Source organism: Janthinobacterium kochi, from assembly GCF_051380715.1.
Lineage (GTDB): Bacteria > Pseudomonadota > Gammaproteobacteria > Burkholderiales > Burkholderiaceae_D > Janthinobacterium.
The window spans coordinates 110,639-225,248 of sequence record NZ_JBNYXO010000007.1 but is presented as its reverse complement, the minus strand read 5'-3'; the positions used below and the strand labels follow the sequence as shown (position 1 = coordinate 225,248).

Here is a 114,610-nt window from a genome sequence, read left to right as displayed (position 1 = left end):
GCGCGGCCGGTGTCACTCGACCTGATTGATGAAGACTTAATGATCGATATTTCCAGCAACGACATCACCCCGAAACCCTTGCGCGTGCGCGAGTTCTATCTGGGTCGACAACCTATCCTTGACCGCAATCAAGCCCTGTTTGGCTATGAGTTGCTATTTCGCAACGCTCCGGTCGGTCCCGCCAACATCACCAGCGACCTGTCCGCCACGGCGTCCGTGATCGCCCACGCTTCCCAGCTGGGAATGGAAAAGGTCATCGGCGACGCACTTGGTTTCGTCAATGTCGATGCCGACGTGATCATGAGCGACATCTTCGTTTTCCTGCCGCGTGAAAAAGTCGTGCTGGAAATCGTCGAATCGATGCCCGTCACGCCGGAAGTGCACGCGCGCATCAGCGAACTGGTAGGCCATGGTTTCACCTTCGCGCTGGAAAACGTGGTGGCCGATACGTCGCAAGTGCAGGAATTGTTGCCTCTTGTGCAATATGTCAAAATGGACATGAGCACGGTCGACCCGAAGGTGCTGGCAGCGCTGGCCCCCCGTTTCAAGCGGGAGCAGAAGAAACTGGTGGCGGAGAAGGTCGAGACGCGCGAAGAATTCAAGTCCGGCCTGGACCTGGGCTTTGATTATTTCCAGGGCTATTACTTTGCCAAGCCCGCCATCATGACGGGCAAAAAACTGTCGCCGTCGCAACTGGCTGTCATGGAACTGATGACCCTGGTTACCTCCGACGCCGACAACATGGATATCGAGCGCGCCATCAAGCGCGACGTGTCGCTGGCCTTGAACCTGCTGCGCCTGGTGAATACGCCCGCCGTGGGCGCGCGCCAGCGCATCGACTCGTTGAGCCAGGCCGTGACCGTGCTGGGCCGCCGCCAGTTGCAGCGCTGGCTGCAAATCATGCTGTACGCGGAGCCAAGCAAGCGTGGCCATAGCATGACGCCGCTGCTGATGCTGGCCACCACGCGCGGCCGTTTGCTCGAATTGCTCGCGCATAAACTGCGTCCGAACCACGCCCATTCGGCCGATATCGCCTTTACGGTTGGCATCATGTCGCTGATGGATACCCTGTTCGGCGTGCCGATGTCGGAAATCCTCAGCCAGATCGAAGTCATCGATGAAGTGGCCGAAGCGCTGCTGTCGCGCGAAGGCTTCTATGGCGACCTGCTGCGACTGGCCGAATGCATCGAGCGCATCGAAGACATGGAAGGCGAGATTGTGCCGACCTTGCGCGACCTGGCCATGTCGCCGGACGATCTGGTGGAGCTGGAAATGGCCGCCTACGAATGGAGCGATAACGTTGTTAGGTACGCGCTGTAGGTCGGATTAGGTGGGGCCGCCGAGGCCCGCAGGGCCGTAATCCGACAATATTGTTGGCATGGTTGTGGTGTTGTCGGATTACGCGCAAGCGCTAATCCGACCTACCCGACTGTAACGTCCCGGATTTTCATCTTTAAAAAGCCCTGCACGGCGTCGCCGTGACAGGGCTTTTTTACGCCGCTACGCTGCGGCGCCGGGCCAGTGCTTGTGCAGCTCGGGGTCGGTGCGCAATTCCCACAGGGCCAGCACGACGACGGCGATACCGACGAGCAGCTCATTCCACAGGACGACGCGCTGTTGGGCCAGCTGCAAGATCCACGGCGAGGCGGCCACCCAGACGCCGACCAGCAGGTTGACGACGACGGCCCAGAAATAGGTCTTGTACAGGTCGAAAGCGGCCAGCACGGCGATCACCAGCCCTGAGACAAAGGCGTTGATCATCTGCGGCGAGCCTTCGGCATAGGAAAAGGCCCAGGGCGAGACGAGCAGCCACAGGCCCAGCAACAGGATCACTTGATCTTGCCAGCGTTTCAGTTTGAAATTGATTGCCATATATCCTCCTTAGCCAGTTGGGGAACGGGCCGGAGCGGGCATGCAGCAAGCCGACCGGCATACTGCGTTAGTGCGCTTCGGCGCGCGATAAGTTCCGCGCGCCTTGTATATATCATGACAGATTGGGTGCCAGCCAGCGTTCCACGTCCTCGATGCTGGCGCCACGGCGCTTGGCCATGTCTTCCACCTGGTCCATGCCGATCTTGCCAACGACGAAGTATTTCGACTCCGGGTGGGCAAAATAGAAGCCGGAGACGGCCGCGCCGGGGAACATGGCATACGATTCCGTCAGCTGCATGCCGATTTCCCCGGCCTGCATAACCTCGAACATCTCTTTCTTGACGGTATGCTCGGGGCAGGCAGGGTAGCCGGGCGCGGGGCGGATGCCCACGTATTTCTCACCGATCATGTCGTCGTTGCTCAAGTGCTCGTCCGGCACATAGCCCCATAAATCCTTGCGCACGCGCTCATGCAGGTATTCGGCAAACGCTTCGGCCAGGCGGTCGGCCAGGGATTTGAGCATGATGGACGAGTAATCGTCGTGCGCATCTTCGAAGCGCTTTTCGTATTTCTCGATGCCCAGGCCCGAAGTGACGGCGAACATGCCGATGTAATCCTTCACGCCCGATACCTTCGGCGCAATGAAATCGGCCAGGCATTGGTTCGGCCGCTGCACGCCGTCGACCACGGGTTTGACGCCCTGCTGGCGCATGCCGTAGTAGGTGAACGCTACGGTACTGCGCGTATCGTCCGTGTACACCTCGATATCGTCGTCATTGACGCTATTTGCCGGCAGCAAGGACACGACGCCATTGGCCGTCAGCCAGCGCCCGTCGATGAGTTTTTTCAGCAAGGCCTGGCCTTCCGCGTACACCTTGGTGGCCGCGTCGCCCACCACCTCATCCGTCAAGATGGCGGGGAAGGGGCCGGCCAGGTCCCAGGTCTGGAAGAACGGGCCCCAGTCGATATAGTTGGCCAGCGTGGCCAGGTCGACATTTTTAAACACGCGGCGGCCGATGAACTTCGGTTTCACGGGTGTGCAGGCGCCGTCGAACGGCACAATCATCCTGTTGGCGCGCGCTTGCGCCAGCGGCAAAATGGGCAGCGCCTTCTTGTTGGCATGCTGCTCGCGGATGCGCGCGTAATCAAGTTCGATGTCTTCCACGTACTTGTCGCGCTGTTCCGGCGTCAGCAAGGATTGCGCCACGGACACGGAACGCGAGGCATCCGGCACGTAAATGACGGGGCCGTCGTAGTTGTGCGCGATCTTCACCGCCGTGTGGGCGCGGCTGGTAGTGGCGCCGCCGATCAAGAGGGGAATCTTGAGCATGCGGAAATGCTCGTCGCGCTGCATTTCCTTGGCGACATACGCCATTTCTTCCAGCGATGGCGTGATCAAGCCTGACAAGCCGATGATGTCGGCGTTTTCCACCTTGGCGCGGGCCAGGATTTCCGAACACGGCACCATTACGCCCATGTTCACCACTTCGAAGTTGTTGCATTGCAAGACCACCGTGACGATGTTCTTGCCGATGTCATGCACGTCGCCTTTGACGGTGGCCATGATGATCTTGCCCTTCGGCTTGGCGACGATGCCCGTGCGCTTTTCTTCCAGCAGCTTTTCTTCCTCGATATACGGAATCAAGTGGGCCACGGCCTGCTTCATGACGCGCGCCGATTTCACCACTTGCGGCAGGAACATCTTGCCTTGGCCAAACAGGTCGCCGACCACGTCCATGCCGGCCATCAACGGACCCTCGATCACGTGGATGGGGCGCCCGCCATTGTGCAGCAGCTCCTGGCGCGCTTCTTCCGTGTCTTCGACGATGAATTGCGTGATGCCGTGCACCAGCGCGTGCGACAGGCGCGCCTGCACCGTGCCTTCGCGCCAGGCCAGGGTTTGTGCTTCGGCCTTGCCGCCCGCCTTCAGGGTGCCGGCAAATTCGATCATGCGCTCGGTGGAGTCTTCGCGGCGGTTCAGCACCACGTCTTCCACGCGCTCGCGCAATTCCGGGTCCAGGTTGTCGTACACGCCCACCATGCCGGCATTCACGATGCCCATGGTCATGCCGGCCTTGATGGCGTGGTAGAGGAAGACGGTATGGATGGCTTCGCGGGCAGGATCGTTGCCGCGGAAACTGAACGATACGTTCGACACGCCGCCCGAGATCTTCGCGTAAGGCAAGTTTTCCTTGATCCAGCGCGTGGCGTTGATGAAGTCGACGGCGTAGTTGTTGTGCTCTTCGATGCCGGTGGCGACGGCAAAGATGTTCGGGTCGAAAATGATGTCTTCCGGCGGGAAGTCCAGCGCATCGATCAACAAGTGATAGGCGCGGGCGCAAATCTCGATCTTGCGCTCGAAGGTGTCGGCTTGCCCTTTTTCATCGAAAGCCATCACGATCACGGCGGCGCCGTAGCGGCGGCACAGCTTGGCCTGGCGCAGGAATTCCTCTTCGCCTTCCTTCATCGAGATGGAATTGACGATGGCCTTGCCCTGCACGCATTTCAAGCCCGCTTCGATGACCGACCATTTCGACGAGTCGACCATGATGGGCACGCGCGAAATATCGGGTTCCGAGGCGATCAGGTTCAAAAAGCGCGTCATGGCCGCCAGCGAATCGAGCATCGCTTCATCCATGTTGATGTCGATCACTTGCGCACCATTTTCCACTTGCTGGCGCGCCACGGACAGCGCTTCGTCGTATTGCTCGTTGAGAATCATGCGCGCGAACGCTTTCGAGCCCGTGACGTTGGTGCGCTCGCCCACGTTGACGAACAGCGATGCTTCATTGACGACGAACGGTTCCAGGCCAGCCAGGCGCAAGTCGTGCGATGGGGCCGGTACGGTGCGCGGGGTATTTTTCGCCAGCAACTCGCCGATGGCGGCGATGTGCTCGGGCGTGGTGCCGCAGCAGCCGCCCGCCATGTTCAAAAAGCCCGCATCGGCGAATTCGCGCAGCAGGGCGGACGTGTCGGCGGGCAACTCGTCAAAGCCCGTGTCGCTCATGGGGTTGGGCAAGCCCGCGTTCGGGTAGATGCACACGAAGGTGTCGGCGATCTTGGCCAGCTCTTCCGCGTACGGGCGCATCAGGGCGGCGCCCAGCGCGCAGTTCAGGCCGATGGTCAGCGGTTTCGCGTGGCGTACGGAATTCCAGAAGGCGGGCACGGTCTGGCCCGACAAAATGCGCCCCGAGGCGTCCGTGACGGTGCCGGAAATCATCAGCGGCAGGCGCACGACGGTCGGATTCTGCTCGTAGAACAGGTCGATGGCGAACAGGGCCGCCTTGCAGTTCAAGGTGTCGAAAATGGTTTCTACCAGCAGCACGTCGGCGCCGCCCTCCACCAGGCCTTGCGTCTGCTGCAGATAGGCGGCCACCAGCTGGTCGAAACTGACGTTGCGCGCGGCCGGGTCGTTCACGTCGGGCGAGATCGACGCCGTCTTCGGCGTGGGGCCCAGGGCGCCAGCGACGAAACGCGGCTTGTCCGGCGTGGAATACTTGTCGCAGGCGGCGCGCGCCAGCTTGGCCGCCTGCACATTCATTTCATAGGCCAGGTGGGCCATGTGGTAATCGTCTTGGGCGATCGTCGTGGCGCCGAAGGTATTCGTTTCGATCAGGTCGGCGCCGGCCGCCAGGTAGCGCTCGTGGATTTCCTGGATGATGTGCGGCTGCGTCAGGGTCAGCAGCTCATTATTACCCTTGACGAACAGTTCACGCGCGCCACTGTTGGCCGGCGCGGCGAAATCGATGAAGCGGCCGGCGGGGCCGCCACGGTAGGCTTCTTCGTCGAGCTTGTATTGCTGGATGATCGTGCCCATGGCGCCGTCGAGGATCATGATCCGCTGCGCCAGAATGGCGCGCAAGGTGGCTTCGGTCGGGGACATGGCGGGGATCACGGTATCGTTCATTTCATGCTTTCAATAGGCAAACGGGCGGCGGCACGGTGGCAAGGCAGTTACGAGGCGGGTGCGGGCCAGCAGGATCAGCTGACGGAGAGTGCCTGCCGGGTAGGGCGGGCAGAAGGTGGCAATCGCCTGATTTCACCGGGTCTAAAATTATACGGCATCAGGCTGCTTTGGTTTTAAGCAAAAGCGGCCGTTCGCCCCACGGCAAGCTTTCTTGCAACACATCGCCTTGCACCTGGCCTGTTTCTGAAAAAGACATCCCTGAAAATCTTGCTCAAAATGTCAATTTTTCAGCCAATGCAGAGCGAGAGGAACAGGGGTCTACATAAAGTTTGCCAAGCAGATATGTCAATCATGATCAAAACCAATTGAATCAACAGCAGCAATAGTTGTCCTTAGGAATCGAATTAACCGATAATATTGGTTCCTCGAAAGTAAATTCCCACCAAAAGTCACCCATATGTCACATTTCTCTCGCGTCCTCCCCTGCCTCGCGCTGCATCAGCAAGGATGCCAGCCGTGAAAAACCATTTGCTTGTTGCATTGTTTGTCATGCTGGGCCTGTCCGCTTGCGGCGGCGGTGGTGGTGGTGGCGACACGGCGGTGACGACCACCTCGGGTAATCCCGTCGTGATTCCTGCCGTGACGGCCGTTTCGGCGGCGAACGTCGCTGTGGGTGGCAGCCTGGTGCTCACGGGCACCAATCTGAGCCGCGTGACGGCCTTCCAGCTGGGCGGCGTGACGCTTGCCAGCAGCGCCGCCAGCGACACCAGCGTGACCCTGGCCATGCCGGGCGTGCCCGTGTCGGGCGCCTTGAGCCTGGTCAGCGCCAGCGGCAAGGCGGCCACCAGCTATAACGTCAATGTGTACCTGCCATTGAGCGTGGGCAGCGTCGCGCCATTGACGGGCGGCGCCGGTTCCAGCGTGATGATCGCAGGCGGTGGCATGGGCGCCGTGACGGCGGTGCAGTTTGGCAATGGCGCGGCGGCGACACCGCAAAGCCAGACGGCCGGCAGCGTGACCGTGGTGGTGCCCTTGGGGGCGGCAACGGGGGCGCTGACGGTGCGCGGTCCGTACAACGATGTCGTCAGCAGCGATACGTACAAGGTCTTGGCGAGCGTGGCAGTGACGTCGATCACGTCGGCCGTCAACAGAGGGACCTTGTCGGTGACGGTGCAGGGCAGCAATCTTGATCAGGTCAGTTCGGCTTCGGTGGGCAATACGCCAGCCGTCATCGTCAGCGCCAGTGCCAGCCAACTGCTGTTATCTGCACCCAGCTCGGCAACGGGCGATGTGATGCTGTCAGCCGCTGCGCGCATTGCCGTCAATGCAGGCACGGTGTCGGCCTTTACCTTGGGCAGCATTGATTTCGCGCAGGTACTGAACCTGAACGCCAGCAATACGGCCTTGCGCTTGACGCGCGGCAAGCCTGCCGCCGTACGCGTGTCCGTACTGGCCCCGCAAGCGGGCCAGGCCAGCCCCGCCGTGACCTTGAAGGCGACCGCCGCCAATGGCAGCAATCTGGGCAGCATCAGCATGAGCGGCCCATCGGTCTTGCCGACGGCGAAAAGCGATTACGGTTTCAATGGCAATTTCAGTGCCGTCCTGCCTGCCGGCTGGATCTTGCCCGGCGTGCGCGTGCGCGTGACGGCCGTGGGCAATGACGGCGTGCAAGTGAGCCAGGAAGCGGCACCGGCGGTGGCCAGCCTGGCCAGAATCCGTTTGGTACTCGTGCCCTTGAGCACCGCTGATGGTGTGGCACAACTGCCTGACGCCCAGGATATCCGCGCCGCGCTGCTGCGCGTCTATCCGTATGCGACGGAAAACATCAGCATTACTACGCGTGCGCCGTTGAACGTGGCTGGCAGCAGCACGGCCGACAGCTGGTGGAGCACTGCCCTGGGAGAGCTGGAAAGCAAGCGGGTGCAGGAAGACAGCGGCGCCTATTATTATGGTTTCGTACCGAAAATATCCTCCACGCGCGCTGCCGGCCTGGCCTACATCAACCCGCCTGGCAGCAGCCAAGACTTCACCTCGGCCATCGGCCTGGACGCCAGCGCTATCAGTGTCGCGGCGTTCGATCCCTTCGGCAATAAATGGCCTGAATGGCTGACCACGCTCGTGCATGAGCTGGGCCACAATCACTCGCTGCAGCACGTTGCCTGCGGCGGTCCAGCCAATGCGGCCACCGACTACCCGTATGCAAATGGCGAACTGGGGCCGCAACCGCTGTATAACAGCGATTATGCGGGCAACATTGGCCAGCTGAGCAAGGCAGAGTATGGCGGCACGCCGATGAAGGATGTGATGAGCTATTGCAGCGGCGCCTGGTTCTCCGACTACAGCTATGCGCGGGTGCAGCAATTCCTGGAAAAACGCAGCACGCAAGTGACGGGCAGCAATGTGCTGGCCGCCAGCATGTCCGTGGCCGAAAATGGCTACCTGACCATTTCCGGCCGCATCACGCCGACCGGCGTGGCCTTGCGCCCAGCCGTTGCATCGTCCACGCGTGTGGGCGTAGCGGCCAGCGGCAGTGGCCAGGCGTACACCCTGCGGGTCCTGACCGCGGCCGGAGCGACGATCGACTTGCCCTTCGATGCCGTGACCGTGGCTGACCATGGCGGCAGCGCCATGCGCCACTTCCGCGTCAGCTTCGCCAACCCGGGCGACATCAGCGACGTGGAAGTGTTGTCAAATGGTAAGCCATTGACCAGGCTGGAGCGTTCGGCGCGCCGCGGCAAGGCCGCCAACGATGGCAGCTTTGAGGTAACGCAAAGCGGCGGCAAGCTGGCGCTGGCCTGGGATGCGCAAGCGGAGCCGTACGCGGCCGTGCTGCACGTGGCCGCCGATGGCCGCAAGACGGTGGTCGCCAGCGGCTTGACGGGTGGCAATGCCAGCGTCGATGTGAGTGCCTTGCCGGCCGGCGGGCGTTTCGAGGTCAGCCTGTCGTCGTCCATGGGCGGACGTTTGATGAAGGTGCAGCGCCGCTAGGCAAGGGGGCTGGATGCAAAAAGGGCTTGCCGCGGCAAGCCCTTTTTTTATGTGCGCAGGCATTGGTGCACAAACTGCACAGATCCTGTGCCTGGCGGAGGCTGCCACTTTTCATCTTGCGTGCCTAGAATGGGTCTTCATCCACTTGCGGAGCATCCCATGCCCATCCTGAATCTGCGTTTGTCCACTGCGCCCGACGCGCGCCAGTCGGCCGCCATCGCCGCCACCCTGAGCGCCCTGACGGCGCGGCTGCTGCACAAGGCGCCCGAATTGACATCGGTGGCGATCAGCCATCTTGACGCGGCGCATTGGTTTGTCGGCGGGCCCTCGCTGCAAGCTCAGGGCAAGGCCAGTTTTTTTCTCGATATCTTGATCAGCGATGAAACGAATACGGCAGCGGAAAAAGCCGCCTATATCGCCGCCGCGTTCGCCGCCATGCGGGAGTGTCTCGGCGCCTTGCATGACGTCAGCTACATCCACGTGCATGACGCGCGTCAGGCGGCCTGGGGCTATGGCGGCTTGACGCAGCAGTTTCGCGCCGTGCGCAAGGTGCTGCAGCAGCCATGATCAATCCCAGCGGCGATCTTGATAGTGCTTCACGGCAAAATCGACGAAGACCCTGACCTTCGGCGACAGCTGGCGGCTGTGCGGATACAGCGCGTACAAGGTGCGTGGGCGCAAGGTGTAGCTGGGCAAGACCTCGACCAGCTGGCCGCTGCACAGCGCATCGCGCACGATGAAGGCGGCTGCGCCGGCGATACCCATGCCACCCACGGCGGCCTCGCGCAAGGCGACGCTGGTATTGGCTTGCAGGCTGCCGCGTACGGCCACCTTGTGCGCGGCGCCGCCGGCGTCCGTGAACAGCCACTCTGCCGGCTTGTCGCCGGAGGTATATATCAGGCAATTGTGTTGCGCCAGATCTTGCGGCGTGGCCGGATGGCCATGCCGGGCCAGGTAGGCGGGCGAGGCGACGGCCAGCGTGCGGCTGCTGGCCAGCTGGCGCGCCACCAGGGAGGAATCGGGCAAGCCGCGCGCCAGGCGCAGCGCCACGTCGAAGCCATCGTCGATCAGGTCGACAATGCGGTCATTGCAGACGAGGTCGATGTGTATGTGCGGGTATTGGCGGGTGAAATCGGGCAGCCAAGCGGCCAGTTCCAGCGTGCCGAAAGCCATCGGCGCATTGATGCGCAGGCTGCCGGACGGTTGCGCCTGGTGCATGGCGACGGCGCGGTCGGCCGCATCGAGCGCGTCAAGGATATCGCGGCTGGCCAGATAGTATTCCTGGCCGGCGGCCGTCAGGGCGAAGCGGCGCGTGGTGCGGTTCAGCAACAGGGCGCCCAGATGGCCTTCCAGCTGGCGGATCTGGCGCGAAACGATCGAGTGGGAAATGCCCAACGCGGCGCCGGCGGCCGTAAAACTGCCCAGTTCCACGACGCGGCGCAAGGCGCGCAGGGCGGTTAGCTGGTCCATGGGGTGCTTGCCGCCGGACTAGTTGGGGTGTGAATTAAACGAAACGTTTGCCTTCCAGCGGGAAGCCTTTGATGAATTCAACTGCGGGCAGGCGCTTGCCGCCCGGTTTTTGCAATTCCGTCAGGCGCAGGGAACCATTGCCGCAGGCCACGACGATGCTATGCTGGGCATCGGCCGCCAGCACCTGGCCTGGCGCTTCCTTGCTGTCCGCTTCAATTACCTCGGCGGACCAGATCTTGATGGTCACGCCATCGACCTGGCCGCAAGCACCGGGAAACGGATTGAAGGCGCGGATTTTCAGGCCCAGTTCCAGCGCAGGCAAGCTGAAATCGAGCGCCGCTTCTTCCTTGGCGATTTTTGCCGCGTAGGTGACGCCCGCTTCCGGCTGCGGCACGGCTTCGAGCGGTTGCTGCTGCATCTTGCGCAGCGTCTCGACGATCATCTTGCCGCCCAGGGCGGCCAGCTTGTCGTGCAGGGTGGCGGTGGAATCACCCGCTTCGATGGGCGTGCGCTCGATGGCCAGCATGGGGCCTGTATCGAGGCCTTCTTCCATTTGCATGATGGTCACGCCCGTTTCATCGTCACCGGCCTCGATGGCGCGGTGAATCGGCGCCGCACCGCGCCAGCGCGGCAGCAAGGAACCGTGGATATTGATGCAGGGTTTGATGTCGAGCGTGCTGCGCGGCAAGATCAAGCCGTAGGCCGCCACCACCATCACGTCGTAGTCAAGGGCCAGCAGGCGCTCGTGGGCTGCCTTTGCCTCGGCGGCGCGCTGCGGGTCCTTGCTGTCCATGCGCAAGGACAGTGGCTGCAGCACTTCGATGCCATGCTGCTGCGCGTATTGCTTGACGGCCGAGGCGTGCAGTTGCATGCCGCGTCCGGCAGGGCGGTCGGGCTGGGTCAGCACCAGCGGAATGTCAAAACCTGCTTCGTGCAAGTCTTTCAGGACCGTGGCGGCAAATTCAGGCGTGCCTGCGAAGATCACTTTCATTTGGTTCCTTGACGTGAGGTGCGCAGGCCCGCGCCGGAGGCGCCAGGCTGGCATGGTGGAACGGCTACTGTTGCTGCTTAGTCTATCAGCAGTGGCTTAAAAGCGACGGTTCTGTGCACGCAGGCTCGCTTCGCGCTCGAGACCACGGACTTCCTTGATCATCTTGGCCTTGATGCGGTTGCGTTTGAGCGGCGACAGGTATTCGACAAATACCTTGCCCAGCAGATGATCCATCTCATGCTGGATGCAGACGGCCAGCAAGCCATCGGCTTCCAGCTCGAACTGCTTGCCGTGGCGGTCCAGGGAGCGCACCTTGATGCGGGCCGGGCGCTCGACGCCATCGTAGACGCCAGGCACGGAAAGACAGCCTTCGTCGTAGACCTGCTTTTCTTCGCTGGCCCAGGTGATTTCCGGGTTGATGAATACTTGCAGCTGGTTTTTCTCTTCGGTGGTGTCGATCACCATCATCTGGATATGCGCGTCCACTTGCGACGCGGCCAAGCCGACGCCTGGGGCGTCGTACATGGTTTCGGCCATGTCGTCGATCAGGGTTTGCAGACGCTCGCCAAATTCGGTGACGGGCTTGGCGATCGTGTGCAGGCGAGGATCGGGGTAACGCAGGATATTTAATATGGACATACGGATTCGACTGGTTAAGGTGGGCGCCGGTGCGCCGGATTATTCATGCCTGGGCCATGCGAACGATGGCAGGGCTATTTTATTTGAGTACGCTACGGTTGAGCGCGTATGGCACAACGGCGCGGCAGATGCGTTTGCCAGTGCGCTATTCGTTTGCTGCAAAGGGAAATTTTATCACAGACGCCCATGGCCCTGTGGACGGCGGGCTGTTTTGCAGCGCCATTGCATGCATCCTTGCGCGCGTCGGTATCGCGTGCGCGCCATGGCGCTAGCATGAGAGGGCACAGTACACAGTGAGGTTGTCATGCATGCACTTGCAACGACGGCAGACACGGCCACGGAATTGGCGGGCTGGCTGCGCCTGCAGCATCTGCCCGGCGTGGGGCCGGTGGCGGCGCGCGCCTTGCTGGCCCGCTTCGGCTTGCCGCCGAAAATCTTCGCCGCGCCGTTCGAGGCCTTGCGCGAGGTGGTGCCGGCCAGCGTGGCGCGTGCCATCGTGCAACCGCCCAAACCGGTGGCCAACAGCCAGCTGGCGCTCACCCTGCAGTGGTTGCAGCGGCCCGGCAATGCCGTGCTGACTCTGGCCGACGCCGCGTATCCGCCCCTACTGCTAGAAATCGCCGATCCACCGCTGTTGTTATATGTCCGGGGGCGGGCGGAACTGCTGTCGCGTCCCGGCGTGGCGATCATCGGCAGCCGCAATGCCAGCGCACAGGGCATGCAGAATGCGGCCGCTTTTGCGCACGCCCTCAGCGCGGCGGGCTTGACCATCATTTCCGGGCTGGCGCTGGGCATCGACACGCATGCGCACGAGGGCGGCTTGCGCGGCGCGGGCGCCACCGTGGCCGTGATCGGCACGGGCGCCGATTTGGTGTATCCGCGACGCAACCTTGATTTGGCGCAAAGAATTGCCGAACAGGGTTGCATCGTCAGCGAGTACGCGCTGGGCTTGCCGGCCATGCCCGGTAACTTTCCGCGTCGCAATCGGCTGATCAGCGGTCTGGCGCGCGGTGTGCTGGTGATCGAGGCGGCGGCGCAATCGGGTTCATTGATTACGGCGCGCCTGGCCGGCGAGCAGGGGCGCGATGTGTATGCCTTGCCCGGTTCCATCCATGCCACCCTGGCCAAGGGTTGCCATGCGCTCATCAAGCAGGGCGCCAAGCTGGTCGAGTCGGCCGATGACGTGCTGCAGGAATTGTCCTGGCTGGGGCTGCCGGCGGACATGCCGGCGGCGCAGGATGCGGCGCCCGTGGATACGCCGCTGCTGGCTGCGCTGGGCCACGATCCCCTCGATGCCGATACTCTTGCCGCGCGCAGCGGCCTGGCCATGGGCGCGCTGATGGGGGAGTTGCTGGCGCTGGAGCTGGCGGGCCTGCTTGAACGCTTGCCGGGAGGACTGTTTCAACGCTGCAAATGACAGCCTGTCACTTGTGTGGCGGCCTTGCCGCACGGGCGCGCTTTGTCGGCGCACACCCTTGTGTCGCAGCGAACTTAGCTGATAGAGTAGAGCCATGTTCGATATCCTGGTGTACCTCTACGAGACTTACTATCGCCCCGACGCCTGCCCCGAGCCGGCAGTCCTGGCGCGCAAACTGTCGGCCGTCGGTTTCGACGACGTGGAGATTTCCGAAGCGCTGGTCTGGCTGACGGACTTGAACGCCATGGCCGGTGTCGAGCAAACCCTGACGGCCAGCTCCACAGGCACGCGTTTCTATGTGCAGCAGGAAAGCGACGTGCTGGGCACGGCCGCCATCGGTTTCATCCAGTTCCTGGAAAGCGCCAAGGTGCTCTCGCCGCTGCAGCGTGAAATCGTCATCGAACGGGCGCTGGCGCTCGACGAGGCGCCCGTTTCGCTGGGCAAGCTGAAAGTCATCGTGCTAATGCTGCTGTGGAGCCAGGGCAAGGAACCGGATGCCCTGATGTTCGACGACTTGTTTGTAGACGACGAAGACCTGCCTCCCCGCCTGCTACACTAATAAAAATGTGCATGGCGGCGTTACAGCGTCTTGCCGTACGAGCGTACTGTCTGCGACGCTGCGCCTTGCCCTGAACATTTTTATGCTGTCTTGCTGGCTGCCACCGCAGCCGTTGGTCCGACAATGGCGCCGCTGCCGCGCCATCCCCTTTACTATGTACTGCACCAGCGCGCACGCCAGCCCATTGTGTTTGCGCCTGCGCATTCTTGCTTGCAGATAACTTGCCGAATTCTTCAATAGGCGCTTATCATTGGCCGCTTGACAAGACCACAAGTCACACGGCCTTGCGCAGACAAAAGCGTCGGGGCCTGGCAATGCACTGTATGATGCGCATGCTGAAACTATCCTAGAGCATTTTTCGAGACCACAAAATATGACAAAAACCCTCATCATCGCCGAGAAGCCTTCTGTCGCGAACGATATCGCGAAGACGCTTGGCGGCTTCACCAAGCACGATGAGTACTTTGAATCGGATGAATACGTCCTGTCGTCGGCGGTCGGCCACTTGCTGGAGATCGCCGTACCGGAAGAATTCGACGTGAAGCGCGGCAAATGGAGTTTCGCGCACTTGCCGATGATTCCACCGTATTTCGCGCTGAACCCGATCGCCAAGACGGAAGCGCGCCTCAAAGTATTAAACAAGCTGATCAAACGCAAAGACGTTACCACCCTCATCAACGCATGCGATGCGGGGCGCGAAGGCGAGCTGATTTTCCGCCTGATCGCGCAAAACGCCAAGGCCAAGCAACCGGTCAAGCGCCTGTGGCTGCAGTCGATGACGCCGGGCGCCATCCGCGACGGTTTCTCGCACCTGCGCAGCGATGAAGAAATGCTGCCGCTGGCGGACGCGGCTCGCTGCCGTTCGGAAGCCGATTGGTTGATCGGCATCAATGGTACGCGTGCCATGACGGCGTTTAATTCGAAAGAAGGCGGCTTCTATCTGACCACCGTGGGCCGCGTGCAGACGCCAACGCTCTCGATCGTCGTTGAACGCGAAGACAAGATCAAGAAATTCGTGCCGCGCGACTTCTGGGAAGTGCGCGCCGAATTCGTTTGCGCGGCCGGTATCTATGAAGGCCGCTGGCTCGACACGAAGTTCAAGAAGGACGAAAACGATCCCGAGAAGCGCGCCGAGCGCCTGTGGAGCAAGACGGCTGCCGACTCGATCGCCACTGCCTGTCGCGGCCGCCAGGGCATCGTCACGGAAGAATCGAAACCGACCACCTCGATGGCGCCGGGCCTGTTCGACCTGACCAGTTTGCAGCGCGAAGCGAACTCGCGTTTCGGCTTCTCGGCCAAGAACACCCTGGGCCTGGCCCAGGCGCTGTATGAAAAGCACAAGGTATTGACGTATCCGCGTACCGATTCGCGCCACCTGCCGGAAGACTACATCCCGACCGTGCTGCAGGCGCTGGAAACGGTCAAGGAAAACAGCAACTACCACCAGTTCGCCAAGCAGATCGTCGACAAGGGCTGGGTCAAGCCGAACAAGCGTATTTTTGATAACACGAAGATCTCGGATCACTTCGCGATCATCCCGACGACGATCGCGCCGAAGAATTTGTCCGAACCGGAACAAAAATTGTACGACCTGGTCACGCGCCGTTTCATGGCCGTGTTCTTCCCGCCTGCGGAATTCCAGGTCACCACGCGCTACACGGAAGTGTCCGGCCATCAGTTCAAGACTGAAGGCAAGGTCATGACCAATCCGGGCTGGCTGGCCATCTACGGCAAGGAAGCGTCGACGGACGCCGACAAGGAAAGCAATGGCAACGGCAACCTGGTGCCGGTGGCCAAGGGCGAAAAAGTGCAGACCGAAAGCGTCAACGCCAACGGCCTGGTGACCAAGCCGCCAGCGCGCTATACCGAGGCGACGTTGCTGTCGGCCATGGAAGGCGCTGGCAAGCTGATCGACGACGACGAGTTGCGCGATGCGATGGCTGGCAAGGGTCTTGGAACCCCGGCGACGCGCGCGGCCACCATCGAGGGCTTGCTGACGGAACGCTATCTGATCCGCGAAGGCCGCGAACTGATTCCGACGGCGAAGGCATCGCAGCTGATGACCTTGCTCAAAGGCCTGGGCGTCAACGAATTGACGGCGCCGGAGCTGACCGGCGAGTGGGAATACAAGCTGTCGCAGATGGAAAAAGGCAAGATTTCGCGCGAAGAATTCATGCGTGAAATCGCGCAGATGACGCAAATCATCGTCAAGCGCGCCAAGGAATACGACAACGACACCATTCCCGGCGACTACGCTACATTGGAAACGCCCTGCCCGAATTGCAGCGGCGTAGTGAAGGAAAACTATCGTCGTTTCGCCTGCACCAAGTGCGAATTCTCGATGAGCAAGACGCCAGGTTCGCGCCAGTTCGAAATCGCCGAAGTGGAACAATTGCTGAAGGACCGCACCATCGGCCCGCTGCAAGGCTTCCGTTCGAAGATGGGCCGTCCGTTCGCCGCCATCCTGCGCATCGTGCGCGATGAAGAGATCAAGAACTGCAAGCTGGAATTCGATTTCGGCCAGAACGACGAGAGCGAAGATGGCGAAGGCGTCGATTTCACGGGCCAGACGCCTGTGGGACCTTGCCCCAAGTGCAACGCCGGCGTGTATGAAATGGGCCTGGCCTATGTGTGCGAACACAGCATGGCCAAGCCGAAGACATGCGACTTCCGCAGCGGCCGCATCATCTTGCAGCAGGAAATCTTGCCGGAACAAATGGCGAAACTGCTCAACGATGGCAAGACGGACTTGCTGCCAGGCTTTGTTTCCCAGCGTACCCGTCGCCCGTTCAAGGCTTTCCTCGTGCGCGGCAAGGATGGCAAGGTGAGCTTCGAGTTTGAAGAGCGCAAGGCCAAGCCTGGCGCCAAGTCCAAAGCGGCAGCGACCGAGGTCGAAGGCGAAGAAGGCGCGGTGCCAGCGAAGAAAACGGCCGTCAAGAAAGCGGCAGCCGTCAAAAAGGCGCCAGCCAAGAAAGCGGCGGCCGTGAAAAAGCCGGCCGCCAGGAAGGCGCCGGCAAAGAAAGCGGCAGCGGCGGAGTAATCCGGCGCCAGGCAGACAAAAGCCAGGGATTTCCCTGGCTTTTTTTACGTCCCGATGCTGCCTGGCGCTAGCTTGGCGCTTAGTCCAGGTAGTCGGAATACTCGCGCTGCGCGTAGTTTTGCAGATTCGCCCACGGCTGCGCCTTGCTGACGGTGGGTTGCAGCTTGACGTCGACCCGGCGATAGAAGGTATTCGCGCGGTCGCCGCTCTCGATGATCAGGGGAATCTGCTTTTGCTCATCCCACAGGATGCGCTGGAACACGCCATTCTTTTCCACTTCGCGCCAGCGCGCGCCCGTCACGTTCGATGCCTGTTTCGACAGCGGCATGGCGGCCACCAGTTTCGGGTCCAGCAGATAAAAACTGTTTTCCCAGGAGCCGTCGAAATTGACGTTTTCGTATTCGGCCTTGGGGATGGCGACGACGATCTTGTCATGCGCATCGATGTATTCCACGCGTACGGTATTCTTTTCCAGCATCACGTGGCGCGGTATCAGCACGGGATTGAAGTGCTTGTGTTCATGCTGCGTGGCCGCGCTCGACGTTTTCAATGCCACCTTGGTGTTGTCGCCATGCTTGTGGCCCGCATGCGCGTCGGTCGACGGCGCCAGCACGCGCTCGACCCACACGTGGCCGGGGCGGCGCAGCATCTTTTCTTCGTAGCGGCTCTCGCGTGTCACGCCTTCCGGCGTCAGGACGCGGCTGTAATAGGTGATGCCCAGGTCCAGGTCGGCAGGGGCGGAAGGAGTGGCAGGAGCGGCCTGGGCGCTGGCGGCAAAGCCGGCGGCAAGGAGGACGGCGATCAGGGACGATTTCATGGTGTTGCCTTTACGTGCAGAGGGGCGGAGGGCATACGCCATCCGCCCCGGTGGGGTTACCGTGTTGATGTGGATCAGAAGCCGAAAGCCGCCTTCAGCAAGTCAAACACCTTGGTGTTGTCCAGCGTGCCCTTGAAGGTCTTGGCGCCGGCGCCCGTGGCCAGCAGCTTGACGTCGCCGCCGCCGTGGGTTTCGCTGGCCAGGCGTACGCCTGTTTCTTGCAGGTAATTATCTTTCAGGGCCGTGGCGCTGTCGACGTTGCTGCGCAGGGCAGGGCGGTTCGGGCCATTGCCGAACACCAAGGTGGTGTAGGTATTGCCATCGGCATCCTTGCTTGGCTGGTTATCCTTGTAGCCGCGGTTGATGTCGAGGATATTGTTGCCGCGCTTGCCATAACCGTTGAAGGCCAGGGTGTGGTCATGGTCAGCCGTGACGACGATCAGGGTGTTGGCCAGGGTCGGGTCGGTTTCCTTGATCTTGGCGATGGCGGCCTTGATGGCGTCGTCGAAGGCGATGGTGTCGACCAGCGCGCGCTTGGCATTGGTGCCATGCAAGGCGTGGTCGATGCGGCCGCCTTCGACCATCAGGAAGTAGCCGTTCGCGTTTTTCGACAGCAAGTCGATGGCTTTGAGCGTCATTTCCGACAGGCTAGGCTGGGTCGCGCCTTCGCCCAGCGGTGGCGTGGCCGTACGGTCCAGTTCATATTCCAGGTGGCTGCGGGTGCTGTACAGGCCGATGAACTTCTTGCCGCTAGTCGCTGCCGCCATTTCCGCTTTCGTCGCGGCCACGGTGTAGCCGTTGGCGGCAAATTCCGTCAACAGGTTGCGGCCATCGGCGCGGCCATACTTGTTGCTTGCCGACCAAGGCGTGAAATGGTTGCGGCCGCCACCCATCAGCACATCGACGCCATCGCCCAGGGCCGTGTTGTAGCCAGTGCCGCCTGGCGCCGTTTGCGCGGCGATCGCGTATTGCGCATTGCGGTTGCAGATGTGCGAGAAAGTCGTCGCCGGCGTGGCGTGCGTCAATTCCGTGGTGGTGATGGCGCCAACGGCCTTGCCCTTGGCTTTCGCCAGTTCCAGGATGGTCGGCACGCTCTTGCCGCCGGCCGGGCAGTTGTCCACGCCCAGGTTGCCGTTGGCGTCGCGGCCCGGCTCTTTGGCGATCGTGTCCTGCGCCATCGAGATGACTTCATTGTTCATCTTGACGCCGGTCATGTAGGCAGCCATCGATGGCGCGCTGTCCGTCGTTTGCGCATCGTTCGAGAACGTCTTGATGCGCGCCGTGCGTTCCAGCGTGTCCATCGTCAGGCTGCCGTCTTCGCCGTATTTGTAGATGCGCGACGCCGTCACGACGGACGGGCCCATGCCGTCGCCGAGGAAGAAGATGACGTTCTTGGCGTCGGCGGCGTAGGCGCTGGCAACGCTGGCGGCCACGAGCGTGGTCAGCAAGGAGAGTTTCAGGGCCGATTTCAGTGCGGCGGGTTTCGATGCAACGGGTTTCAAGGTGAATTTCATGTGCTTGTCCAATTCTTGTCTCTTGGGGATTACAGACCGCCGGCGGTCTTGACCAGGCCGAATACTTTGGTGTTGTCGATGGTGCCCAGGAAGGTGTCCGAACCCTTGCCGATGGCACCCAGGAAGACGTCGGTGCCGCCGTGGGTTTCGTTGCCGGCCGCGGTGCGGATCACCGCTTCCTGATGGTAGGTATTGGCGCTGGTGACGGTTTCATCGAGGCTGGCCATGGCGGCGCGGCTCGATTGCGTGCGGTTTTCGCCATTGCCGAAGCCGATGATCGAATACGGTGCGCCATCCAGGTCTTTCTCGACCGCACCGGTGACGTAGTTCTTCACCACGCCCAGCACGCCAGGGTTGCCGGCAGCCGTCTTGCCCGTGCGCTTGGCGTAGCCGTTCAGCACCAGGGTGTGGTCATGGTCGGCCGTGACGACGATCAGGGTATTGGCCAGGGTCGGATCGGTGAGCTTGGCTTTTTCGATGGCGGCCTTGATGGCGTTGTCAAAAGCAACGGTGTCTTGCAGGGCCTTCTTGGCCGTGGTTTCGTGCAGCGCATGGTCGATGCGGCCGCCTTCGACCATCAGGAAGTAACCCTTCTTGTTCTTGGTCAGGACGTCCATGGCCTTGGTGGTCATTTCCGCCAGGCTAGGTTCCTTGGCCGCATCGCGGTCCAGGTCGTAGCTCATGTGGCTGGAGGTGAATACGCCGAACAAGCGGTCGGTCTTGGCCGCATCGACGGCCTTGAAGTCGGTGGCATTGTTGGCGACCGTGTAGCTTTTCGCTTTCAGTTCGGCCAGCAGGTCGCGGCCGTCGGAACGCTTGCCGCCATCCTTGAACGGCTTGAAGAATTGTGCACCGCCACCGAGGACCACGTCCAGGCCGGTGGTGCCCAGCGCGCTGTTGTAGCCGGTGCCGCCCGGCACCAGGGCCGCGGCGATATCGTTTTCCAGGTCGCGGTGGCAGATGTGCGCGTAGGTCGCGGCCGGCGTGGCGTGCGTCACGCGCGCCGTGCTGACCACGCCGGCGGCAAAGCCCTTGGCCTTGGCCAGTTCCAGCAGGGTGGTGGCGGGCGTGCCGTTGCCGGTGCCGCATTTGTTGACCAGCTTGTTGCCGTTGGCATCCGTGCCCGGATCGACGGCGAGCGTGTTGGCCGACATCGAGATGACTTCATTGTTCATCTTGACGCCGGTCATGTAGGCGGCCATCGATGGCGCGCTGTCGGTGACTTGCGCGTCGTTCGAGAACGTCTTGACGAAGGCCGTTTCCGGCAGCGTGTCCATGGTCAGCGCACCGTCTTCGCCCACCGAATAGATGCGCGCGGCTGTCATGGTGGTCAGGCCCATGCCATCGCCGAGGAAGAAGATGACGTTTTTCGGCGGGGCTTCAGCCACTACCTCTTCTTTTTTTGCGTCGCTGCCGCAGGCGGCCAGCATCAGGGTGATGGCGACGCTGCAGCCAGCGACGGAAATTTTTCTGCGTGTCATGTGGTTCATCCGGCTAGGTTTGAAAGAGCTAGCAAGATAACAATCCAATGTGACGTCATCATGACGCTGTGACATCAATCGCAAAGGGGCCGAGAGTCGCGCTGTCACCTATTGCATCGGATTAAGCAACAAACTATTGCGCTTTAACGGGTTTTTCTACCGGATTTAGCAACGTAAGATGCAGTCATCCCAATCATTTTTGTGAAGGCACATCATGTTCTCCAAATCCATCAGCAGCGTTCTTGTTTCCACCCTGTTTGCCGCCGGCGCCGCCTCGGCCGCCGCCAGCGCGCCCCTGACCCTGGAAGTCTTCAACCCGGGCGAAGCGGCCATCTTCCCCGTCGCTTCCGTGCTGGTCGCGGGCAAGCATGACGCCGTGCTGATCGATGCACAATTTTCGCGCGCCGAAGCGCAAAAGCTGGTGGAAAAGATCCGCGCCAGCGGCAAGAAACTGACGACCGTGTACGTCAGCCACAGCGACCCCGATTTTTACTTTGGCCTCGACGTGATCAAGGCAGCGTTCCCGCAGGCAAAAATCGTCGCCACTTTGGCAACGGTGGAGGAAATCCGCCGCAAGGCTGACGCCAAGGTCGCCTACTGGGGACCGATCCTGAAAGACAATGCGCCGCACAGCATCGTCATTCCCGAAGCGTTGACGGGCAAGCGCATCGTCCTGGAAGGCCAGTCGCTGGACATCGCCGGCCCGACGCCAGCGCGCACCTATGTGTGGATTCCATCGATCAAGGCCGTCGTCGGCGGCGTGGTGCTGTTTGGCAACTTGCACGTGTGGACGGCCGATACGCAAAGCGCGCAATCGCGCCAGGACTGGCTCAAGACGCTCGACGGCATTGCCGCTTTGAAACCTGTGACCGTCGTGCCCGGTCACTTCAAGGTGGGTTCGCCCCTGACGCCCGACAGCATCGGCTTTACGCGCGACTACCTGGTGACGTTCGAAGCGGAAACGGCCAAGGCCGCCAATTCGGCCGCCCTGATCGAGGCCATGAAACAGCACTACCCGAGCCTGGGCCTCGATGGCGCTTTGGACACCAGCGCGAAAGTGGCCAAGGGTGAAATGAAATGGTAAGCGCTAACAAGGAGGCCATCATGCCCACACTGCACTACATTTTCGATCCTCTGTGCGGCTGGTGCTACGGCGCCGCGCCGCTGCTTGAGGCGGCGCGCGCCGTGCCCGGCCTGACGGTGGCGTTCCACGGCGGCGGCATGATGACGGGCAGCAATCGCCGCCAGATCACGCCCGAATGGCGCGGCTATGTGCTGCCGCATGACCGGCGCATCGAGCAATTGTCTGGCCAGCCCTTCGGCGACGCCTACGTGAATGGCTTGCTGAACGACACCACGGCCATGATGGATTCCGACCCGCCGATTACGGCCATCCTGGCGGCTGAAGTGTTGGCCGGCAAGGGCCTCGACATGCTGCAGCGCGTGCAGCGCGCCCATTACGTCGATGGCTTGCGCATCGCCGACTTGCCCGTGCTGCTGGCGCTGGCGCAAGAGCTGGGCATGGATGGCGCTGCATTCCAAACGGAATATGCGCGGCAGGCCGGCACCGCCACGCAGCAGCACATCGATGCCAGCCGCGCCTTGCTGGCGCAGGTGGGCGGGCAGGGCTTTCCCACGTTCGTGCTCGACGATGGCAGCGGCAAGCTGTCCGTGATCGATATCGGGAACTTGTTGGGCCAGCCGGCGAAGTTGCAGGCGCAGCTGGGCGGCGTATGCGACGCCCACGGTTATTCATTGTAAATATCTATCACTTCAATAAAATCAATTAGCTTTTCCTTTGTTGTCGACCTCGTTACACTGCTTCCATCAGTCAACAACGAAGGAAAAGCAGTCATGCGCCAACAGCCACCATTCAGTACCGCCTCGGGCATCCCCGTCGCCGACAACCAGAATTCCCTCAGCGCCGGCCCCCGTGGCCCGCTGCTGCTGCAAGACTTTCACCTGATCGAAAAACTCCAGCATTTCAACCGCGAGCGCATTCCCGAGCGTGTGGTGCACGCGAAAGGCTCGGGTGCCTACGGCACCTTTACCGTCACGCACGATATTTCCGCCTACACCAAGGCCAAATTGTTTGCCGAAGTGGGCAAGCAGACGGCGACTTTCGCGCGCTTTTCCACGGTCGGTGGCGAACGCGGCAGTGCCGATACGGAACGCGATCCGCGCGGTTTCGCCGTGCGTTTCTATACGGAAGAGGGCAATTGGGATTTGGTCGGCAACAACACACCGATGTTCTTCATCAAGGACCCGATCAAGTTCCCCGATTTCGTCCACACGCAAAAACGCGATCCGCAAAGCAATTTGAAATCGGCCGAAATGATGTTCGACTTCTGGAGCCATGCGCCGGAAAGCTTGCACCAGGTCACCATGCTGTTCTCCGACCGCGGTACGCCGGACGGCTACCGCCACATGGATGGCTTCGGCAGCCACACGTATAGCCTGATCAATGCCGACGGCCAGCGCGTGTACGTGAAATGGCATTTCAAGACGCGTCAGGGCATCAGGAATCTGCCTGCGGCGGAAGCGGGCCGCCTGGCCGGTTTTGACCCCGACTACGCCCAGCGCGACCTGTTCGGCGCCATCGAACGCGGCGACTTCCCGCAGTGGGAAGTCAAGCTGCAGGTGGCGACGCAGGAGCAGCTCGATGCATGGGAGCAGCGCACGGGCTGGAACCCGTTCGACCTGACGAAAGTGTGGCCGCATGCGGACTTCCCGCTCTTGCCGGTGGGTATTTTCGAGCTGAACCGCAACCCGGACAATTACCACGCGGAAGTCGAGCAGGCGGCCTTTTCACCTGCCAACGCCGTGCCCGGCATGGGATACTCTCCGGACAAGATGCTGCAAGGCCGCCTGTTCGCCTATCACGACGCCCAGCTGTACCGGGTCGGCACGAACCACCAGCATCTGCCCGTGAATGCGGCCCGCTGCCCCTTCCACAACCAGCAGCGCGACGGCGGCATGGCGATCAACAATGGCGGTGCGGCGCGCAATTATGCGAACGTGGCGGCGGCAGGCACGCAGCCGCAAGGCCTGGGCCATGGCGAGGGGGCGCTGGCACTCGATGGCGGCGCGGCGCGCTACGATGGACGCGGCGTGGAAGATAACTTTACGCAGGCCGGCAATCTGTTTCGTCTGATGTCCGATCAGGCGAAACAGAACCTGTTCGACAACCTGGCCGGACCACTGAGCCAGGTGCGCGCGGAAACCTTGCAGCGCCAGTTGGGCCACTTCGACCAGGCCGACCCGGCCTACGGCGCCGGCGTGCGGGCAGCCTTGCAGGCACGCGCTGTGGCGCTGTAGTGTATGTTGCAGGCGGACCTATCCCGTTCCGCCTGTTTGATGCAGCACAAACTAGAGCCGGATATCAAATATTGCAAATATTGCCGTATGGACATATTTGCCTTCCATGCGTAGACTTGTCGGTCTGATGATCGCACCGTCTTCCTGGCGGCGTCCTGACTAGAAAGTCTTGCAATATGAATATGGTGAAGCTGTCGGTGCATGGGGACGACCCCACGCTCAAATCCATCCTGGAAGTCTTGCCCACCGATCCGGAACGGCAATGGCGCAAGGGCGAGGCGAAGGGCGCGAATCGCGTGCATCTCGATTCCGGCTTCGAAGTGCTGATCGCGCAGGCGCCCAAGTCGCAAGTGTTGCCCTCGCGCATACGCAGCTACCTGGCCGAATGCCGCTCACGCGGCGTCACGTTCACCATGCCGCGCATCGTGGCCGAGTTGCAATTGGAGTTGAATGGTGACGATACGGAGGGCGCGCCACTGGACCTGAGCCTGTCCGACATGCAGCACCTGACGGAAATGGGCATCAGCCTGAGTCTGGTGACGCGTTCCGCTGCGGTCTGATATCTGCGACACTGAAAAAATGGCCGCCCAATAAGGCAGCCATTTTTCGTCACGCTTCTTCGAGCTCGACGGTGACCATATTGTCATCCGGCTTGCGGTCGATCAGCTTGTTGTCGGGATCGATGCCCGCCTTGCCGGGCCGGCTGCCGACGATGACGGTGTAGCTCGCTTCACGCGCCGTCATGTGCAGGCGTTCGCGCAGCAGCGGATGGCCATTCGCATCGTCGACGCCGATCTCGATCCAGTCGTGCAGGGGCGCGTCGTGCTCCTCTCCCTGTTCACCGGCCGTCAATTTGCTCGCCTGCACCTTGAGGGTGACGGCGTATTTGCCATCGCTGCGTTTCGTGGCCGTAGCCGACAGGGCGCGGTTGTCGAACAGCACGATTTTCTCGAACAGATCGTCGATCAGGTAAGCCTGCTCGGGTGGCGTGACCTGGCGCAAGCCAGCTATCAGGGCCGTCACGCTGGCATACGGCGGGCCTTTCTGGCCATGGGTCTTGAGCAGCTCGCGCAGCACGCCGTTGACCTTGTCTTCGCCGATGATGTCTTGCAGCAAGTACATGGCCAGGCTGCCTTTGTGGTAGTGGATGTTGGCCTGGTTTTCATTCTCGGCTAGCGGCAGTTCCTTCTTGCGCTCTTCGCTGCGCCCCATCAAGTATTGATTCAGGTCATAGCGCAGGAAGCGGCGCATCTTGGCCGGTCCCACGGTTTTCTTCATCACCATCAGGGCCGAGTATTCGGCCAGGGTTTCGCTGAGCACGGTAGCGCCGCGCGTGTTGCCGCCGACCAATTGATGCGCCCACCACTGATGCGCCACTTCATGCGCCGTGACGTAGAACGGATAGTCGATGTCCTTCGGGTTCTTGTCGTCCACCCTGGCGATGAAGCCCAGCCCTTCCGAGTACGGAATCGTGTTCGGGAACGATTGCGCAAACGTGGCGTAGCGGGGGAATTCGACGATGCGCAAGACCTTGTGCTGGTAGGGGCCGAAGTTTTTCGTGTAGTACTCGAGCGCTTCCTTGCTGCCGCGCACGAATCGATCGAGGTTGTATTCATGGCCAGGATGGTAGTACACGTCGATGGCCACGTCTTGCCAGCGCTCGTGCTTGACGGCGTAGCGGGCCGACTGGAACGCGTAAAAATTCAGGATAGGCTGCTCCATCGTGTAATGGAAGTAATGGCGGCCCTTGGCGATCCAGTCGTTGTCGAGCATGCCCGGCGCGATGGCTGTCTGGCCGTCGACGGTACTGACGGTGGCGTCAAAGTTGATGCGGTCGGCGTCGTTGCTGACGTAATTGTCGGCTAGCCCCCGTGCATCGTCGCGCGGCAAGGCCCGTTCGCGCGCGGGCAAGCCGTGTTTCTTGCGGTCGCGCGGGTCCGTCAATTCCAGCTGCGGCTGGTAGCCGATGTGCGGCAGCACGGCATTCGTGAAGAAGGTGCCATTGGCGACTACGGGCGTGTCCTGGCCCAGGCCGAAGATGCCGCGCGGCGCGTAGCGAACGTCGAAATCGAGGCCCAGGCTGGCGCCCGGCGCCAGCGGCGCTGCCAGGCGGTAGCTGTAAAAGCCCAGCTTGCCGTCATCGAGGCCGGGATGCACGCGCGCATCGAAACGCAGCCGCATGGTGGACGTGGGGTCTTGCTGCACAAAAATGTGGCTGATCGGCAGGCTGGTCTTGTTTTGCAGCACATAGCGGCCCGTGACGGCCAGGGTGCGCTGCGCCGGGTAGATGGCCACGTCGAGTTTCACGTCGGTGATTCTCGGCTGCGGCGTGGCGGCAAACTTGCGGTACTGGCGCTCGACGCTGGCGCGGTCCGCATCGCGGGCGAATTCGGATTTGTAATCGTTGGCCACGTGGAAGACATAGAACAGCACGGCGCCAGCGCCGACGAAGAGCAGGGCGCCGCCGGCAAAACTGGCCAGCACGCCTTGCGTCAGGCCGTGGCGCGCCAGGCGCAATCGGATGCGCCAGCTGTCCTGCGCGCCGCGCGGCCAGAACAGCAAGGACAGCACCGTCAGCATGACCGCCGCGCCGCTCCAGTACAGCAAGTACCAGCGCTCGCGCAACACATAGTGGCCGGCGCCGTTCATGGCTGAATAGATGAAGTCCGGCGTGTTGCCGTACAGCAGCAGCGGGTCGCCCAGGCCCAACGAGGAAAAGCTGATGCTGGCGATGTGGTACAGAATCATGGCGAAATACGCCAGGTACTTGTGATTGATCAATACCTGCAAAAAGATGGCCAGCACGGCGATCAGCGCGTAATGCGGCAGGTGTGACAGGAACAGCGATTCCAGGTACAGGCCAGGGTCGAGGCGGTAATAGCCCTTGAAGACCTGGATCGACATGCCGCACAGCATGATGGCCAGGCTCAGCAGTGCTTGCAGGCCGATCAGCGCAAACAGCTTCGACAGCAGGGGCAGCCAGTTCGGCACGGGCAGGGCGTCGAGCATCAAGTGCGTCCCCGCCTCGCGTTCGCGCCATACCAGCTCGCCCGCGTAGAAGGTGGTAATGATCAGCATGAACAGGGCGAACGAGGCGCTGACCATGTCCAGCACCTTTTCCGTCACCGGATAGGTATTCGTGCCATACATGGAGCCCATGTCGAGCGCGCCGCCATACATGGTCAGCACGCCGGCCAGCACGATGACGACAAAATAGATGTTCTTGATGGTTTCGCGCAGGTTCAGCCAGCTCATCTTGACGAGCAGGGCGGCCAGGTTGCGCTGCGCGAAGTCCGGTGTTTCCTGCGTGGACAGCGAGGCGTTCGACAGGCGCAGCGGCACGTCTCCGTCGCTGCGGCGCTTGCCGGCGCCCGCGTCCGTCGTGGCGTGGAACTGGAAGCGCCAGTAGCCGAGCAGCAAGGCCACCAGGGCGAAGCCGGACCAAATGGCGCGGTTCAGCAGGTACACGCCCTCCAGGGTCACCAGGCGCGTGTTGCGCTCCGCATTCGGCCAGTATTCCGTCAGGCGTATCAGCGCCGTGGTGCCGAAGGGGTCGATCAGGGCGGCCAGGGTCTTGTAGTCGAGGTCGCGCGCCAGCGAGGGTGCCACCAGGTAGCCGATCAGCATGACTACCGAGCTGATGTACACGGGCAGCATGCGCCGCGTCAGGGCGGCGATGACGAAGAAGATGGCGCCGAAGATGAACAGGTTCGGCAGCAAGGTAAACACATACGGCATCAGGTAGGCCAGCGCCCGTTGCGGGCCCAGCCTTTCCGGGTCGATGCCGGGCAGCCAGGCGCCCAGCCACGCACCGATGACGATGCTGGAAAACACCACGGCCAGCACCAGATAGGCGCCCAGGAAGCGGCCAAATACATACTGGTATTTTTTGATCGGCGCGCTGAAGAAGAAATGCTGCATGCCGTACTCGAAATCCTGCTGCACCGAGCGGCCCATCATGGCGGCCACCACCACGGCGCCGAAGCAGCCCAGCAGGCTGCACGTGAACGCCAGCGAGCGGGGCGCGTTGATCAGGAACTTGCCGCCAAAACTGATGCTCGCTTCCTTGAAGACGCCGCCGGCGGCGGCCATCCACAGCATGGCCAGGGCCAAAAACATGGCGAAATACACCCAGGTGGACAGCAGCTTGAGCCGCTGTCGCGCTTCAAAGCGGGCGATGGCAAACATGGCCGCCCCCTCAGTCGCACTGCGGGGCGACGCGGTGGCGCCCGGCAATGGTGGCGAAATACAGGTCTTCCAGGTCGCCGATGGCTTCCTCGAAGCCGTCGCCCGGATCATCGTCGCTGTAGACGTGGATCAGGGTGCGGCCCGACAGCAAGCGCGTGGAAATGACGGCGTGGCGCTGCTGGAAGCTGGCCAGTTCCTTCTTTTCGACAAAGCGCGCCCAGATCTTGCAGCTGACTTCGTCAATCAGTTCCTGGGTCTTGCCGCACAGCAGCAAATGGCCCTTGTTGATGATGGCCATGTTGGCGCACAGGTCGGCCACGTCGGAGACGATGTGGGTCGACAGGATCACCGTCTTGTCTTCGCCGATGTCGGACAGCAGATTATGGAAGCGGACTCTTTCCTGCGGGTCGAGGCCGGCCGTCGGCTCGTCGACAATGATCAGTTTCGGGTCGCCCAGCAGGGCTTGCGCGATGCCGAAGCGCTGGCGCATGCCGCCGGAAAAGCTGCCCAGGCGCTGGTGGCGCACGTCGAACAGGTTGGTTTGCTGCAACAGGCCATCGACGACTTCGCGCCGGCGCGCCCGTTGCGACAGCCCTTTCAAGGTGGCGAAGTGGTCGAGCAGCTCGTAAGCCGTCACTTTCGGGTACAGGCCGAAGTCTTGCGGCAGGTAGCCCAGCATGCGGCGGACCTCGTCCTTGTCGTCGAGCACGTCATAGTCGCCGAAGAAGATGGAGCCGGAATCGCATTCCTGCAGGGTGGCCAGGGTGCGCATCAGGGTCGACTTGCCGGCGCCATTCGGGCCCAGCAAGCCAAACATCCCGGGCGGTATCGTCAGCGACACGTTATCCAGCGCCACCACGCCATTCGCGTAGGTCTTCGACAATTTACGGATCTGCAATTCCATACAACTCCTAACTCATGCGTTGCTGCCCGATGCTGCAGGGCTACTCTATGCTGGCATTGTATTGAATTTAAGACATACTGGGCAGTTGCATGCGATACACGGCATTTTCGCGTACCCAGAGTGCAGATGGGCGGGGTGGATGGCGCGCCATAGCGGGGACTGTTTTGCCCCGCTGGCGCGCCGCGTAACGATCAATTACGGAAGAGTACCGATTCCCGGTTAAACCACCAGCGGCACAGCATCAGCAGCGCACCCGCGATCACCGTGGTCGAAGCGAGGATCACGCCGAACATGCGGTAATCCATGGTGCCTTTCACCAGCTCCTTCATGGCCAGCGACACATTCGTCAGCGGCACCATGGCCCACATCCAGTTCAGCTCGACGCCGGGCAGCATGGCCGCCACCGTGGGCAGGATGACAAACAGCATCAATGGCGTGATCATGCCGGCCGCTTCCTTGTAGCTTTTCGCGTAGATCGAGATCGACAGCAACAGCGAGGCAAAGATGGCGGCCGTCGGCACCAGCATCAGGGTCACCATGGCCAGGTCAGGCAAGCCGATGCTGCGCACCATGACGGCCATGTTGCCTTCGAGGGAACTGCCGAAAATGGCCAGCAGGGCGCCCATGCTGCCGACCATCAGCACGGCCGAGGTCATGCCGACGGTAAACAGCACGAGGAACTTGGCCAGCACGATGGCGCTGCGCGGCACGGGCGCCAGCAGCAGGGTTTCCAGGGTGCCCCGCTCCTTTTCGCCGGCGCCCAGGTCGATGGCCGGGTACATGGCTGCCGTCAGGCACACCATCAGCAGCAGGTAGGGCAGCATGCCGCCGACGATGGCACCCATCTGCTCGCGCTCGTTGGCCGTCGACTGCTTGTCGAGCACGATGGGGTGCAGGGCAAAGGCCAGCTGGGCCGGACTCAGGTTCAGCGCCGACAGCGCCCCTTCGCGCAGGCTGGCGTTATACGTCTCGACGATCTCGCGCACCCGCTGCTGGGTCACGTCGACGGTGCTGGCGCTGTTGTAGTGCAGCACTACTTTGGCTTGCTGCTGTTGCTGCAACGCCTCTTCAAACTGGGGCGGAATGACGACGGCAAACTTGATGCTGTCGTCGCCGATGGCGCGGCGGATGTCGGCCTCGCTGGCCAGCGGCACTTCGCGCAGATTGTGTTGCTGGGCAAAGCGCGCGCTCAAGCCCGGCGAATGCTCCTTGCCGAACAGGGCGTAGCGCATTTCCGCCGTCTTGGCGTTCTTGAACATATTGCTTGAAACATAAGCGAAGCCGCCAAAGATCAGCGGCATGGCAAAGATGGGGATAAGGATGGTGAAAATCAGCGTCTTGCGGTCGCGCGTGAGTTCCAGCAATTCTTTCAGATAAATGGTCCACATGGTTCAGGCTCCCTGGTTGATGACGCTGACAAAGGCATCGTACAAGTCCGCGCTGCCGCCCAGGTGGCGCAGTTCGTTGACCGTGCCATTGAAGGCGGTGGTGCCGCGGTTGATGATGCAGACCCGGTCGCACAGCTTTTCCACCTCGTGCAGATGGTGCGTGGAAAAGATCAGCGGCACGCGCAGCGCCTTGTAGCTGGCGATGAAGTCGAGCAGGATCTTGGCCGACATCACGTCCAGGCCCGTGGTCGGCTCGTCGAGGATCACCACTTGCGGCTCATGCACGACGGTGCGGGCGATCGCGCACTTCTGTTTCATGCCCGTCGACAACTGATCGGCCCGCTTACCGCCGTATTCCTCCATCTGCAGCAGGGCAAACAGCTCGTCGCAGCGGCGTTTCAACTTGTCGGCCGGCATGCCATGCAGGCGGCCAAAGTATTCGACGTTCTCGCGCGCCGTCAGGCGGCCATACAGCCCCGTCGAACCGGACAGGAAACCGATGCTCTGGCGCGCCACCAGCGGTTGCTGCAGCACATCGACGCCGTTGACGAGGGCGCTGCCCGCATCCGCTTGCAAGGCCGTCGACAGCAGGCGCAGGGTAGTGGTCTTGCCGGCGCCATTCGGGCCCAGCAGGCCCAGCACTTCGCCCGGGGCGCAGCTGAAACTGACGTCGCGCACGGCGTGGAACCAGCCATCGTGTTCGCGCGGATCGCTGACGTGCACGGCCTTGCCCTTGTGGGGCGGCATGCGGAAACGTTTTGCCAGGTGTTTGACCTCAATCATGTGTTTCATCCATTCAACGGTGAAGAACGAGAGTAGCATGCAAAAAATGTAACTTGCAAGATGGAAATATCGTTTGGTCTATTGAAAAAAACAGTATCTTCATGCAAGCTGGCCCGGTGGGCGCCGGCGGACGGCGCGGGAGAGCGCAATGCAAACGATCGATCAGGCAATGCAGGACAAAGTACTGGCCGTGGCGCGCGCCGGCATGACCAGTGTCGAAGCCATTGGTTTCTTCCGCGTCAGCCTGGGCTTGTACTACCTGGCTGGCTTGATGACGGAAGAAACCCTCGATTTCAAGCAGATCGACGCCAGGTACAACCGGTTTATTTATCACTCGATCGGTGGCGGGCACAGCATCGCTAGCGTGCTGCAATTCATGAGCGGCGAGAAAGTCTTGCGCGTGCTGCAATCGGAGCGTTTTCTCGCCGCGTTTGCAGAGCACTGCCCGGACATCCCCGTCGACAGCATTTCCTTCCTGGTTTCACTGAACCTGGGCGTGGCGAAAAGTCTGTCCGGCCTGGACGCCGTCGGTCCCGTGGTCGATTGGATCGAGCAGGAAAAAGCGCGCACAGGTCAATAAAGCCCGGTTCAGCCTGCGCACGGTGTGGGGACGGCTGGCCCCGATCGTCCTATAATTCATGTTTTCCCTTTACCTGAATAGCCACGATGACCGCGAACCGATATTTTGCCCCCCTGGATCGTTTGATTGTTGGCGCCGACAAGGCCCTGCGCGTCATCGCGGGCGTGGCTTCGGCCTCGCGCCCCTCGCCGGCTGCGCACGCGCCCGATGCCGAGCTGAGCGCGGCCGAGCAGCGCCACAGCGCCGGCTTGATGCGCGTCAACCATGTGGGAGAAGTGTGCGCGCAAGCCCTGTACAACTCGCAGGCGCGCTATGCGCACAGCCCGGCCATCCGCGCCCAGTTCGATGAAGCGGGACGCGAAGAGGAAGACCACCTGGCCTGGACGGCGCAGCGCCTGACGGAGCTGGGCTCGCGTCTGAGCCTGCTCAATCCCCTGTGGTACGCGGGTTCCTTTGCGCTGGGCACCATTGCCGCGCGCATGGGTGACGGCCGCAGCCTGGGTTTTGTGGTGGAAACGGAGCGCCAGGTGGAAGCGCACCTGGCCAGCCACTTGCAGCAATTGCCGCCGCAGGACGCCAAGTCGCGCGCCATCGTCAAGCAGATGGCCATCGATGAAGTGGAACACGGCGCCGCCGCCCAGCGCCTGGGCGCCATCGATACCCCGGCGCCGGTGAAGGCGCTGATGGGCATCATGGGCAAAGTGATGACGAAGACGGCGTATTACCTGTAGGTCGGATTAGGCCGCAGGCCGTAATCCGACAATATTGTTGACGTCAATGGTGTTGTCGGATTACGCGCTGGCGCGCTAATCCGACCTACCCGACCTACTCCTCGATGATTTCGAAGGAATGGGTGATTTCCGCTGTCTTGGCCAGCATGATCGATGCCGAGCAATATTTGTCGTGTGACAAAGTAACGGCCCGTTCCACTGCCGTCGGTTTCAGGGCCTTGCCCCGTACGGTGAAGTGGAAGTGGATCTTGGTAAACACTTTCGGGTCGGTGTCGGCACGCTCGGCCTTCAGGGTCACTTCGCAGCCACTGACGGCTTCGCGCCCGCGTTTCAGGATCAGCACCACGTCATAGGCAGTGCAGCCGCCCGTGCCCAGCAAGACCATTTCCATGGGGCGTGGCGCCAGGTTGTGGCCGCCGCCATCGGGCGCGCCATCCATGGTCACCAGGTGGCCGGAACCGGTTTCTGCCCGAAAACTCATGCCCGACGGGCCATTCCAGCTGACTTTGCATTCCATCGTACTCTCCGAAAATTGTAAGCGTTTTGTATTGTAATAGAGGAATGCCTGTCCATGTGCCGCCCGCCAGCCCGCAGCGGGTCTGCATCGTGGCTTGACGCGGCAAGGCAAAGCCGCTTATACTTGTCGGCTTTCCGTTCGCTCAGGAAAAGTAAATAAGGCAGAGTCCGCATAGCAGCATAGTCGGAACCACCATTTGAGCGTGTAATCTATTAGGAAGTCAACATGAAAACATTTTCCGCTAAAGGACATGAAGTCCAGCGCGATTGGTTCGTGGTTGACGCGACGGACAAAGTCCTCGGACGTGTTGCCAGCGAAGTGGCACTCCGACTGCGCGGCAAACACAAACCAGAATTTACTCCTCACGTCGATACCGGCGACTTTATCGTCGTCATCAACGCAGGCAAACTGCGTGTGACCGGTACCAAAGCTACTGAGAAAATTTACTACCGTCACTCTGGTTATCCAGGCGGCATCTACGAAACCAACTTCCAGAAAATGCAACAGCGTTTTCCAGGTCGCGCGCTTGAGAAAGCGGTCAAGGGCATGCTGCCTAAAGGCCCACTCGGCTACGCAATGATCAAGAAGCTGAAAGTGTACGCGGAAGGTTCCCATCCGCACGCTGCTCAGCAACCTAAAGCACTTGTTCTCTAAGGAACTGACATGATCGGTAATTACAATTATGGAACCGGCCGTCGCAAAAGTGCAGTGGCTCGGGTTTTTATCAAAGTTGGCACAGGCTTGATCGTTGTTAACGGCAAACCAGCAAACGAATACTTTTCGCGCGAAACGGGTCTGATGGTCATCCGTCAACCACTGGAACTGACCGGCAATGTCGAGCGTTTCGACATCAAAGTCAACGTCCATGGCGGCGGTGAGTCGGGCCAGGCTGGTGCAGTTCGTCACGGCATCACCCGCGCTCTGATCGACTACGATGCAGCGTTGAAACCGGAACTGGCGAAAGCCGGCTTCGTTACCCGCGATGCACGTGAAGTCGAGCGTAAAAAAGTTGGTCTGCGCAAAGCACGTCGCGCAAAGCAATTCTCGAAGCGTTAATTTCTACGCTACAGCACCTTCGGGTGCTGGTCGAAAAGCCGCTGGACTTCGGTCCTGCGGCTTTTTTGCATTTCAGCGGGATGCGCCGTTGCGCTGTAAAATACGCGGAAAACCCACAGGGGTAGCGTTTCCCCTATCTTTATGCAATCTTATGCAATCTATACACAAGGAAAGAACATGATCAAAGTTGGCATCGTCGGCGGCACTGGATACACGGGCGTGGAATTGCTGCGCTTGCTCGCTACCCATCCAGATGTCGAGTTGACGGCGATTACCTCGCGCAAGGAAGATGGCTTGCCCGTTGCTGACATGTATCCTTCCCTGCGTGGCCACGTAAAACTGGCGTTTTCCTCGCCGGACAAGGCGAATCTGGAACAGTGCGACGTGGTCTTCTTTGCCACGCCACACGGCGTTGCGATGGCGCAAGCACCAGCGTTGCTGGCCGCCGGCGTGAAAGTCATCGATCTGGCCGCCGACTTCCGCCTGAAAGACCAGGCCAAGTTCGAACAGTGGTACAAGATTCCCCACACGGCGCCCGAGTTGATCGAGCAAGCCGTGTACGGCTTGCCGGAACTGAACCGTGAAGATATTAAAAAAGCCAGCTTGATCGCCAACCCCGGTTGCTACCCGACCACCATGCAGCTGGGCTTTTACCCGCTGCTCAAGGCGGGCCTGGTCCATGCGGGCGGCTTGATCGCCGACTGCAAGTCGGGTGTGTCCGGCGCCGGCCGCAAGGCGGAAATCGGCATCCTGTTCTCGGAAAGCAGCGACAGCTTCAAAGCCTACGGCGTGGCCGGCCACCGCCACTTGCCGGAAACGATGGCGCAATTGCAGCGTTTCACGGACGAAAAAGTGGCGCTGACCTTCACGCCGCACCTGGTGCCGATGATCCGCGGCATGCACTCGACCCTTTACGCGCAGCTGAACAAGGATGTCAGCAATGAAGAATTGCAATCTTTGTTCGAACAGCAATACAAGGACGAGCCTTTCGTCGATGTGATGCCATTCGGCTCGCACCCGGAAACCCGCTCCACGCGGGGCTCGAACATGTTGCGCCTGGCCTTGCATCGCCCTGAAGGCGGCAACACCGTCATCGTGCTGGTGGTGCAGGATAATCTGGTCAAGGGCGCCTCGGGCCAGGCCGTGCAATGCATGAACTTGATGTTTGGCTTGAAAGAAACGGCTGGTTTGCAACACATCGCCCTGCTGCCGTAAAAATAGGCAGCCGTGCTTGCGCAGGTCCGGCGCCTTTTTGCCGGACCTGTGATAAATTGAACTGCCACCTACCCCGACAGGATGACGTTCATGTTCGAGCGCAACGCGAAAAACCCCATCGACACCCTGATCGGCGCCTCCACGCGGATCGAGGGCGACTTGCTGTTTTGCGGCGGCTTGCGCATCGATGGCCATGTGCGCGGCAATGTCAAGGGCGAAGCAGGCGAGCCCACGTATGTGGTGCTGGGCGAGGCGGGCCGCATCGATGGCGAGGTGCGCTGCTCCAGCCTGGTCGTCAGCGGCGAGATCAATGGCCCCGTGTATGTGTCCGAAATGCTTGAAATCCAGCCGAAAGCCCGCATTGTAGGAGAGGTCTATTACAAGGTGCTGGAAATGCACAGCGGCGCATTGGTGCAAGGCAAGCTGAGTCGCCACGACAGCGCCGACCCCGTGCTGCACCTGGCCGTGTCTGAAATGTGAGCAGGAACAACACCGTCCAGCTGTGTCAGCGGCGGTCGCAGCGCGACTTGCGCCAACAGTCTATAATGAGTTAATGTTTTCTAGTAGGAGTGTCCGATATGAATGCCGTCGCTGAAATGCAAGATGTGATCCCTTCACCCATTATCTTTACCGATAGCGCCGCTGAAAAAGTCGCGCAGTTGATCGAAGAAGAAGGCAATCCCGACCTGAAGTTGCGCGTCTTCGTGCAGGGTGGCGGCTGTTCCGGCTTCCAATATGGTTTCACTTTCGACGAAATCGTCAATGAAGATGACACCACCATGGTCAAGAACGGCGTCCAGCTGTTGATCGATTCCATGAGCTACCAGTACCTGGTCGGCGCGGAAATCGATTACAAGGATGACCTGGAAGGCGCGCAGTTCGTGATTAAAAACCCAACTGCTACTTCTACCTGCGGTTGCGGCTCGTCCTTCTCCGTTTAAGTATTAAACGGAGCAAGTAAGAAAATAGCGGATCGATGATCCGCTATTTGTGTTTATGGAATAGTTTTTTCTTGTCAACGCGGATACAGCGCGCCCAGTACCCGTAGCCCCTGCGCACCCGTCACAGTCGGCAAGTTGCCCGGCTTGCGCTGTGTAAAACGCCAGGCCAGCCAGGCGAATGCCAGCGCCTCGACCTGGCTGGGCGCCACGCCCAGCGCTTCGGTAGACTCCACCGCCATGCCCGGCAGTTCGCGCGCCAGCGCCGCCATCAGGCTGGCGTTTAGCGCGCCGCCGCCACATACATACACCGTTTCCGCCTGTGCCCCATCGCGCGCGATGGCGTGCGCCAGGCTGGCGGCCGTCAGTTGCGTCAGGGTGGCTTGCACGTCGGCCGGCCGGGCGGCTGGATGCCTGGCCAGCTTGCCTTGCAGCCAGTCGGCATGGAACAGATCGCGTCCCGTGCTTTTCGGCGCCGGCAAGTCAAAATAGGGATCATTGAGCAATTCTGCCAGCAGGGCAGGGATGACCTTGCCCGTGGCGGCCCAGGCGCCGTTGGCGTCGTACGGTTGGCCCTGGTGCTGCAGGACCCAGCCATCCATCAGCGCATTGCCGGGGCCCGTGTCGTAGCCTGTTACCGTGCCGTCCGCATGCAGCACGCTGATATTGCTGATGCCGCCGACATTGGCCAGCACGCGTGTGTGGCCGGGCAGATTGAAAATGGCTTGATGGAAGGCCGGCACCAGCGGTGCGCCCTGGCCGCCGGCCGCCACGTCGCGGCTGCGCAAGTCGGCGATGACATCGATACCCGTCAGTTCGGCCAGCAAGGCCGGGTTGTTCAACTGGCGCGTAAAGCCCAGTTCGGGGCGGTGGCGGATGGTCTGGCCATGCGCGCCGATGGCGACGATGGCGTCCGCGACGATGCCCGCGTTGCTCAACAGCATGGTGACGCAGTCGGCGTAATGGCGCACGAGTTGATTGGCCGCCAGCGCTTCACGTTCGATTTCATTCTGGCCGGCACTTTGCAATGCCATCAGATCGGCGCGCAGTCTGGCGGGAAAGGCAATATAGGCGTCTCCCAGGCTGAGCGCGCTGCCATCGTCGTAAAAATCGACCAGCGCGCCATCGACGCCGTCCAGGCTGGTGCCCGACATCAAACCGATATACAGCATGGGTGTTTCCTCGCGTGCGTAAGTGATGGGGTACATTGTGCCGCATTTTTTGCGCGCATAAAACAAAGGCACCGGCCATCTGCATGGGCGGTGCCTGTTGCCCGAAGGCAGTGTCGCAGTTTCGTTTAACGCGACGCCAGTGCCGTATCGTTTGGACGCAGCAGGGTGAAGCGGTGCATCATGTCATTGGACACCATGCGGAAGCGGCTCAGCTCGGCGGCCGTCAGCGGCGCCTGGGCTTGGACGTTCAGCTTGCTTGGGTCTTTCGCTACGCCGCCGACGCGGAATTCATAGTGCAAATGGGCGCCCGTGGACCAGCCGGTGGTGCCGACATAGCCGATCACATCACCCTGGCTCACTTTTTGACCTTTTTTCAAGCCCGAAGCGAAGCGGCTCATGTGGGCGTAAGCGGTGGTGTAGTTGGCCCAGTGTTTCAGGACAACAACATTGCCGTAGCCATTTTGACTGCCGACGGAATCGACCACGCCATCGCCCGAGGCGCGGATAGGCGTGCCCGTTGCAGCAGCGAAATCGATGCCCTTGTGCGCTTTCCAGTTGCCGGAAATCGGGTGCACGCGCATGGAGAAGCCGGACGAGATGCGGGAGAATTCGAGGGGGGATTTCAGGAAGGCTTTTTTGAGGGACTTGCCGTCAAAACTGTAGTAACCGCCGCCTTGCTTGCTGGCCGGGTCTTCGAACCAAACAGACTGGTAAGTCGTGCCGCGGTTGGTGAATTCACCGGCCAGGATGCGGCCCGCGCGGACAAATTCGCCATCTTGCCAGAATGTTTCGTAGACAACATTGAACGCGTCGCCGCGTTTCAGGTCGGAGCGGAAGTCGATATTGGTGGAGAACATTTCCACGATTTGCGCGGAAATCGAGTCTGGCAGGCGGGTGCCGTCCAGGCTGGAGTCGGTAGCGGCGAACAGGGTGGAAGTAATCTTGCGCGCGTGCATTTCAACGCGGCGTTCCAGCTGGGCTGCTACTTCCGTGGCCACGAACTTGTCGCCCTTGCGGCTGATCAGGATGTTCTTGACCGATTTGTCGCTGCCGTCGACGAGGGTGGCACGCATCCAGTTGAGGTCGCCGTTTTCGGTCGTTTGCGCTTGCACGCGCTTGCCCGATTTCAGCAACATCACGCCGCGCGCGATCTTGTCGGTTTTAATGAAATTGGCGGCCGCCGGATCATCCACGCCGAGACGGGTCAGCAGGGTGGCGAGGGTATCGCCAGCGCGGACTTTTTCTTCGTGGGTGAAATTCTGGTCTACCTGTTCCATCGCGGAAATTTGCGAGGCGAGATCAGGCATTTCCAGGTTCTGGGCGATGGACGTGACCGGCAAGTCGGATGCGTCGGGTGCCATGGGAGACACAGCGACAGCGCCAAAGGCGGCAACGGCGAGCAGCACTGCCGACGCGCCAATAATGCGTGCCTTGCGTGTCGTCGTCAGCTGTGTGTACAAGCGTGAGCCTGTGATTTTATGTATAGGGTTCATGCAATCAGTTAAAATTTGCCCTTGAACGTGACCTGAACTAATGCTCTTTGTTATTGTTATTTTGGTTCGTTTTCATACGGCAAGATTGATGGGATCGAGCATTATAGCAAACTCCGCAAACCTACTACCATTTTGAGATCTACAGTCAAATTTTATGGAAATCAACACCACCGCATCGCCTACAAAGGCTAACGCCGCTCAGACCGCACTTCCGCTGTCGGACAGAGTACAAGAAGCCCTCACGATTACCAAGCGTGGCGTCGACGAACTCTTGATCGAAAGCGAATTTGCGCAAAAATTAGCACGGTCCGAGAAAACCGGTGTTCCACTGCGCATCAAACTGGGCCTGGACCCGACTGCACCCGACTTGCATCTGGGCCACACTGTCGTGCTGAACAAGATGCGCCAGCTGCAAAATCTCGGCCATCAAGTCATTTTCCTCATCGGCGACTTCACTTCGATGATCGGCGATCCTTCGGGCCGCAACGTCACGCGCCCGCCTTTGACCCGCGAACAGATCGAGATTAACGCGATGACGTATTTCGCGCAAGCATCTTTAGTGTTGGACGCCAGCAAAACTGAAATTCGCTATAACTCCGAGTGGTGCGATCCGCTGGGTGCGCGTGGCATCATCCAGCTCGCTTCCCACTACACGGTGGCGCGCATGATCGAGCGCGACGACTTCACCAAGCGCTTCCAGGGCGGCATTCCTATTTCCGTACATGAATTCCTGTACCCGTTGATGCAGGGCTACGATTCGGTGGCCCTGAAATCGGATCTGGAACTGGGCGGCACGGACCAGAAGTTCAACCTGCTGGTGGGCCGCGAACTGCAAAAGCAGTACGGACAGGAGCAGCAGTGTATTTTGACCATGCCGCTGCTGGAAGGTTTGGATGGCGTGGAAAAAATGTCCAAGTCGAAGAATAACTACATCGGCATCACGGAACCGGGCAACACCATGTTCGCCAAGCTGATGAGCATTTCCGACGTGATGATGTGGCGCTACTACGAGCTGCTGTCGTGGCGCTCGATCGCCGAACTGGCGCAGCTGAAGAGCGAAGTGGAAGGCGGGCGCAATCCACGCGATGCCAAGGTTGCCCTGGCACAAGAAATCGTTGCCCGCTTCCATTCGCAGCAGGCAGCGGAAGATGCGCTGGCCGACTTCGTCAACCGTTCGAAGGGCGGCATTCCCGACGACATTCCCGAAGTGAGCCTGGCTGGCGCGCCGGTGGGCATCCCACAATTGCTCAAGCAGGCTGGCCTGTGCCCATCCACGTCGGAAGCCATGCGCATGATCGAGCAAGGCGGCGTGCGCATCGACGGCACTGTCATCAGCGACAAGGCGCTGCAAGTGGCGGCAGGCCAGTTCGTGTTGCAAGTTGGCAAGCGCAAATTTGCACGCGTCACCCTGGCGGCATGATTGCGCTGCTGCAACGCGTTACGCAGGCAAAAGTCGATGTCGACGGTGCCACCATCGGCGCCATCGACGCCGGCCTGATGGTGCTCGTGTGCGCCGAGCGGGGCGATACGGAAAAGGAAGCGGACGCCCTGCTGACCAAGCTGCTCGGCTATCGCGTGTTTTCCGACGCAGCGGGCAAGATGAACCGCAGCGTGACGGACGTGGCTGGCGGCTTGCTGCTGGTGCCCCAGTTCACGCTGGCGGCCGACACCAAGTCCGGCACGCGCCCGTCGTTTACGCCAGCGGCCGCGCCGCAGGACGGCTTGCGCCTGTTCACGCATTTCGTGGAACAGGCGCGACACCGCCATGCGACCGTGCAAACGGGACAGTTCGGCGCCGACATGCAGGTGTCGCTGACGAACGACGGGCCCGTCACGTTCTGGCTGCAAGTGAACGCCAAATAAGCGCGAAACAATATAAGGGGAGCAAGCGATGAAATTGTGGAGCGAAACGTTTCGTGATGGCGGCCTGGTGCCGGCCGAGTATGCGTTCGCCGAGATCGATCCGGCCAGCCGCGTGCGCCTTGCCGGCAACCGCAATCCCCATCTGGCCTGGGACGAGGTGCCGAACGGCACCGCGTCGCTGGCCCTGTTTTGCATCGACCCCGATGCGCCGCAAGACGCCAGCCTGGTCAACCGCGACGACCAGGCCCTGCCCCTGACGGCGCCGCGCGGCGACTTTTATCACTGGAGCTTGCTCGACTTGCCGCCCGCCATGCGGGTGATTGCCGCCGGAGAGTTTTCCAGCGGCATCACGCCGCGCGGCAAGGCGGCCGGCACTGGTACTGGGTTGCAATTGCGCCAGGGCTTGAACGACTACACGGGCTGGTTTGCCGGCGATGCTGACATGGCCGGCGATTATTATGGTTATGATGGTCCGTGCCCGCCGTGGAATGACGAGCGCATCCATCACTACATTTTCCGCCTGTATGCGCTCGACGTGCCAAAGTTGGCCTTGCCCGAGCGTTTTACGGGGCAGCAAGCCCATGCCGCCATTTACGGCCACATCCTCGACGAAGCCCAGCTCGTCGTTGCCTACTCGCTCAATCCCGAGTTGGCACTTACCCTGAAAAAATAACGCATGAGCACCACGATCTTACTGATACGCCATGGCGAAACGGCCTGGAATGCGGGCCGCCGCCTGCAGGGCCATATCGACATCGCCTTGAACGAGGCGGGCCTGGCGCAAGCGGCGGCGTTGGGGCAGGCGCTGGCGGACGAACCGCTGGCCGCCATCATCGCCAGCGATCTGCAACGCGCGCAGCAAACGGCGCAAGCCGTGGCCGAGGTGAACCAGCTGCCCGTGCAAACCGACCCCTTGCTGCGCGAGCGCTGCTATGGCGCGTTCGAAGGCTTGCTGTATGCCGATATTGCCGCGCGCTATCCGCACGAGTATGCGCAATGGCAATCGCGGCAGATCGATGCCGTGATGCCCTCGGGCGAGCGCGAGGCCGAAAGTTTCCGCCAGTTCTATGCGCGCGCGAATGGCGCCATCGCCCGCTGGGCCCAGCAGTATGACGGCCAGACGATCGCCATCGTGGCCCACGGTGGCGTGCTCGAGTGCGCCTACCGCGAGGCGGTCGGCATGACGCTCGACAGTCCGCGCGACTTCCAGGTGAAAAATGCCAGTGTCAACCGTTTTTCGTATGCCGACGGCAAGCTGCATTTAGTGCATTGGGGAAATATCGAACATCTGAGCGCGCCCGCGATGGACGAGCTGGGCTAAGCGGCCCCATCGTCACTCTGACGCACTAATCCAAAAAAATAGTGCTTATTAAATAGGCAGGGAATCGGTTAAAATAGCAGGTTCCTCCGTCCATTCCAGGTTCTTCAGTGCAAATCGGCCCTCACATTCTGCGCAACAACGTTTTCGTCGCTCCAATGGCGGGCGTGACGGATCGGCCTTTCCGCCAGTTGTGCAAGCAATTGGGGGCAGGCTATGCCGTGTCGGAGATGGCGGCGTCGAATCCACGCCTGTGGGCGACGGAAAAAAGCGCGCGCCGCACGGACCACGAAGGCGAAATGGAGCCGAAAGCCGTGCAAATCGCTGGTGCCGATCCGCAAGACCTGGCCGATTGCGCCAAGTTCAATGTGGACCGGGGCGCGCAGATCATCGACATCAACATGGGTTGCCCCGTGAAGAAGGTATGCAATAGCTGGTGCGGTTCGGCCTTGTTGCAAAACGAAAGCCTGGTCGAAAAGATCTTGCATGCCGTCGTCAACGCCGTCGACGTGCCCGTTACCCTGAAATTTCGCACGGGCTGGAACCGCGAAAACAAGAATGCCCTGACCATCGCCCGCATCGCCGAGCAAGCCGGCATACAGATGCTGACCTTGCACGGCCGCACGCGCGCCGATGGCTACAAGGGCGATGCCGAATATGAAACGATTGCCGCCGTGAAAGCATCGGTCAGCATACCCGTGGTGGCCAATGGCGACATTACCAGCCCGGAAAAGGCCCGCTTTGTGCTCGATCAAACGGGCGCCGATGCCGTCATGATCGGCCGTGCGGCGCAGGGCCGGCCGTGGATTTGCCGCGAGATCGACCATTTCCTGCGCACCGGCACCTTGCTGCCGGCACCCTACGTGGATGAAGTACGTACTCTGATGGATGAGCATTTGCGCGCCCATTACGCGTTTTATGGTGAATTTCTCGGGGTGCGTACGGCGCGCAAGCACATCGGCTGGTATGTGAAAGACCTGGAAGGCGGCGAGGCGTTTCGACAGCAAATGAACTTGCTGGAGTCGACGGACGCGCAGTTGCTGGCCGTCGATCAATTTTTTGAGTCGCAATGGAAATTTGGCGAACGGTTACAATACCGCCTCTCCGAATCCAGTGAAAGTGGCCTGATCGATGTGATCAAACCTATGGCCACGGCAGCATGAGCAGATAGCAACAAGCAGGGTAGTCAGTTACCAGCAGCACAAGGGCGAGCGCCTATATACAGAGCGTCATGCAATATTAATTACAACACCGAGGCAAGAGGGCAGCACGCGGACCGCATGAGCGGCGCGGCGCCCGATGGCCAGGTGTTCAGCCGGTTGAAGCATACAAATGAGCAAAGAAAGCATTCAGGAAGTCGTACAGAAAAGTCTAGAAGATTACTTCAATGACCTGGGCGAACAGCAAGCGTCGAATATCTATGACATGGTCGTGCTGACCGTGGAAAAGCCCATCCTGGAAGTCGTGATGACACGCGCCGATGGCAACCAGTCGCACGCCGCGCAGATGCTGGGCATCAACCGCAATACCCTGCGCAAGAAATTGCAGGAGCACGGTTTGCTGTAATGCCGGCATGCAAGTGACGCCAAGATTTGAATCCGCCGCCGCCTCAGCCAGATGACTGAGCGGCGCCATTCGCCAAGAACACTTAACCACCTAGCCACAGCCATGATCAAACAAGCTCTCCTCTCCGTTTCCGACAAGACCGGCGTTCTCGAATTCGCCCGTGCCCTGTCCGCCCTCGGCGTCAACCTCCTGTCCACCGGCGGTACCGCCAAATTGCTGGCCGACAACGGTGTTCCCGTCACGGAAGTTGCCGATTACACCGGTTTCCCGGAGATGCTCGATGGCCGTGTGAAGACCCTGCACCCGAAAGTGCACGGCGGTATCCTGGCGCGCCGCGATTTCCCTGAGCACATGTCGAAACTGGTCGAGCACGACATGCCGACCATCGACATGGTGGTGGTCAACCTGTACCCGTTCCAGGCCACGGTCGCCAAGGCCGATTGCACGCTGGAAGACGCGATCGAAAACATCGATATCGGCGGCCCGACCATGCTGCGTTCGGCGGCCAAGAACCACAAGGACGTGGTCGTCATCTGCGATCCGACCGACTATGACGCCGTGCTGGCGGAGCTGCGCTCTGCCGACGGCACGGCCGGCACGGTCAGCTACGACACCAAATTCATGCTGGCGAAAAAAGTCTTTGCGCACACGGCGCAATACGATGGCGCCATCACCAACTACCTGACCAGCCTGGGCCCGACGAAAGTGCACGCCGAGCGCGGCGCCTATCCGCAAGTGTTGAATATTGCATTTGAGAAAGTGCAAGACATGCGCTACGGTGAAAACCCGCACCAGAGCGCCGCCTTCTACCGTGACCTGGTCACCATCGATGGCGCGCTGGCCAACTACCGCCAGCTGCAAGGCAAGGAATTGTCGTACAACAACATCGCCGATGCTGATGCGGCCTGGGAATGCGTGAAGAGCCTGGGCGGTTTCGAACAAAGCGCCGCCTGCGTCATCGTCAAGCATGCGAACCCATGCGGCGTCGCCCTGGGCAAGAATGCGGCCGAAGCGTACGCGCGCGCCCTGCAGACGGACCCGACCTCCGCGTTTGGCGGCATCATTGCGTTTAATACCGAACTGGACGGCGCTACGGCCGGCGAAATCGCCAAGCTGTTCGTCGAAGTGCTGATCGCCCCATCGTTCTCCGTGGAAGCGAAACAGATTCTGTCGAGCAAGCAAAACGTGCGCATGCTGGAAATCCCGCTGGGCAGCGGCGTCAACGCCATGGACTTCAAACGCGTCGGCGGCGGCTTGCTGGTGCAATCGCCGGACGCGAAAAACGTCGGTATCGGCGACTTGCGCGTGGTCAGCAAGCTGCAGCCTACGCCGCAGCAATTGTCCGACCTGATGTTCGCCTGGAAAGTGGCGAAATTCGTCAAGTCGAACGCCATCGTTTTCTGTGGCAATAACATGACCCTGGGCGTGGGCGCTGGCCAGATGAGCCGTATCGACTCTGCCCGCATCGCATCCATCAAGGCGCAAAACGCGGGCTTGTCGCTGGCCGGTTCCGTGGTGGCGTCGGACGCCTTCTTCCCCTTCCGCGACGGCCTCGACGTCGTCGTCGACGCGGGCGCGACCTGCGTCATCCACCCGGGCGGCTCCATGCGCGACCAGGAAGTGATCGATGCGGCGGACGAGCGCGGCGTCGTGATGTTGTACACGGGCACGCGTCATTTCCGTCATTAATTAAACCCAACGGCAAATGCTGGGGTCAGACCCGCCGGGTCTGACCCCGGATGTTGCTTGTGGGGTGAAGATGTATAGAACGGCAGGCACCGGTTATTCACCGGTGCCTGCCGTATTCATTATAGAATCTGGCGATGATTATTCTTGGCATCGATCCTGGCCTGCGCACGACCGGCTTTGGGGTCATTGAAAAACACGGCAACAAGCTGCGCTATATCGCATCGGGGACCGTCAAGACGGCTTCCGAAGGGGAATTGCCGCCGCGCCTGAAGATCATCCTGCGGGGCGTGAGCGAAATCGTCGGCACCTACCAGCCCGACTGCGCCGCCATCGAAAAAGTGTTTGTCAACGTCAATCCCCAATCGACCTTGCTGCTGGGCCAGGCGCGCGGCGCGGCCATTTGCGCGCTGGTCCACGCCGACCTGTCGGTGGCCGAATACACGGCGCTGCAAGTGAAACAGGCCGTCACGGGCCATGGCAAGGCGGCCAAGGAGCAGGTGCAAGACATGGTGGCGCGGCTGCTGTCACTGCCCGGCTTGCCCGGCACGGATGCGGCCGATGCGCTGGGCGTGGCCATTTGCCACGCTAACAGCATCGATGCGCTGGCCATGCTTGGCGCGCTGGCACCGCAACTGCAGGGTCTGCGCATGAAGCGCGGCCGTTTAGTTGGATAATCACTCTCAAATTTAACATTAGGAACACGCGATGATAGGCCGTCTCTCCGGTATTTTGCTTGAAAAGAATCCGCCACAATTGCTGGTCGATTGCCAGGGCGTCGGCTATGAAGTCGACGTGCCGATGAGCACCTTTTACAACCTGCCCCATGTGGGCGAAAAAGTCGTGCTGTTTACGCACCAGGCCATCCGCGAAGATGCGCATCTGCTGTTTGGCTTCGGCAATGCGGCCGAGCGCGCCGTGTTCCGCCAGTTGATCAAGATTACGGGCGTGGGCGCGCGCATGGCGCTGTCTATCCTGTCCGGCATGACGATAGCCGACCTGGCGCAGGCGATCACCTTGCAGGATTCGGGGCGCTTGGTGAAAGTGCCTGGCATTGGCAAGAAGACGGCGGAGCGGTTGTTGCTGGAATTGAAGGGCAAACTGGGGGCCGACATCGGTGCCAGCGGTGCGCATGCGGCGCCGGACGCGCAATCGGACATCTTGAACGCGCTGGTCGCGCTCGGCTATTCGGACAAGGAAGCGCTGGCGGCCGTGAAAAACGTGCCGGCCAGCAGTGGCGTGTCCGAAGGCATCAAACTGGCGCTGAAAGCGCTGTCGAAAGGATAACAGGGACATCGCATGAGCATCCAGACCGACAGCTTCACGGAACAGCGCATCATCGACGCGGCGCCCATCTCGCACAACGAAGAGGCCATCGAACGGGCCTTGCGCCCCAAGCAGTTAGATGAGTACGTGGGACAGGAAAAGATCCGCGACCAGCTCGAGATCTTCATCACGGCCGCGCGCCAGCGCAAGGAAGCACTCGACCATACTTTGCTGTTCGGCCCGCCTGGCCTGGGCAAGACCACCCTGGCGCACATCATCGCGCGCGAAATGGGCGTCAATTTGCGCCAGACCTCGGGTCCCGTGCTGGAGCGCCCGGGCGACCTGGCCGCGATTTTGACGAACCTGGAAGCGAACGACGTCCTGTTCATCGATGAAATCCACCGGCTGTCGCCCGTCGTGGAAGAGATCCTGTATCCGGCGCTTGAGGATTATCAAATCGATATCATGATCGGCGAAGGCCCGGCCGCCCGTTCCGTGAAGCTCGATCTGCAACCGTTTACCCTGGTCGGCGCCACCACGCGCGCCGGCATGCTGACCAACCCGCTGCGCGACCGCTTCGGCATCGTCGCGCGGCTGGAATTCTACAACACGGGCGAATTGACGAAGATCGTCACGCGCAGCGCCGCCTTGCTGAAAGCGCCCATCGACCCCGAAGGCGCGATTGAAATCGCCCAGCGCGCGCGCGGCACGCCGCGCATCGCCAACCGCCTGCTGCGCCGCGTGCGCGATTTCGCGGAAGTCAAAAGCAATGGCGAGATCACCAAGGTGGTGGCCGACCGCGCGCTGGCCATGCTCGACGTCGATTCCGCCGGCTTCGACGTGATGGACCGCAAGCTGCTCGAAGCCGTGCTGTTCAAGTTCGGCGGCGGCCCCGTCGGCATCGGCAACCTGGCCGCCGCCATCGGCGAAGCGGCCGATACCATCGAAGACGTGCTGGAGCCGTACCTGATACAGCAAGGCTTTTTGCAGCGCACGCCGCGTGGGCGCGTCGCCACGCCGGCCGCCTATTTGCACTTTGGCGTCAGCGCGCCGCGCATGGGCCCCGGCGGCGAAGCGTGGGAACCGTGATGGCGGACGGCAGCCAGGGCGGACAGCCGCCCGGCATGCAAATCTGGATCGACGCCGATGCCTGTCCCGTGGTCATCAAGGAAATCCTGTACCGCGTAGCCGACCGCCTGGAATTGTCGCTCACCCTGGTGGCCAACCAGGGCTTGCGCGTGCCGCCGTCGCGTTTCATCCGCACCGTGCAAGTGCCATCCGGCGCCGACGTGGCCGACCAGGAAATCGTGCGGCTGCTCAATCCCGGTGACCTCGTCATCACGGGCGATATTCCGCTGGCCGCCGATGTCTTGACCAAGGGCGGTTATGCCTTGAATCCGCGCGGCGAGTTTTATACGAAGGATAATATTGCCCAGCAACTGACGATGCGCGCCTTCATGGAAGAATTGCGCAGCGGCGGCGTCGATACGGGCGGCCCGGCCGCCTTCAGCCAGTCCGACCGGCAGCAGTTCGCCAACAGCCTCGATAGGCATTTGAGCAAGCATCACCGCAAGCCGGCGCCAGCGCAATAATCTGTGGACGAAAAAAAACCGGCGCAAGCCGGTTTTTTTACGTGCGCATGAAAGTTAGCGCATGACTTTTCTCGTGCCCACCACTTCCACCGTCACGCGGCGGTTCTTGGCGCGGCCGGCGGCACTCGTGTTGTCGGCCACGGGCTGCGTTTCTCCCTTGCCTTCCGTGTAGACGCGGCTCGTTTCCACGCCTTGCGCCACCAGGTACGCCTTGACGGCTTCGGCGCGGCGCTGCGACAGCTTCTGGTTATAGGCATCGGAACCGACGGCATCCGTATGACCGACCGTGACGATGACTTCCAGGTCCATGCCGGTCAATTGACCGAGTAGCTGGTCCAGCGCCGCCTTGCCTTGTGGCTTGAGCGTTGATTGATCGAAATCAAACAATGCTTCCGAAGCAAACGACACCTTTTCTGCCACGGGGACAGGTGCCGGTGCGGCCACGATCACCGGCGCCGGCATGGCGACGACAGGGGCGACTTCGGGCGCCGGCTGGTAGGCTGGCGTGGCGCTGGCCGGGCGGCCCAGCTTGTACACGAGGCTGACGGAATACAGGTCCGCATCGCCGCGGTTGCCCACGGCGTCGTTCAAGCGATAACGCTCGACTTCGCCGCGCAAGGCCAGCGCTTCGCTGAACTTGTATTCCAGGCCCAGACCCAGCTTGGCGTTGAGCTTGCGCTCGCTGGCATGCGTGTTTGTCGAGCCCAGCAGGCGGTTGCCGCTGAATTCCGTGTTGGTCTTGGTGTAGTGCATGCCGACACGCCCCAGCAAGGACAGTCGCTGCGACAGCGGAAGCTGGCCCAGCAAGTCCAGGTTCACGCCGCGAAAGGCCGCTTGTCCGTTGAGTACGCCGTTGCCGCTGGTGGTCGACTTGAAATCGAACTTGCCCAGGTCAAAGTAGCCGCCTTCCACGGCGAAATACTGGTTCAGTTGCCGGCCGACAAACAGCTTATAGCCCGTGTCGCGCTGGTCCTTGGTGAAACCGGTGACGGTTTCACCGTTGGCGGCCAGGCTGGCGCGCAGACGCGGCTCGTCGATGGTGGCGCGCGACTGGCCCACGCCCGCACCGAGGTACCAGGCGCTGTTGGCCCAGTCCGGGTTGATGAAGGTGTTGTCCTGCGCCTGCGCCGCTTGCGCTGCCAGCAGGGCGCCGGTCATCACGCTCAGGGCGCCCAGTGTGTGTGCAATAGTCATGGTCATGTCCCGATTATTTGGTGATCTTGTTGTTGCGCAGGGTAACGGCGGCAGCCGTCAGCACGCGGCCATTGAGCAGGGTCGTGTTGTCGCCTACCGTGATGGCGGCAGACTGGCCCAGGATATTGCCCTTGAAGACGCTGTTCGCGGCCAGGGTGGTGGGGCCGACGGGCAGCCAGCTGACGTTGTCGGCCGTGGCGCCATTGTTCAGGGCAACGACCGAATTGACGGTCGAATCCAGGGTCAGCGCCGTGCGGAAGATGTACACGCCGGGACCGTTCAAAGTCAGCGTGCCCGTGATGCTGATGGCGCCCGCATAGCAATACACGCCGGGGCCGAAGGTCTGGCCACCGAGGTCGATGCCGCCGGCAAAGCTGACGTCGCAGGTGCGGCTATTGCCGTCCGTGATCGCCGCTTGCAGGTCCGTCATGGCGCCGGCCAGGATGGCGCCCGATTTGTAGTTGGTAAAGCCGGCCGCCTGGGTCGGGTCGACCGTTTGCGACGGTGCACCGACGTCGCCCGTGATCAGGGTGGTGCCGCCCGAATTATTCGTGATCGAGGTGCCGGCCAGTACGCCGAACGGCGCCGCGCGGCCCAGAATGATCGGGTTCAGGACGGGCGGGATGGCGACAGCCGTGACAGTCAGCAGCGCGCTGCCCGACTGGCCGCCGGCCGTGGCCGTGATGTTGCTGGTACCGACGGCGATGCCGGTGGCGACGCCCGTGTTCAGCACGCTGGCGTTGGCAACGGTACCCGAGCTCCAGGCGGCGCCGCCGGTGATGATGGCGTTCGAGCTATCCGAATACGTTGCCGTGGCAATGAATTGCTGCTGGGCACCGACAGCGATGCTGGCGGTAGCGGGCGTGACGGCGATGCTGACCAGGGTGGCGGCAGGCACGGTGACGGTGGTGCTGGCCGTCTTGCCGTTGAAGCTGGCATTCATGACGCTGCTACCAAAGGCAATGCCGGTGACCAGGCCGCCGCTGGCGACGGTGGCCGAGGCGGGCGTGACGGAAACGAAGCTGCTGCCGGTCGTGACGTCGACCATGCTGCCATCCGAGTACGTGGCAATGACGGCCAGCTGACGCGTCGCGGCGACAAGGATGATCGGGTTTTGCGGCGTGACGGCGATGGACAGCAAGGTCGCTGGCGAGACGGTCAATACCGTGCTGGCCGTGAGCGTACCCGTGGTGGCCGTGATCTGCGTCGTGCCGGCAACCTTGCCCAGCGCCAGACCGCCGGCGGCGATGCTGGCCGTGGCGGGATTGGCCGAGGCAAAGGCCGAGACGGCCGTGACGTCGCGCGTGGTGCCGTCGCTGAAGCTGCCGCTCACCGTGAATTGCTGCGTTGCGCCGATGGCGATGGATGGCGTGAGCGGCGCGATGGCAATCGCCGTCAAGGTGGCGGGCGAGACAGTCAACTGTGCCGCTGCACTCTTGCCGCCGAACGCGGCGCTGATGCTGCTGCCGCCGGCAGCCACGCCAGCGGCAACGCCGCTGCTGGCGTTGACGGTGGCATTGGCCGGCGTGGCCGACGTCCAGCTTGCCTTGGCGCTGACATCTTGTGCGGAACCGTCGCTATACGTGGCGATGGCTGTAAATTGCTGGCCGGCACCGATGGCGATCGTGGCCGTGGCGGGTGTAACGGTCAGGCTGGACAGGGTGGCAGCCGGCAAGCCGAGGATGGGATCGCGTCCCTGGTCGCCGCCGCCGCAGCCGGCCAGGGCGGCCATGGCCAGCAAACCTGCCGCGACGAGCAGCGGGTTCAGATATCGTTTGAAGAGGTTCATTTGCGTTCCTTTGTGCATGGCAGTCACTGCCGGGCATCTGCGGATGAGGTCATCTGGCAGAGCCATGCCGCCCTTCGCTACAGAGAGAGGGCGTCATTGGCATGTACTATTTCACGGCGGGGACTGCCGGTATGTGCGTTGGCGCGCATAGCGTTCAGCCACCTTGATACAGGCCAAAATACAAGCGGATTCGAGCTGGAAAAACAACACGAGTACGGGGCAGGGGCGTAAAAAAAAGCCGGCGCTGGGCCGGCTTCGGTTACGGGGGCGGCTGCGATTATTCTTCGCGCACCCATGTCTGCGAGCGGCCAAACATCGGCACGCCGACATAGCCGCGCACTTGCAGCTTGGTGCCGCCTTCAATCAGTTCGGCCTTGCTCTTGTAGGTCTTGCCATTGGCCGGGTCCGTGATTTCGCCGCCCGTCCATTCCTTGCCGTCATATTTCAGGCCGGACAGGATCACCAGGCCGATGATGGGCTGGTCCTTGTTGGCGCCCGTGCACTTGTCGCACTTGGGATTTTGATCTTCATTCGGGCCACGGAACAGCTTGTCGATCTTGCCTTGCAAGACGCCGTTGTTTTCCGTGATGACGATGAGTGATTTCGGCTTGCCGCTGGCGTCATCGATGGTTTTCCATGTGCCCACGGGGGTGTAGTTGCCGTCGCGCGCGGTGGCGCTGCCGGCGATGGCCAGGGCGGCCACCATGATGCTTGCTGTGACGCTTGCTTTGAATATTGTATGCATTGCCAGTCTCCAATGGTTTTTTTTGATCGGGTCACGAACAGTTTATATACCAAGGCAAGACCAGCTATCCTGCGCGGCGTCACGGATGACGCCGCGCAATCCTGCCAAACTTGCCTTATGCGCTGGCTAGTTTAGCAAACTGTTCGCGCAATTTTTCAATTGTGGCCGAAAAACTGAGCAAACGCTCGTTTTCTTGCGCAACGATGGCGGCAGGGGCGCGCGCGACGAAGCTTTCATTGCCTAATTTACTATTTACTTTGGCAATTTCCGCTTCGATGCGGGCGATTTCCTTGCCCAGGCGCTCGCGTTCGGCGGCCACGTCGATTTCCACTTTCAGCATCAGCTTGGTGGTGCCGACGATGGCGACGGCCGCAGGCGAGTCCGGCAGCGTATCGACGATCTGCACCTCGGCCAGTTTGCCCAGCGACTGGATGTACGGTGCGTACGACGCCAGCGCGGCCTTTTCCGTGGCATTGCCCGCTTCGACGATCAGCGGCACGCGCACGGATGGGGAAATTTGCATTTCGCCGCGCAGGTTGCGCGTGGCATCCGTCAAGGCTTTCAGCTGCTGCATCCACGCTTCGGCCGACTCGTCGATCTTGTCGGTGTTGGCGATCGGGTACGGCTGCATCATGATGGACACGCCCTTGGGCTCGCCTTCGGCTTTCGGCAGCTTGCCGGCCAGCGGCGCAACGCTTTGCCACAGGGCTTCCGTGACGAATGGAATGATCGGATGGGCCAGGCGCAGCACGACTTCCAGCACGCGCAGCAGGGTGTGACGGGTGGCGCGTTGCTGGCCTTCCGTGCCTTGCTGGACTTGCACCTTGGCTACTTCCAGGTACCAGTCGCAATACTCGTCCCAGACGAACTTGTAGATGGTGGCGGCGATATTGTCGAAACGGAAGTCTTCAAAGCCCTTGGCCACGTCCAGTTCGGCCTTTTGCAGCAGCGAGATGATCCATTTATCGGCTTGCGACAGGTCGGCGTCATTGGCTGTGCAATCCTTGCCTTCCGTATTCATCATGACGAAACGCGTGGCATTCCACATCTTGTTGCAGAAGTTGCGGTAGCCTTCGCAGCGGCCCAGGTCGAAATTGATGTTGCGGCCCAGCGAGGCATAGCTGGCCATGGTGAAGCGCACGGCGTCCGTGCCGTAGGCCGAAATGCCGTCCGGGAATTCCTTGCGGGTTGCCTTGGTGATCTTTTCTGCGTCGCGCGGATTCATCAGGCCCGTGGTGCGCTTGATGATCAAGCCTTCCAGGTCGATGCCGTCGATCAGGTCGATCGGATCGAGCGTATTGCCTTTCGACTTGGACATTTTCTGCCCCGTCGAATCGCGCACCAGGCCGTGCACGTAGACGGTTTCAAACGGCACCTTGCCCGTAAAATGCGCCGTCATCATGACCATGCGCGCGACCCAGAAGAAGATGATGTCGAAACCCGTCACCAGCACGGACGACGGCAGGAACGCCTTCATGTCTGGCGTTTCTTCCGGCCAACCCATGGTCGAGAACGGCACCAGGGCCGACGAGAACCACGTGTCGAGTACGTCGTCGTCGCGCTTCAACGGGCCCGTGCTGCCGGCCGCCTGTGCCTTGGCTTGTGCCTCGCCTTCGGTCTTGGCAACGAAGATATTGCCTGCATCGTCGTACCACGCCGGGATTTGATGGCCCCACCACAGCTGGCGCGAGATGCACCAGTCCTGGATGTTGTTGAGCCACTGGTTGTAGGTGGTGCTCCAGTTTTCCGGCACGAACTTGATTTCGCCATTGGCGACCTTGTCCAGCGCCGTTTCGGCGATCGATTTGCCGGGGAAGAAAGTGCCTTCCGGGGCCGGCTTGCTCATGGCGACAAACCACTGGTCCGTCAGCATCGGCTCGATGACGACGCCCGTGCGGTCGCCGCGCGGCACCATCAGTTTGTGCGGCTTGACCTGTTCCAGCAAGCCTTGCGCATCGAGGTCGGCGACGATCTGCTTGCGCGCGGCGAAGCGGTCCATGCCGCGGTATGCTTCAGGTGCGTCGTCGGTGATCTTCGCGTCCAGGGTCAGAATGACGATCTGCGCCAGTTTGTGGCGCTGGCCCACGGCGTAATCGTTCATGTCGTGCGCCGGGGTAATCTTCACGCAGCCGGTGCCGAATTCCTTGTCGACGTATTCGTCGGCGATGATGGGGATTTCGCGGTCGGTCAATGGCAGTTTCAGCATCTTGCCCACCAGTGGCAGGTAGCGCTCGTCCGTCGGATCGACGGCCACGGCCACGTCGCCCAGCATGGTTTCAGGACGCGTGGTGGCCACCGTCAGGAAACCGCTGCCGTCGGCCAGCGGGTACTTGATGTACCACATGGAACCGTCTTCTTCCTCGGACACCACTTCCAGGTCCGAGACCGCCGTGCCCAGCACGGGGTCCCAGTTGACGAGGCGCTTGCCGCGGTAGATCAGGCCTTGTTCGAACAGGCGCACGAAGACGTCGGTGACGACTTTCGAGCGCGGCTCATCCATGGTGAAGTATTCGCGCTGCCAGTCGGCCGAAGCGCCCAGGCGGCGCATCTGGCCGGTGATGATGGAACCGGATTTTTCTTTCCATTCCCACACTTTTTCCACGAACTTCTCGCGGCCCAGGTCATGGCGCGAAATCTTTTGCGCGTCCAGCTGGCGTTGCACGACGATTTGCGTGGCGATGCCCGCGTGGTCGGTGCCGGGAATCCAGGCCGTGTTGTGGCCCAGCATGCGGTGGTAGCGGGTCAGGCCATCCATGATGGTCTGGTTGAACGCATGGCCCATGTGCAGGGTGCCGGTGACGTTCGGCGGCGGCAACTGGATGCTGAAGGAAGGTTTTCCGGCATCGAGGGTGGCGGTAAAGTAACCGCGCTGTTCCCACTCGGTGCGCCAGAATTGTTCAATGTCGGCGGGCTCGAAAGACTTGGCTAATTCCATGATTTGGCGTGTGATTGGCAAAAGGAACCATTATAGATGACACGGCATCGCCTGCAGCGTGGCAACAGGCCTTTTTCAGTGTTTTGGCGGCTTTGCGGGCCGTTTTCCCGCAACAGAACGGGGATAAGTGCGCTGCCGATGTTATAATGCGGGCCTCGGCGCCTACTGCCTCATCCTTGCGGACGGCGCCAGCAGACGCGGTGGCATCAACGTTTCACTCCAACACCCGTCCGCGTCTCAAGGCCAGCGCATCTGCGATGCCAGCCACTTTCAGTGCGTCCCCTGCGGGCCGGGCGCCTGAGCCACGCGCACCGCCAGCGGTGCACCATTCACGGCGGAATCAAAGCGGCTCGTCATTGCACGCCGCTGCCGCCACAGCTTAGCCAGGATATTTTGTCCGGCGCGTCGTCTTTTGACACGGCATACCCCGCATGGCGCCTTGCCGCCTGTGGCCTTGCCGTGGCCGCCGCTTTCCTGGTTTCGCTTTTACAAGGAAATCATCATGAAAAAAATCGCCATCTTTGCCGGCCTTGCCAGCACCCTGGGCGCCTTGCCTGCCGCCCACGCCCAGTCGTCCGTCGGCCCGTCTTCAGTCACCCTGTATGGCTTGATGGATGCGGGCCTGGTGCAGGAAGGCGGCGTCAGCAAACTCACCAGCGGCGTGTCGGCCGGTTCGCGCCTCGGTTTGCGCGGCACGGAATCGCTGGGTAACGGCTTGCAAGCCGTGTTCACCCTGGAAGCGGGTGTGCTGAGCGACACGGGCCGCTCCGACCAGGCAGGCCAGTTGTTCGGCCGCCAGGCCTTTGTCGGCATCGACAGTCCGCTGGGCATGCTGACCGTGGGGCGCCAGTACAACCTGCAAAGCCAGGCACTGACGGACGTGGCCGACCCGTTCGAGGGCGGCATGGCCGGTGCGTCGACCAACCTGGCCGGCTATTCGGCCACGCGCATCGACAATACCGTGCGTTATACCTCGCCGGAATGGCGCGGCGTGACGGGCACCGTCATGTATGGTGCTGGCGAACACACGGGGATGGCGGCAGATCAACGTTCGCTGGGCCTGGCCCTCGGCTATGTCAACGGTCCATTGACCCTGCGCCTGGCGCGCCAGAGCCGTGGCGGCGAAGTCGGCAAGGCCGACGTCAACAACACCATTTTGGCGGGCAACTACAACTTCGGCGTGGCCACCGCGTTTGCCGGCTATGGCCGCAACACGGGCGATGGCAGCACCATGTTCTTTGCGGAAAACCCGTATGGCGCGGCACAGGCGCCGGCCCAGTCGAGCGACAGCCGCGACGCCATCGTCGGCGTCTCCGTGCCGCTCGGCGCGACCACCTTGCTGGCCTCGTTCATCCACAAGGATGACCGCGACGCTGCCAACCGCGATGCGCAGCAGCTGGCCATCGGCGCCACATTTGCCTTGTCCAAGCGCAGCATGGTGTATCTTGCCTACGCGCATATCCGCAACCGCAACGACGCCGCCTACATGGTGGGCAATGCGACGGAAGTGGGCAGCGGCAACCGCGCGCTGAACATCGGCTTGCGCCACGCGTTTTAAGCGGGCAGCATTTTTCTCTGCTGTAACAGTTCTTCGAAGGCGGGCGCGGTCAGCGGTCGGCTGAACAGATAGCCCTGCATCTGGTCGCAGCCGTGCTGGCGCAGGAAGGCCAGTTGCTGCGCCGTTTCCACGCCTTCGGCGATCACTTTCAGGCGCAGGCTGTGCGCCAGCGAAATGATGGCGCGCACGATGGCCGCGTCGTCGTCGCTGTGTGTGATATCGCTGACGAAGGTCTTGTCGATTTTCAGCACGTCGATGGGGAAGTGGCGCAGGTACGCCAGGCTGGAATAGCCGGTGCCGAAGTCGTCGATGGACAGTTGCACGCCCAGTCCCTTCAGCTTGCTCATGATGGCCGTGGCTTGCTCCACGTTATGCATGACCATGCTTTCCGTCAATTCCAGTTCCAGATGGGCGGCGTCGAGGCCTGTCTCGGCCAGCGCCTGCGCCACCGCGTACAGCAGATTCCTTTGCTTGAATTGCCGCGCCGACAAGTTGACGGCCAGGCGCAGCGGGCCATGGCCGGCCAGTTGCCAGGCGTGCGCCTGGGCGCACGCCGTGCGCAGGACCCAGTCGCCGATGGCGATGATCAAGCCCATTTCCTCGGCCAGGCCGATAAAGCTGGCAGGCGGAATGCGCCCCAGTTGCGGATGGTTCCAGCGCAGCAGCGCTTCCATGCCCACCACCGCGCCGCTGGCCAGATCCAGCTGGGGCTGGTATTCGAGGTGGAACTGTCCGCGCTCCAGGGCGTGGCGCAACTCGCTTTCCAGTCCCAGCCGCTCCAGGGTGCCCGCATTCATGCTCGAGGCATAGAATTGCCAGTGGCCCCGTCCTTGTTCCTTGGCGCGGTACATGGCGATGTCGGCATGCTTGATCAAGGTGTCGGCATTCTGGCCATCATCTGGATACACGGCCACGCCCATGCAACAGCTGAGAAAGAATTCATATTCGCCCAATTGCAGCGGCTGCGCCACGGCGTCCTGGATGCGTTGCAGCATGGCGGCGCCCGGTTCTCCATTGCCATGCTGGGGCAGCAGCAGCACGAATTCGTCGCCGCCCAGGCGCGCCACCGTGTCGACTTCGCGCGTGGCGTTGCGCAGGCGCTCGGCCACGTTTTTCAGCACAAGGTCGCCCGCATCGTGGCCCAGGGTATCGTTGACGAATTTAAAGCGGTCGAGGTCGATGAACACCACCCACAGGGGCAGGCCGCTGCGCCGCGTCACGGCCATCGCCTGCTCCAGCCGTTCGCGCAGTAGTGCCCGGTTGGCCAGGCCTGTGAGGATATCGTGCCTGGCCTGGAATTCCAGTTCCTGTTCGAAGCGCATGACGGTGCTGATGTCGTATTGCGCTACGACAAAGTGGCTGACGGGGCCATCGCCATCGTCGCGCATGGGCGCGACGAACAGCTCGCTCCAATAGCAGCTGCCATCCTTGCGGAAATTGCGCACGATGGCCTTGCCTTCGCGCTGTTCGCGCAGGGCGGCTGTAATCTCATGCATGTCTTGCCGCCCCTGTTCGGGACCCTGCAAGTCTTCCAGGCGCTGGCCAATGACTTCGCCGGCCGCATAGCCGGTGATGCGTTCGAAGGCGGGGTTGACGTATTCGATCAGGTAGCCCGGCGCATCGGCGCTGCACAGGATGACGGCATTGGCCGACACTTCGATGATGCGTTCGCGCAAACGCAGCGACTTTTCATTGTGCATGCGCGCGGCGATGTCTTCGGACAGGCGCAAGTTGGCAAACTGCAGCGCCGCCGTGCGCTCCCCCGTGATGCGGGCAATCACGGAATTGCGTGACACCAGCTGAAACACATACGCCGTTGCCAGCAGGCTCGACAGTAGTCCGCCCAGCAGCACGTACAGCGAGCCGCGATGGTTGGCGTCCAGGCTCATGCCGTTGGCCGGCAGCAGGGCGGCGCGCAGCGTGTGACCGCTGGCGTGGTACTGCAGCAGCAATCGGGTACTCTCCGACTCGATCTGGCGCGCCGAGGCGTAGCACAGGGCTGTCAGGCACAGCCCGACCGCCAGGGTGATCAGGGCGGAGGTGGAAATGGAAATGGAGATACGTTTGAAGAATGATTGCATGGTGGCATCCGGTAGCAGTGCCGGCGCCGATCCGTGATACGGCAGCCCTGACAGTGACTGACTGTAGGGCGCGAGGTACCTGACCGTCCGTGCGCTGGCGAACGGACGGCGATGCCGCCAAGAAATATAGTCGGGGCACTGTGGCAGCGCTGTGTTACGCTGCACTATTAGAGTGCCCTTCGTTCGGACGCCTTTCATTGATCCCCCTAGCTGACGACTGGAAACCAGGAAAACTGCCCATGTCGAGTCCGTATGCCCAGCTGCACAACCCAAATCAAAACCATTTGCTCGCCGCCATGCTTGACGCCGATTTCGCGCGCCTGGCCCCCCACCTGGAGCAAGTGTCCATGCTGCTGGGGGATGTGATCTACGATTCGGGCGACAAGCTGCCGCATGTGTATTTTCCCACCACGGCCATCGTTTCCATTCACTACCTGCTGGAAAACGGCGGCTCGTCGGAAATTGCCGGCGTCGGCAATGAAGGCGTCGTGGGCGTGTCGCTGTTCATGGGCGGCAACTCGACGCCCAGCCGCGCCGTCGTGCAGACGGGCGGCGTCGGCTACCGGCTGAAGGCCCATCTGCTGATGGAAGAATTCGACCGCGCCGGCCCCGTCATGCGCTTGCTGCTGCGCTATACGCAAGCCTTGATCACGCAAATGTCGCAGACGGCCGTGTGCAACCGCCACCATACGGTGGAGCAGCAGCTGTGCCGCTGGCTGCTGCTGACCATGGACCGCCTGCCGAACCGCGAGCTGACCATGACGCAGGAACTCATCGCCAACATGCTGGGCGTGCGCCGCGAAGGCGTGACGGAAGCGGCCGGGCGCTTGCAGGCGCGTGGCTTCATCAGTTACCGGCGCGGCCATATCTCCGTGCTGGACCGCGCCGGCCTCGAAGGCCATGTGTGCGAATGCTATGGCGTGGTCAAAAAGGAATTCACGCGCCTGCTGTCGGACGTGCGCCAGCGCCAAGGTTCCTGATCACTGCATTTCCCTCTTATCGTTGTCACAGCCCAGGCTACCTCATGCAATCTGTTGAAAACATCCCCCCGCGCGCACCGTCGCGCTGGCCCATGGCGCTGGCGTTTTCCTTCAGCGCCGTCGTGCTGCTGGCCGTCGGCGTGCTGGCCTGGCGCGCGCCGTTCGAGACGGCCTGCGCCATTGATGCGCTGGTATTCCTGTTGCTGATGCTGCTCGTGGCGCTGTACCGGCGCACGGTGTCGGCCAGCCTGCCGCGCCAGTTGCTCAAGGCGGGCGCCTTGCAGGATGCGATTTTCAATAGCGCCAATTTCTCGTGCATCGCCACCGATGCACAGGGCGTGATCCAGATTTTCAACGTGGGCGCCGAACGCATGCTCGGCTATGAAGCGAGCGACGTGGTCGACAAGCTGACGCCGGCCGGTATTTCCGATGCGCAAGAAATCATCGCGCGCGCCGCTGCCCTCAGTGCTGAACTCGACACGGTCATCACGCCAGGCGTGGAAGCGCTGGTGTTCAAGGCCACGCGCGGCATCGAAGACATCTACGAATTGACGTATATCCGCAAGGATGGCAGCCGCTTCCCCGCCATCGTCTCCGTGACGGCCTTGCGCGACGCGCAGAGCAAGGTCATCGGTTACTTGCTGATCGGCACCGACAACACGGCGCGCAAGCAGGTCGAGGCGGAACAGGCGCAGCTGGACCAGCGCTTGCGCGAGCAGCAGTTCTACACGCGCTCGCTGATCGAATCGAATATCGACGCCCTGATGACGACGGACCCGCGCGGCATCATCAGCGACGTCAACCAGCAGATGGAAGCGCTGACGGGCTGCACGCGCGACGAATTGATCGGCGCACCGTGCAAGAATTACTTTACGGAGCCGGAACGGGCCGAGGAAGCCATCGCGCGCGTCTTGCGCGAAGGAAAATTGACGAATTACGAACTGACAGCCCTGGCGCGCGACGGCAAGCAGACGGTGGTGTCGTACAACGCCTCGACTTTCCATGACCGCGACCGCAAGCTGCAGGGCGTGTTTGCCGCCGCCCGCGACGTGACGGAACGCAAGCAGTTCGAACTGGCCTTGCAAGACACGAATATTGAAATGGAAAAGGCCCGCCAGGCGGCGGAAAAGGCGAACCTGGCCAAGTCCGAGTTCCTGTCGAGCATGAGCCATGAATTGCGCACGCCCTTGAACGCCGTGCTGGGCTTTGCGCAGCTGATGGCCTCCGAGACGCCGGCGCCGAGCTTGCCGCAGCAGCGCTCGATCGACCAGATCCTCAAGGGCGGCTGGTATCTTTTGCGTCTGATCAATGAAATCCTCGACCTGGCCATGATCGAGTCGGGCAAGGTCACCATGTCGGAAGAGGCGATGTCCTTGCTCGACGTGCTGCAGGATTGTCAGGCGATGATCGCGCCGCAGGCGGAAAAGCGCGGCATCAGCATGCATTTCCCCCGTTGCGGCCAGGCTTTCTATGTGCATGCCGACCGTACGCGCGTCAAACAGGTGATGATCAATCTGCTGTCGAACGCCATCAAGTACAACCAGAGCGGCGGCAGCGTGAAAGTCGATTGCCGCCAGCGCGGCGACAAAGTGCGCACCAGCGTCACCGATAGTGGCGCCGGCCTGAATGCCGAACAGATGAGTCAGCTGTTCCAGCCTTTCAACCGCCTGGGCCAGGAAAGCAGCACGGAAGAGGGCACGGGCATCGGCCTGGTCGTCACCAAGCAGTTGGTCGAACTGATGGGCGGCACCATCGGCGTCGACAGCACGGTGGGCCTGGGTACCACCTTCTGGGTGGAATTCAAGGCATCGCGCGCGCCTGAGCTGCACCTGGAGGAGGGCGAAGTCTTGCCTGTGGTGCAGGAAAATCAGGAAATCCAGCGCACCTTGCTGTATGTGGAAGACAATCCCGCCAACCTGGCGCTGGTCGAGCAATTGATCGCCCGCCGCAGCGATTTGAAGCTGCTGACGGCCATCGATGCGCACCTGGGCATCGACCTGGCGCGCACGTATCAGCCGGACGTGATCTTGATGGATATCAACCTACCTGGCATCAGCGGCTATGGCGCGCTGCACATCCTGCACGACGACCCGCTCACCAGCCACATTCCCGTGATGGCCCTGTCGGCCAACGCCGTGCCGCGCGACATCGAGAAAGGCCTGGAAGCGGGCTTCTTCCGTTACCTGACCAAGCCGATCAAGGTCGTCGAATTCATGGATGCGCTCGACGTGGCCCTGCACCATGCGGCCGCGCACGGCCTGGCCGACGACATTCACGCAGTACGCTAATTCAGCACTTATTTTTAGGAACACCGCCATGCTTCAAGCCACCGAGATCCTGAACGCCAGCATCCTCATCGTTGACGACCAGGAGGCCAACGTCATGCTGCTCGAACAGGTGCTGCGCAACGCCGGCTACACGCGCATCACTTCCACCATGGACCCGCAAGCCGTGCGCGCGCTGCACCAGCAGCACCGCTACGACCTGATCCTGCTCGACTTGCAGATGCCGGAAATGGATGGCTTCGAAGTCATGGAAGGCTTGCGCGATATCGAGGCGGGCAGCTATCTGCCCGTGCTGGTGATCACTGCCCAGCCCGGCCACAAGCTGCGCGCGCTGCAAGCCGGCGCCAAGGACTTCGTCAGCAAGCCCTTCGACCTGGTGGAGGTGAAAACGCGCATCCACAACATGCTGGAAGTGCGTTTGCTGTACCAGAAGCTGGCCGAATACAATAAGTCGCTGGAACAGATGGTGGAAGAGCGCACGGCGGAGTTGCGCGAAAGCGAAGCGCGCTTCCAGCGCTTCACGGAACTGTCGTCCGACTGGTACTGGGAACAGGATGCGCAGGGTAACCTGACGCGCTTTTCCGGCCCCGTGGCTGAAATGCTGGGCATCGGCAGCGAAGAAGAGCCGCAGCGCTGGAACGCCGCCGAACGAGCGCTGCTCGACGCCAAGATTGCCGCACGCGAACCGTTTCTCGATTTTATCTACAGCCGCGCCAACCTCGACGGCAGCACGCAGTACCTGCAGGTCAGCGGCGAACCGATGTTCGACAATGGCAGCCGCTTCATCGGCTACCGCGGCATCGGCCTCGATGTCACGGAGCGCTTGCGTATCGCCTGATTTATACTTGCTGCTATCCACATCCACAAGGAAAGCATCATGGCTGACAAATCACCACCGCAATACTGGTTCCCCGCCAAGACCTATGGCTGGGGCTGGGGCTTGCCCATCACCTGGCAGGGCTGGCTGGTGTTCCTGGCCGCGCTGGCGCTGTTCGCCTGCGGCGCCTTCCTGTTCCCGCCGCAAACCATGCTCGTCGGCTACATCGTCTATGAAGTGGTCATCGTTGCCGCGCTCATTTTTATCTGCCAGCTGAAGGGCGAACCGACCGGCTGGCGCTGGGGCAAGAAGAAATAAGCGTGCTGGCATCTGCTGCATTGCAGCAGATGCACATAGACGACAAAGCAAGAAATCATCTGGCCACGCGGCACGAACCGCGTATAATTGGCTCGCTGCCGCAAGGCGGCAAACGCTAGGGGTCCTGCCTTTCGCTGTGGAAACACAGTGCAAGCGCGGGTGAGAAATACCCTCCGAACCTGATCTGGATAATGCCAGCGAAGGGAAGCTTTAGGATGAACGCACCCCGCCTTTCCGCGTGCGCAATTCCGAACCTCCTTAGCTGGCTCCAGGCTATAAATAGTCTAGCTGCAAGTCTAGCCAAGGAGCCAAAATGAACGCCAACCCGAAATTCCTCTCCGCCACCGCCACGGTCGACGAAGCCGCCATCGCGCCGCTGCCCAATTCACGCAAGATTTACGTGCAAGGCAGCCGCCCCGACATCCGCGTGCCCATGCGCGAGATCAGCCAGTCCGACACGGAAGCGTCGTTCGGCGGCGAAAAGAATCCACCGATCTACGTGTACGACACCTCCGGCCCCTACACGGACCCGGACGTGAACATCGACATCCGCTCGGGCCTCGATACGCCGCGCCTGCCATGGATAGTCGAACGTGCCGACACGGAAGAATTGCCCGGTCCCACCTCTGACTACGGCATCGCCCGCCTGGCGGACCCGAAGCTGGCCGAGCTGCGTTTCAACTTGCACCGCAAGCCGCGCCGCGCCATTGCCGGCAAGAACGTCACGCAAATGCATTACGCCCGCCAGGGCATCATCACGCCGGAAATGGAATTCGTCGCCATCCGCGAAAACATGCGTCGCCAGGAATATTTGCGCGAGCTCAAGGCTTCCGGCCCCATGGGCGAGCGCCTGGCCGACCTGATGGGCCGCCAGCACCCGGGCCAGTCGTTCGGCGCCAGCATCCCGGCCGAAATCACGCCGGAATTCGTGCGCGAGGAAATCGCCCGCGGCCGCGCCATCATCCCCGCCAACATCAACCACCCGGAAGTGGAACCGATGATTATCGGCCGCAATTTCTTGGTGAAAATCAATGCGAACATCGGCAATTCTGCCGTCACCTCGTCGATCGGCGAGGAAGTGGAAAAAATGACATGGGCCATCCGCTGGGGCGGCGACAATGTCATGGACTTGTCCACCGGCAAGCATATCCACGAAACGCGCGAATGGATCGTGCGCAACAGCCCCGTGCCCATCGGTACCGTGCCGATTTACCAGGCGCTGGAAAAGGTCAATGGCAAGGCCGAAGACCTGACGTGGGAAATCTTCCGCGACACCCTGATCGAGCAGGCCGAGCAGGGCGTCGATTACTTCACCATCCATGCTGGCGTGCTGCTGCGCTACGTGCCGATGACGGCCAAGCGCTTGACGGGCATCGTCTCGCGCGGCGGCTCCATCATGGCGAAGTGGTGCCTGGCGCATCACCAGGAATCGTTCCTGTACACGCATTTCGAAGACATTTGCGAAATCATGAAGGCGTATGACGTCTCGTTCTCTCTGGGCGACGGCTTGCGCCCCGGTTCCATCTACGATGCCAACGACGAGGCGCAGCTGGGCGAACTGAAAACCCTGGGTGAGCTGACGCAAGTCGCCTGGAAGCACGACGTGCAAGTGATGATCGAAGGCCCGGGCCACGTGCCCATGCAATTGATCAAGGAAAACATGGACTTGCAGCTGGAGCAGTGCGGCGAGGCGCCGTTCTACACGCTGGGACCGTTGACGACCGATATCGCGCCCGGCTACGACCACATCACGTCCGGCATCGGCGCGGCCATGATCGGCTGGTATGGCACGGCCATGCTGTGCTATGTGACGCCGAAGGAACACCTGGGCCTGCCCAACAAGGCCGACGTCAAGGACGGCATCATCACCTACAAGATTGCGGCGCATGCGGCCGACCTGGCGAAAGGCCATCCGGGCGCGCAAATCCGCGACAACGCCTTGTCGAAAGCCCGCTTTGAATTCCGCTGGGACGACCAGTTCAATATCGGCCTGGACCCGGACAAGGCGCGTGAATTCCACGATGAAACCCTGCCCAAGGATTCGGCCAAGGTGGCGCATTTCTGCTCCATGTGCGGCCCGCACTTCTGCTCGATGAAGATCACGCAGGAAGTGCGCGAATATGCGGCCGGCATGGGCATCGCGGAAGACAAGGCGCTCAAGCAGGGCATGGAAATCAAGGCCATCGAGTTCATCAAGAACGGTGCCGAGCTGTATCGCAAGGTCTGAAGGAGAGCGTGATGCCTGCATTGATATCCATCACGCTCAACGGCGCGCCGCATCAGGTGCCGCCGGGGCAAACCCTGGACCAACTGATCGCCGCGCTGTCGCTGGAAAACCAGGCGCTGGCGCTGGCCGTCAACCGCAACGTCGTGCCGCGCAAGGCGTGGCCGGGACAGGTCTTGCAGACGCAAGACCAAGTGGAAATAGTCCGCGCCATCGGCGGCGGCTAGACTAAGGAAAAAGCAATGACAAGTAATAACAACGACGACCTGCTGACCATCGCAGGCAAGCAATATCAATCGCGCCTGCTGGTGGGCAGCGGCAAGTACAAGGATTTGCCGCAGACGCGCGAAGCGACGGACGCGGCCGAGGCGCAAATCATCACGGTGGCGATACGCCGCGTCAATATCGGCCAGGACCCGAACGCGCCCAGCCTGCTCGACTTCGTGCCGCCGGACCAGTACACGATTTTGCCCAACACGGCCGGCTGCTACAACGCGAAGGACGCCGTCTACACGCTGCAACTGGCGCGCGAGCTCTTGGGTGGACGCAATCTGGTCAAACTCGAAGTGCTGGGCGACGAAAAGACCCTGTTCCCGCACATGCCGGAAACCCTGATTGCGGCCGAAGCGCTGGTCAAGGATGGTTTTGACGTGATGGTCTACTGCAGCGACGACCCCATCCAGGCGAAGATTTTGGAAGACATCGGTTGCGTGGCCGTCATGCCGTTGGCATCCCTGATCGGCTCGGGCATGGGCATCTTGAATCCGTGGAATTTGTCGCTGATCATAGCCCAGGCGAAAGTGCCGGTGCTCGTCGATGCTGGCGTGGGCACGGCGTCGGACGCGGCCATTGCCATGGAACTCGGCTGCGATGGCGTGCTGATGAACACGGCGATTGCCGGCGCGCGCGACCCCGTGCGCATGGCGCATGCGATGAAGCTGGCCGTGCGGGCCGGGCGTGTAGCGTTTCTGGCGGGGCGCATGCCGCGCAAATTTGCCGCCTCGCCGTCGTCGCCGATGGCGGGCCGCCTGGCGTGATGATGCAACGGCGTCCCACCGTGTTGGTGTTTGCCGGCCTCGACCCGTCGGGTGGCGCTGGCCTGGCCGCCGATATTGTGGCCATTGCGGCGCAGGGCGCGCATGCCTTGCCCGTCATCACGGCGCTGACGGTGCAGGACAACGACCGCGTGTTTGCTGTCGAACCGGTGGCGCCGGAATTGCTGCGCCGGCAGGCGCAGGCGCTGATAGCCAAGATGGCGATTCACGCCGTGAAAATCGGCATTCCCGGCAGTGCCGCGAATGCGGCCGTCATTGCGCAACTGATCGCGCAATTGCGGCTGGCCCACCCAGGCTTGCCTGTCGTTCTCGACCCTGTGCTGGCCAGCGGCCATGGCGACGTGCTCAGCCGGGACGATGCCGTGTTGGCGCTGGCGCCCTTGTTGCCGGTGACGACCGTGATCGTGCCGAACGGGCCGGAAGCGCTGGGCCTCGGCGGCGAAGAACACTTGCTGGCGCAAGGCTGCAAGAACGTGCTGGTGACGGGCGGGCATGGCGAAGGCGAGGCGATTATCAACCGCTGTTTTGACGACGCTGGCGGCGAGCGCGAGTGGCGCTGGCCCCGTCTTCCCGGCGAATTCCACGGCAGCGGCTGCACTCTGGCTTCCGCCATCGCGGCGCGTCTGGCGCAAGGCGTGTCGATGCAAGATGCGCTGGATATGGCGCAAGCCTATTGCCATGCGGCCCTGGCCGGCGCGTATGCGATTGCGCCAGGTCAGCTGATACCGCAACGATTCAATGACTAAGGAAAACATCATGCGTGGACTGTACCTGGTCACCCCCAACTGGGATGACACCGGCCGCCTGCTCGACGTGAGCGAGCAAGCCTTGCAGCAAGGCGTGGCCCTGCTGCAATACCGCCACAAGAGCGCCGATGCGCAGCAACGGCACGAGCAGGCGGGCGCCTTGCTGGCGCTGGCCCGCAAGTATGGCGTGCCTTTCATCATCAACGATTTTATCGAGCTGTGCGAAGAGCTCGACGCCGATGGCGTGCATGTGGGCGGCACGGACGCTTCCGTGGCGCAGGCGCGCGCGCGCCTGGGCAAGGACAAAATCGTCGGCGCTTCCTGCTATGGCGAGATGGCCTTGGCACGGACGGCCGAGGCCGGCGGCGCCAGCTACGTGGCCTTCGGCGGCTTTTATCCGTCGCTGGTGAAAAAGTACCCGGTGACGACGCCCCTCGATATCGTGTTGCAAGCCAAACGCGAGATCGTCTTGCCGTGCGTGGTGATCGGCGGCATGACGCCGGAAAACGCCGCGCCGCTGGTGGCGCGCGGCGCCGACATGGTGGCGGCCATCACTAGCGTCTATCAAGCGGAAGATATAGATATTGCAGTGCAGCAATTCAATCAATTGTTTGCGGCATGCGCACGGGAATGGAAGGCTGATTTGGGCGACTAATCGGCATATAATAAGAACATCATTCATTACCGAGGTCCCTTTACCCATGAGTCAGCCAGCCGCCGCGAAACGCCTTATCCTGATCGTTGACGATGACCAGCTCCTGTTGGAATTCCTCGGCGAAATCCTGCGCCATGCCGGCTACGAGACGGCCCTGGCCCATTCGGCCGAAGTGGCGCTGCAAATGGTCGCCCAGCGCGAGCCGGACCTGGCCTTGCTCGACATCCACATGCCGGGCATGTCCGGTCTGGAATTGGCCAAGCGCCTGCATGGCGAGACGGGCGTGCCGTTCATGTTCCTGTCCGGCAGTGGCGACAGCGAATCGGGCAAGCAGGCGGCTGCTTACGGCGCCGTCGGCTACGTGGTGAAACCTGTCGATGAAGGCCGCTTGATGCCCGCCTTCGAAGCGGGCCTGGCGCGCGCCGATGAAATCCGCCAACTGCGGCGCACCGAGCTGAACCTGAACGCGGCGCTGGCCGCCGGGCGCGAAACCAGCCTGGCCGTCGGATTGCTGATGGGCAAGTTCCAGACGGACCGCAACACGGCGTTTGAAGTACTGCGCGACCATGCCCGCTCCAGCCGCCGCAAGATCAATGAAATCGCCAGCCAGCTGCTGCTGGCCGAGGAAACCCTGAACGGCTTGCACGGTGCGTTCTTGAATCGGGCGAAAACCAAGTAAGTGTTTCCCTCGCGCCCGCTTGGCCGCCTTGTTATGATGTGGCGATACGGCGCGCTGGCGCGCCTGGTTCAACCATACATAGCACACACCACAGGACACACATGAAAACCAAAGCAGCGATTGCATGGAAGGCGGGCGCGCCTTTGACCATCGAGGAAGTCGACCTGGCCGGCCCGCGCGAGGGCGAGGTACTGGTCGAGATCAAGGCCACGGGAATTTGCCATACCGATTACTACACCCTCTCGGGCGCCGATCCGGAAGGCATCTTCCCGTCCATCCTCGGCCATGAAGGCGCCGGCATTGTCGTCGACGTGGGCCCGGGCGTGAAAAGCCTGAAAAAGGATGACCACGTCATCCCCCTGTACACGCCGGAATGCCGCCAGTGCAAATTCTGCCTGTCGCAAAAGACGAACCTGTGCCAGTCGATCCGCTCGACCCAGGGCCGCGGCCTGATGCCGGACGCGACGTCGCGCTTTTCCATCGACGGCAAGCCCATCTTCCACTACATGGGCACGTCCACCTTTTCCAATTACATCGTCGTGCCGGAAATCGCCCTGGCGAAAATCCGCGAAGATGCGCCCTTCGATAAAGTCTGCTACATCGGTTGCGGCGTGACGACGGGCGTGGGCGCCGTGCTGTTTACGGCCAAGGTCGAGGCGGGCGCGAACGTGGTGGTGTTCGGCCTGGGCGGCATCGGCTTGAACGTGATCCAGGCAGCGAAGATGGTCGGCGCCGACAAGATCATCGGCGTGGACATCAACCCGGCGCGCCAGGCCATCGCGCGCAAGTTCGGCATGACGCATTTCGTCAACGCCAACGAGGTGGACAACGTGGTCGACACCATCGTGCAGCTGACGGACGGCGGCGCCGATTATTCGTTCGAATGCATCGGCAACACCACCACCATGCGCCAGTCGCTCGAGTGCTGCCACAAGGGCTGGGGCCAGTCCATCATCATCGGCGTGGCGGCAGCCGGCCAGGAAATCTCCACCCGTCCGTTCCAACTGGTGACGGGGCGCGTATGGAAAGGTTCCGCTTTCGGCGGCGCACGGGGTCGCACGGACGTGCCGAAGATCGTCGACTGGTATATGGAAGGCAAGCTCAATATCGACGACCTGATCACGCACCGTTTGAAACTGGACGATATCAACCAGGGCTTCGACTTGATGAAGAGCGGCGAATCGATCCGCTCCGTCGTGCTGTATTAATTCATTGATTTACGCCGTACCACGGCGTTTTTGCGGAGGCTGCGGCCTCCGTTTTTTTTTGCCCGGCGTGCCATCCATCGTCCGTGTCTGCCGTCCAGGCAGGTTTTTTTGCAGCCTGTCGCACCAGGCTGGAGCCGTGAGCCATCCGCCGCTACAGTCAATGCTCCACTACTTTTGCGACGAGGCAGCCATGTCCACTTCCTATCGTTTGATCCTCATCTTGGCCGGTATCTTGCTTGGCGGCAGCGCGCTGGCCGTGCAGCCGCCGCAGCCGCCTGCGCCACCTGCCGCGCCTGCCGCACCCAGCGTGCAGGTCAGCCGTTCGCTCGACAAGGGCGAAAGCTATGCGCTGGTCGATGGCGCCAGGGATAGCGAGGGCGTCATCGTCGTCGACAGCGATATTCACTCGCAGCAGGTGGAAAAGCTCAAGCGCTCGATCAAGGGGCCGTTCCTGTGGTTCCGCGACCAGGGGCAGGCCTACGTGCTGCAGGATGCTGCCTTGCTGGGCAAGGTGCGCGCGGCATGGCAGCCTTCGAAACAGATCGGCAAGGAGATGACTGCGCTCGGCGAGCAAATGGATGCGCATGGCAAGGCCATGGGCGAAATGGGCCGCAAGATGGGCGCCCGCAGCCTGGCGAACGGCAGCGCGCGCGAGTCGGAACAGCTGCGCGCGCTGGGCCGCCAGCAGCAGGAGCTGGGCCGCAAGCTCGGTGAGGCCTCGCGCCGCCAGGCGCTGGCGACGAGCGACACGGCGCACCGCGCGGCCGAGCGCGACGTGGAACGCTTGCAGCAGCAGATGGAAGATGCGCAGGAAGACATGGAAGAAATCAACGACCGCATCGCCGATGTGCACGAGCGCGAGGCCGAGAAAGTGGAGCAGATGTCGCGCCAGATGGAGCAGCGCAGCAAGCCGATGGACGCGCTGGGCAGGCAAATGGGCGACCTGGGCCGACAGCAGGAAAAAGTCGTCAAGATCGCCGACAGGGCCACGCGCCAGGTGATTGCCCAGGCGCTCAGCGAAGGCAAGGCAAAATTGGTGCGCTAGACTGGACGCCAGGCGGCGGTCACGGCGCGGTACTGCGCCGGCAACTGCCCCCTGGCCTCGTCCACGCTGGCATACACCTCATCCTGCACCGTGTCCCAGTGCTCATCGCAGCTGAAACGGTAGACTTGCGCCTCGTCGCCGTAGCGGCACACGGCCAGGCCGTGGATGGCGACTGGGGCGGCGCCAGTGTCGGCTGTAACGTGGCCGAACGGCAGGTCGGACCAGGCCCAGGCCAATACGCGGGCGCCGTCGAGGTGAGTGGGTGCTGTCATGGGATACAGGCCGCTGTGTCGGGATGCCGATTGTAGCGCGCGCAGGGGAAACTGGCGCGACCGCTGGACAAATGCACAGTATTTTTAGCCATGCCGGTATAATCACGGCATGCAAAATCTTCTTCACAACCTCAATCCCGAACAATTGGCTGCCGTCACCTTGCCGGCCCAGCATGCGCTGATCTTGGCTGGCGCCGGTTCGGGCAAGACCCGCGTGCTGACCACCCGCATCGCGTGGCTGATCCAGACCCAGCAGGTATCGCCGCCCGGCATCCTGGCCGTGACCTTTACCAACAAGGCCGCCAAGGAAATGCTCACGCGTCTGTCGGCCATGCTGCCGATCAATACGCGCGGCATGTGGATCGGCACTTTCCACGGCCTGTGCAACCGCTTGCTGCGCACGCACTACCGCGATGCCGCCTTGCCGCAGACCTTCCAGATCCTCGACTCGCAGGATCAGTTGTCCGTGATCAAGCGCTTGTTGAAGGCAAACAATATCGATGATGAGAAATTCCCGCCGAAGACGGTGATGTATTTCATCAACAATGCCAAGGACCAGGGCTTGCGCGCCACGGACGTGGAAGCGTACGACGCGCACGAGCGCAAGATGGTCGAGCTGTACCAGCTGTACGACGACCAGTGCCAGCGCGAAGGCGTGGTCGATTTTGCCGAATTGCTGCTGCGCACGTACGAATTGCTGAGCCGCAACCAGCCGCTGCGTGAGCATTACCAGGCGCGCTTCCGCCACATCCTGGTGGACGAGTTCCAGGATACGAACAACCTGCAATACAACTGGCTCAAGTTGCTGGCTGGCCACGGCAGCCGCGATGGCGGCGCCCTGTTTGCCGTCGGCGACGATGACCAGAGCATTTACGCTTTCCGCGGCGCCAACGTGGGCAATATGAGCGCCTTCGAGCACGAGTTTCAGGTCAAGAATTTGATCAAGCTGGAGCAGAACTATCGCTCGCACGGTCACATCCTCGACAGCGCTAACGTGTTGATTGCGAACAATAGCAAGCGCCTGGGCAAGAATCTGCGCACGGACGCGGGCCATGGCGAGCAGGTGCGCGTGTACGAAGCCAGTTCCGACTTGCAGGAAGCGCAGTGGATTATCGAAGAGGCGAAAAGCCTGATCGCCGATGGCGCTTCGCGCAGTGAAATCGCGATTTTGTACCGCTCGAATGCGCAGTCGCGCGTGATCGAACATGCGCTGTTTTCAGCCAGCATTCCCTATCACGTGTATGGCGGCCAGCGCTACTTCCAGCGCGCCGAGGTCAAGCACGCGATTGCTTATTTGCAATTGATGGACAATCCGCACAACGATTCGGCTTTCTTGCGCGTGGTCAATTTCCCCACGCGGGGCATCGGCATGCGCTCGATCGAGCAATTGCAGGCCGCGTCCGAGCAATACGGCATCTCGCTGTACGCGTCCGTGCCCTATGTGGCGGGCAAGGCGGGCAGCGTGCTGGCCGGCTTCGTGAAATTGATCGAAGGCGTGCGTTTCGAAACGCAGCAATTGTCGCTGCCGGAAATGGTCAGAGTGGTGCTGGAAGCGAGTACCTTGCTGCAGCATTATCAGAATGAAAAGGAAGGCGCCGACCGCATCGAAAACCTGGAGCAGATGGTCAGCGCGGCCAGCCAGTTCGTTTCCGAAGAGGGTTTCGGCCAGGCGGCACCGGCCCATCTGGGGCCTGCCGCCCAGGCGCAGTCGGGCGCGCCCGTCGTCAACCAGGATGGCATCGAGATTTTAGATGCCGACGCCCCGCTGCCGGCCGTGATGTCGCCGCTCTCCGCCTTCCTGTCGCACGCGTCGCTGGAAGCCGGGGATAACCAGGCGCAGGCGGGCCAGGATGCGTTGCAAATGATGACGGTGCACTCGGCCAAGGGCCTGGAATTCGACAATGTGTTCATCACGGGCCTGGAAGAGGGCCTGTTCCCGCACGAAAGCAGCTCGAAGGAAGACAACGGCGTGGAAGAAGAACGCCGGCTGATGTACGTGGCCATCACGCGCGCGCGCAAGCGGCTGTATATGAGCTTCTCGCAGACGCGCATGCTGCATGGCCAGACGCGCTACAACATGAAGTCGCGTTTCTTCGACGAATTGCCGGAAGAAGCGCTGAAATGGCTGTCGCCAAAGGTACAGGCGAACTGGTTCGGCAACCGCAAGTCGGCCTGGGACGAGGCGCCCCGCGTGGCCAGCCTGGGTTCGGACAATGCGATTGCGCAAAAGATCGCGCAAAAAGCCACGGGCGGCGGCTGGCGCATCGGCGAATCGGTGGCGCATGCCAAGTTTGGCGAAGGCGTCATCGTCAATATCGAAGGCGGTGGCGGCAATGCGCGCGCGCAAATCAATTTTGGCCAGCACGGCATGAAGGTGCTGGACCTGGGAATTGCGAAACTGGAACGGCTGGGACGGTGATTTGGTAGGACGTAGGTCGGATTCGTGGCGGAACGCCGCGTAATCCGACGCTGCGAGGCCAACAATGGTGTCGGATTACGCCTTCGGCTAATCCGACCTACGTGTGGCATTGCAAGGCATTCGGCAAAAAGGGCAGCCTGCGCAGGCTGCCCTTTTTTACATCTGACCGGCGATCACTCGCCGGTCTTGTCCAGCGACACCGTCTTGCTCTCATCGACGGGCAGGCCGAAGATCTGGCGGTAGGCGGCGTAGAACGAGCAATGCATGATGATGGTGAGTATCATCGACAGCGGCATCATCAGCTGCATCATCAGCGGCGTGCGGCCAAAGATGACGGCCAGCAACTGACTGGTGACGACGCTGATGGCGAACCACGTGGAGGCGAAGACGATGAAGGCCGACAGCGAACGCCAGACGGCGAAAAAGCTGAAGAACAGCGCCTTGCCCAGGCTGATGCGTTGCCAGTAGATCAGCGGCGCGGCAAAGCAGAATGCCATGGCGGCCGGCACGTACAGCACGATGGCCAGCAGGATGCCAAGGCCCAGGCGCGATTCGGGGATCGCGGTGCGCGCGGCTTCTTCCGTCAGTTGCCCCGTGACCAGTTGCCACAGCAAGCCGCCGTCCACCAGGGTCGAGGCGCCGATGGCAACGATGGCCATCAGGATGTACAGCACGCCCAGGCCGAACAGGGCCGGGAAGGCCGGCTTGCGAAAGCCCGAGATCAACAGGCTGGGCAGGACGCGCTTGCCCTGGTCGATATTCAGGCAGCCTTGCACGAAGGCCACGGAAAACACGGGGACCAGGATGACGGGCAGCAACTGGCCGAGCATGGGCACGATGCTGATGGCCAGCATGCAGAACATATAGCCGAGAAACAGCATCGACATGCCGCCAGGTTGCTTGCGAAACAGGGCGAAGCCTTGTTTCACCCATTGCCAACCTGTACTTGCAGGTAATTTTTCCATGTTTAAAACAGTTCCGGAGCAGGTGTGGCGATACGTTCGCGCAGAATGCGTTCGAAATGCGCCGGATCGTGCGGGGTCAGCATTTCCGCTTCGCGCGGCTGGTAAAAATCGTACAGGCGCGATAGCCAGAAGCGCAGCGCGGCGGCGCGCAGCATTGCTTGCCATGCCGTTTGTTCTTCGTGCGTGAACGGGCGCACGGCCCGGTAGGCGTCGAGCAGGGCGCGCACGCGCGCCCTATCGAGCACGCCCGTGGCCAGGTCCACGCACCAATCGTTGACGGTGACGGCGACATCGAACAGCCAGGTGTCGCAGCCGGCAAAGTAAAAGTCGAAAAAGCCCGTCAGTTGCTCGCCGTCAAACATGACATTGTTGCGGAACAGGTCGGCATGCACGGGACCGCGCGGGATGGCTTTATAGGTATCGCAGGCAGCAAAGGCATCCTGGAAATGGATTTCAGCGCGCAGCAAATGCGCCTTGGCATCGTCGAGGTGGTGCAAGACCAGCGGCGTGGTAGCGTTCCACCACTGCAGTCCGCGCAAATTCGGCTGCTGCAGGGGGAAGTCCTGCGCCGCCAGGTGCATCTTCGCCAGCATGGCGCCGACGGCTGCGCAATGCACTGCTTGCGGCGCCATTTGCGAGCTGCCGTCGAGTTTGCTGACGATGGCGGCAGGCTTGCCTCGCAAGGCCGTCACCAGTTCGCCATCGGCATTGGCGATCGGCGCGGGCACCAGCACGCCCCGGTCTGCCAAATGACGCATCAGTTGCAGATAAAACGGCAATTGCTCGAAGCTGAGATTCTCAAAGATCGTCAGCACATACTCGCCGCGCTCCGTGCTCAGGAAGAAATTGCTGTTTTCGATGCCGGACGCGATGCCCTTGAGCGCCAGAGGTTTGCCGAGTGGAAACTGCGTGAGCCACTGGCCGATATCGTCCAGGTGTAGCGCGGTAAAAACAGCCATGGGAAAGAGAGGAATGGTCTAAAAGGTCAAAAAAATCCGGCCGCCCCGCAGGTGGCCGGGGCAGGGCAGAAGAGAGTGGCTGCTTACTTCGTTGCTGCGGGCGGTGCTGGCGCGTCCGCTGCCTCTTCGTCGCGTTGTTTCTGTTTTTTCTTGCCCAGATCGAATTCCAGCACTTTCCATTGCGGGCCGCGCAGAGCGTTGCCGTTGGCCTGGTCGGCGCCGGCGGCCGGCTTCATGTAATAGGTGCTGCCGCCGCTGGTGACTTTCACTTCGGACGTCACGCCCGCTTCGCGTTTCTCGGTAATCTGCTGCTTGGCGGCGGCCGGTGCCACGGTGATGGGCGCTTCGCCCATATCCTCGATACGTTCGAGTTGTGGCGGTGCTTCGCTCGGTTTGGCCGGCGTCTGGGCGCTGGCAAGGGCCGAACCTGCCAGCAGGGGCAGGGCGAGGAATGTCCAGAGTGTCGATGTACGCATCATGATGGGTTCGCTTCCATGTGTGGGACTGCAGCGCGTGCAGTGGTGTAATGCCGTCAATTTATCTATAAGGCATTGTAACAAACTGGTAGGCAATGCTGTTTAATACGGCCGATTAAATGCGCCGAAATGGCCCGCAGCGGCAGCCCGCGCACCCGCACAGGGCCGCTAGGGCGGTAAAAACGCCGGGAACGGCACGCGTTGCGGCCGGTGGCGCGGGCCTAAACTCTGCGATAATTGGGCGATATTTCACCCGTCTGCCGCTCTTTCCCCGGCTGGCGCGGCTCACCTTATTTTATTGGCATTATGCAAAACACCCTGCTGTTAGTCGACGGTTCCAGTTATCTTTATCGTGCCTTCCATGCGCTGCCCGACCTGCGCAGCCCGGACGGCTATCCCACGGGCGCCATGCACGGCATGGTCAACATGCTGCGCCGCCTGCGCGCCGATTACCCGGCCGCCTACATCGCCTGCGTGTTCGATGCCAAGGGTAAGACTTTCCGCGATGATATGTATCCTGAGTACAAGGCCACGCGCGCCTCGATGCCGGACGACCTGCGTTTGCAGATCGAACCGATCCACGAAGCCGTGCGCGCCATGGGCTGGCCCATCCTGATGGTCGACGGCGTGGAAGCCGATGACGTGATCGGCACCCTGGCCGTGCAGGCGGCCGGCGCCGGCATGAACGTGGTGGTCTCGACGGGCGACAAGGACCTGGCGCAGCTGGTCAACAGCCAGGTAACCCTGATCAATACCATGAGCAATGAAAAGCTCGACGAAGCGGCCGTGCTGGCCAAGTTCGGCGTGCCGCCGAACCGCATCATCGATTATCTGTCACTGATCGGCGATACGGTCGACAACGTGCCGGGCGTATCGAAATGCGGCCCGAAGACGGCCGTCAAGTGGCTGACCTTGTACGACAGCCTGGAAGGCGTGATGCAAAACGCTGCCAAGGTGGGCGGCGCCGTGGGTGAACACCTGCGCACGGCCCTGCCATGGCTGCCGCAGGCGCGCGCCTTGATCACCGTCAAGACCGATTGCGATTTGTCTGGCCACATGACAACGATTTCCGATTCGCTGGTGGCGAAACACGAAGACAAGGAAGCGCTGCTGGCCTTCTTCAACCGCTATGGCTTCAAGGCCCTGCTGCGCGAACTGGGCGCCACGCCGCCACCGATGTCGCCAGTCGGCGCACCGGTAGCCACGACGAACACCACAGGCGACATGTTTGCCGATGCTGCCCCGGCGATGGAAGCCGTGTATGAAACCGTGCTGACGGATGAGCAGCTGGACAAATGGCTGGCCCTGATCGATGCGGCGTCGCTGACGGCTGTCGACACGGAAACCACGTCGCTCGAACCGATGACGGCGCAAATGGTCGGCATTTCCCTGTCGGTCGCCGAGCACGCCGCCTGTTACATCCCGCTGGCCCATGATTACGCGGGTGCGCCGGATCAGTTGACGCGCGAACACGTGCTGGCGAAGTTGCGCCCGTGGCTGGAAGATGCAAACAAGCCCAAGCTTGGGCAGAATCTGAAGTACGATAGCCACATCTTCGCCAACCATGGCGTGATTCTGCGCGGCATCGCCCACGATACCCTGCTCGAATCATATGTGTTCGAATCGCACAAGAAACACGACATGGACAGCCTGGCCCTGCGTCACCTGAACTACACGACGATCCCCTTCGAGGACGTGTGCGGCAAGGGCGCCAAGCAGATCACGTTCAATCAGGTCGAGGTAGAGCAGGCAGCGAAATACGCGGCCGAGGATGCCGACGTGACCTTGCGTTTGCACAATGCCATGTGGGGCAACGTGGCCAACGATGAAAAACTCACCTTCATCTATGAAAAGATCGAGCTGCCGACGGCCGTGGTCTTGCAAAAGATCGAGCGCAATGGCGTGCTGATCGACGATGAATTGCTCAACATCCAGTCGGCAGAGCTGGCCGTGAAAATTTTAGAACTGGAAAAGAAGGCGTATGAACTGGCCGAACAGCCGTTCAACCTGGGTTCGCCCAAGCAAATTGGCGAAATCTTCTTTGAAAAGCTGAAACTGCCGGTGATCAAGAAAACCCCGACCGGTGCTCCCTCGACGGATGAAGAAGTGCTGCAAAAGCTGGCCGAGGATTATCCGTTGCCCAAAGTGCTGCTCGAATACCGTGGCATGGCCAAGCTGAAATCGACGTATACGGATAAATTGCCGAAGATGATCAACGTCAGCACGGGCCGCGTGCATACGAACTATGCGCAAGCCGTGGCCGTGACGGGGCGTTTGGCGTCGAATGACCCGAACTTGCAAAATATTCCCATCCGCAGCGCGGAAGGCCGCCGCATCCGCGAAGCGTTCATTGCCCCGCCGGGCAGCAGCATCGTCTCGGCCGACTATTCGCAGATCGAATTGCGCATCATGGCGCATATCTCGGGCGACGAAGCCATGCTGCGCGCATTTGCCGACGGCATCGACATTCACCGCGCCACGGCGGCCGAAATCTTCGGCGTGCCGGCCGCGGAAGTGCAGAGCGAGCAACGCCGCTACGCAAAAGTCATCAACTTCGGTTTGATCTACGGCATGAGCGCGTTTGGCCTGGCCGGTAACCTGGGCGTGGACCGCACGGCCGCGCAAAGCTATATCGACCGCTACTTCGCGCGTTTTTCCGGCGTGAAACAGTACATGGAAGACACGCGCCAACAAGCCAAGGCGCGCGGCTACGTGGAAACCGTGTTCGGCCGCCGTCTGTGGCTGCCGGAAATCAATTCGCCGAACGGCCCGCGCCGCCAGGGCGCGGAACGGGCGGCGATCAACGCACCGATGCAAGGCACGGCCGCCGACCTGATCAAGCTGGCCATGATCGCCGTGCAAGGCTGGCTGGAAACGGACAATTTGCAAACGAAGATGATCATGCAGGTGCACGATGAACTGGTGCTGGAAGTGCCAGACGCGGAACTGGAACTGGTCAAGCGCAAGCTGCCGGAGCTGATGGCCGGCGTGGCCGAGCTGAAGGTGCCGCTGACGGCTGAGGTAGGTATCGGTAAAAACTGGGACGAAGCGCACTAAATTTAAACGCAATATTTTCAGGAGAAACGCATGAGCAACATGATCACCGATTGTGAAAGTTTGCTGGGCCAGAGCAGCATGTCCGGTTTGGACGGCCGGCGTGGTTTCCTGAAGGTGGCGCTGGGAACGGGCTTTGCCGTGGCCGTGTTGCCCGTGGCGGCGCAAAACGTCATCAAGACTGATTCCACCGGACTCGTCACTGGCAGCATGTCGGTGATGGTCGATGGCCAGGCCGTGCCCGTGTATGCGGCCCAGCCGGAAGGCAAGACGGGTCTGCCCGTGGTACTGGTCATTTCGGAAATCTTTGGCGTGCATGAACATATCGCCGACATGGCGCGCCGCTTCGCCAAACAGGGCTATCTGGCGCTGGCGCCCGATCTGTTCGTGCGCCAGGGCGATCCCACCAAGGTCAGCAGTATTCCGGAACTCATGAAAGGCATCATCGCCAAGACGCCGGATGCGCAAGTGATGACGGACCTCGACGCTGTTGTTGCATGGGCAAAACAGAATGGCGGCGACACAAGCCGCCTGGGCATCACGGGCTTTTGCTGGGGCGGGCGCATCACCTGGCTGTACGCGGCGCACAATCCGGCCGTCAAGGCAGGCGTGGCCTGGTATGGCCGCCTGGTGGGCGAACCGACTCCCTTGCAGCCGAGCAACCCCATCGATATCGCCGCCAGCTTGAAAGTCCCCGTGCTGGGCTTGTATGGTGGCAAGGATACGGGCATCAGCCAGGAATCGATCGCCAAGATGAAAGATGCGCTGGGCAAGGGCGGCAAGCAATCCGAGTTTGTCGTGTATCCCGATGCGGGCCACGCCTTCAATGCCGATTACCGCCCCAGCTATGTGGCGTCCGATGCGAAAGACGGTTACGCGCGCTGCCTGGCCTGGTTCAAGCAGCACGGCGTAGCGTGATGTCGCAACAGCAAAATACCTGAATTTTCCAGAAGTTGAACTGAAAGGCGTACCGGGCTGTAAAATGCCCGCTGCGCGCCAATGCAGTACAATTGCATCTTCATCGCGCTACGCTGCCGCCAGACGCGCAAAAAATTAAATAATAGATAACAACGAATTCATCAGGCCAGACGCCAGCATCGCGGGCGCCAGTGACCCGGCGCCATTTTGAGGTAAGAAAATCATCGATCCCGTCCTTATATCCATTTTGCTCGCGACCACGATCGCGGGCGTGTTGAGCATTACCGCGGCGGCGATCTTTTCGTTTGCATTCCTCTCCAAAGTGGTCGAGCGCATGGTCAGCTTGTCCGTCGGCATCATGCTGTCGACGTCCCTGCTGCACGCCTTGCCCGAAGCGTTCGAGTCGCAGGCCGATCCGCGCAGCCTGTTCGCCACCCTGCTGGCGGGCTTGCTGGCCTTTTTCATGCTGGAAAAATTCGCGATTTTGCGCCATTCGCACCACCATGAAGGCGATGGCCACCACCATGCGCACGGCCACGACAAGCATGAGGCGGGCAAGGCTGGCTGGATGATCCTGGTCGGCGATGGCATGCACAACTTTACGGACGGCATTCTGATCGCCGCCGCGTTCCTGGCCGACCCGAAGCTGGGCCTGGTCACGGGCCTGGCCATCATCGCGCATGAAATCCCGCAGGAAATCGGCGATTTCATCGTGTTGCTCAATGCGGGCTTCTCACGCCTGCGCGCCTACATCTTCAATCTGCTGTGCAGCCTGATGGCGGTGGCCGGTGGCTTGCTCGGCTATTTCACCCTGGACCGCGCCAGCAACCTGATTCCTTACGTGCTCGTGTTTGCCTCGTCCGGCTTCATCTATATTGCCTTGAGCGACCTGATGCCGCAGATGCAGCGCCGCGCCACCTTGCGCGAAACCATCCCGCAAGTGCTCTTGATCGCGCTGGGCGTGTGCATCGTGCTGTTTTTGACGCATAAGCGCCACGGCGGTTGATGCCTGGCGCTGCCGGGTGTAGTATTGCCTTTCTGACTAACTTGCACAGAAAGGAGGAAAATATAATGGAAGAAAACTTGTTGCTCGCCTTGTGGCGCGCACGCTCTTTAAGCGCATTTGCCAGCTCTTGCCCACGTTCTATCGCGCTGCGATAACCTGGTCAGAGCAAAGCCACCCTCCTGAATAGAGTTTTTCTCTAGAGTCCTTTCTCGGCTCACGGTTTTCGTTAGCGCTCCTGTTAACGCGGATGCTTGCATCCCGAACAAAGACAAGAGCCATGACTACCCTTATCTCTACCCAAGCTTTACAGCTGGATACCCACGACGGTTTCCTCTTCAATGAACTCGCCTTTACCTTGCGCCAGGGCGACCGCATCGGCTTGATCGGCCACAATGGCTGCGGCAAATCCACCTTGCTGGGCTTGCTCAGCGGCAGGCGGGAAGCCACCTCCGGCACCATCCATGTCGCCCGTGCCTGCCGCTTGCAGCACGTGGAACAGCACTTGCCGGCCGAACTTGCCAACCTGAGCCTGTACGACGCCTTGCTGGCGCCCGTGCTGGACCAGCCCGAGCTGCATTGGCGGGTCGACAGCCTGCTGGCCGAGTTAGGCTTCGAGCACGAGACGGCGCACGTGCCCGTGCATTCCTTATCCGGCGGCCAGCACACGCGTCTGCTGCTGGGGCGTGCCCTGCTGCAGGAGCCGAACGTGCTGCTGCTCGATGAACCGAGCAATCACCTGGACTTGCCGTCCCTGTTGTGGCTGGAGCAATTCCTGCTAGCCTGGCGCGGCGCCTTCATCCTCGTCTCGCACGACCAGCGCCTGCTCGACAACGTGGCCACGCGCAGCTGGATCTTGCGCGATAGCCGCCTCTACGATTTCGACTTGCCGTGCGGTCCCGCGCTGGCAGCGCTGGCCGAAGCCGATATTGCCGCTGCCACCCGCCATGCGGCCGAACAGAAGGAAATCGACCGCCTGGCCGTCAGCAGCACCCGCCTGGCGTTGTGGGGCAAGATTTACGATAACGTCGGCATGGCGCGCAAGGCCAAGAGCATGCAGCGGCGCATCGACAAGCTGCAGGACGAGCAATCGTTCGTCAGCGATGGCGCGCCGTGGTGCTTGCGCTTGCGTGGCAAGGCGCTGGCGGCCGACCAGCTGCTGGCGCTCGATGGGCTGGACGTGCGCGCCGTATCCGCTTCCCCGCTGCTGTTCCAGGTCGGCCAGCTGTGGCTGAAACCGGGCGACAGGGTCGCCTTGCTGGGCGCCAACGGCAGCGGCAAGTCGTCCTTGCTGCGTCTGTGCTGGCAAGCGATCCAGGCACAGGAGGAACGCAGCGACTTGCGTTACCACCACGCGGCCAACATCGCTTACTACGACCAGTCGCTCAGGCAACTGGCCGACGAGGCGGATTTGTCCGACGCCCTGTATCCGTTTGCCGTGCAGAACGAAGCTGCGCGCAGCCAGGTGGCGCGCAAGCAAGCCCTGATTGCGGCTGGTTTCCCGTATGCGCGCCATGGCCAGACGGTGGCCACCCTGAGCGGCGGCGAGCGGGCGCGGCTGCTGTTCCTGGGGTTGTCGCTGGCCAGCTACCACTTGCTGCTGCTGGACGAACCGAGCAACCACCTGGACATGCAGGGCAAGGTGGAACTGGGGCAAGCCTTGCGCGGCTTTGCGGGCGGCTGTCTGTTGGTGTCGCACGACCGTGACCTGATCGAGACGGCCTGCAACCGATACTGGGTGGTGGCCGATGGCCGGCTGGAAGAGTGGCCGGATGCGGCCAGCGCGTATGCACGGCTGAGTCTTGAGGATGGGCCGGCGTCGACATCAGCGCCGCGCGTGCAGCATGCGTCTGCGATACTGACGGACACTGACGTGCAGTTGGAGCGCTTGTGCGAACTGGAGCACTTGCTGGCCGAGGACCTGGCCCGCAAGCCGCGCCACCAGAAGCCGGCCAGCCAGCAGGCGTGGCTGGCGGAACTGGAACAGTTGAATCAAGCGCTGGGGATAACGTCGTAATTTTGGGGTCAGACCCGACGGGGGAATGCATCCCAATGGCATGCATTCCGATTCCGAAGGAACTGACCCCGGATTTTTGCCAACTGTTAATTCCTCGTCGCCACGGGCCGCGCCGGATCGGCGCACCATTCGCTCCACGAACCTGGATACAGGGCCGCGCCAGGCAAGCCGGCCACTTCCAGGGCCAGCAAGTTGTGGCAAGCTGTCACGCCGGAGCCGCATTGCAGGATGGCCGTTTGCGGCGATGCTATCAAGGCGCTGAAGTCGCGCCGCAGTTCGTCGGCGCTTTTAAAACGGCCGTCCGCCTGCAGGTTATCCTTGAAGAAGCGGTTCTTCGCGCCGGGGATATGGCCGCCCACGGGGTCGATGGTTTCGTTTTCGCCGCGATAACGGTCGGGGGCGCGCGCGTCGATGACGGTCAACGCTTGTGTTTCCAGGTTGGCGACGACGTCCTGCACGCTGACCATGCGCGTCAGGCTGGCTTTTTCCGTGAGCTTGCCCGCTGCGCGGGGTGCCACGGGCGTGACCAGCGGCAAACCTTGCGCCTGCCAGGCAGCCAGGCCGCCGTCCAGCACGGCGACGGCTGGATGGCCGATCCAGCGCAGCAGCCACCACAGGCGGGCGGCGAACATGCCGCCTTGCCCGTCATAGGCGATGACTTGCGTGTCGCCATGGATGCCCCAGCCGCGCAAGGTGGCCAGCAGGGCGTTGCGCTCGGGCAAGGGATGGCGGCCCGTAAAGTCTGCGCCGCGCGCCGTCTTGGGACCGGACAGGGCCGTGTCGATATCGGCAAACTGCGCGTTCTGGATGTGGCCGGCGGCGAATGCATCGCTGCCGGCTGTCGGGTTGAGCAAGTCGTGGCGGCAATCGAGGATGACCCAGTTGCTGTCGTTCAGGTGGCTGGCCAGTTCGCTGGCCTGTATCAAGGTGGTGTACATCGGAAACGCTCCTTTACACTTCGCTGGCAATGGGATCCGTGCGCGCAATCGCTGCGCCACGGGCCGTGTTGCGGGTATTGTAATAGGTTGCCGCGATACCGGAGGCGAGGATGATGCCGATGCCGGCCCAGCCATGCCAGTCGAACAGGTCGCCAAAGATCACCACGCCCCAGAAGCTGGAAAAGACGATGCCCGTGTATTGCAAATTGGCAACCACAAGCGTCTTGCCCAGGCGATAGGCGCGCGTCATGGCCATCTGCGCCATGGTTGCGCACAGGCCGATGGCGGCCAGCAAGCCTATGCCGTAGCCGCTGGTGTGCGCGTGCCAGACGACGGGGCCGCCGCCGGCGCTGGCCACATGGCCGATCACACCGGCGAGGAAATTGACGACCGAGAAATAAAACACGACCCGGTATTCGGGTTCGCCCAGCAAGCCCAGTTTGCGCACTTGCAAGTAGGCGAGGGCAGACAGCATGCCGGAAATCAAGGCCGTGATGGCGCCTGCCAGCTGGTCCGTCTCGAACACGGGTTGCAGCAGCAGGGTCACGCCGACAAAGCTCATGGCAATGGCCGCCACCAGCGACCATTCGACCTGCTGCATGCCTTTCCACCAGCCACCCGCCAGCAGGATCACGGCGATCCAGATGGGCGCCATGTAATTGAGCGTCATGGCGGTGGCCAGTGGCAGGATGGCGATGGCATAAAACCACAGCCACAGGGCGATCACGCCCACCACGCCGCGCCACAGATGCTGGCCCGGCATCGTGGTTTTAAAGCTGCCGCCCTGGTACAAAATCGTGCAGCTCATGACGGTCATGCCGATGATGCCACGGTACATGACGATTTCGGAGGTCGAGTACAACTCCGACGCCAGCTTGACGCACACGCCCATGATGGCAAACATGAAACTGGCGAATAACATCCATAGCGATTGCATGAGTAATCCTGGTGATGAAAATGAAAAAGGCCGCGTATTGCGGCCCTTGAGGGAATTACAGTTCGATATTGTTGCGGTACCACTCGTGGAAGTGCTGCATGCCGTCTTCCATGGGCGACTGGTAAGGCCCCACTTCGTTCTCGCCGCGCGCCATCAGTGCCTTGCGGCCGGCATCCATGCGCAGGGCGATTTCATCGTCCTCGACGCAGGTTTCCATGTAGGCAGCCCGTTCCGCTTCGACGAAGTCGCGCTCGAACAGCACGATTTCCTCTGGGTAATAGAACTCCACCACGTTGCGCGTCTTTTGCGGACCGTCGGGCCACAGGGTCGAGACGATCAGCACGTGTGGATACCATTCAACCATGATGTTCGGATACAGCGTCAGCCAGATGGCGCCATATGGTGGCACTTCGCCGCCACGGAATTGCAGCACCTGCTCCTGCCATTTCTTGTAGGCAGGCGAACCGGCCTGCTGCAGGCCGCGGTGCACGCCCACCGTTTGCACGCTGTAATCCTTGCCGAATTCCCAGCGCAGGTCGTCGCAGCTGACGAAGCTGCCCAGACCCGGGTGGAACGGTTCGACGTGGTAATCCTCGAGGTAGACTTCGATGAAAGTCTTCCAGTTGTAGTCGCACTCGTGGATCTCCACGTGGTCGAACATATAGCCGGAAAAATCGAGGTCTTTCGAGACGGACAAATCTTTCAATTTTTCCATCACGTTGTAGCCATTTTGCTCGAACAGCAAGCCATTCCAGCTTTGCAGCGGCGTTTTCGACAGGTTCAGGCACGGCGTCTCGGGGAAGTGCGGCGCGCCGATCAATTCACCCTTGAGGTCGTAGGTCCAGCGGTGCAGCGGGCAGACGATATGGTTCGCATTGCCGCGGCCATTGAACATCAGCGCCTGCCGGTGGCGGCACACGTTGGACAGCACTTCGATGCCATTGGCGTTGCGCACGAGCATACGCCCTTCGTTCTCAGACGCCAGGGTCGCAAAATCGCCGGTTTCCGGCACCATCAGCGCATGCCCGACATAACGCGGGCCGGCTTGGAATAATTGCTGCATTTCACGCTGCAACAGCGTTTCGTCAAAATAGACGTGGACCGGAAGTTGCGCGTTTGAACGCGCCAGCTTGGCGTGAGTAGCCAGATCGGACATCCCAACCCCCCATAAATGTACAACGGTCAGCAGTGCCCCAGGCCTATCCCTGGGCAACCGCTACAGAGAGAAAGAATCCGCAAAGACCTGAATTCAAATTTGTTGAAACGGTATTTCGGACAGAACCGGCGATTATAGCGCGTATCGGCCTCGGCATTATCAAACCCCTCCGGCAAATAGGCTCTTAATGAGAAATATTGTCATTTACCGTGCAATTTCCGGCAGATGGGGGCGATTGCGCTAGAATTCACTGCCAAGCTGGCAACGTCTACCCCTTTGAGCACGCCGATTGCGCTTTAGTTTTCACTTAATAGTGTGGTTTGTTCTAAAATAACGCTTCTATGCTGGCCGGGAGTCCCCGGCGTCTCCCTACATACCCCTCGTGCCACGAAGAGATCTGAGTCTATGTCGAAGAAATTAACTGCCGCTGCCGCAGCGCCGGCCTCGTTTGAAGAGGCAATGGCGGAACTGGCGCAGCTGGTAACGCAAATGGAAGCGGGCCAGTTGCCGCTGGAAGCATCGGTCGCGGCGTATCAGCGCGGCTCGGAACTGGTCAAGTATTGCGCCACCCAGCTCGATAGCGTCGAAGCGCAGGTGAAAGTACTGGAAGGCGACATGTTGAAACCGTTCGTGGATGCCGGCGAGGCCGCCCTATGATGGCCAGCATGCAGCAAGACGGCGTGACCTTCGGCGACTGGATGCAAGCGACCCAGTCCGGCGTGGAAGGCCGGCTCGACCAATTCCTGCCAGCGGCAAACGTGGTGCCGCACAAGCTGCACGCTGCCATGCGCTACGCGCTCTTGGGCGGCGGCAAGCGCGTGCGCCCGCTGCTGGTGATGGCGGCTGGCGAATTGTTTGACGCCGATCAAGATACCCTCGCGCGCGCCGCGTGCGCGCTGGAAATGATTCACGTGTATTCGCTCGTGCATGACGACATGCCTTGCATGGATGACGATGCCTTGCGCCGTGGCAAGCCTACCGTGCACATCGCCTACGATGAAGCGACGGCCCTGCTGGTGGGCGACGCGCTGCAATCGCAGGCGTTCGTGCTGCTGGCCGACGGCGCGGCCATTCCACCGGGGCGGCAAATGGCGATGATCAAGCTGCTGGCGCACGCGTCTGGCTCGTTTGGCATGTGCGGCGGCCAGGCGATCGACCTCGACAGCGTCGGCCTGGCCTTGACCTTGCCGCAGCTGGAACAGATGCATCAACTGAAAACGGGTGCCTTGCTGCGCGCGGCCGTGATTCTGGGCGCGCTGGCGGGCAAGGACTTGACGCCAGACGAGATGACGGCGCTGAACGCCTATGCGCGCGCCGTCGGCCTGGCGTTCCAGGTGGTCGACGACGTGCTCGACGCCACGGCCGATTCGGCCACCCTGGGCAAGACGGCGGGCAAGGATGCGGCCGCCAACAAGCCCACCTACGTATCGATACTGGGGCTGGAACCATCGAGAGCCCTGGCAGAACAATTGCGGTGCGACGCCCATGCGGCGCTGGCGCCATTCGGGGACAAGGCACGCCGTCTGCGCGAGCTGGCAGACCTGGTCGTGCAGCGGAAGGCATAAATGAAACTGTTAGAAACTATCAATGAACCAGCGCAAGTGCGCAAGCTGGCCCGCTCGCAACTGGTGCCGCTGGCGCAGGAACTGCGCAGCTTCCTGCTCGACTCCGTTTCCAAGACGGGCGGCCACTTGTCGTCCAACCTGGGCACGGTCGAGCTGACCGTGGCGCTGCATTACGTGTTCAACACGCCGCACGACCGCATCGTGTGGGACGTGGGCCACCAGACGTATTCGCACAAAATTTTGACGGGCCGGCGCGAGCGCATGCATACCTTGCGCCAGAAAGACGGCATTTCCGGCTTCCCGAAGCGCGACGAGAGCGAATACGACACCTTCGGCACGGCGCACTCGTCGACGTCCATTTCCGCAGCGCTGGGCATGGCGCAGGCCGCCAAGATCAAGGGCGACCCACTGCACGCGATCGCCGTGATCGGCGACGGCTCGATGACCGCCGGCATGGCTTTCGAGGCGATGAACAATGCGGGCGTGCAGGAAGACGTCAATCTTCTGGTGATTCTGAACGACAACGACATGTCGATTTCGCCGCCCGTGGGTGCGCTGAACCGCCATCTGGCGCGCCTGATGTCGGGCCAGTTCTATGCGGCAGCGAAAAATGTCGGCAAGTCCGTCTTGCCCGGCCCCGTGCTGGAACTGGCGAAGCGCTTCGAAGAGCACGCCAAGGGCATGGTCGTGCCCGCCACCATGTTCGAGGAATTCGGTTTCAACTATATCGGCCCCATCGACGGCCACGACCTCGATTCGCTGATCCCGACCTTGCAAAATATCAAGCAATTGAAGGGTCCGCAATTCCTGCACGTGGTGACCAAAAAAGGCCAGGGCTACAAGCTGGCCGAGGCGGAACCGATTCTTTACCACGGCACGGGCAAGTTCAACCCGGCCGAAGGCATCAAGCCGGCCACGGCACCGGCCAAGATGACGTACACGGAAGTGTTCGGCAAATGGCTGTGCGACATGGCCGCGCACGACAAGCGCCTGGTGGGCATCACGCCGGCCATGCGCGAAGGCTCGGGCATGGTGAAGTTCGAACAGCAATTCCCCAACCGTTACTTTGACGTCGGCATCGCCGAGCAGCATTCCGTGACGTTTGCCGCCGGCCTGGCTTGCGAGGGATTGAAACCCGTCGTGGCCATCTATTCCACCTTCCTGCAGCGCGCCTACGACCAGCTGATCCACGACGTGGCCCTGCAAAACCTGGACGTGACGTTCGCGCTGGACCGCGCCGGCCTGGTGGGCGCCGATGGTGCCACGCACGCGGGCAACTACGACATGGCGTTCTTGCGCTGCATCCCCAACATGGTCATCATGGCCGCGTCCGACGAAAACGAATGCCGGCAAATGCTCACCACGGGCTACCACTATCCGGGCCCGGCAGCCATCCGCTATCCGCGCGGCGCCGGTGCCGGCGTGGCCATCGTGCCTGAGCTCACCAGCATCGCGATCGGCAAGGGCGAGATCAAGCGCTACGGCAAGCGCATCGCCATCCTGGCCTTCGGCTCGATGGTGGCGCCTGGCGTGGCGGCGGGCGAGAAGCTCGACGCGACGGTCGCCAACATGCGCTTCGTCAAGCCGCTCGACGTGGCGCTGGTGAAACAGCTTGCCGCTGAGCACGATTACCTGGTGACGGTGGAAGAGGGCTGCATCATGGGTGGCGCCGGTTCGGCCGTGGCCGAAGCCCTGGCGGCGGAAGGTATCGTCAAGCCGATTTTGATGCTGGGCTTGCCGGACGTCTTCATCGACCATGGCGACCCCGTGCAACTGCTGAAAAGCGTGGGTCTCGATGCCACCGGCATCGCCGCCTCGATCGAGCAGCGCTTCCCGTCCGCAGGGCCGCGTCTGGCGATGGTCAGCTAAGACGCTCAAGATGATAAAAGCGGCACTGCGGTGCCGTTTCGTCCAGCGAGATTTCACGCTGCACTGCAACATTTATCCTCCGGGAATGCTACGATGACGCTTTGATACCTTCTCAAAGTCCACCTTGCATTTCAGGAAACTCCACCGCCGTGTGCGCGCATTGGCCGGCCGCTGGCTGACGGGCATGCACGCCTACACCGATACCCTGTCGCAGCGCCGTCCCCTGTGGATGGTCACGCTGGCCATCGACGAAACCAATCTGTCCGAAGGCCTGCGGGCCGCCTGCGCCTCGAGCGCCATGTTGCTCCTGGGTCTGTTGTTCGACCACCCCGATTTTTCCTGGGCCGCCATCGGCGCCTTCTGGACTTGCCTGGCCGATGCGGCCGGTACACGGCGCATGCGTTTTGTGTCGATGCTGGGCTTCGGCTTGCTGTCGACGGTCGCTGGCGGCTTGACGGCGCTGGCGGCCGGGCATGGCGTGATGGCGGCGGCCATCGCCGTGCTGCTGTTTTCCTGGGCCGGCGCGTTGGCGCGCATCTGGGGCGCGGCCACGGCGCAAGTGGCCATCCTGGCGGCCACGGCCTGCGTGGTGATGGTCACGCATCCGCTCGCATCGATGACGCAGACGGCGCCTTTCCTGGGGCTGTACCTGTTCGGCTGCCTGTTTGCCACCGTGCTCAGTTTTACTGTCTGGCGCATCCACCCGTTTAGCCCGGCCCGGCGCGCCATCCGCGCCGCGTATTCGCGCCTGGCCGGCATTGCGCGCGACAATGCGCGTTTCCTGGCGCAGGGCCCGGTGCTGCCGGACGCCGCCGCGCATGGCGCCAGCTACCGTTCGCAGGCGCGCGCCGCGCTGGAAGCGGCCCGCGTGGCGCTGGCCGCTGTGCCGCCCGCGCGCGCGGGCCGCAGCGCCCTGTACGACAATCTGCTGCTGGCGCTCAGCGACGCCGAGCGCATCTTCGCCTATCTGATCGCCGTCACGCATACCTGCGAGCGCGAGCAGCAACGCCTGCGCCACGACCCGCGCGCGCGGCGCAGCCTGGAAGTGATGGCCGTGCTGCTGCGCCGCCTGGGGCAAGCCGTGCAGCGCCAGCCGGAAACGCCGCCTTTGGCCTTGCAGCGCCGCCTGGCGGGCTGCGGACGGCGCCTGGAAGCGGCGCTGGGCGCCTTGCTGCCCTTGCGTCTGAACGTGGACTTCATGGAACTGGGCTTGCCGCGCGCAGCGCAGCTGCCGTGGCGCGAGGCGGCTTTCCTGGCGCTGGGGCAGGCGTGGCAAACGGCGAAAGTCAACGCCACGCCGCGGTCGCTGAGCTGGCGCCATGCGGCGCGCGTGTCGCTGGCGACGACGGCCGGCTTCCTGCTGGTCGAGGCGCTACACATTCCGTTCGGCTACTGGGCCACCATGGCCACCTTGCTGATACTACAGCCGTCCGTGTCGACCACCTGGCCGCGCGGCATCGAGCGCGTCGCGGGCAGCGTGCTGGGCGCCGTGCTGGCCGTGCTGATCGGCCTGGTCATTTACACCCCTCTGGGTATCTCGCTGGTGGTGTTTCCCCTGATCGTCGCCACCATGGCCTTGCGCCGCGTCAGCTACAGTCTGCACGTGCTGTTCATGACGCCCGCCTTCGTGCTGGTGGCCGACTATGCGGCGCCCGCCAGTGAGATGGTGTATGCGATGAGCCGCCTGGGCAACAATGTGCTCGGCTGCGTGCTGGCCCTGCTGGCCACGTTTTTCCTGTGGCCCGATCGCGAGGCGGACGACCTGGACCAGCGCCTGGCCAGGGCGGTGTCGGCCAACCTGAAATACCTGCTGGCCGTGCTGGCGGCCGGCGGAAAGTGGGATAGCGCCATCGCGCGCCTGCGCCGTGAGGCGGGGCTGGCCAGCAATAATGCGGAACAGGTCTTGCAGCGCCTGCGCATCGAGCGCCGCCTGGACCGCAGCAGCGGCGTGGGGCTGGCGGCGCTGCGCACCTTGCCGCTGCTGCGCCGCGTGGCGGGCAGCACGGCGCGCATCAGTCTGAGTCCCCAGGCCGAACCGGCGCCGCCCGAGCTGCAGCGGTGGATTGCCGAAGTCAGCGGGGAGATCGATGCGCTGCTGCGCGGTGATTCCGGCGCCCCTGCGCCCGGCCCCTGCATCAGCGAGGTGCTGATGCCTTTGCAGGCCGACGCCGTGGCCCAGGTACAGCTGCTGCGCGGCTTGCTGCGCGAGCATGTGCATGCGATGGAGAACGGCGCGCGGTGAGCTCCTCGCGCTGAAGAGCTTTCTGGAAGCCTTGTAGCCGCCCGGCCGGCTGCGCCCGCAGCCGGCCTTTTCCTGCTTGCGGCGCCATATTGTATAGACGTTTGGCGCCCCGCAATCTCTCCAAATGCCACATTTCATGGGCTTTGCCGATATATTTTCCAAAGTGGAAATTTATCGAAAGGAAACGTTGACTCTAAAATAAGTGCGGTCTATATTCGTTTTTGTAGCAAGTAAATGACGAAATCTGTATTGATTTTTTACGACTGATCTGACGCGCTTGCCTGCGGCAATAGCTTACATGGAGAGTAGTAAATGAAAAAAATTGCAGCGTTTATTTTTACCCTGGGCTTGGGTACTTCCTATGCCATCGCTTCGGATAACAGTTGTTATTACAGCTGTGAGGAGGAACTGCGGGAATGCACGATGATGTATGGCGACAGGTCCCCATTCTGCAGCAGCAGTTATAAAGGCTGCCTGAGAGGCTGCCAAGCCGGCGCCTGATATCCATTTTTGCATTGCGAGGCAGCCAGTGATCGTACGCGACGCTGCCGCTCCTCGATAATTTGCGCCTCTGACAATACCTATGATGCAGAAAAAAATTAAAACCATCGCCATGTATGGCGTGATCCTGGCCGCCGGCCTGGGCAGCGGTTATGGCTTGTCTTTGCTGCCTGGTTTATTCAAACCGACTTACACGGAAGGTAATTACGCTGCGTATTTCCCGAATGCCCAGGCGAAGGTGGTGTTGTACGGCACGGACTGGTGCGGCTATTGCGCCAAGACGCGTGCGTATTTCAAGGAAAACAAGATCGAATTCGTCGATCTCGATATCGAGAAATCCCCGGCAGCGAAAAAAGCCCATGAGGAACTCGGCGGCGGCGGCGTACCGGTGGTGCTGATCGGCAACCGCAAGATCCAGGGGTTCAATACGGGCGCGCTGGAAGCGGCGATAAAGAAAATCTGATTGCCGGATGGCGCGTAAGAGACGGCGCGCCATGGATGTCAGTGATCGTCTGTCAATTCAACAGGAGTGCTTATGTTCAAAAAACTGGGTTTCTTTTTGTTTGCCATGGGTGTCAGCGCCTCGTATGCCATGGCCAATAGTACCGCCGATATATCGGAATGCCAATCCGAGTGCTATATGGCGCTCGATGCCTGTGTCATGGAATTCAATGTCCCTGGATGCGTGCGTATCAATAAAGAGTGTCTGCAGCGCTGCGGCTAGCAAGCGCTTGTCAGCCTGATAACGCACGGCGATGCTGTTTGACAGGCATCGCCGTTTTTATCTCATCCCCGCGTGCGGTCATGCCGCCACAGCACGTCGCTGCCGCCGGCAAAGCGGTTCAGCACGCGTGACAGCACGAACAGCAGGTCCGACAGGCGGTTAACGTACTGGCGCGGATGTTCATGGATAGGCTCCGCATTCGCCAGCGCGACGATGCTGCGCTCGGCGCGGCGGCACACGGTGCGGCATACATGCGCCAGCGAGGCGGCGCGCGAACCGGCAGGCAGGATGAATTCACTCAAGGCCGGCAAGTCCGCATTGTATTTTGCCAGTAAATCATCAAGACGCAGCACATGCTCTTCCTTGATCAGCTGGTAGCCGGGGATGCAGATTTCTCCGCCCAGGTCGAACAGATCGTGCTGGATGGCCACCAGCTCTTCGCGCAAGGCGTCGGGCATGGCTTCGCACAGCAGCAAGCCGATATTCGAGTTCAGTTCGTCCACGTCGCCCATGGCGTGGATGCGGACGCTGTCCTTGCTGGTGCGGCTGCCGTCGCCCAGGCCGGTGCTGCCATTGTCGCCCGTGCGCGTGGCGATTTTCGAGAGTCGGTTGCCCATGATGCTGATCCTGTCAATGAAGAATGGGGGCAGCATACGACACTGCGCGTCGCCTGGCTGCGGATTTGGCTTCGAAATGGACAAAAAATGCGCTGCGCGCCACTTTTGTGCTTACAATCGTCGCACGCCCATGCCCTTTCCCCCCCAATCTTATGCTCAATGCTGCCCCTGAATCCGGATTGACCGCCGCGCGTCAGCAAACCGTCGTCGCGGCCCTGCTGGCCGTGCTGCCGGCCCGCTGCGTGCTGTCCGACGCCGAAGATACGCGCCCGTATGAGTGCGACGGCCTGGCTGCCTACCGCCAGCTGCCGATGGTGGTGACTTTGCCGGACACGGAAGAACAGGTCATCGCCATCCTCGGCGTCTGCCGCGAACTGAAGGTGCCGATCGTGCCGCGCGGCGCCGGCACGGGCTTGTCGGGTGGCGCCTTGCCGATCGCCGATGGCGTGGTACTGTCGACGGCGCGCCTGAACCGCATCGTGCGCCTCGATGCCTACGCGCGCACGGCCGTAGTGCAGCCAGGCGTGCGCAACCTGGCCATTTCCGAAGCGGCGGCGCCCTATGCCTTGTACTACGCGCCCGATCCATCCTCGCAGATTGCCTGTAGCATCGGTGGCAACGTGGCGGAAAACTCGGGCGGCGTGCATTGCCTGAAATACGGCTTGACCGTGCACAATGTGCTGCGCGTGCGCGTCGTCACCATCGATGGCGACGTGCTGGAACTGGGCGGCGAATGCCTGGATTCTCCCGGCCTCGACCTGTTGGCCGTCTTCATCGGTTCCGAAGGCATGCTGGGCATCGTTACGGAAGTGACCGTGAAACTGATCCCGAAACCGGCCACGGCGCGTGTCATCATGGCCTCGTTCGGCGACGTCGTCACGGGCGGCAATGCGGTGGCCAACGTGATCGCCGCCGGCATCATCCCGGCCGGCCTGGAAATGATGGACCAGACCTCCTCGCGCATGGTCGAACCGTTCGTCAAGGCCGGCTACGACATCGACGCGGCGGCCATTTTGCTGTGCGAAGCGGACGGCACGCACGAGGAAGTGGAAGAGGAAATCGCCCGCATGACGGCCGTGCTGGAAGGGGCGGGCGCCAGCGCCATCGCCGTCTCGCAGTCGGAAGCGGAGCGCATGAGGTTCTGGTCCGGCCGCAAGAACGCCTTTCCTGCGGCGGGACGCATCTCGCCCGACTACTACTGCATGGACGGCACCATCCCGCGCAAGCGCCTGGCGGAAGTCCTGACGGGCATCGCCGGCATGGAAACGACGCATGGCTTGCGCTGCGCGAACGTGTTCCACGCGGGCGACGGCAATCTGCATCCCCTGATCCTGTTTGACGCCAACAAGCCCGGTGAATTCGAGCGCGCAGAAGCGTTTGGCGCGGACATATTGGCCCTGTGCGTGGCCGTCGGCGGCACCATCACGGGCGAGCATGGCGTGGGCATGGAAAAGATCAATTCCATGTGCGTGCAGTTTACGCGTGCCGAACTCGATGCCTTCTTTGCCGTCAAGCGCGCCTTCGATCCCCATACCTTGCTGAACCCGGACAAGGCGATACCCACCTTGAACCGCTGCGCCGAATTCGGCAAGATGCATGTGACGGCGGGGCGTCTGCCGTTCGCCAACCTGCCCCGTTTTTAACCGCCGGAGACTCCTTTGCAAGCGATAGTGGAACAATTCAGGCAGCAGATACTGGCCGCCAGCGCGGCGGGCAAGCCCTTACGCCTGCGCGGCGGAGGCACGAAGGACTGGTATGGCCAGCAGCTCGACGGCGAGGTACTCGACACGCGCGCGTATGCGGGCATCATCGACTATGAACCGACGGAACTGGTGATCACGGCCCGCTGCGGCACGCCGCTGGCGGACATCGAGGCGGCGCTGGCCGCGCGCAACCAGATGCTGGCCTTCGAGCCGCCGCATTTCGGTCCTGGCGCCACGGTGGGCGGCGTCGTCGCCAGTGCGCTGTCCGGCCCGCGCCGGGCCAGCGCGGGCGCGCTGCGTGATTTTGTGCTGGGCGCCGTGCTGATGGATGGTCATGGCGAGCGCCTGGCCTTCGGCGGGCAAGTCATGAAGAACGTGGCCGGCTACGATGTCTCGCGCCTGCTGGCGGGCTCCCTGGGGACATTGGGCCTGATCCTGGAAGTGTCGCTGAAGGTGCTGCCCCTGCCGCTGCGCGAAGCGACGTTCCGCGTGGCGTGCGCGGAAATCGCCGCCTTGCGCATGCTCAATGAATGGGCGGGCAAGCCGCTGCCGATCTCCGCCAGTTGCTGGCATGACGGCGTGCTGACGGTGCGCCTGTCCGGCGCTGAAGCTGCCGTGTCGGCGGCCCTGCACACGCTGGGCGGCGAGCTGCTGGCACCGCAGGACGCGGCCGCCTTCTGGCTGGCCGTGCGCGAGCAGACGCACGCTTTCTTTGCGGGTGCGGGCAGCCTGTGGCGCTTGTCGCTGCCGCCGCATGCCAGCGCCATGATCCTGACTGGGCGCCAGCTGATCGAGTGGGGCGGCGCGCAGCGCTGGCTGAAGCTCGATGGCGACGCCGACGCCGATAGCGCCCGGCACATTCGCCAGGCGGTGGCTGCCGCCGGCGGCCACGCCACTCTGTTCCGCGGCGGCGACAAGGCGGTGGGCGTGTTCCACCCGCTGGCGCCGGCTGTTGAAAAAATCCACCAGCGCCTGCGGCAGGCTTTCGACCCTGCCGGCATCTTCAACCCGCACAGAATGTATTGAGCGCGCATGCAAACCAATCTCGCCGATTTCATCAAGAATACGCCGGCAGGCGACGAAGCCGAAGCCATCCTGCGCGCCTGCGTGCATTGTGGCTTTTGCACGGCCACCTGTCCCACCTACCAGCTGCTGGGCGACGAACTCGATGGCCCGCGCGGACGCATTTATCTGATCAAGCAAGTGCTTGAAGGCGCGCCCGTCACCGCCAAGACGCAGACGCACCTGGACCGCTGTCTGACTTGCCGCAATTGCGAGTCCACCTGTCCTTCGGGCGTGCAGTACGGACGCCTGGTCGATATCGGCCGCAACGTCGTCGAGCAGCGCGTGCAGCGCCCCTTGCGCGAACGGGCCTTGCGCTTCGCCTTGAAGGAAGCCTTGCCGCGCCGCTGGCTGTTTACGCCCGTGTTCAAGGCGGGTCAGGCGCTGCGGCCCTTGCTGTCAAAAAGTTTGCAGGATAAATTGCGCCCTGGCGCCGCTGCCGGTGTATGGCCCGCGCGCCAGCACGCGCGCACCATGCTGCTGCTCGACGGCTGCGTGCAGCCGGCCATGTCGCCGAACATCAACGCGGCCACGGCGCGCGTGCTCGATGCGCTGGGCGTGCAATTGATCGTCGCGCCGAAGGCCGGCTGCTGCGGTGCGCTGCGCCATCACCTGAACGACCAGGAAGCGGCGCTGGACGACATGCGCCGCAATATCGACGCCTGGTGGCCATACGTGGAAAGTGCCGAAGCCATCGTCATGACGGCGTCCGGCTGCGGCGCCACGGTGAAGGAATATGGCCACCTGCTGGCACACGACGCCCATTATGCGGAGAAGGCGCGGCGCATCGCCGCACTGACGCGCGACTTGTCCGAGATCATGCCGGCCTTCGAAGCGGAGCTGGTGGCGCAGCTGAAGGGGCGCATACTGAAAAAAGTGGCGTATCACCCGCCATGCACCCTGCAGCATGGCCAGCAGGTACGCGGCAAGGTGGAGCAGGTGCTGCGCGCCGTCGGCGTCGACGTGCGCTTGTGCGCCGACAGCCATCTGTGCTGCGGTTCGGCGGGCACGTATTCGATCTTGCAGCCGGCATTGTCGCAGCAGCTGCGCGACAACAAGGTGGCGAACCTGGAAGCGTGCGAACCGGAGATGATCGTGTCGGCCAATATCGGCTGCCTGAGCCACCTGCAATCGGGCACGGAGACCCCCGTGCGGCACTGGATCGAGTTGATTGATTCAGCTTTGACGCCCGTCAAATAGATATCTCGCTGTACTGGGCTATACGCCACTGCGGTGCCGGCACGAAGTTGGCAGCCCACTCCAGCACGGCGTCGGCCGGCATGGGGCGGGCGATGCCGTAGCCTTGCGCCAGGTCGCAGCCCAGCTGGATCAGGCGCGCGCCATGCTCGACGCTTTCCACGCCTTCGGCGATCACCGTCAGGGAAAATGAACGGGCCAGGCCGATGACGGCGCGCACCAGGTGCAGGTCGTCGCGGTCGTTGAGCATATTGCGCACGAAGCTCTGGTCGATCTTGACGATGTTCGCCGGCAGGCGCTTTAAATACGACATCGACGAGTAGCCGGTGCCGAAATCGTCGAGCGCAAACGTGATGCCCAGCGCCTGGCAGGCGCGGATGATACGGCGCACGTCCTCGATGTCGTGCAGGGCAGACGATTCGAGGATTTCCAGTTCCAGCATGCTGGCGCGCACGCCGGGAAATTCGCCGAGGATGGTTTCCAGGCGCGAGATGAAGTTCGGCTGCTGGAAGTGGCGTGCCGCGATATTCACGCTGACCACCCAGTGCTTGCCGCAAGCCACCCAGCGCTGCATCTGCCACAGGGCCTGGCGCAGCACCCATTCGCCGATGTCGATGATCAGGTCCGTCTGCTCCACCAGCGGCAGGAATTGCGCGGGCGCCAGCACGCCGCGGCGCGGATGCTGCCAGCGCAGCAGCGCTTCCATGCCCACCACCGTGCCGGCGCGCATGTTCACCTTGGGCTGGTAGTACAGCCGCAGTTCGCCGTTGATCAGGGCATGGCGCACTTCCGTGCGCTGGTTGTGGTGCGTGCGCACTTCTTCATCGAGGTTGGTGTCGAAGAAGTGGTACTGGTTGCGCCCCGTCAATTTCGCCTGGTAGACGGCGTGGTCGGCGTGGCGCAGCAGGCTTTCCGTATTCAGGTCCTTGCCCGCGTAGACGGCGATGCCGACGCTGGCCGTCACATGCAGCGCCTGCTGGTCGCACTGGTAGGGGCGGCTCAGTTCCTGCATCAATTGCGTAACGTTCTGTTCGATGCTGGCGATGCTGGCCTGGCCGCACAGCAGCATGACGAATTCATCGCCGCCCAGGCGCGCCGCGTAGTGGACCTGGCCCGTAAAACTGTGCAGGCGGCCCGCCACCTGCGTGAGGATTTCATCGCCCGCCTCGGCGCCGTAGCGGTCGTTGATGGCCTGGAAGTGGTCGAGGTCGAACAGGCAGACGGCCAGCAGGCGCTGGCGTTCGCGCGCCAGAAACAGTTCCTGTTCGAAGCGGGCCGCCAGCGCGGCCCGGTTAGGCAAGCCTGTCAGTACATCATTGTAGTTTTGCCAAGACAGTTTTTGCAGCGCCTGCTGCATGTGCACGGTTTCGTTCAGCTGTTCGCCCAGCTGGCGCTGGCTGGTCTTCAGCGATTTCAACAGTTCTTCGATATCGCCGGCCATGCTGTTGAATGAGTGCGACACGGCTTGCGCTTCGGGCGTGGCGCCAGCCGCCAGGCGCACGGCGAAGTTACCTTCGCGGAAGCGGTCGGTTGCTTGCGCGAGCCGCGCCAGCAGCCTGCGGTGCGACGCCAGGATCAAGCCCAGAAGAAGGAAGACCAGCACGATGTTGATGGTGCTGAGGACGGCCTGCTCGCGCACCCTGTGCCATACCTGCGCCAGGGGCAGGCCGGGCGTGTAGTGCAGGTCGAGGATGGCGTCGCCGCCGTCCGGCAGCGCCACCGTCAGGCGGCTGCGGATGGCCGTGATGCCGGCCTGGCGCGCGAACCACGCCGGCACCGTGGCCGCCACGCTGTCGGCCAGCGGTTTGTCGGCCAGCACTTCGAGATGCCCGCCAGCCGTATCCCAGCGTACGGAGGCGAGGCTGCGGTTCAGCGGCAGGGCGCTGCGCAGCACCTGGCGCACGCTGTCGTGCATCGTGTGGCTGTCCGCGCGCACGGCCAGCGGCAGCACGCTATTGGCCAGGAACAGGTCAAGTTGCCGGGCATCGCTCTGGTAGCGCGCATTGGCCAGCGCGCTTTCCGTACCGAGCAGGGCGTGATAACGGATAGCGGAAACGGCGAGTATCAGGAAGAAAATAGGAATAAACAGGCGGGAATAAATGCCCATCCGCATCCATGAAGATATTAATTTCCCAAAGACTGGCATCTTTTTTTTGATCGATATCTATGAATAATTATGCAAACATTATCACCGAAATTTGCTATTGGAAACACAATATTGATATCAGGCATGAAATAAAATACGGATTGATTGATTGCATCAATTATTGTTTTTAATCAAACCGTCGAATCGCTATTCCTGTAGTAATTGCCGTATGTCAGCCGCCAGGCTGGCCGGTTTGCTGGCCGTGGCGTAGCGGCGAAATACACTGCCATCCTTGCGCACCAAGAACTTGGTGAAATTCCATTTGATCGACTGCGTGCCGAATATGCCGGGCGCCGCCTGTTTTAATTGCGCAAACAGGGGATGGGTATGCGGGCCATTCACGTCGATCTTGGCAAACAGGGGAAAGGTGACGCCGAAGTTTTTCTCGCAAAAAGCTTTGATTTCCCCGTTCGGCCCCGGTTCCTGCTGGCGGAATTGATTGCAGGGAAAGCCCAGCACGACCAGGCCCTGGTCCTGGAATTCGCGGTACAGCGCTTCCAGGCCCTCGTATTGCGGCGTAAAGCCGCAGGCGCTGGCCGTATTGACGATCAGTAATACCTTGCCCTTGTAGCGCGCCAGGTCGGTCGGCGTGCCGTCCAGCGCCTCGGCCTGGAAATCGTGAATGCTGCTCATGTCAGAGGAGTCCCAGTTTGGTGGTGCCCGTTTGCGGGGCCGGTTCCGGCGCCGTTGCGCCCTTGAGTTTGATCGCCAGGCGCAGGTCGTTGACGGAGTCCGCATTGCGCAGCGCGTCTTCAAGGCTGATGGCACCCGCTTCGTGCAGGTCGAACAGGGCCTGGTCGAAAGTCTGCATGCCATGCTCGCGCGATTTTTTCATCAACTCCTTGATTTCGTGCACCTGGCCCTTGAAGATCAGGTCGCTCATCAGCGGTGAATTGAGCAGGATTTCCAGCGCCGCCTTGCGCCCGCCACCTTCCTTGTTGGGGATCAGACGCTGCGAAATCATGCCCTTCAAATTGAGCGACAGATCCATCAGCAGTTGCTGGCGCCGCTCTTCGGGGAAGAAATTGATGATGCGGTCCAGCGCCTGGTTGGCGTTGTTCGCGTGCAGGGTTGCCAGGCACAAGTGCCCCGTTTCGGCAAACGCGATGGCGTGGTCCATGGTGTCGCGGTCGCGGATTTCGCCGATCTGGATCACGTCTGGCGCCTGGCGCAGGGTGTTTTTCAGGGCTGTGGCCCAGTCGTCCGTGTCGACGCCCACTTCGCGCTGGGTGACGATGCAGTTGCCGTGCGGATGGATGAATTCCACCGGGTCTTCGATGGTGATGATGTGGCCATGGCTGTGCGCATTGCGGTGGCCCACCATGGCCGCCAGGGTGGTCGACTTGCCGCAGCCCGTGGCGCCCACCATGATGACGAGGCCCCGCTTGCTCATCACGATGTCTTGCAGGATGGCGGGTAAGCCCAGTCCATCCAGGCTGGGGATGGCGGTATTGATCAATCGCAAGACCATGCCTGCCTGGCCCATCTGCACGAAGGCGGACACGCGGAAGCGCCCGAGTCCGTCCGGGCTGATGGCGAAATTGGCTTCGCGGCTGGACGCGAACTCGGCCGCCTGGCGCGCGTTCATGACGGCGCGCACGTAGCCGGCCGCTTGCTGCGCGTCGAGCGCGTCGCCCGCCAGCGGCGTCAGCTTGCCGTCGAGCTTGATGGCGGGCGGAAAGCCTGCCGTGATGAACAGGTCTGAGCCGCCCCGTGCGCGCATCTGCGCCAGCAGCGCGTGCATGGCGCCATAGTGTTCGTGCGTCGTCTGCATGGGCTTATCCGGGGAAGTTTTCAGGGGCTTTGGCGGCCGCGCGGGCCGTCTCCGCCGAGATCGTGCCGCGTCGCACCAGGTCGGAGAGGCACTGGTCCAGCGTCTGCATGCCCACATTGCTGCCCGTCTGGATGGCCGAATACATTTGCGCCACTTTTGCTTCGCGGATCAGGTTGCGCACGGCCGGCGTGGCCAGCATGATTTCATGCGCGGCCACGCGGCCGCTGCCGTCCTTGGTCTTGAGCAAGTTTTGCGAAATGACGGCTTGCAAGGATTCGGACAGCATGGCGCGCACCATTTCCTTTTCCTCGGCGGGGAAGACGTCGATGATGCGGTCGATCGATTTCGCCGCCGACGACGTATGCAGGGTGCCGAACACCAGGTGGCCCGTTTCGGCCGCCGTCAGCGCCAGGCGGATGGTTTCCAGGTCGCGCAATTCACCCACTAAAATCACGTCCGGGTCCTCGCGCAGGGCCGAGCGCAGCGCGTTGCTGAACGAATGCGTGTGCGAGCCCACCTCGCGCTGGTTGATCAGGCATTTTTTTGGCTCATGCACGAATTCGATCGGGTCTTCGATGGTCAGAATGTGGTGGTTCAGGCGTTCGTTGACGTGGTTCACCATCGCCGCCAGGGTGGTCGATTTACCGGAGCCCGTCGGACCCGTCACCAGCACGAGGCCGCGCGGGCGCATGGCCAGTTCGCCGAAGATGCGCGGCGCGTTGAGTTCTTCCAGGGTCAGCACTTTCGACGGAATCGTGCGCAGCACGGCCGAAGCGCCCCGTTCCTGGTTGTAGGCGTTGACGCGGAAGCGGGCCAGGCCGGGAATCTCGAACGAGAAATCGCATTCCAGCGCTTCTTCATAGGCCTTGCGCTGGCTGTCGTTCATGATGTCGTAGATCATGCTGTGCACTTCTTTGTGCTCGAGCGGGGCCACGTTCAGGCGGCGCACGTCGCCATGGACGCGTATCATCGGCGGCAGGCCGGAAGACAGGTGCAGGTCGGAAGCCTTGTTGCTGACGGAGAAAGCGAGTAATTCGGAGATGTCCATTTATAATCCCTGTGCCTGCATTGATGGGCTGGCGCACTGTGCCGCCGCCCCTATACACTAGAAAATGATTATGTCCACAATCGAACAGAACTTGCAAGCCGTGCGCGACAGTATTGCGCAGGCCGCCGCTGACGCGCAGCGTGCGCCGGCCGACGTGACCCTGCTGGCCGTCTCGAAGACCTTCGGCGCGGATGCCGTGCTGGCCGCCATGCGCGCGGGCCAGGCTGCGTTTGGCGAAAACTATCTGCAGGAAGCGCTCGACAAGATCGCCGCAGTCCAGCTTGCGCTGCCGCAAGGTGGTCCCGTCTGGCATTTCATCGGCCCCATCCAGAGCAACAAGACGCGCCCCATCGCCGAACATTTTGATTGGGTGCACACGGTGGAACGGGAAAAGATCGCCGCGCGCCTGTCCGAGCAGCGCCCGGCCGGCTTGCCGGACTTGAATATCTGTCTGCAAGTCAATATCAGCGGCGAAGCCAGCAAGAGCGGCGTGACACCGGCTGACTTGCCGGCGCTGGCGCGCGCCGTGGCGCAGCTGCCCCGCCTGCGTTTGCGCGGCCTGATGGCGATTCCCGAGCCGGAAACGGATGTCGCCCTCCAGCGCCGGGCCTTTGCGCAATTGCGCGTGCTGTACGAACAATTGAAGGCCGACGGCCTGGCGCTCGATACCTTGTCGATGGGCATGTCGGCCGACTTGCGTGCCGCCGTGCTGGAAGGCGCCACCATCGTGCGCGTGGGCAGTGCCATCTTCGGTTCCCGACACTATTCCTGATTTTTTTGAAAGCACAGCCATGACGACAGAATTGAATATCGCATTTGTGGGCGGCGGCAATATGGCCGCGGCCCTGATCGCCGGCCTGGCGGGCAAGCTGACGCTGGGCGGCAACATCCACGTGATCGACCCGCATGCGCCGGCGCTGGAAAAGTTGCAGGCGCAATTCGGCGTCACCACGGCGCTGCTTGCGGATGAGGCGCTGCGCGGCGTGGACGTGATCGTGCTGGCCGTGAAACCGCAAAGCATGCGCGAAGTGGCGGCGCAATTGCTGCCCTTCCTCGACGGGGAGCGGGCGCCATTGATCCTGTCGATCGCTGCCGGCATCCGCGCGCAAGACCTGTCGCGTTGGCTCGGTGACTACCGCGCCATCGTGCGCTGCATGCCGAACACGCCGGCCCTGATCGGCATGGGTATCACGGGCATGGTGGCCAGCAGCGGCGTCAGCGAAGAACAGAAAAAGACGGCAGACGCCATCCTGCGCGCCGTCGGCCAGACCGTCTGGCTCGACGACGAAGCCAAGATCGACCCCGTCACGGCCGTGTCCGGCAGCGGCCCTGCCTATGTGTTTTACTTTATCGAAGCGATGCAGCAGGCGGCCGCCGAACTGGGCTTGACGCCCGAGCAGGGTACGCAGCTGGCGATTGCCACCTTTACGGGTGCCGCGCAACTGGCGGCGAACTCCAGCGAACCCGTGTCGCTGCTGCGCGAGCGCGTCACGTCGAAGGGCGGCACGACGTATGCGGCGCTCACCAGCATGGAAGAGAGCGGCGTGAAGGCGGCCATCGTCAAGGGCATCAAGGCGGCCGCGCAACGGGGCCGCGAGATGGGGGACGAACTTGCCAAGTAACTAGATCACTTTGACGGCGCGGCCAATGTAAAGCACTGGCCCCGTCGGCCGGCCCGTGGGTGAACCCGTTTCCGGTTCCAGCGTGATTTCAAACAGTTGATCGGGCTGCAGCGGCGGCAGCTTATCCAGGGTCAACTTGAGGCTTTGCCCCGGCTTGACCAGGCCCAGCGAGACGGGCGCGCCCCAGTCCTTGCCCTTGGTCCAGAATTGCAGGGCTTTTTGCTGCGGTACGGCGGTCGGCCCCAGCGGGATCAGGCGCAGGTCGCGGTTCTGGCCGCCGCGTCCGCCTGCCTGCACGATCCAGCCCGGCGACTTGTCTTGCGGCGCGACCAGCACCACCAGATAGCCGGGTCCGCTGGGCGCTTGCAGTTGCAAGGTGACCAGCACGGCCAGCGCGGCCGTGGCTGCCAAGCCGCCGCCGGCCAGCATTCTCCAGAAGGCCAGGCTGTTCCACCACGCCTGCCAGCCGCCCGCCTGCCGCACGGTGTTCGGCGTAAACAGGCTGGCGCTGATGCGCGGCCACAGCTGGGCGGACGGCGTTTCAGGCGGCGCCAGGGTCGTCAGTGGCAGCAAGCGCTGTTCCCAGCCAGCGACGGCGTCGCGCAAGGCTTCTTCGCGCGGCAAGCGCTGTTCCACTTCCGCGCGCTCGGCCAGCCCCAATGTGCCCAGCACATACTCGCTGGCCAGTCGTTGCAATTGATCGTCGCTACTCATCATCCCATGCACTCCCGCAAGGCGGCCAGGCCCCGCTTGACCCAGGCTTTGACGGTACCCAGCGGCGCTTGCAGGCGCTGCGCGATTTCGCTGTGGGAACAGCCATCGACATAGGCATACAGGATGCTATTGCGCTTGGGTTCGTCCAGGTGCCCGAGGCAATCGTGCAGCTTGCCCATGTTCGCTTGCAGGGCGTAGGCATCACCGGCGTCGTCGCCGTGGCGTTGGTGCAGCAGGGTTTCCACGCTATCCTCGTCGGCCGATACTTCATGGGCGCGGGCGCGCGCCACGTTCAGCGCCTGGTGCCGCACCACCACATAGATCCAGCCCTTGCCGCTGCCGCGCGTGGCGTCGAAACTGCCGGCGCGGCGCCAGATGTTCAGGAAGGCGTCGTGCAGCACGTCTTCGGCCAGTGCCCGCTGGCGCACGATGCGCAGGGCCACGCCCAGCAGGTAGCGGCTTTCCTGCTGGTACAGGCCGTGCAATGCCTGCTGCTCGCCCCTGGCGCAGGCGCGCAGGGCGGCATCGTAATCGTAAGGGGCGGCTTGGGCTGGCAAGGTGTCCGCAGTCGTTTGGAGTTGACGGTTAGCAAGTTTTCAATGCCGAGTATAGGCCAGAAACCCGAATTTCTACCGTTGTTTTCCTGTTTCACAACGCCTAACAAAACCGTAGCGAGCGGAAGGGAGAGGTGGCTAAGAAGCGCAACCGTACTCAGTACGGGGGCGCCGAGCCGGTGAGCATCGCAGGCCGCCTATCCCGACGCGCAGTAGGTTTTGATAGGTGTTTTATGCAGCTTTCCAGAAGATGTAGTCGGCCTGGTAGGGCACCCACTGTTTGGCGCCGATGCTCTCCATGCCGCAGGGGCTGCTTGGCGCCACGCCGCCGCTGGTGGCCACGCGCTGGATGTAGCTGACGCCCTGCATGGCGCCGCTGCCCGTGGCCGGGTTGGCTTTTACCAGCTGATGCGGGATATTGCCCGCGCCGGCCGGCGCCACGGCCACTTGCGTCGCCGTCACTTTCGAGCCGTCCAGGCTGGCCCAGGTGGCAGGCGGTCCCACATACGTGCCCACTTGCATGCCGTTGCGGTCGTTCAAGGCCGCGTCCGGGCCCACGAAGACCCATTCATGGCCTGTGCTATCTTTTTTCGCCTTGCATTCATAGGCGATCTTGCCCACGCCCACCGTTTGCATGGCGACTTGATGGCCATCGGGCACCTTGACGGCGTTCGGCAATTGTTCCTGCGAATAGCGGGCGCTCATGGGGGCGCAGGCGCTCAGCAGCAGGGCGGCGCCCAGCACAGTAAGGGCGGGAATGGCGTGGCGTGGGGCGGTGAAGGCAAGCATGACGAACTCCTGGTAGTTGGCTCAACCGGTTGGTTGATACCATTACTACGCATGGGCCAGCCATTTGGATGCAGCCAGGTAAAAATATTCTAAGGCGGCGTGTCTTTCTTGCTGAAACGCTGCGCCAGCGCCAGCGCGACGGGTATGGCGGCCGTGGCGTGCTTGAGCAGCGCTCCGCTGGCCCGCAACAGCGGCAGGACGCGGCGCGGGCGCACGAGCAGCAGGCCCAGCACGGCGCCGCCTACCATCAGGGGAACTTTAAAGCGCGTGGCCAGGGTGTGGCGCAGATTGCCGCCCGTCAACGGTTCCAGCAACTGGCGCGTCTGCACGCCCAGGGCCAGGCGCTGCAGCGCGCATTCGGCCAGCAGCGCGTCGCGCCGCTGCGCCAGGCTGGCGGCCGTGTGCACATGCGACAGTTTGGTGGGATGCGTGGTCATGGCCGCTCCGATTCCCGGCGGGCCAGCAGTTGCAGCTCGTCCAGGTCTTTGTTCAGTTCGGAAAGTGTGAAGGACAGCAGTTTCGGCTTGCTGCGGAAACTGGCGCGCACGCCCAGCAGGGTGGCGAGGGCGGCAGCGATGAAGACGGCGGCCGTGACAGCGATGGCGGCGATGCGGTGCGTGTCCCAGAACAGCACGATGACGAGGAAGACCAGCAGCACCAGGCCGACAAACAGGCACAGCAGTGCCAGCATGGCCAGCGCCAGATAGGACAGGAAGCGCAGCGACTCTTCTTCCATTTCCACGGCCGCCAGGGCCAGACGGGTCTGGACGATGGCGGCGAGGGTCGCTGCGACTTGGGCGACATGGTGCACGATAGCCATATGTTGCCTTTCGCGTCAGGAGACGGCCCACGCCGTCAATACTACCTAGCGGCGTGACGAGGAGAGCAGCAGGCCGAACAGCACGCCGACGACGGCGCCCGCGCCCACGGCTTTCCATGGATTATCCTGCACGTATTCGTCGGTGGCCTTGGCCGCCTTCTTGGTACGTTCGAGCAAGTCTTCTTCCAGCTTGATCAAGTCTTTCTTGGCCGTTTCCAGGGTGGCGATGAACTTGTCCTTGACGGCTTTGATATTCTCGCCCGTTTGATCCTTGGCGCCATCGAGCCAGCCTTCCGCTTCATTGATGACGGTTTTCAGGTCGCCGACCAGTTTGTCGCGGGCCTTGTCGGCGTCGGCGAGGATGCTGTCGCTGCTGGATTTTCCGGTATGTATCGAGCTCATGTATTACCTCATGGAAGTGAAACTGCACAGTGAAATACCAGTGTAGGCAGCAGCGGACAGGCTAGTCTTGCGCCGCCTCAAGGGCTGCTGCTGCGCAAGGATCATTGCTTAACGGAAAGCAAAGTCCAGCACCACGCCCGCAAACACCGCTGCTCCTAGCCAGTTATTATGCCGGAACGCCGCAAAACACGGCATACGCTCGCGTGCGCGGATCAGGGTGTAGTGGTAAACGGCGCAGCCGGCCGCAACTACCAGGCCCGCGACGAACCAGTAACGCAAGCCCAGGTACCAGCCGCAGGCTAGCCACAGCAGCAGGAAAGCGGCATAGCACAGCATGATGATGGCCACGTCGTAGCGGCCAAACGTGATGGCCGACGTCTTGATGCCGATTTTTAAGTCGTCGTCGCGGTCGACCATCGCGTATTCCGTATCGTAGGCCACGGCCCAGAAGACATTGCCCAGCAGCAGCAGCCAGGCAACGACGGGTACGCTATCCGTGATGGCGGCAAAGCCCATGGGAATGCCGAAACCGAAGGCGATGCCCAGATACGCTTGCGGGATGGCAAAGAAGCGCTTGAAGTAGGGATAGGTGCCGGCGATGATGACGGCGGCCACCGACAGCTGCTTGGTCAGCGCATTCAAGGGCAGGATCAGGCAAAAGGCCAGCACGGTGAGCACGCCGGCCACGGCCAGCGCTTCCTTGCCGCTGATGCGCCCGCTGGTGATGGGGCGGTCCAGCGTGCGCTTGACGAATTTGTCGATATCCTGGTCGGCGTAGTCGTTGATGGCGCAGCCAGCCGAGCGCATCAGGAAAGTGCCGAGGGTGAAGATGAGCAGCAGCCGCCAGTCCGGCACGCCCTGCTGCGCCAGCCATAGCGCGCACAGGGTTGGCCACAGCAGCAATACGGTACCGATAGGCTTGTCCAGCCGTATCAGGCGGAAATACAGCGCCAGCTTGTTCATGGAAGACTCGATCTTGTGGAAGAGAAAGGTCGATTATCGCAAATAGTATGCAAATGTACTATTTTGACGCCTGGCCGCTAGGCTGCCTCTTCGCACAAGGGGGTAATGCCGGGCAAGTCGCAGCTGGCGATGGCCGCGCACAGGGCATCGATGGCGGCCTTGCGCGTAAAACTCTTGCGCCAGAGCATCACCACTCTGCGCGAAGGCACGGGTTCGGCGAATGGCCGGTATGCGAGCATGCCTTCGGTCGCATGCATATTGGACACGGAGGCGCGCGGCAAGACCGTCAGGCCGATGCCGCTGGCTACCATGTGGCGGATGGTTTCCAGTGAGGAACCTTCAAACGTGCGTTGCATGCCGTTGCCGGGCGAGGAAAAACGCGCCATTTCGGGGCACACTTCCAGCACCTGGTCGCGGAAGCAGTGGCCATTGCCCAGCAGTAGCATGGTTTCCGATTTTAAATCTTGCGCGGCAATCCGCGCGCGCGCCGTCCACGGATGCTGGCGCGGCATGGCGACGACGAACGGTTCGTCATACAGTTCCTGCATGGCCATACCGTGGTCGGGCAGGGGCAGGGCCATGATGGCCACGTCCAGTTCGCCCTGGCGCAGCAATTCGAGCAGGCGAACCGTGAAGTTTTCCTGCAAGATCAAAGGCATTTGCGGCACCTGGTCTATCATGGCCTTGACCAGGGGCGGCAGCAGATAGGGGCCGATCGTGTAGATCACGCCCAGGCGCAGGGGGCCGGCCAGCGGGTCCTTGTTTTGCTTGGCGAGTTCCTTGATGGCGGCCGTCTGTTCCAGCACGCGTTCGGCTTGCGCGATGATCTGCGCGCCCAGGGGCGTGACGGAGATTTCCGCGCCGCCCCGTTCGAACAGGACCACGCCCAGTTCGTCTTCGAGTTTCTTGATGGCCACTGACAGGGTGGGCTGGGCAACGAAGCAAGCTTCGGCGGCGTGGCCGAAGTGCTTCGCTCGCGCGACTGCAACGATATATTTCAGTTCAGTCAGTGTCATAGTTTGATTGAAACACAGGAAGTGCTTACTTGCAATGAATGAAAGGTGGCGCAAACGTGAAACTGTGGCGCCGATGGCGTATTGTAGCGGATCGCCCCCTATAATGCGGGGCCGGACAGCGAAGGCAGAGGGCTGCCGGTGCTGGCGGCGGCATGCAAGGCGACAGCCACGCCGGGCTGTGACCGTATTTAACCCAACAAGAGATATCCATGCCTGATTTTGAAAACAAACTGTGCAGCCGTGACGAACTGCGTGCGCGTGCCGCAGCCCTGCCGAAACCGGTGGTAGTGACGAATGGCGTGTTCGACATTTTGCACCGCGGCCATGTGACCTATCTGGCGCAGGCGCGCGCGCTGGGCGCCTCGCTGGTGGTGGCCGTGAATACCGATGCCTCTGTGAAACGCCTGGGCAAGGGCGACGACCGTCCCCTGAACAGCTGCGAAGACCGCATGGCCGTGCTGGCCGCACTGGAAGCGGTGAGCCTGGTGGTGCCGTTCTCGGAAGACAGCGCTTTGGCCGTGGTGCAGGAGATCGCGCCGGAAATCTATGCCAAGGGCGGCGACTACGATATGGCGGCCATTCCCGAAGGGCAGGCCGTGCTGGCGTATGGCGGCCAGGCCGTGGCCATCGATTTCGCACACGACCGCTCGACTACCAAGCTGTTGACGAAAGTGCGGACGCAGCAGGGCTGAGGCACGCCGTCAATGTTTTCATATAGATAAAAAGACGTTACTATGAGAACTGCCAGGGTTGCGACCTCGTTGCGTCAGCCCCAGCACACGTTACACCATCTGATATGCATTGCTTGTCATAGAAAATACATGGATCTTAAAACTTCTGGGGATTGGGCAGTGCCCTCCGGCGTCTGGTACGTCGATGACGATGGCGCATGGACCATGCAGCGCAGCGCGGATGGCCAGAACGTCTCGCCTTTGCTGAGCCCTGCCGATATCGGCCTGCTGATGCACGCGCGGCGCCTGCCTGCTGCCGCCGGCGTACCCGTGCGGCAGTTTCCGCCTGAATTCTCGTTCGACCCCGCCTCGGGCGCTGCCTTGCAAATGCCGCCCGACACGAGCGTCACGCCGCCCTGGGTGCCGCCCTACGGCGCGCATCCCGTCAGCGATGTGCCACCGGCTGGCGCGGCCGGCTTGCGCCAGGCCAGTGTGCCCCTGAAACTGGCCGACCAGCGCGCGCGCGAAGAGCATGCGCAGGCCGACGCCTCGCTGCCCATGCCGCCGCCGGGCGAGTATGAGTTTTTTTCCGCCCGGTTCGGCACCAGCGCCGCCGCGCTGCTGGCGCTCGACCCGCGCAAAGCGGTCTTGCACGCCTGGCTGCCCGCCTCGAAACGCTGGCTGGCGCTGGACCCCGACTATGGCAGCTTGCTGGCCGAATCGGACCTGGCCCACGGTGCCTGGCGCGCCGAGCTGGTGTCGGAGTTCAACAGCGTGCTGGTCTTGCCGACCAGCCACGGCCTGGCCTGCATCCGTCCGGATGTGCCTTCGCTTTCCTACGTGGTCGAGCATGTGGGCAACGCGCCGTGCGCGGCCGCGCCCGTCTGGTTCCAGAACCGCCTGTGGGCGCCGCTGCGCGACGACGATGGCCGCATCCGCTTCGTCAACCTTGACGCGCAACAAAAGCCGGGCAGCGACGTGCTGCTCGACGGCGTTGTGGAACTGGGCGCCGTCAGCGCGCCCGTAGCCTACAACCGCATGGCCGTGTGGCCCTGCGCCAACGGCCAGCTGCGCTTGCAGCTGCAGCCGGACGGCAACGTGGCCGCTTCGTTTACGCCCTGGCCGGAAGGGCTGGTGCCGCACTTCGAATTCGGCAGCCCCTACCTGTCGCGCGACGGTGGCCTGTGGCAGCTGTGCTTTGAAAGCCGCCGCGGCACCTATGTGTATGTGAAACTGGGCGGCCAGGTGGAGAAAGCCGATGCGCTGGCGCCGCGTCTGTGTTCGGGCAGCTTCAATTACCGCTTCGCCACCAAGCTGAAAACGGCGCCGTGGGAAGAGCCCGAACACGGCGACGATGGCGGCAAGAACCAGGCTGTCATGCCGCTGCTGGAATCGAATGCTGGCAACAGCGTTTTTGGCGTGAAGTTTGCCACCAGCGCCGGCCTGTCGAGCGTGCTGCGCTCGAACGATCGCCTGGCGGCCCAGCTGGTGCAGGACGATGAATTGCGCGAAACCGTGTTTCATACCTTTGCCGTTAGCGAGCCGTGGCGCGTACGCCTGTTTATCCATGAACGCACGCTGTGGGCCTACCACCCGCTGCTGTCGCGCATCGATGGCTGGGCCTTGCAGACATGAAGGCGCGCTCACTGATCGTGGCCTGCGCCGCGTTGTTCAGCGCTGCCGCAGCGCACGCGGCCGGCATCCAGCAAGCGTTTCTGGTGCAAAATTCGGGCTGGATGGAGCCGTTCTACACGGATGAACACTCGCAACTGAAAGCCCTGGTGGGCGCCGTGGCGCAGGCCGCCACGAGCCCTTCCGATAAAGTCTATACCCTGGCGTTCAGCCAGAGCAGCGGCAGCAATGTGTCGCCCGCACTGATCGGGCAGGGACAGGGCGCCGGCGGCGTGGCTGGCCAGCTGGCCAGTCTGGGCCTGGCGCGCAAGAGCGCCGGTGGCGCGCTGGCCGACACGGATTTCCAGGAAGCCGTGACCAAGACCATCACGGGCCCGTTCCAGTCCGCGTCCGGCATCGTGTGGATCTTTACCAATAACAAGAACAGCCCGAACAACGACAGCCAGACGGCCGAGCGCAACCGCGACTTTTACCGCTTGCTGCATCTGGAACCGTCAATCACCAAGACCTTGGTGTTTCCGCTGCGCATGCCCGTGCAGGGCAAGCTGTACAGTGCCAAGGGTTTGATGGTGTACGCGCTCGCGTATGGCCAGCCGGCCTCTGACGCCCTGAACCGCATCCTGGCCGAAGGCCGCTTGTCGCAAGTGCTGACGCGTCCGCCCGCGCGCCTGAAACCGGTGGACCAGGATGCCGTGCGCATCGTGCCCCAGTCCGTCAAAAACAGCACCAATGTGCATGCCAGCCTGGGCCGCGACGGGCGTACCATCGTGCTCGACGTCGATGCGGCCAATCTGGTGCCGCAAGTGGTACTGCAGGCGTCCTTGCAAAACATGTTTTTCCCGTACGTGATCGACAGCGCCAAAGTGCATGCCAGCCTGGCCGGCCAGAACGCGCCCCTGCACGTCGCGCCGGATCAAATTCGCCAGCTGCAGCCGGGTGCCAGCCAGTCCGTGCAAGTGCAGTTCGCGCTGCCGATGGCGCAGATTGCGTCGCCCTGGTCGGCGCAGGCGATCGCCGCCATGGGAAAGCAGGTGATGTTGCCGATGCAGGCGCAGGTGGGCCTGTCGGAACAGCGGCTGACGCTGGCATCCAGTTTTGGCAAGGATTTGCAGGAACTCTTCCCCGGCGACCCGATCTCAAGCATGTTCACGCCGCCCGACAGCGTGCACGCCTCGCAGGCGACGATCCCATTGCTGGTGCGCATACAGTATCCGCTGCTGCCCGTGCTGGTGATACTGGGCGGCGTGCTGGCGCTGGTGCTGGGTCTGCTGGCGCTGGGGCTGCTTGGCACGCGTGCCACGCGCTACAAGGTGATGGCCGACGGCGTGCAGCGGCAAGTGTTATTAAAACCATTCAAGAGCGTGCAGATCCGCGATGATGACGGCCGCGACATTGGCGAACTCAAGCGGGGCCTGGGCCAGCCGGCCATCGTGCGCGTGGCCGAAGGTCATACGCTGAGCCTGGCCTGACAAGTATTTTTTTTCAAACTATTCAAACCCATCAGAGGCATACCATGGCGCAAGACACTCCAAAAGACAACGCAGGTTTCACTTTGCCGGCCCCGGTATCGGCCCCGGCGTCGGCACCGCCCGCCGCGGCTGGTGCCGCCACCACGGCCACGACCGAACCGGCGCCCGCGTTGGATGCCGCCGGCACCACCGATACCTCATCGCGCGATACCCTGGTCGGCGGCGTGGTGCTGTTGCTGCTGTTCATCGCCTTTTTCTTTGCCAAGAATGCCTATGCGAATGGCCTGGTGGCCAAGCGCGTGCCGCCGAACAAGGCCAATGCCTCGGGCTGGTGGCTGTTCATCTTCCTGGCCAGCCTGGCGACCGGCGTCGTGCTGGCCGCCGTGAACGCGCATAAATTCCTCGCGCCACTGTTCATGGGACCGCTGGTGCTGGTGGGCCTGGTTGCGTTACTGTTGACCTTTACATCGAGCCGCCGCTAAGCCGCACGCCGTCGTACGCATCATCGAAGGAATCACCATGGCAGAGAACCTGAACCAAACCATCCCCGGCGGCGCCAGCGAGCGCAAGCAGGACAAGATCATCGAACTGCGCCCGACCCTGTTCATCGGCATCGGCGGCACGGGCATGCAGGTGCTGATGCGCGTGCGCCGGCGCATCCTCAACACCCTGTGGGGCGGCGCGGGCAAGCGCACGCGCATCGAGGGCTTGGCCGACTTTCCCATCGCGCAATTCATCCATTTCGACCTGGACAATGGCGCCGTGATCGAGAGCGGCGAATCGCAGGCGAAGGACTTGCAGTTCGACCAGGTGAAGTTCACGGATGATGACAAGGTGGTCGAATCGTTCGACATGGACAAGTACAGCCGCGATGAAGACTCTCTGGAGAAATATCCGCACATCAAGGAATGGCTGCCGCTGACACCGCAGCGCATCCGCGAACTGCGTTTCGACATGAGCAGTGGCGCCGGCCAGATCCGTGCCGTGTCGCGCCTGTATTTCTTCGACAAGTACGCAAAGATCCGCGACAAGATCCGCTTGAAGTTGAAAGCACTGAAGGCGGGCCTGTCGCACGAGCGCCAACTGGCCGAACTGGGTTTGCGCATGGAAACGAACCGTTTCCGCATCGTCATCGTCGGCTCCGTCGCCGGTGGCACGGGTTCCGGTTCCTTCCTCGACATGGGCTTGCTGGCGCGCTGGCTGGCGCGCAGCGAAGTGGGCGCGGCCGACGTCGAGCTGATGCTGTTCTTGCCGACCGGCTACACCAAGGCCAACAAGGACAGGGTTGAGGCCAACGGCTATGCGGCGCTGATGGAGCTGGAATCGGCGATGATGGGCAACAAGGGCTATGTGGGCCGCTGGGATGCGTATGACCGGCCGGAACTGACGCGCGAGCCGTACAGCGAGGTTTACCTGATCGATTCGGGTAATCTTGCCCAGCAGCACACCAAGGAAGTCAGCGACGTGTACCACATGGTGGCTGACTCGCTGTTCGAGGATTTCGCCTCGGCCGACTTTGCGCGCGCCAAGCGCTCGATCGCCGTCAACCAGGCGCAGCACAAGAATTCCCTGTACAACGCGCCCGTGCCGCAAGACCGCTTCGGCGACATGCGCCTGTATTTCTCGAAGCGCTTTTCTTCGTTCGGCATGGCCGTGCTCGATACGCGCCAGGAAGCGGCGCGCGACGAGCGGGCCCACCGCTGGGCCGGCGCCATGCTGCAAGCGTTCTTTGGCGTGGGCGGCACGGATGCGGGCGCCAACCGCGCCACCGATACGCAGCGCGACAATTTTCTGGCCGCTAATATGTTCCTGA

102 protein-coding genes and 1 riboswitch (1 of these 103 only partly in view) are annotated in these 114,610 nt (G+C 62.0%); of the genes, 62 read left to right on the top strand and 40 right to left on the bottom strand.

Annotated elements, in window-relative coordinates; translation table 11 throughout:
* The first annotated feature begins 39 nt into the window (after positions 1–39).
* Positions 40–1,320 carry an EAL and HDOD domain-containing protein gene (locus ACQ4WL_RS17420; protein ID WP_436510862.1) on the top strand — a complete coding sequence of 427 codons (1,281 nt, stop codon included), beginning with the start codon at positions 40–42 and terminating at the stop codon, positions 1,318–1,320.
* Positions 1,321–1,500: 180 nt separating this feature from the next.
* Here the strand turns inward: ACQ4WL_RS17420 and ACQ4WL_RS17415 are convergent, their stop codons facing one another.
* Both ACQ4WL_RS17415 and metH read right to left on the bottom strand, forming a co-directional pair.
* Positions 1,501–1,872, bottom strand: coding sequence for an SPW repeat protein (locus ACQ4WL_RS17415; RefSeq protein WP_436510861.1), 372 nt, complete (start codon positions 1,870–1,872; stop codon positions 1,501–1,503).
* 112 nt (positions 1,873–1,984) lie between these two features.
* On the bottom strand, positions 1,985–5,779 hold the full coding sequence (gene metH / locus ACQ4WL_RS17410; RefSeq protein WP_436510860.1) for a methionine synthase: 3,795 nt from the start codon (positions 5,777–5,779) through the stop codon (positions 1,985–1,987).
* A 516-nt stretch (positions 5,780–6,295) separates the two neighbouring features.
* On the opposite strand from metH, the gene ACQ4WL_RS17405 reads away from it, so the two are divergent.
* Both ACQ4WL_RS17405 and ACQ4WL_RS17400 read left to right on the top strand, forming a co-directional pair.
* Complete coding sequence (locus tag ACQ4WL_RS17405) at positions 6,296–8,767, top strand: IPT/TIG domain-containing protein (RefSeq protein ID WP_436510859.1); 2,472 nt, start codon at positions 6,296–6,298, stop codon at positions 8,765–8,767.
* Between the two features lie 159 nt (positions 8,768–8,926).
* Positions 8,927–9,334 (top strand): tautomerase family protein, encoded by a 408-nt coding sequence (locus ACQ4WL_RS17400; RefSeq protein WP_436510858.1) that lies wholly within the window; start codon positions 8,927–8,929, stop codon positions 9,332–9,334.
* Here ACQ4WL_RS17400 and ACQ4WL_RS17395 read toward each other — a convergent pair whose 3' ends face one another.
* From ACQ4WL_RS17395 to def, 3 genes are all read right to left on the bottom strand, one after another.
* The gene (locus tag ACQ4WL_RS17395; protein ID WP_436510857.1) at positions 9,335–10,237 is read right to left on the bottom strand and encodes a LysR family transcriptional regulator; all 903 of its coding nucleotides are present in this window, start codon (positions 10,235–10,237) and stop codon (positions 9,335–9,337) included. It lies immediately after the preceding gene.
* Between the two features lie 34 nt (positions 10,238–10,271).
* On the bottom strand, positions 10,272–11,228 hold the full coding sequence (gene fmt / locus ACQ4WL_RS17390) for a methionyl-tRNA formyltransferase (protein WP_436510856.1): 957 nt from the start codon (positions 11,226–11,228) through the stop codon (positions 10,272–10,274).
* 96 nt (positions 11,229–11,324) lie between these two features.
* The gene (gene def, locus ACQ4WL_RS17385) at positions 11,325–11,867 is read right to left on the bottom strand and encodes a peptide deformylase (RefSeq protein WP_436510855.1); all 543 of its coding nucleotides are present in this window, start codon (positions 11,865–11,867) and stop codon (positions 11,325–11,327) included.
* Between the two features lie 304 nt (positions 11,868–12,171).
* Here def and dprA point away from each other — a divergent pair, with 304 nt between their 5' ends.
* The 3 genes from dprA to ACQ4WL_RS17370 all read left to right on the top strand — a co-directional run bounded on the left by dprA (position 12,172) and on the right by ACQ4WL_RS17370 (position 16,883).
* Positions 12,172–13,284: a DNA-processing protein DprA gene (gene dprA / locus ACQ4WL_RS17380; RefSeq protein ID WP_436510854.1), complete on the top strand. Its 1,113-nt coding sequence runs from the start codon at positions 12,172–12,174 to the stop codon at positions 13,282–13,284.
* Positions 13,285–13,378: 94 nt separating this feature from the next.
* The gene (locus ACQ4WL_RS17375; protein WP_034749287.1) at positions 13,379–13,843 is read left to right on the top strand and encodes a Smg family protein; all 465 of its coding nucleotides are present in this window, start codon (positions 13,379–13,381) and stop codon (positions 13,841–13,843) included.
* A gap of 373 nt (positions 13,844–14,216) precedes the next feature.
* A complete protein-coding gene (locus ACQ4WL_RS17370) occupies positions 14,217–16,883 on the top strand; it encodes a DNA topoisomerase III (RefSeq protein WP_436510853.1) in 2,667 nt (888 codons plus the stop codon).
* A gap of 79 nt (positions 16,884–16,962) precedes the next feature.
* On the opposite strand, the gene ACQ4WL_RS17365 is transcribed toward ACQ4WL_RS17370, so the two are convergent.
* The 3 genes from ACQ4WL_RS17365 to ACQ4WL_RS17355 all read right to left on the bottom strand — a co-directional run bounded on the left by ACQ4WL_RS17365 (position 16,963) and on the right by ACQ4WL_RS17355 (position 20,695).
* Positions 16,963–17,700, bottom strand: a complete 738-nt coding sequence (locus tag ACQ4WL_RS17365) for a hypothetical protein (protein ID WP_436510852.1) — start codon at positions 17,698–17,700, stop codon at positions 16,963–16,965.
* Positions 17,701–17,774: 74 nt separating this feature from the next.
* On the bottom strand, positions 17,775–19,160 hold the full coding sequence (locus ACQ4WL_RS17360; RefSeq protein WP_436510918.1) for an alkaline phosphatase: 1,386 nt from the start codon (positions 19,158–19,160) through the stop codon (positions 17,775–17,777).
* Between the two features lie 83 nt (positions 19,161–19,243).
* Positions 19,244–20,695 (bottom strand): alkaline phosphatase, encoded by a 1,452-nt coding sequence (locus ACQ4WL_RS17355; protein WP_436510851.1) that lies wholly within the window; start codon positions 20,693–20,695, stop codon positions 19,244–19,246.
* Between the two features lie 214 nt (positions 20,696–20,909).
* Between ACQ4WL_RS17355 and ACQ4WL_RS17350 the strand changes: the two genes are divergently transcribed.
* The 4 genes from ACQ4WL_RS17350 to ACQ4WL_RS17335 all read left to right on the top strand — a co-directional run bounded on the left by ACQ4WL_RS17350 (position 20,910) and on the right by ACQ4WL_RS17335 (position 24,573).
* Positions 20,910–21,779: an MBL fold metallo-hydrolase gene (locus ACQ4WL_RS17350; RefSeq protein ID WP_436510850.1), complete on the top strand. Its 870-nt coding sequence runs from the start codon at positions 20,910–20,912 to the stop codon at positions 21,777–21,779.
* Between the two features lie 20 nt (positions 21,780–21,799).
* Entirely contained in the window at positions 21,800–22,456 is a 657-nt protein-coding gene (locus ACQ4WL_RS17345) for a DsbA family protein (RefSeq protein ID WP_436510849.1), read from the top strand.
* 93 nt (positions 22,457–22,549) lie between these two features.
* Positions 22,550–24,013 (top strand): catalase, encoded by a 1,464-nt coding sequence (locus ACQ4WL_RS17340; protein ID WP_436510848.1) that lies wholly within the window; start codon positions 22,550–22,552, stop codon positions 24,011–24,013.
* 176 nt (positions 24,014–24,189) lie between these two features.
* The gene (locus ACQ4WL_RS17335) at positions 24,190–24,573 is read left to right on the top strand and encodes a hypothetical protein (protein WP_436510847.1); all 384 of its coding nucleotides are present in this window, start codon (positions 24,190–24,192) and stop codon (positions 24,571–24,573) included.
* 49 nt (positions 24,574–24,622) lie between these two features.
* Here ACQ4WL_RS17335 and ACQ4WL_RS17330 read toward each other — a convergent pair whose 3' ends face one another.
* From ACQ4WL_RS17330 to ACQ4WL_RS17315, 4 genes are all read right to left on the bottom strand, one after another.
* Positions 24,623–28,201 (bottom strand): ABC transporter permease/M1 family aminopeptidase, encoded by a 3,579-nt coding sequence (locus ACQ4WL_RS17330; RefSeq protein ID WP_436510846.1) that lies wholly within the window; start codon positions 28,199–28,201, stop codon positions 24,623–24,625.
* Positions 28,202–28,211: 10 nt separating this feature from the next.
* Positions 28,212–29,105: an ABC transporter ATP-binding protein gene (locus ACQ4WL_RS17325; RefSeq protein ID WP_076568298.1), complete on the bottom strand. Its 894-nt coding sequence runs from the start codon at positions 29,103–29,105 to the stop codon at positions 28,212–28,214.
* A gap of 191 nt (positions 29,106–29,296) precedes the next feature.
* Positions 29,297–30,493 carry an ABC transporter permease gene (locus ACQ4WL_RS17320; RefSeq protein ID WP_436510844.1) on the bottom strand — a complete coding sequence of 399 codons (1,197 nt, stop codon included), beginning with the start codon at positions 30,491–30,493 and terminating at the stop codon, positions 29,297–29,299.
* Positions 30,494–30,496: 3 nt separating this feature from the next.
* Positions 30,497–31,276 carry an ABC transporter ATP-binding protein gene (locus ACQ4WL_RS17315; RefSeq protein WP_152284302.1) on the bottom strand — a complete coding sequence of 260 codons (780 nt, stop codon included), beginning with the start codon at positions 31,274–31,276 and terminating at the stop codon, positions 30,497–30,499.
* A 148-nt stretch (positions 31,277–31,424) separates the two neighbouring features.
* Here ACQ4WL_RS17315 and ACQ4WL_RS17310 point away from each other — a divergent pair, with 148 nt between their 5' ends.
* Complete coding sequence (locus tag ACQ4WL_RS17310) at positions 31,425–31,856, top strand: hypothetical protein (protein ID WP_436510843.1); 432 nt, start codon at positions 31,425–31,427, stop codon at positions 31,854–31,856.
* An 86-nt stretch (positions 31,857–31,942) separates the two neighbouring features.
* Positions 31,943–32,587 (top strand): 2-polyprenyl-3-methyl-6-methoxy-1,4-benzoquinone monooxygenase, encoded by a 645-nt coding sequence (gene coq7, locus ACQ4WL_RS17305; protein WP_436510842.1) that lies wholly within the window; start codon positions 31,943–31,945, stop codon positions 32,585–32,587.
* A 94-nt stretch (positions 32,588–32,681) separates the two neighbouring features.
* Here coq7 and ACQ4WL_RS17300 read toward each other — a convergent pair whose 3' ends face one another.
* Positions 32,682–33,104 carry an OsmC family protein gene (locus ACQ4WL_RS17300; protein ID WP_071079492.1) on the bottom strand — a complete coding sequence of 141 codons (423 nt, stop codon included), beginning with the start codon at positions 33,102–33,104 and terminating at the stop codon, positions 32,682–32,684.
* A gap of 225 nt (positions 33,105–33,329) precedes the next feature.
* Here ACQ4WL_RS17300 and rplM point away from each other — a divergent pair, with 225 nt between their 5' ends.
* The 5 genes from rplM to erpA all read left to right on the top strand — a co-directional run bounded on the left by rplM (position 33,330) and on the right by erpA (position 36,316).
* A complete protein-coding gene (rplM, locus tag ACQ4WL_RS17295; protein WP_010393282.1) occupies positions 33,330–33,758 on the top strand; it encodes a 50S ribosomal protein L13 in 429 nt (142 codons plus the stop codon).
* 9 nt (positions 33,759–33,767) lie between these two features.
* Entirely contained in the window at positions 33,768–34,160 is a 393-nt protein-coding gene (gene rpsI / locus ACQ4WL_RS17290) for a 30S ribosomal protein S9 (protein ID WP_010393285.1), read from the top strand.
* A gap of 177 nt (positions 34,161–34,337) precedes the next feature.
* Positions 34,338–35,375, top strand: coding sequence for an N-acetyl-gamma-glutamyl-phosphate reductase (gene argC, locus ACQ4WL_RS17285; protein WP_436510841.1), 1,038 nt, complete (start codon positions 34,338–34,340; stop codon positions 35,373–35,375).
* 90 nt (positions 35,376–35,465) lie between these two features.
* Positions 35,466–35,855: a bactofilin family protein gene (locus ACQ4WL_RS17280; protein ID WP_436510840.1), complete on the top strand. Its 390-nt coding sequence runs from the start codon at positions 35,466–35,468 to the stop codon at positions 35,853–35,855.
* 98 nt (positions 35,856–35,953) lie between these two features.
* Positions 35,954–36,316, top strand: a complete 363-nt coding sequence (erpA, locus tag ACQ4WL_RS17275; protein WP_029496047.1) for an iron-sulfur cluster insertion protein ErpA — start codon at positions 35,954–35,956, stop codon at positions 36,314–36,316.
* 74 nt (positions 36,317–36,390) lie between these two features.
* Here the strand turns inward: erpA and ACQ4WL_RS17270 are convergent, their stop codons facing one another.
* A complete protein-coding gene (locus tag ACQ4WL_RS17270) occupies positions 36,391–37,485 on the bottom strand; it encodes an anhydro-N-acetylmuramic acid kinase (protein WP_436510839.1) in 1,095 nt (364 codons plus the stop codon).
* 125 nt (positions 37,486–37,610) lie between these two features.
* Positions 37,611–38,978, bottom strand: coding sequence for a M23 family metallopeptidase (locus ACQ4WL_RS17265; RefSeq protein ID WP_436510838.1), 1,368 nt, complete (start codon positions 38,976–38,978; stop codon positions 37,611–37,613).
* 154 nt (positions 38,979–39,132) lie between these two features.
* On the opposite strand from ACQ4WL_RS17265, the gene tyrS reads away from it, so the two are divergent.
* From tyrS to ACQ4WL_RS17210, 11 genes are all read left to right on the top strand, one after another.
* Complete coding sequence (tyrS, locus tag ACQ4WL_RS17260) at positions 39,133–40,398, top strand: tyrosine--tRNA ligase (protein WP_436510837.1); 1,266 nt, start codon at positions 39,133–39,135, stop codon at positions 40,396–40,398.
* Positions 40,395–40,841 (top strand): D-aminoacyl-tRNA deacylase, encoded by a 447-nt coding sequence (gene dtd, locus ACQ4WL_RS17255; protein ID WP_436510836.1) that lies wholly within the window; start codon positions 40,395–40,397, stop codon positions 40,839–40,841. Before tyrS ends, dtd begins: the two co-directional genes overlap by 4 nt.
* A gap of 28 nt (positions 40,842–40,869) precedes the next feature.
* On the top strand, positions 40,870–41,514 hold the full coding sequence (locus ACQ4WL_RS17250) for a YbhB/YbcL family Raf kinase inhibitor-like protein (protein WP_436510835.1): 645 nt from the start codon (positions 40,870–40,872) through the stop codon (positions 41,512–41,514).
* Between the two features lie 3 nt (positions 41,515–41,517).
* A complete protein-coding gene (locus ACQ4WL_RS17245) occupies positions 41,518–42,162 on the top strand; it encodes a histidine phosphatase family protein (protein WP_436510834.1) in 645 nt (214 codons plus the stop codon).
* A gap of 107 nt (positions 42,163–42,269) precedes the next feature.
* Positions 42,270–43,322 (top strand): tRNA dihydrouridine synthase DusB, encoded by a 1,053-nt coding sequence (gene dusB / locus ACQ4WL_RS17240; protein WP_436510833.1) that lies wholly within the window; start codon positions 42,270–42,272, stop codon positions 43,320–43,322.
* Between the two features lie 169 nt (positions 43,323–43,491).
* Complete coding sequence (locus ACQ4WL_RS17235; RefSeq protein ID WP_008445162.1) at positions 43,492–43,725, top strand: helix-turn-helix domain-containing protein; 234 nt, start codon at positions 43,492–43,494, stop codon at positions 43,723–43,725.
* A gap of 102 nt (positions 43,726–43,827) precedes the next feature.
* Positions 43,828–45,414 (top strand): bifunctional phosphoribosylaminoimidazolecarboxamide formyltransferase/IMP cyclohydrolase, encoded by a 1,587-nt coding sequence (gene purH / locus ACQ4WL_RS17230; RefSeq protein WP_436510832.1) that lies wholly within the window; start codon positions 43,828–43,830, stop codon positions 45,412–45,414.
* A 134-nt stretch (positions 45,415–45,548) separates the two neighbouring features.
* A complete protein-coding gene (ruvC, locus tag ACQ4WL_RS17225) occupies positions 45,549–46,088 on the top strand; it encodes a crossover junction endodeoxyribonuclease RuvC (RefSeq protein ID WP_116743178.1) in 540 nt (179 codons plus the stop codon).
* A gap of 31 nt (positions 46,089–46,119) precedes the next feature.
* On the top strand, positions 46,120–46,698 hold the full coding sequence (ruvA, locus tag ACQ4WL_RS17220; protein WP_436510831.1) for a Holliday junction branch migration protein RuvA: 579 nt from the start codon (positions 46,120–46,122) through the stop codon (positions 46,696–46,698).
* Positions 46,699–46,710: 12 nt separating this feature from the next.
* Complete coding sequence (gene ruvB, locus ACQ4WL_RS17215) at positions 46,711–47,766, top strand: Holliday junction branch migration DNA helicase RuvB (protein WP_436510830.1); 1,056 nt, start codon at positions 46,711–46,713, stop codon at positions 47,764–47,766.
* Between the two features lie 35 nt (positions 47,767–47,801).
* Positions 47,802–48,269 carry a YaiI/YqxD family protein gene (locus ACQ4WL_RS17210; protein ID WP_436510917.1) on the top strand — a complete coding sequence of 156 codons (468 nt, stop codon included), beginning with the start codon at positions 47,802–47,804 and terminating at the stop codon, positions 48,267–48,269.
* A 54-nt stretch (positions 48,270–48,323) separates the two neighbouring features.
* Here ACQ4WL_RS17210 and ACQ4WL_RS17205 read toward each other — a convergent pair whose 3' ends face one another.
* The 4 genes from ACQ4WL_RS17205 to ACQ4WL_RS17190 form a co-directional block, all read right to left on the bottom strand.
* A complete protein-coding gene (locus ACQ4WL_RS17205) occupies positions 48,324–49,463 on the bottom strand; it encodes an OmpA family protein (RefSeq protein WP_436510829.1) in 1,140 nt (379 codons plus the stop codon).
* A gap of 13 nt (positions 49,464–49,476) precedes the next feature.
* Positions 49,477–51,252 carry an ice-binding family protein gene (locus ACQ4WL_RS17200; protein WP_436510828.1) on the bottom strand — a complete coding sequence of 592 codons (1,776 nt, stop codon included), beginning with the start codon at positions 51,250–51,252 and terminating at the stop codon, positions 49,477–49,479.
* 277 nt (positions 51,253–51,529) lie between these two features.
* The gene (locus ACQ4WL_RS17195) at positions 51,530–51,997 is read right to left on the bottom strand and encodes a DUF2147 domain-containing protein (protein ID WP_436510827.1); all 468 of its coding nucleotides are present in this window, start codon (positions 51,995–51,997) and stop codon (positions 51,530–51,532) included.
* 115 nt (positions 51,998–52,112) lie between these two features.
* Complete coding sequence (locus ACQ4WL_RS17190; RefSeq protein WP_436510826.1) at positions 52,113–54,932, bottom strand: valine--tRNA ligase; 2,820 nt, start codon at positions 54,930–54,932, stop codon at positions 52,113–52,115.
* Between the two features lie 502 nt (positions 54,933–55,434).
* On the opposite strand from ACQ4WL_RS17190, the gene ACQ4WL_RS17185 reads away from it, so the two are divergent.
* Entirely contained in the window at positions 55,435–56,490 is a 1,056-nt protein-coding gene (locus tag ACQ4WL_RS17185; protein ID WP_436510825.1) for a porin, read from the top strand.
* Here the strand turns inward: ACQ4WL_RS17185 and ACQ4WL_RS17180 are convergent.
* Complete coding sequence (locus tag ACQ4WL_RS17180; protein WP_436510824.1) at positions 56,487–58,571, bottom strand: putative bifunctional diguanylate cyclase/phosphodiesterase; 2,085 nt, start codon at positions 58,569–58,571, stop codon at positions 56,487–56,489. The genes ACQ4WL_RS17185 and ACQ4WL_RS17180 overlap by 4 nt on opposite strands.
* 239 nt (positions 58,572–58,810) lie before the next feature.
* On the opposite strand from ACQ4WL_RS17180, the gene ACQ4WL_RS17175 reads away from it, so the two are divergent.
* The 12 genes from ACQ4WL_RS17175 to ACQ4WL_RS17120 all read left to right on the top strand — a co-directional run bounded on the left by ACQ4WL_RS17175 (position 58,811) and on the right by ACQ4WL_RS17120 (position 70,583).
* Positions 58,811–59,551 (top strand): Crp/Fnr family transcriptional regulator, encoded by a 741-nt coding sequence (locus ACQ4WL_RS17175; RefSeq protein ID WP_436510823.1) that lies wholly within the window; start codon positions 58,811–58,813, stop codon positions 59,549–59,551.
* 44 nt (positions 59,552–59,595) lie between these two features.
* Positions 59,596–61,839, top strand: a complete 2,244-nt coding sequence (locus ACQ4WL_RS17170; protein WP_436510822.1) for a PAS domain S-box protein — start codon at positions 59,596–59,598, stop codon at positions 61,837–61,839.
* A 28-nt stretch (positions 61,840–61,867) separates the two neighbouring features.
* Positions 61,868–62,674, top strand: a complete 807-nt coding sequence (locus ACQ4WL_RS17165; RefSeq protein ID WP_436510821.1) for a response regulator — start codon at positions 61,868–61,870, stop codon at positions 62,672–62,674.
* 39 nt (positions 62,675–62,713) lie between these two features.
* On the top strand, positions 62,714–62,971 hold the full coding sequence (locus ACQ4WL_RS17160; RefSeq protein WP_436510820.1) for a hypothetical protein: 258 nt from the start codon (positions 62,714–62,716) through the stop codon (positions 62,969–62,971).
* A 107-nt stretch (positions 62,972–63,078) separates the two neighbouring features.
* Positions 63,079–63,194, top strand: a riboswitch (TPP riboswitch).
* A 90-nt stretch (positions 63,195–63,284) separates the two neighbouring features.
* The gene (gene thiC, locus ACQ4WL_RS17155; protein ID WP_436510819.1) at positions 63,285–65,198 is read left to right on the top strand and encodes a phosphomethylpyrimidine synthase ThiC; all 1,914 of its coding nucleotides are present in this window, start codon (positions 63,285–63,287) and stop codon (positions 65,196–65,198) included.
* Between the two features lie 20 nt (positions 65,199–65,218).
* Positions 65,219–65,422, top strand: a complete 204-nt coding sequence (gene thiS / locus ACQ4WL_RS17150) for a sulfur carrier protein ThiS (RefSeq protein WP_070222852.1) — start codon at positions 65,219–65,221, stop codon at positions 65,420–65,422.
* A gap of 15 nt (positions 65,423–65,437) precedes the next feature.
* Positions 65,438–66,232: a thiazole synthase gene (locus ACQ4WL_RS17145; protein ID WP_436510818.1), complete on the top strand. Its 795-nt coding sequence runs from the start codon at positions 65,438–65,440 to the stop codon at positions 66,230–66,232.
* Positions 66,232–66,996, top strand: coding sequence for a bifunctional hydroxymethylpyrimidine kinase/phosphomethylpyrimidine kinase (gene thiD, locus ACQ4WL_RS17140; protein WP_436510916.1), 765 nt, complete (start codon positions 66,232–66,234; stop codon positions 66,994–66,996). Before ACQ4WL_RS17145 ends, thiD begins: the two co-directional genes overlap by 1 nt.
* Before the next feature lie 10 nt (positions 66,997–67,006).
* A complete protein-coding gene (gene thiE, locus ACQ4WL_RS17135; RefSeq protein ID WP_436510817.1) occupies positions 67,007–67,651 on the top strand; it encodes a thiamine phosphate synthase in 645 nt (214 codons plus the stop codon).
* A 46-nt stretch (positions 67,652–67,697) separates the two neighbouring features.
* Positions 67,698–68,330, top strand: a complete 633-nt coding sequence (locus ACQ4WL_RS17130) for an ANTAR domain-containing response regulator (protein WP_436510816.1) — start codon at positions 67,698–67,700, stop codon at positions 68,328–68,330.
* 101 nt (positions 68,331–68,431) lie between these two features.
* Positions 68,432–69,538: an S-(hydroxymethyl)glutathione dehydrogenase/class III alcohol dehydrogenase gene (locus tag ACQ4WL_RS17125; RefSeq protein WP_102120082.1), complete on the top strand. Its 1,107-nt coding sequence runs from the start codon at positions 68,432–68,434 to the stop codon at positions 69,536–69,538.
* Positions 69,539–69,728: 190 nt separating this feature from the next.
* A complete protein-coding gene (locus tag ACQ4WL_RS17120; protein ID WP_436510815.1) occupies positions 69,729–70,583 on the top strand; it encodes a hypothetical protein in 855 nt (284 codons plus the stop codon).
* Here ACQ4WL_RS17120 and ACQ4WL_RS17115 read toward each other — a convergent pair.
* Complete coding sequence (locus tag ACQ4WL_RS17115) at positions 70,580–70,855, bottom strand: hypothetical protein (protein WP_436510814.1); 276 nt, start codon at positions 70,853–70,855, stop codon at positions 70,580–70,582. The two genes, ACQ4WL_RS17120 and ACQ4WL_RS17115, sit on opposite strands and share 4 nt — an antisense overlap.
* 109 nt (positions 70,856–70,964) lie before the next feature.
* On the opposite strand from ACQ4WL_RS17115, the gene ACQ4WL_RS17110 reads away from it, so the two are divergent.
* Positions 70,965–73,274 (top strand): UvrD-helicase domain-containing protein, encoded by a 2,310-nt coding sequence (locus ACQ4WL_RS17110; protein WP_133988657.1) that lies wholly within the window; start codon positions 70,965–70,967, stop codon positions 73,272–73,274.
* A 173-nt stretch (positions 73,275–73,447) separates the two neighbouring features.
* On the opposite strand, the gene ACQ4WL_RS17105 is transcribed toward ACQ4WL_RS17110, so the two are convergent.
* From ACQ4WL_RS17105 to ACQ4WL_RS17095, 3 genes are all read right to left on the bottom strand, one after another.
* Entirely contained in the window at positions 73,448–74,239 is a 792-nt protein-coding gene (locus tag ACQ4WL_RS17105; RefSeq protein WP_436510813.1) for a BPSS1780 family membrane protein, read from the bottom strand.
* 2 nt (positions 74,240–74,241) lie between these two features.
* Positions 74,242–75,198, bottom strand: a complete 957-nt coding sequence (locus ACQ4WL_RS17100; RefSeq protein WP_436510812.1) for a homoserine kinase — start codon at positions 75,196–75,198, stop codon at positions 74,242–74,244.
* Between the two features lie 83 nt (positions 75,199–75,281).
* Positions 75,282–75,677: a hypothetical protein gene (locus ACQ4WL_RS17095; protein WP_436510811.1), complete on the bottom strand. Its 396-nt coding sequence runs from the start codon at positions 75,675–75,677 to the stop codon at positions 75,282–75,284.
* Positions 75,678–75,980: 303 nt separating this feature from the next.
* Here ACQ4WL_RS17095 and polA point away from each other — a divergent pair, with 303 nt between their 5' ends.
* The 4 genes from polA to ACQ4WL_RS17075 all read left to right on the top strand — a co-directional run bounded on the left by polA (position 75,981) and on the right by ACQ4WL_RS17075 (position 82,666).
* Positions 75,981–78,731, top strand: coding sequence for a DNA polymerase I (polA, locus tag ACQ4WL_RS17090; RefSeq protein WP_436510810.1), 2,751 nt, complete (start codon positions 75,981–75,983; stop codon positions 78,729–78,731).
* A gap of 30 nt (positions 78,732–78,761) precedes the next feature.
* A complete protein-coding gene (locus tag ACQ4WL_RS17085; RefSeq protein WP_436510809.1) occupies positions 78,762–79,646 on the top strand; it encodes a dienelactone hydrolase family protein in 885 nt (294 codons plus the stop codon).
* Between the two features lie 247 nt (positions 79,647–79,893).
* Complete coding sequence (locus ACQ4WL_RS17080) at positions 79,894–80,652, top strand: ZIP family metal transporter (RefSeq protein WP_051959370.1); 759 nt, start codon at positions 79,894–79,896, stop codon at positions 80,650–80,652.
* Positions 80,653–80,929: 277 nt separating this feature from the next.
* Positions 80,930–82,666 (top strand): ABC-F family ATP-binding cassette domain-containing protein, encoded by a 1,737-nt coding sequence (locus ACQ4WL_RS17075; RefSeq protein ID WP_436510808.1) that lies wholly within the window; start codon positions 80,930–80,932, stop codon positions 82,664–82,666.
* Between the two features lie 86 nt (positions 82,667–82,752).
* Here the strand turns inward: ACQ4WL_RS17075 and ACQ4WL_RS17070 are convergent, their stop codons facing one another.
* From ACQ4WL_RS17070 to ACQ4WL_RS17060, 3 genes are read right to left on the bottom strand one after another with little or no spacing between them, the layout of a single operon-like run.
* Positions 82,753–83,604, bottom strand: coding sequence for a sulfurtransferase (locus ACQ4WL_RS17070; RefSeq protein ID WP_436510807.1), 852 nt, complete (start codon positions 83,602–83,604; stop codon positions 82,753–82,755).
* 13 nt (positions 83,605–83,617) lie between these two features.
* Positions 83,618–84,541 carry a DMT family transporter gene (locus tag ACQ4WL_RS17065; RefSeq protein ID WP_436510806.1) on the bottom strand — a complete coding sequence of 308 codons (924 nt, stop codon included), beginning with the start codon at positions 84,539–84,541 and terminating at the stop codon, positions 83,618–83,620.
* A 55-nt stretch (positions 84,542–84,596) separates the two neighbouring features.
* On the bottom strand, positions 84,597–85,697 hold the full coding sequence (locus ACQ4WL_RS17060) for an aromatic ring-hydroxylating oxygenase subunit alpha (protein WP_101483854.1): 1,101 nt from the start codon (positions 85,695–85,697) through the stop codon (positions 84,597–84,599).
* Positions 85,698–86,102: 405 nt separating this feature from the next.
* Between ACQ4WL_RS17060 and ACQ4WL_RS17055 the strand changes: the two genes are divergently transcribed.
* The 6 genes from ACQ4WL_RS17055 (at position 86,103) to ACQ4WL_RS17030 (ending at position 92,598) form a co-directional block, all read left to right on the top strand.
* Positions 86,103–86,354 (top strand): exodeoxyribonuclease VII small subunit, encoded by a 252-nt coding sequence (locus tag ACQ4WL_RS17055; RefSeq protein ID WP_010394784.1) that lies wholly within the window; start codon positions 86,103–86,105, stop codon positions 86,352–86,354.
* Positions 86,351–87,262: a polyprenyl synthetase family protein gene (locus tag ACQ4WL_RS17050; protein WP_436510805.1), complete on the top strand. Its 912-nt coding sequence runs from the start codon at positions 86,351–86,353 to the stop codon at positions 87,260–87,262. Before ACQ4WL_RS17055 ends, ACQ4WL_RS17050 begins: the two co-directional genes overlap by 4 nt.
* On the top strand, positions 87,263–89,131 hold the full coding sequence (dxs, locus tag ACQ4WL_RS17045; RefSeq protein WP_436510804.1) for a 1-deoxy-D-xylulose-5-phosphate synthase: 1,869 nt from the start codon (positions 87,263–87,265) through the stop codon (positions 89,129–89,131).
* Positions 89,132–89,282: 151 nt separating this feature from the next.
* The gene (locus tag ACQ4WL_RS17040; RefSeq protein WP_436510803.1) at positions 89,283–91,373 is read left to right on the top strand and encodes an FUSC family protein; all 2,091 of its coding nucleotides are present in this window, start codon (positions 89,283–89,285) and stop codon (positions 91,371–91,373) included.
* 583 nt (positions 91,374–91,956) lie between these two features.
* Entirely contained in the window at positions 91,957–92,337 is a 381-nt protein-coding gene (locus tag ACQ4WL_RS17035; protein ID WP_436510802.1) for a glutaredoxin family protein, read from the top strand.
* A 72-nt stretch (positions 92,338–92,409) separates the two neighbouring features.
* Complete coding sequence (locus tag ACQ4WL_RS17030) at positions 92,410–92,598, top strand: hypothetical protein (RefSeq protein WP_436510801.1); 189 nt, start codon at positions 92,410–92,412, stop codon at positions 92,596–92,598.
* Between the two features lie 62 nt (positions 92,599–92,660).
* Here ACQ4WL_RS17030 and ACQ4WL_RS17025 read toward each other — a convergent pair whose 3' ends face one another.
* Complete coding sequence (locus ACQ4WL_RS17025) at positions 92,661–93,215, bottom strand: cob(I)yrinic acid a,c-diamide adenosyltransferase (RefSeq protein ID WP_436510800.1); 555 nt, start codon at positions 93,213–93,215, stop codon at positions 92,661–92,663.
* A gap of 152 nt (positions 93,216–93,367) precedes the next feature.
* Between ACQ4WL_RS17025 and ACQ4WL_RS17020 the strand changes: the two genes are divergently transcribed.
* From ACQ4WL_RS17020 to glcF, 3 genes are read left to right on the top strand one after another with little or no spacing between them, the layout of a single operon-like run.
* Entirely contained in the window at positions 93,368–94,858 is a 1,491-nt protein-coding gene (locus ACQ4WL_RS17020) for an FAD-linked oxidase C-terminal domain-containing protein (protein ID WP_436510799.1), read from the top strand.
* A gap of 15 nt (positions 94,859–94,873) precedes the next feature.
* Positions 94,874–95,944: a glycolate oxidase subunit GlcE gene (gene glcE, locus ACQ4WL_RS17015; protein ID WP_436510798.1), complete on the top strand. Its 1,071-nt coding sequence runs from the start codon at positions 94,874–94,876 to the stop codon at positions 95,942–95,944.
* A gap of 6 nt (positions 95,945–95,950) precedes the next feature.
* A complete protein-coding gene (gene glcF / locus ACQ4WL_RS17010; RefSeq protein ID WP_436510797.1) occupies positions 95,951–97,180 on the top strand; it encodes a glycolate oxidase subunit GlcF in 1,230 nt (409 codons plus the stop codon).
* Here glcF and ACQ4WL_RS17005 read toward each other — a convergent pair.
* The 4 genes from ACQ4WL_RS17005 to ACQ4WL_RS16990 form a co-directional block, all read right to left on the bottom strand.
* Entirely contained in the window at positions 97,173–99,284 is a 2,112-nt protein-coding gene (locus ACQ4WL_RS17005) for a putative bifunctional diguanylate cyclase/phosphodiesterase (RefSeq protein ID WP_436510796.1), read from the bottom strand. The genes glcF and ACQ4WL_RS17005 overlap by 8 nt on opposite strands.
* Positions 99,285–99,470: 186 nt before the next feature.
* Positions 99,471–99,956, bottom strand: a complete 486-nt coding sequence (locus ACQ4WL_RS17000; RefSeq protein ID WP_436510795.1) for a glutathione peroxidase — start codon at positions 99,954–99,956, stop codon at positions 99,471–99,473.
* Position 99,957: 1 nt separating this feature from the next.
* Entirely contained in the window at positions 99,958–101,097 is a 1,140-nt protein-coding gene (locus ACQ4WL_RS16995; RefSeq protein WP_436510794.1) for a PilT/PilU family type 4a pilus ATPase, read from the bottom strand.
* Positions 101,098–101,101: 4 nt separating this feature from the next.
* Positions 101,102–102,145, bottom strand: coding sequence for a type IV pilus twitching motility protein PilT (locus ACQ4WL_RS16990; protein ID WP_436510793.1), 1,044 nt, complete (start codon positions 102,143–102,145; stop codon positions 101,102–101,104).
* 70 nt (positions 102,146–102,215) lie between these two features.
* Here ACQ4WL_RS16990 and ACQ4WL_RS16985 point away from each other — a divergent pair, with 70 nt between their 5' ends.
* A complete protein-coding gene (locus tag ACQ4WL_RS16985) occupies positions 102,216–102,917 on the top strand; it encodes a YggS family pyridoxal phosphate-dependent enzyme (RefSeq protein WP_436510792.1) in 702 nt (233 codons plus the stop codon).
* A gap of 19 nt (positions 102,918–102,936) precedes the next feature.
* Positions 102,937–103,767 (top strand): pyrroline-5-carboxylate reductase, encoded by an 831-nt coding sequence (gene proC / locus ACQ4WL_RS16980; RefSeq protein ID WP_436510791.1) that lies wholly within the window; start codon positions 102,937–102,939, stop codon positions 103,765–103,767.
* Here proC and ACQ4WL_RS16975 read toward each other — a convergent pair whose 3' ends face one another.
* The 8 genes from ACQ4WL_RS16975 to ACQ4WL_RS16940 all read right to left on the bottom strand — a co-directional run bounded on the left by ACQ4WL_RS16975 (position 103,768) and on the right by ACQ4WL_RS16940 (position 109,025).
* Positions 103,768–104,484, bottom strand: a complete 717-nt coding sequence (locus tag ACQ4WL_RS16975; protein WP_436510790.1) for an anti-sigma factor — start codon at positions 104,482–104,484, stop codon at positions 103,768–103,770.
* Positions 104,481–105,038 (bottom strand): sigma-70 family RNA polymerase sigma factor, encoded by a 558-nt coding sequence (locus ACQ4WL_RS16970; protein ID WP_436510789.1) that lies wholly within the window; start codon positions 105,036–105,038, stop codon positions 104,481–104,483. The genes ACQ4WL_RS16975 and ACQ4WL_RS16970 overlap by 4 nt, the downstream gene beginning before the upstream one ends.
* A gap of 228 nt (positions 105,039–105,266) precedes the next feature.
* The gene (locus tag ACQ4WL_RS16965; RefSeq protein ID WP_436510788.1) at positions 105,267–105,824 is read right to left on the bottom strand and encodes a DUF3455 domain-containing protein; all 558 of its coding nucleotides are present in this window, start codon (positions 105,822–105,824) and stop codon (positions 105,267–105,269) included.
* An 89-nt stretch (positions 105,825–105,913) separates the two neighbouring features.
* A complete protein-coding gene (locus tag ACQ4WL_RS16960) occupies positions 105,914–106,261 on the bottom strand; it encodes a hypothetical protein (RefSeq protein ID WP_436510787.1) in 348 nt (115 codons plus the stop codon).
* On the bottom strand, positions 106,258–106,644 hold the full coding sequence (locus ACQ4WL_RS16955) for a phage holin family protein (protein ID WP_289952289.1): 387 nt from the start codon (positions 106,642–106,644) through the stop codon (positions 106,258–106,260). The genes ACQ4WL_RS16960 and ACQ4WL_RS16955 overlap by 4 nt, the downstream gene beginning before the upstream one ends.
* 45 nt (positions 106,645–106,689) lie before the next feature.
* The gene (locus tag ACQ4WL_RS16950; RefSeq protein ID WP_436476508.1) at positions 106,690–107,046 is read right to left on the bottom strand and encodes an ElaB/YgaM/YqjD family protein; all 357 of its coding nucleotides are present in this window, start codon (positions 107,044–107,046) and stop codon (positions 106,690–106,692) included.
* Positions 107,047–107,154: 108 nt separating this feature from the next.
* Positions 107,155–108,009, bottom strand: a complete 855-nt coding sequence (gene ubiA / locus ACQ4WL_RS16945) for a 4-hydroxybenzoate octaprenyltransferase (RefSeq protein ID WP_436510786.1) — start codon at positions 108,007–108,009, stop codon at positions 107,155–107,157.
* Positions 108,010–108,086: 77 nt separating this feature from the next.
* On the bottom strand, positions 108,087–109,025 hold the full coding sequence (locus tag ACQ4WL_RS16940) for a hydrogen peroxide-inducible genes activator (RefSeq protein WP_436510785.1): 939 nt from the start codon (positions 109,023–109,025) through the stop codon (positions 108,087–108,089).
* Between the two features lie 209 nt (positions 109,026–109,234).
* On the opposite strand from ACQ4WL_RS16940, the gene rfaE2 reads away from it, so the two are divergent.
* From rfaE2 to ACQ4WL_RS16915, 5 genes are all read left to right on the top strand, one after another.
* Positions 109,235–109,717: a D-glycero-beta-D-manno-heptose 1-phosphate adenylyltransferase gene (gene rfaE2, locus ACQ4WL_RS16935; protein ID WP_436510784.1), complete on the top strand. Its 483-nt coding sequence runs from the start codon at positions 109,235–109,237 to the stop codon at positions 109,715–109,717.
* 159 nt (positions 109,718–109,876) lie between these two features.
* Positions 109,877–111,331 carry a hypothetical protein gene (locus ACQ4WL_RS16930; RefSeq protein ID WP_436510783.1) on the top strand — a complete coding sequence of 485 codons (1,455 nt, stop codon included), beginning with the start codon at positions 109,877–109,879 and terminating at the stop codon, positions 111,329–111,331.
* On the top strand, positions 111,328–112,797 hold the full coding sequence (locus tag ACQ4WL_RS16925) for a hypothetical protein (protein WP_436510782.1): 1,470 nt from the start codon (positions 111,328–111,330) through the stop codon (positions 112,795–112,797). Before ACQ4WL_RS16930 ends, ACQ4WL_RS16925 begins: the two co-directional genes overlap by 4 nt.
* Before the next feature lie 44 nt (positions 112,798–112,841).
* Positions 112,842–113,279 carry a hypothetical protein gene (locus ACQ4WL_RS16920; RefSeq protein WP_436510781.1) on the top strand — a complete coding sequence of 146 codons (438 nt, stop codon included), beginning with the start codon at positions 112,842–112,844 and terminating at the stop codon, positions 113,277–113,279.
* A 37-nt stretch (positions 113,280–113,316) separates the two neighbouring features.
* Positions 113,317–114,610: the beginning of a tubulin-like doman-containing protein gene (locus ACQ4WL_RS16915; RefSeq protein ID WP_436510780.1), read on the top strand. 2,405 nt of this gene lie beyond the right edge of the window; only the first 1,294 of its 3,699 coding nucleotides appear in the window; its start codon is at positions 113,317–113,319; the stop codon falls past the right edge of the window.

Coding starts and splice junctions, on each gene's coding strand:
- ACQ4WL_RS16965 (WP_436510788.1), bottom strand. CDS start 105,824: ATGCTTGCCTTCACCGCCCCACGCCACGCCATTCCCGCCCTTACTGTG.
- ACQ4WL_RS17340 (WP_436510848.1), top strand. CDS start 22,550: ATGCGCCAACAGCCACCATTCAGTACCGCCTCGGGCATCCCCGTCGCC.
- purH (WP_436510832.1), top strand. CDS start 43,828: ATGATCAAACAAGCTCTCCTCTCCGTTTCCGACAAGACCGGCGTTCTC.
- ACQ4WL_RS17065 (WP_436510806.1), bottom strand. CDS start 84,541: ATGCAATCGCTATGGATGTTATTCGCCAGTTTCATGTTTGCCATCATG.
- ACQ4WL_RS17055 (WP_010394784.1), top strand. CDS start 86,103: ATGTCGAAGAAATTAACTGCCGCTGCCGCAGCGCCGGCCTCGTTTGAA.
- ACQ4WL_RS17280 (WP_436510840.1), top strand. CDS start 35,466: ATGTTCGAGCGCAACGCGAAAAACCCCATCGACACCCTGATCGGCGCC.
- ACQ4WL_RS17100 (WP_436510812.1), bottom strand. CDS start 75,198: ATGGCTGTTTTTACCGCGCTACACCTGGACGATATCGGCCAGTGGCTC.
- coq7 (WP_436510842.1), top strand. CDS start 31,943: ATGACCGCGAACCGATATTTTGCCCCCCTGGATCGTTTGATTGTTGGC.
- ACQ4WL_RS16920 (WP_436510781.1), top strand. CDS start 112,842: ATGGCGCAAGACACTCCAAAAGACAACGCAGGTTTCACTTTGCCGGCC.
- metH (WP_436510860.1), bottom strand. CDS start 5,779: ATGAACGATACCGTGATCCCCGCCATGTCCCCGACCGAAGCCACCTTG.
- ACQ4WL_RS17350 (WP_436510850.1), top strand. CDS start 20,910: ATGTTCTCCAAATCCATCAGCAGCGTTCTTGTTTCCACCCTGTTTGCC.
- ACQ4WL_RS17130 (WP_436510816.1), top strand. CDS start 67,698: ATGAGTCAGCCAGCCGCCGCGAAACGCCTTATCCTGATCGTTGACGAT.
- ACQ4WL_RS17120 (WP_436510815.1), top strand. CDS start 69,729: ATGTCCACTTCCTATCGTTTGATCCTCATCTTGGCCGGTATCTTGCTT.
- ACQ4WL_RS17110 (WP_133988657.1), top strand. CDS start 70,965: ATGCAAAATCTTCTTCACAACCTCAATCCCGAACAATTGGCTGCCGTC.
- ACQ4WL_RS17315 (WP_152284302.1), bottom strand. CDS start 31,276: ATGATTGAGGTCAAACACCTGGCAAAACGTTTCCGCATGCCGCCCCAC.
- ACQ4WL_RS17005 (WP_436510796.1), bottom strand. CDS start 99,284: ATGGGCATTTATTCCCGCCTGTTTATTCCTATTTTCTTCCTGATACTC.
- ACQ4WL_RS16985 (WP_436510792.1), top strand. CDS start 102,216: ATGTCCACAATCGAACAGAACTTGCAAGCCGTGCGCGACAGTATTGCG.
- tyrS (WP_436510837.1), top strand. CDS start 39,133: ATGGAAATCAACACCACCGCATCGCCTACAAAGGCTAACGCCGCTCAG.
- dxs (WP_436510804.1), top strand. CDS start 87,263: ATGAAACTGTTAGAAACTATCAATGAACCAGCGCAAGTGCGCAAGCTG.
- ACQ4WL_RS17180 (WP_436510824.1), bottom strand. CDS start 58,571: ATGCAATCATTCTTCAAACGTATCTCCATTTCCATTTCCACCTCCGCC.
- polA (WP_436510810.1), top strand. CDS start 75,981: ATGCAAAACACCCTGCTGTTAGTCGACGGTTCCAGTTATCTTTATCGT.
- ruvC (WP_116743178.1), top strand. CDS start 45,549: ATGATTATTCTTGGCATCGATCCTGGCCTGCGCACGACCGGCTTTGGG.
- ACQ4WL_RS17175 (WP_436510823.1), top strand. CDS start 58,811: ATGTCGAGTCCGTATGCCCAGCTGCACAACCCAAATCAAAACCATTTG.
- rfaE2 (WP_436510784.1), top strand. CDS start 109,235: ATGCCTGATTTTGAAAACAAACTGTGCAGCCGTGACGAACTGCGTGCG.
- ACQ4WL_RS17035 (WP_436510802.1), top strand. CDS start 91,957: ATGATGCAGAAAAAAATTAAAACCATCGCCATGTATGGCGTGATCCTG.
- ruvA (WP_436510831.1), top strand. CDS start 46,120: ATGATAGGCCGTCTCTCCGGTATTTTGCTTGAAAAGAATCCGCCACAA.
- ACQ4WL_RS16925 (WP_436510782.1), top strand. CDS start 111,328: ATGAAGGCGCGCTCACTGATCGTGGCCTGCGCCGCGTTGTTCAGCGCT.
- ACQ4WL_RS16995 (WP_436510794.1), bottom strand. CDS start 101,097: ATGCAGACGACGCACGAACACTATGGCGCCATGCACGCGCTGCTGGCG.
- ACQ4WL_RS17190 (WP_436510826.1), bottom strand. CDS start 54,932: ATGGAATTAGCCAAGTCTTTCGAGCCCGCCGACATTGAACAATTCTGG.
- ACQ4WL_RS16960 (WP_436510787.1), bottom strand. CDS start 106,261: ATGACCACGCATCCCACCAAACTGTCGCATGTGCACACGGCCGCCAGC.
- ACQ4WL_RS17270 (WP_436510839.1), bottom strand. CDS start 37,485: ATGCTGTATATCGGTTTGATGTCGGGCACCAGCCTGGACGGCGTCGAT.
- ACQ4WL_RS17145 (WP_436510818.1), top strand. CDS start 65,438: ATGACAAGTAATAACAACGACGACCTGCTGACCATCGCAGGCAAGCAA.
- ACQ4WL_RS17365 (WP_436510852.1), bottom strand. CDS start 17,700: ATGAAATCGTCCCTGATCGCCGTCCTCCTTGCCGCCGGCTTTGCCGCC.
- ACQ4WL_RS17300 (WP_071079492.1), bottom strand. CDS start 33,104: ATGGAATGCAAAGTCAGCTGGAATGGCCCGTCGGGCATGAGTTTTCGG.
- ACQ4WL_RS17060 (WP_101483854.1), bottom strand. CDS start 85,697: ATGTCCGATCTGGCTACTCACGCCAAGCTGGCGCGTTCAAACGCGCAA.
- ACQ4WL_RS17030 (WP_436510801.1), top strand. CDS start 92,410: ATGTTCAAAAAACTGGGTTTCTTTTTGTTTGCCATGGGTGTCAGCGCC.
- erpA (WP_029496047.1), top strand. CDS start 35,954: ATGAATGCCGTCGCTGAAATGCAAGATGTGATCCCTTCACCCATTATC.
- ACQ4WL_RS17165 (WP_436510821.1), top strand. CDS start 61,868: ATGCTTCAAGCCACCGAGATCCTGAACGCCAGCATCCTCATCGTTGAC.
- ACQ4WL_RS16975 (WP_436510790.1), bottom strand. CDS start 104,484: ATGATGAGTAGCGACGATCAATTGCAACGACTGGCCAGCGAGTATGTG.
- ruvB (WP_436510830.1), top strand. CDS start 46,711: ATGAGCATCCAGACCGACAGCTTCACGGAACAGCGCATCATCGACGCG.
- ACQ4WL_RS17400 (WP_436510858.1), top strand. CDS start 8,927: ATGCCCATCCTGAATCTGCGTTTGTCCACTGCGCCCGACGCGCGCCAG.
- ACQ4WL_RS17320 (WP_436510844.1), bottom strand. CDS start 30,493: ATGTGGACCATTTATCTGAAAGAATTGCTGGAACTCACGCGCGACCGC.
- ACQ4WL_RS17375 (WP_034749287.1), top strand. CDS start 13,379: ATGTTCGATATCCTGGTGTACCTCTACGAGACTTACTATCGCCCCGAC.
- ACQ4WL_RS17020 (WP_436510799.1), top strand. CDS start 93,368: ATGCTCAATGCTGCCCCTGAATCCGGATTGACCGCCGCGCGTCAGCAA.
- ACQ4WL_RS17205 (WP_436510829.1), bottom strand. CDS start 49,463: ATGACTATTGCACACACACTGGGCGCCCTGAGCGTGATGACCGGCGCC.
- rpsI (WP_010393285.1), top strand. CDS start 33,768: ATGATCGGTAATTACAATTATGGAACCGGCCGTCGCAAAAGTGCAGTG.
- ACQ4WL_RS17235 (WP_008445162.1), top strand. CDS start 43,492: ATGAGCAAAGAAAGCATTCAGGAAGTCGTACAGAAAAGTCTAGAAGAT.
- ACQ4WL_RS17200 (WP_436510828.1), bottom strand. CDS start 51,252: ATGAACCTCTTCAAACGATATCTGAACCCGCTGCTCGTCGCGGCAGGT.
- thiE (WP_436510817.1), top strand. CDS start 67,007: ATGCGTGGACTGTACCTGGTCACCCCCAACTGGGATGACACCGGCCGC.
- ACQ4WL_RS17250 (WP_436510835.1), top strand. CDS start 40,870: ATGAAATTGTGGAGCGAAACGTTTCGTGATGGCGGCCTGGTGCCGGCC.
- argC (WP_436510841.1), top strand. CDS start 34,338: ATGATCAAAGTTGGCATCGTCGGCGGCACTGGATACACGGGCGTGGAA.
- ACQ4WL_RS17310 (WP_436510843.1), top strand. CDS start 31,425: ATGCAAACGATCGATCAGGCAATGCAGGACAAAGTACTGGCCGTGGCG.
- ACQ4WL_RS17355 (WP_436510851.1), bottom strand. CDS start 20,695: ATGACACGCAGAAAAATTTCCGTCGCTGGCTGCAGCGTCGCCATCACC.
- ACQ4WL_RS17160 (WP_436510820.1), top strand. CDS start 62,714: ATGGCTGACAAATCACCACCGCAATACTGGTTCCCCGCCAAGACCTAT.
- ACQ4WL_RS17085 (WP_436510809.1), top strand. CDS start 78,762: ATGAGCAACATGATCACCGATTGTGAAAGTTTGCTGGGCCAGAGCAGC.
- ACQ4WL_RS17330 (WP_436510846.1), bottom strand. CDS start 28,201: ATGTTTGCCATCGCCCGCTTTGAAGCGCGACAGCGGCTCAAGCTGCTG.
- ACQ4WL_RS17000 (WP_436510795.1), bottom strand. CDS start 99,956: ATGAGCAGCATTCACGATTTCCAGGCCGAGGCGCTGGACGGCACGCCG.
- ACQ4WL_RS17195 (WP_436510827.1), bottom strand. CDS start 51,997: ATGCATACAATATTCAAAGCAAGCGTCACAGCAAGCATCATGGTGGCC.
- ACQ4WL_RS17095 (WP_436510811.1), bottom strand. CDS start 75,677: ATGATGCGTACATCGACACTCTGGACATTCCTCGCCCTGCCCCTGCTG.
- ACQ4WL_RS17050 (WP_436510805.1), top strand. CDS start 86,351: ATGATGGCCAGCATGCAGCAAGACGGCGTGACCTTCGGCGACTGGATG.
- ACQ4WL_RS17105 (WP_436510813.1), bottom strand. CDS start 74,239: ATGGAAAAATTACCTGCAAGTACAGGTTGGCAATGGGTGAAACAAGGC.
- ACQ4WL_RS17395 (WP_436510857.1), bottom strand. CDS start 10,237: ATGGACCAGCTAACCGCCCTGCGCGCCTTGCGCCGCGTCGTGGAACTG.
- ACQ4WL_RS17325 (WP_076568298.1), bottom strand. CDS start 29,105: ATGGAATTGCAGATCCGTAAATTGTCGAAGACCTACGCGAATGGCGTG.
- ACQ4WL_RS16940 (WP_436510785.1), bottom strand. CDS start 109,025: ATGACACTGACTGAACTGAAATATATCGTTGCAGTCGCGCGAGCGAAG.
- ubiA (WP_436510786.1), bottom strand. CDS start 108,009: ATGAACAAGCTGGCGCTGTATTTCCGCCTGATACGGCTGGACAAGCCT.
- ACQ4WL_RS17125 (WP_102120082.1), top strand. CDS start 68,432: ATGAAAACCAAAGCAGCGATTGCATGGAAGGCGGGCGCGCCTTTGACC.
- ACQ4WL_RS16990 (WP_436510793.1), bottom strand. CDS start 102,145: ATGGACATCTCCGAATTACTCGCTTTCTCCGTCAGCAACAAGGCTTCC.
- ACQ4WL_RS17245 (WP_436510834.1), top strand. CDS start 41,518: ATGAGCACCACGATCTTACTGATACGCCATGGCGAAACGGCCTGGAAT.
- ACQ4WL_RS17210 (WP_436510917.1), top strand. CDS start 47,802: ATGCAAATCTGGATCGACGCCGATGCCTGTCCCGTGGTCATCAAGGAA.
- thiC (WP_436510819.1), top strand. CDS start 63,285: ATGAACGCCAACCCGAAATTCCTCTCCGCCACCGCCACGGTCGACGAA.
- proC (WP_436510791.1), top strand. CDS start 102,937: ATGACGACAGAATTGAATATCGCATTTGTGGGCGGCGGCAATATGGCC.
- thiD (WP_436510916.1), top strand. CDS start 66,232: ATGATGCAACGGCGTCCCACCGTGTTGGTGTTTGCCGGCCTCGACCCG.
- ACQ4WL_RS17070 (WP_436510807.1), bottom strand. CDS start 83,604: ATGTACACCACCTTGATACAGGCCAGCGAACTGGCCAGCCACCTGAAC.
- ACQ4WL_RS17335 (WP_436510847.1), top strand. CDS start 24,190: ATGAATATGGTGAAGCTGTCGGTGCATGGGGACGACCCCACGCTCAAA.
- ACQ4WL_RS17075 (WP_436510808.1), top strand. CDS start 80,930: ATGACTACCCTTATCTCTACCCAAGCTTTACAGCTGGATACCCACGAC.
- fmt (WP_436510856.1), bottom strand. CDS start 11,228: ATGAAAGTGATCTTCGCAGGCACGCCTGAATTTGCCGCCACGGTCCTG.
- glcF (WP_436510797.1), top strand. CDS start 95,951: ATGCAAACCAATCTCGCCGATTTCATCAAGAATACGCCGGCAGGCGAC.
- ACQ4WL_RS17265 (WP_436510838.1), bottom strand. CDS start 38,978: ATGAACCCTATACATAAAATCACAGGCTCACGCTTGTACACACAGCTG.
- ACQ4WL_RS16955 (WP_289952289.1), bottom strand. CDS start 106,644: ATGGCTATCGTGCACCATGTCGCCCAAGTCGCAGCGACCCTCGCCGCC.
- ACQ4WL_RS17115 (WP_436510814.1), bottom strand. CDS start 70,855: ATGACAGCACCCACTCACCTCGACGGCGCCCGCGTATTGGCCTGGGCC.
- rplM (WP_010393282.1), top strand. CDS start 33,330: ATGAAAACATTTTCCGCTAAAGGACATGAAGTCCAGCGCGATTGGTTC.
- dprA (WP_436510854.1), top strand. CDS start 12,172: ATGCATGCACTTGCAACGACGGCAGACACGGCCACGGAATTGGCGGGC.
- ACQ4WL_RS17025 (WP_436510800.1), bottom strand. CDS start 93,215: ATGGGCAACCGACTCTCGAAAATCGCCACGCGCACGGGCGACAATGGC.
- ACQ4WL_RS16950 (WP_436476508.1), bottom strand. CDS start 107,046: ATGAGCTCGATACATACCGGAAAATCCAGCAGCGACAGCATCCTCGCC.
- ACQ4WL_RS17420 (WP_436510862.1), top strand. CDS start 40: ATGATCGATATTTCCAGCAACGACATCACCCCGAAACCCTTGCGCGTG.
- ACQ4WL_RS17370 (WP_436510853.1), top strand. CDS start 14,217: ATGACAAAAACCCTCATCATCGCCGAGAAGCCTTCTGTCGCGAACGAT.
- ACQ4WL_RS17185 (WP_436510825.1), top strand. CDS start 55,435: ATGAAAAAAATCGCCATCTTTGCCGGCCTTGCCAGCACCCTGGGCGCC.
- ACQ4WL_RS17415 (WP_436510861.1), bottom strand. CDS start 1,872: ATGGCAATCAATTTCAAACTGAAACGCTGGCAAGATCAAGTGATCCTG.
- ACQ4WL_RS17345 (WP_436510849.1), top strand. CDS start 21,800: ATGCCCACACTGCACTACATTTTCGATCCTCTGTGCGGCTGGTGCTAC.
- ACQ4WL_RS17170 (WP_436510822.1), top strand. CDS start 59,596: ATGCAATCTGTTGAAAACATCCCCCCGCGCGCACCGTCGCGCTGGCCC.
- def (WP_436510855.1), bottom strand. CDS start 11,867: ATGTCCATATTAAATATCCTGCGTTACCCCGATCCTCGCCTGCACACG.
- dtd (WP_436510836.1), top strand. CDS start 40,395: ATGATTGCGCTGCTGCAACGCGTTACGCAGGCAAAAGTCGATGTCGAC.